The 102087-nt window shown below is 59.8% G+C and carries 104 protein-coding genes; 42 read left to right on the top strand and 62 right to left on the bottom strand.

Annotated features, from left to right (window positions below; translation table 11 throughout):
• Positions 1–156: 156 nt before the first annotated feature.
• A complete protein-coding gene (gyrB, locus tag ACR1XY_RS15305) occupies positions 157–2574 on the bottom strand; it encodes a DNA topoisomerase (ATP-hydrolyzing) subunit B (protein WP_480594478.1) in 2418 nt (805 codons plus the stop codon).
• A gap of 102 nt (positions 2575–2676) precedes the next feature.
• Entirely contained in the window at positions 2677–3249 is a 573-nt protein-coding gene (locus tag ACR1XY_RS15300; RefSeq protein ID WP_480594477.1) for a TetR/AcrR family transcriptional regulator, read from the bottom strand.
• Between the two features lie 100 nt (positions 3250–3349).
• On the opposite strand from ACR1XY_RS15300, the gene ACR1XY_RS15295 reads away from it, so the two are divergent.
• Positions 3350–3916: a carboxymuconolactone decarboxylase family protein gene (locus ACR1XY_RS15295; RefSeq protein WP_480594476.1), complete on the top strand. Its 567-nt coding sequence runs from the start codon at positions 3350–3352 to the stop codon at positions 3914–3916.
• Here the strand turns inward: ACR1XY_RS15295 and recF are convergent.
• The 7 genes from recF to ACR1XY_RS15260 form a co-directional block, all read right to left on the bottom strand.
• Positions 3913–5010 (bottom strand): DNA replication/repair protein RecF, encoded by a 1098-nt coding sequence (gene recF, locus ACR1XY_RS15290; protein ID WP_480594475.1) that lies wholly within the window; start codon positions 5008–5010, stop codon positions 3913–3915. The two genes, ACR1XY_RS15295 and recF, sit on opposite strands and share 4 nt — an antisense overlap.
• Before the next feature lie 39 nt (positions 5011–5049).
• On the bottom strand, positions 5050–6171 hold the full coding sequence (gene dnaN, locus ACR1XY_RS15285) for a DNA polymerase III subunit beta (RefSeq protein WP_480594474.1): 1122 nt from the start codon (positions 6169–6171) through the stop codon (positions 5050–5052).
• A 226-nt stretch (positions 6172–6397) separates the two neighbouring features.
• A complete protein-coding gene (gene dnaA / locus ACR1XY_RS15280) occupies positions 6398–7795 on the bottom strand; it encodes a chromosomal replication initiator protein DnaA (protein ID WP_480594473.1) in 1398 nt (465 codons plus the stop codon).
• Between the two features lie 558 nt (positions 7796–8353).
• The gene (gene rpsT / locus ACR1XY_RS15275; protein WP_058282200.1) at positions 8354–8617 is read right to left on the bottom strand and encodes a 30S ribosomal protein S20; all 264 of its coding nucleotides are present in this window, start codon (positions 8615–8617) and stop codon (positions 8354–8356) included.
• A 226-nt stretch (positions 8618–8843) separates the two neighbouring features.
• Entirely contained in the window at positions 8844–9620 is a 777-nt protein-coding gene (locus ACR1XY_RS15270) for an enoyl-CoA hydratase (RefSeq protein ID WP_480594472.1), read from the bottom strand.
• 66 nt (positions 9621–9686) lie between these two features.
• On the bottom strand, positions 9687–10538 hold the full coding sequence (gene mutM, locus ACR1XY_RS15265) for a bifunctional DNA-formamidopyrimidine glycosylase/DNA-(apurinic or apyrimidinic site) lyase (protein ID WP_480594471.1): 852 nt from the start codon (positions 10536–10538) through the stop codon (positions 9687–9689).
• On the bottom strand, positions 10496–11176 hold the full coding sequence (locus tag ACR1XY_RS15260) for a hypothetical protein (RefSeq protein ID WP_480594470.1): 681 nt from the start codon (positions 11174–11176) through the stop codon (positions 10496–10498). The genes mutM and ACR1XY_RS15260 overlap by 43 nt, the downstream gene beginning before the upstream one ends.
• A gap of 165 nt (positions 11177–11341) precedes the next feature.
• Between ACR1XY_RS15260 and ubiE the strand changes: the two genes are divergently transcribed.
• Together ubiE and ubiB are read left to right on the top strand one after the other, a co-directional pair.
• Positions 11342–12094, top strand: coding sequence for a bifunctional demethylmenaquinone methyltransferase/2-methoxy-6-polyprenyl-1,4-benzoquinol methylase UbiE (gene ubiE / locus ACR1XY_RS15255; RefSeq protein ID WP_480594469.1), 753 nt, complete (start codon positions 11342–11344; stop codon positions 12092–12094).
• Positions 12095–12097: 3 nt separating this feature from the next.
• Positions 12098–13627: a 2-polyprenylphenol 6-hydroxylase gene (gene ubiB, locus ACR1XY_RS15250; RefSeq protein ID WP_480594468.1), complete on the top strand. Its 1530-nt coding sequence runs from the start codon at positions 12098–12100 to the stop codon at positions 13625–13627.
• Between the two features lie 96 nt (positions 13628–13723).
• Here the strand turns inward: ubiB and ACR1XY_RS15245 are convergent, their stop codons facing one another.
• Positions 13724–14899, bottom strand: coding sequence for an acetyl-CoA C-acyltransferase family protein (locus tag ACR1XY_RS15245; RefSeq protein ID WP_480594467.1), 1176 nt, complete (start codon positions 14897–14899; stop codon positions 13724–13726).
• A 117-nt stretch (positions 14900–15016) separates the two neighbouring features.
• Between ACR1XY_RS15245 and ACR1XY_RS15240 the strand changes: the two genes are divergently transcribed.
• From ACR1XY_RS15240 to ACR1XY_RS15210, 7 genes are all read left to right on the top strand, one after another.
• Complete coding sequence (locus tag ACR1XY_RS15240) at positions 15017–15580, top strand: helix-turn-helix domain-containing protein (RefSeq protein ID WP_480594466.1); 564 nt, start codon at positions 15017–15019, stop codon at positions 15578–15580.
• A gap of 108 nt (positions 15581–15688) precedes the next feature.
• A complete protein-coding gene (locus ACR1XY_RS15235; protein ID WP_480594465.1) occupies positions 15689–16876 on the top strand; it encodes a glycine C-acetyltransferase in 1188 nt (395 codons plus the stop codon).
• Positions 16873–17823 carry a PLP-dependent cysteine synthase family protein gene (locus tag ACR1XY_RS15230; protein ID WP_480594464.1) on the top strand — a complete coding sequence of 317 codons (951 nt, stop codon included), beginning with the start codon at positions 16873–16875 and terminating at the stop codon, positions 17821–17823. The genes ACR1XY_RS15235 and ACR1XY_RS15230 overlap by 4 nt, the downstream gene beginning before the upstream one ends.
• Positions 17824–17842: 19 nt before the next feature.
• Entirely contained in the window at positions 17843–18871 is a 1029-nt protein-coding gene (gene tdh / locus ACR1XY_RS15225) for an L-threonine 3-dehydrogenase (protein ID WP_480594481.1), read from the top strand.
• A gap of 64 nt (positions 18872–18935) precedes the next feature.
• Positions 18936–19817, top strand: coding sequence for a tryptophan 2,3-dioxygenase (locus ACR1XY_RS15220; RefSeq protein WP_480594463.1), 882 nt, complete (start codon positions 18936–18938; stop codon positions 19815–19817).
• A gap of 3 nt (positions 19818–19820) precedes the next feature.
• Entirely contained in the window at positions 19821–20648 is an 828-nt protein-coding gene (locus ACR1XY_RS15215; protein WP_480594462.1) for an alpha/beta hydrolase, read from the top strand.
• Between the two features lie 224 nt (positions 20649–20872).
• Positions 20873–21223: a cupin domain-containing protein gene (locus ACR1XY_RS15210; protein WP_480594461.1), complete on the top strand. Its 351-nt coding sequence runs from the start codon at positions 20873–20875 to the stop codon at positions 21221–21223.
• A gap of 197 nt (positions 21224–21420) precedes the next feature.
• On the opposite strand, the gene infB is transcribed toward ACR1XY_RS15210, so the two are convergent.
• The 6 genes from infB to pip form a co-directional block, all read right to left on the bottom strand.
• Complete coding sequence (gene infB / locus ACR1XY_RS15205) at positions 21421–23895, bottom strand: translation initiation factor IF-2 (protein WP_480594460.1); 2475 nt, start codon at positions 23893–23895, stop codon at positions 21421–21423.
• Positions 23896–23903: 8 nt separating this feature from the next.
• A complete protein-coding gene (locus ACR1XY_RS15200; RefSeq protein ID WP_480594459.1) occupies positions 23904–24527 on the bottom strand; it encodes an RNA-binding protein in 624 nt (207 codons plus the stop codon).
• A gap of 23 nt (positions 24528–24550) precedes the next feature.
• Positions 24551–26164: a transcription termination factor NusA gene (gene nusA, locus ACR1XY_RS15195; protein ID WP_480594458.1), complete on the bottom strand. Its 1614-nt coding sequence runs from the start codon at positions 26162–26164 to the stop codon at positions 24551–24553.
• Positions 26164–26754: a ribosome maturation factor RimP gene (gene rimP / locus ACR1XY_RS15190; RefSeq protein ID WP_480594457.1), complete on the bottom strand. Its 591-nt coding sequence runs from the start codon at positions 26752–26754 to the stop codon at positions 26164–26166. Before rimP ends, nusA begins: the two co-directional genes overlap by 1 nt.
• Positions 26755–26912: 158 nt before the next feature.
• A complete protein-coding gene (locus ACR1XY_RS15185) occupies positions 26913–27734 on the bottom strand; it encodes an ABC transporter substrate-binding protein (RefSeq protein WP_480594456.1) in 822 nt (273 codons plus the stop codon).
• A complete protein-coding gene (pip, locus tag ACR1XY_RS15180) occupies positions 27731–28708 on the bottom strand; it encodes a prolyl aminopeptidase (RefSeq protein ID WP_480594455.1) in 978 nt (325 codons plus the stop codon). Before pip ends, ACR1XY_RS15185 begins: the two co-directional genes overlap by 4 nt.
• 48 nt (positions 28709–28756) lie before the next feature.
• Between pip and ubiG the strand changes: the two genes are divergently transcribed.
• The gene (gene ubiG, locus ACR1XY_RS15175; protein WP_480594454.1) at positions 28757–29503 is read left to right on the top strand and encodes a bifunctional 2-polyprenyl-6-hydroxyphenol methylase/3-demethylubiquinol 3-O-methyltransferase UbiG; all 747 of its coding nucleotides are present in this window, start codon (positions 28757–28759) and stop codon (positions 29501–29503) included.
• Positions 29504–29949: 446 nt separating this feature from the next.
• Here the strand turns inward: ubiG and ACR1XY_RS15170 are convergent, their stop codons facing one another.
• From ACR1XY_RS15170 to ACR1XY_RS15155, 4 genes are read right to left on the bottom strand one after another with little or no spacing between them, the layout of a single operon-like run.
• Complete coding sequence (locus ACR1XY_RS15170) at positions 29950–30390, bottom strand: MarR family winged helix-turn-helix transcriptional regulator (protein ID WP_475212401.1); 441 nt, start codon at positions 30388–30390, stop codon at positions 29950–29952.
• Between the two features lie 14 nt (positions 30391–30404).
• On the bottom strand, positions 30405–31235 hold the full coding sequence (locus ACR1XY_RS15165; RefSeq protein ID WP_480594453.1) for a carbon-nitrogen hydrolase family protein: 831 nt from the start codon (positions 31233–31235) through the stop codon (positions 30405–30407).
• Positions 31235–31492 carry a glutaredoxin 3 gene (gene grxC, locus ACR1XY_RS15160; protein ID WP_170327797.1) on the bottom strand — a complete coding sequence of 86 codons (258 nt, stop codon included), beginning with the start codon at positions 31490–31492 and terminating at the stop codon, positions 31235–31237. Before grxC ends, ACR1XY_RS15165 begins: the two co-directional genes overlap by 1 nt.
• A 37-nt stretch (positions 31493–31529) precedes the next feature.
• Complete coding sequence (locus ACR1XY_RS15155; RefSeq protein ID WP_480594452.1) at positions 31530–32258, bottom strand: double zinc ribbon domain-containing protein; 729 nt, start codon at positions 32256–32258, stop codon at positions 31530–31532.
• A gap of 16 nt (positions 32259–32274) precedes the next feature.
• Between ACR1XY_RS15155 and ACR1XY_RS15150 the strand changes: the two genes are divergently transcribed.
• On the top strand, positions 32275–33105 hold the full coding sequence (locus ACR1XY_RS15150) for a methyltransferase domain-containing protein (RefSeq protein ID WP_480594451.1): 831 nt from the start codon (positions 32275–32277) through the stop codon (positions 33103–33105).
• A gap of 57 nt (positions 33106–33162) precedes the next feature.
• Complete coding sequence (gene hemH, locus ACR1XY_RS15145; RefSeq protein ID WP_480594450.1) at positions 33163–34212, top strand: ferrochelatase; 1050 nt, start codon at positions 33163–33165, stop codon at positions 34210–34212.
• An 88-nt stretch (positions 34213–34300) separates the two neighbouring features.
• Here hemH and ACR1XY_RS15140 read toward each other — a convergent pair whose 3' ends face one another.
• Positions 34301–34483, bottom strand: coding sequence for a hypothetical protein (locus ACR1XY_RS15140; RefSeq protein ID WP_010442520.1), 183 nt, complete (start codon positions 34481–34483; stop codon positions 34301–34303).
• 140 nt (positions 34484–34623) lie between these two features.
• Complete coding sequence (locus ACR1XY_RS15135; protein WP_480594449.1) at positions 34624–35223, bottom strand: L,D-transpeptidase; 600 nt, start codon at positions 35221–35223, stop codon at positions 34624–34626.
• 169 nt (positions 35224–35392) lie between these two features.
• Between ACR1XY_RS15135 and dalA the strand changes: the two genes are divergently transcribed.
• Positions 35393–35908, top strand: a complete 516-nt coding sequence (gene dalA / locus ACR1XY_RS15130; RefSeq protein WP_480594448.1) for a divisome-associated lipoprotein DalA — start codon at positions 35393–35395, stop codon at positions 35906–35908.
• Between the two features lie 676 nt (positions 35909–36584).
• A complete protein-coding gene (locus tag ACR1XY_RS15125; RefSeq protein WP_480594447.1) occupies positions 36585–36866 on the top strand; it encodes a hypothetical protein in 282 nt (93 codons plus the stop codon).
• Between the two features lie 177 nt (positions 36867–37043).
• Here ACR1XY_RS15125 and ACR1XY_RS15120 read toward each other — a convergent pair whose 3' ends face one another.
• The 9 genes from ACR1XY_RS15120 to ACR1XY_RS15080 all read right to left on the bottom strand — a co-directional run bounded on the left by ACR1XY_RS15120 (position 37044) and on the right by ACR1XY_RS15080 (position 42986).
• Positions 37044–37343, bottom strand: a complete 300-nt coding sequence (locus ACR1XY_RS15120) for a hypothetical protein (RefSeq protein ID WP_480594446.1) — start codon at positions 37341–37343, stop codon at positions 37044–37046.
• A gap of 15 nt (positions 37344–37358) precedes the next feature.
• Positions 37359–37634, bottom strand: coding sequence for a hypothetical protein (locus ACR1XY_RS15115; protein ID WP_480594445.1), 276 nt, complete (start codon positions 37632–37634; stop codon positions 37359–37361).
• 566 nt (positions 37635–38200) lie between these two features.
• A complete protein-coding gene (locus ACR1XY_RS15110; protein WP_480594444.1) occupies positions 38201–38665 on the bottom strand; it encodes a PTS sugar transporter subunit IIA in 465 nt (154 codons plus the stop codon).
• Between the two features lie 62 nt (positions 38666–38727).
• The gene (gene hpf / locus ACR1XY_RS15105; protein WP_480594443.1) at positions 38728–39291 is read right to left on the bottom strand and encodes a ribosome hibernation-promoting factor, HPF/YfiA family; all 564 of its coding nucleotides are present in this window, start codon (positions 39289–39291) and stop codon (positions 38728–38730) included.
• Positions 39292–39544: 253 nt separating this feature from the next.
• Positions 39545–40303, bottom strand: a complete 759-nt coding sequence (gene lptB, locus ACR1XY_RS15100; RefSeq protein ID WP_480594442.1) for an LPS export ABC transporter ATP-binding protein — start codon at positions 40301–40303, stop codon at positions 39545–39547.
• Complete coding sequence (locus tag ACR1XY_RS15095) at positions 40303–40794, bottom strand: LptA/OstA family protein (RefSeq protein WP_480594441.1); 492 nt, start codon at positions 40792–40794, stop codon at positions 40303–40305. Before ACR1XY_RS15095 ends, lptB begins: the two co-directional genes overlap by 1 nt.
• Before the next feature lie 3 nt (positions 40795–40797).
• A complete protein-coding gene (locus tag ACR1XY_RS15090; protein WP_480594440.1) occupies positions 40798–41397 on the bottom strand; it encodes an LPS export ABC transporter periplasmic protein LptC in 600 nt (199 codons plus the stop codon).
• A 15-nt stretch (positions 41398–41412) separates the two neighbouring features.
• On the bottom strand, positions 41413–42375 hold the full coding sequence (locus ACR1XY_RS15085) for a KpsF/GutQ family sugar-phosphate isomerase (RefSeq protein ID WP_480594439.1): 963 nt from the start codon (positions 42373–42375) through the stop codon (positions 41413–41415).
• Positions 42372–42986: a ribonuclease D gene (locus ACR1XY_RS15080; RefSeq protein ID WP_480594438.1), complete on the bottom strand. Its 615-nt coding sequence runs from the start codon at positions 42984–42986 to the stop codon at positions 42372–42374. The genes ACR1XY_RS15085 and ACR1XY_RS15080 overlap by 4 nt, the downstream gene beginning before the upstream one ends.
• A gap of 198 nt (positions 42987–43184) precedes the next feature.
• Here ACR1XY_RS15080 and ACR1XY_RS15075 point away from each other — a divergent pair, with 198 nt between their 5' ends.
• The 7 genes from ACR1XY_RS15075 to ACR1XY_RS15045 all read left to right on the top strand — a co-directional run bounded on the left by ACR1XY_RS15075 (position 43185) and on the right by ACR1XY_RS15045 (position 49979).
• Positions 43185–44417 (top strand): MFS transporter, encoded by a 1233-nt coding sequence (locus ACR1XY_RS15075; RefSeq protein WP_480594437.1) that lies wholly within the window; start codon positions 43185–43187, stop codon positions 44415–44417.
• Positions 44418–44452: 35 nt separating this feature from the next.
• Positions 44453–44881, top strand: coding sequence for an Lrp/AsnC family transcriptional regulator (locus ACR1XY_RS15070; RefSeq protein ID WP_480594436.1), 429 nt, complete (start codon positions 44453–44455; stop codon positions 44879–44881).
• A 73-nt stretch (positions 44882–44954) separates the two neighbouring features.
• Positions 44955–45647, top strand: a complete 693-nt coding sequence (locus ACR1XY_RS15065; RefSeq protein WP_480594435.1) for a lytic transglycosylase domain-containing protein — start codon at positions 44955–44957, stop codon at positions 45645–45647.
• 69 nt (positions 45648–45716) lie between these two features.
• Positions 45717–47744 carry a flagellar biosynthesis protein FlhA gene (gene flhA, locus ACR1XY_RS15060; protein ID WP_480594480.1) on the top strand — a complete coding sequence of 676 codons (2028 nt, stop codon included), beginning with the start codon at positions 45717–45719 and terminating at the stop codon, positions 47742–47744.
• On the top strand, positions 47741–48514 hold the full coding sequence (locus ACR1XY_RS15055) for a flagellar biosynthetic protein FliR (protein ID WP_480594434.1): 774 nt from the start codon (positions 47741–47743) through the stop codon (positions 48512–48514). Before flhA ends, ACR1XY_RS15055 begins: the two co-directional genes overlap by 4 nt.
• Positions 48511–49599 carry a flagellar type III secretion system protein FlhB gene (gene flhB / locus ACR1XY_RS15050; RefSeq protein ID WP_480594433.1) on the top strand — a complete coding sequence of 363 codons (1089 nt, stop codon included), beginning with the start codon at positions 48511–48513 and terminating at the stop codon, positions 49597–49599. The genes ACR1XY_RS15055 and flhB overlap by 4 nt, the downstream gene beginning before the upstream one ends.
• On the top strand, positions 49596–49979 hold the full coding sequence (locus ACR1XY_RS15045) for a hypothetical protein (RefSeq protein ID WP_480594432.1): 384 nt from the start codon (positions 49596–49598) through the stop codon (positions 49977–49979). Before flhB ends, ACR1XY_RS15045 begins: the two co-directional genes overlap by 4 nt.
• Positions 49980–50006: 27 nt before the next feature.
• Here ACR1XY_RS15045 and ACR1XY_RS15040 read toward each other — a convergent pair whose 3' ends face one another.
• Genes ACR1XY_RS15040 through ACR1XY_RS15000 form a run of 9 tightly spaced genes read right to left on the bottom strand, consistent with a single transcriptional unit; the run spans position 50007 to position 54551 of the window.
• Positions 50007–50513 (bottom strand): flagellar basal body-associated protein FliL, encoded by a 507-nt coding sequence (locus ACR1XY_RS15040; RefSeq protein WP_480594431.1) that lies wholly within the window; start codon positions 50511–50513, stop codon positions 50007–50009.
• Positions 50514–50521: 8 nt separating this feature from the next.
• Positions 50522–51253 (bottom strand): flagellar basal body L-ring protein FlgH, encoded by a 732-nt coding sequence (gene flgH, locus ACR1XY_RS15035; protein ID WP_480594430.1) that lies wholly within the window; start codon positions 51251–51253, stop codon positions 50522–50524.
• A complete protein-coding gene (flgA, locus tag ACR1XY_RS15030) occupies positions 51253–51669 on the bottom strand; it encodes a flagellar basal body P-ring formation chaperone FlgA (RefSeq protein WP_480594429.1) in 417 nt (138 codons plus the stop codon). Before flgA ends, flgH begins: the two co-directional genes overlap by 1 nt.
• Entirely contained in the window at positions 51669–52454 is a 786-nt protein-coding gene (flgG, locus tag ACR1XY_RS15025; RefSeq protein ID WP_480594428.1) for a flagellar basal-body rod protein FlgG, read from the bottom strand. Before flgG ends, flgA begins: the two co-directional genes overlap by 1 nt.
• 22 nt (positions 52455–52476) lie before the next feature.
• Entirely contained in the window at positions 52477–53187 is a 711-nt protein-coding gene (locus ACR1XY_RS15020; protein ID WP_480594427.1) for a flagellar hook-basal body complex protein, read from the bottom strand.
• The gene (locus ACR1XY_RS15015) at positions 53187–53459 is read right to left on the bottom strand and encodes a flagellar biosynthetic protein FliQ (protein WP_058282142.1); all 273 of its coding nucleotides are present in this window, start codon (positions 53457–53459) and stop codon (positions 53187–53189) included. Before ACR1XY_RS15015 ends, ACR1XY_RS15020 begins: the two co-directional genes overlap by 1 nt.
• 4 nt (positions 53460–53463) lie before the next feature.
• Entirely contained in the window at positions 53464–53754 is a 291-nt protein-coding gene (fliE, locus tag ACR1XY_RS15010; RefSeq protein ID WP_480594426.1) for a flagellar hook-basal body complex protein FliE, read from the bottom strand.
• A gap of 11 nt (positions 53755–53765) precedes the next feature.
• Positions 53766–54152 carry a flagellar basal body rod protein FlgC gene (gene flgC, locus ACR1XY_RS15005; RefSeq protein ID WP_480594425.1) on the bottom strand — a complete coding sequence of 129 codons (387 nt, stop codon included), beginning with the start codon at positions 54150–54152 and terminating at the stop codon, positions 53766–53768.
• Between the two features lie 12 nt (positions 54153–54164).
• The gene (locus tag ACR1XY_RS15000; RefSeq protein WP_480594424.1) at positions 54165–54551 is read right to left on the bottom strand and encodes a FlgB family protein; all 387 of its coding nucleotides are present in this window, start codon (positions 54549–54551) and stop codon (positions 54165–54167) included.
• A gap of 87 nt (positions 54552–54638) precedes the next feature.
• On the opposite strand from ACR1XY_RS15000, the gene ACR1XY_RS14995 reads away from it, so the two are divergent.
• The 6 genes from ACR1XY_RS14995 (at position 54639) to ACR1XY_RS14970 (ending at position 61879) form a co-directional block, all read left to right on the top strand.
• Positions 54639–56003 carry a FliI/YscN family ATPase gene (locus tag ACR1XY_RS14995; protein ID WP_480594423.1) on the top strand — a complete coding sequence of 455 codons (1365 nt, stop codon included), beginning with the start codon at positions 54639–54641 and terminating at the stop codon, positions 56001–56003.
• A gap of 59 nt (positions 56004–56062) precedes the next feature.
• Positions 56063–56899 carry a flagellar motor protein MotB gene (locus tag ACR1XY_RS14990; RefSeq protein ID WP_480594422.1) on the top strand — a complete coding sequence of 279 codons (837 nt, stop codon included), beginning with the start codon at positions 56063–56065 and terminating at the stop codon, positions 56897–56899.
• A gap of 98 nt (positions 56900–56997) precedes the next feature.
• Positions 56998–58293, top strand: coding sequence for a flagellar hook protein FlgE (locus tag ACR1XY_RS14985; protein WP_480594421.1), 1296 nt, complete (start codon positions 56998–57000; stop codon positions 58291–58293).
• Positions 58294–58326: 33 nt separating this feature from the next.
• On the top strand, positions 58327–59778 hold the full coding sequence (flgK, locus tag ACR1XY_RS14980; protein ID WP_480594420.1) for a flagellar hook-associated protein FlgK: 1452 nt from the start codon (positions 58327–58329) through the stop codon (positions 59776–59778).
• Positions 59778–60788, top strand: coding sequence for a flagellin (locus ACR1XY_RS14975; RefSeq protein ID WP_480594419.1), 1011 nt, complete (start codon positions 59778–59780; stop codon positions 60786–60788). Before flgK ends, ACR1XY_RS14975 begins: the two co-directional genes overlap by 1 nt.
• The gene (locus ACR1XY_RS14970; RefSeq protein ID WP_480594418.1) at positions 60785–61879 is read left to right on the top strand and encodes a flagellar basal body P-ring protein FlgI; all 1095 of its coding nucleotides are present in this window, start codon (positions 60785–60787) and stop codon (positions 61877–61879) included. Before ACR1XY_RS14975 ends, ACR1XY_RS14970 begins: the two co-directional genes overlap by 4 nt.
• A 47-nt stretch (positions 61880–61926) precedes the next feature.
• Here the strand turns inward: ACR1XY_RS14970 and ACR1XY_RS14965 are convergent, their stop codons facing one another.
• The 7 genes from ACR1XY_RS14965 to ACR1XY_RS14935 all read right to left on the bottom strand — a co-directional run bounded on the left by ACR1XY_RS14965 (position 61927) and on the right by ACR1XY_RS14935 (position 69007).
• On the bottom strand, positions 61927–62574 hold the full coding sequence (locus ACR1XY_RS14965; RefSeq protein WP_480594417.1) for a DUF1523 family protein: 648 nt from the start codon (positions 62572–62574) through the stop codon (positions 61927–61929).
• Positions 62575–62585: 11 nt separating this feature from the next.
• Positions 62586–62852, bottom strand: a complete 267-nt coding sequence (locus ACR1XY_RS14960) for a hypothetical protein (RefSeq protein WP_480594416.1) — start codon at positions 62850–62852, stop codon at positions 62586–62588.
• The gene (locus ACR1XY_RS14955; protein WP_480594415.1) at positions 62853–64190 is read right to left on the bottom strand and encodes a DUF6638 family protein; all 1338 of its coding nucleotides are present in this window, start codon (positions 64188–64190) and stop codon (positions 62853–62855) included. It abuts the gene before it with no gap.
• On the bottom strand, positions 64187–64642 hold the full coding sequence (locus ACR1XY_RS14950; RefSeq protein WP_480594414.1) for a hypothetical protein: 456 nt from the start codon (positions 64640–64642) through the stop codon (positions 64187–64189). The genes ACR1XY_RS14955 and ACR1XY_RS14950 overlap by 4 nt, the downstream gene beginning before the upstream one ends.
• On the bottom strand, positions 64639–66570 hold the full coding sequence (locus ACR1XY_RS14945) for an AAA family ATPase (RefSeq protein WP_480594413.1): 1932 nt from the start codon (positions 66568–66570) through the stop codon (positions 64639–64641). The genes ACR1XY_RS14950 and ACR1XY_RS14945 overlap by 4 nt, the downstream gene beginning before the upstream one ends.
• A 22-nt stretch (positions 66571–66592) precedes the next feature.
• Complete coding sequence (locus tag ACR1XY_RS14940; protein WP_480594412.1) at positions 66593–67711, bottom strand: hypothetical protein; 1119 nt, start codon at positions 67709–67711, stop codon at positions 66593–66595.
• Positions 67712–67927: 216 nt separating this feature from the next.
• Entirely contained in the window at positions 67928–69007 is a 1080-nt protein-coding gene (locus tag ACR1XY_RS14935) for a hypothetical protein (protein WP_480594411.1), read from the bottom strand.
• 272 nt (positions 69008–69279) lie between these two features.
• Between ACR1XY_RS14935 and ACR1XY_RS14930 the strand changes: the two genes are divergently transcribed.
• Together ACR1XY_RS14930 and ACR1XY_RS14925 are read left to right on the top strand one after the other, a co-directional pair.
• On the top strand, positions 69280–70755 hold the full coding sequence (locus ACR1XY_RS14930) for an NAD-dependent succinate-semialdehyde dehydrogenase (RefSeq protein WP_480594410.1): 1476 nt from the start codon (positions 69280–69282) through the stop codon (positions 70753–70755).
• 134 nt (positions 70756–70889) lie between these two features.
• Positions 70890–73073: an esterase-like activity of phytase family protein gene (locus tag ACR1XY_RS14925; RefSeq protein ID WP_480594409.1), complete on the top strand. Its 2184-nt coding sequence runs from the start codon at positions 70890–70892 to the stop codon at positions 73071–73073.
• Positions 73074–73852: 779 nt separating this feature from the next.
• Here ACR1XY_RS14925 and ACR1XY_RS14920 read toward each other — a convergent pair.
• The 6 genes from ACR1XY_RS14920 to ACR1XY_RS14895 form a co-directional block, all read right to left on the bottom strand.
• On the bottom strand, positions 73853–74320 hold the full coding sequence (locus tag ACR1XY_RS14920; RefSeq protein WP_170405897.1) for an Hsp20 family protein: 468 nt from the start codon (positions 74318–74320) through the stop codon (positions 73853–73855).
• A gap of 122 nt (positions 74321–74442) precedes the next feature.
• Positions 74443–75258, bottom strand: a complete 816-nt coding sequence (locus tag ACR1XY_RS14915; protein ID WP_480594408.1) for a trypsin-like serine peptidase — start codon at positions 75256–75258, stop codon at positions 74443–74445.
• On the bottom strand, positions 75255–76046 hold the full coding sequence (locus tag ACR1XY_RS14910; RefSeq protein WP_480594407.1) for a trypsin-like serine peptidase: 792 nt from the start codon (positions 76044–76046) through the stop codon (positions 75255–75257). Before ACR1XY_RS14910 ends, ACR1XY_RS14915 begins: the two co-directional genes overlap by 4 nt.
• Positions 76047–76164: 118 nt before the next feature.
• On the bottom strand, positions 76165–77481 hold the full coding sequence (glcF, locus tag ACR1XY_RS14905) for a glycolate oxidase subunit GlcF (protein WP_480594406.1): 1317 nt from the start codon (positions 77479–77481) through the stop codon (positions 76165–76167).
• Between the two features lie 4 nt (positions 77482–77485).
• Positions 77486–78586 carry an FAD-binding protein gene (locus tag ACR1XY_RS14900; protein ID WP_480594405.1) on the bottom strand — a complete coding sequence of 367 codons (1101 nt, stop codon included), beginning with the start codon at positions 78584–78586 and terminating at the stop codon, positions 77486–77488.
• Between the two features lie 25 nt (positions 78587–78611).
• Positions 78612–80060 (bottom strand): FAD-linked oxidase C-terminal domain-containing protein, encoded by a 1449-nt coding sequence (locus ACR1XY_RS14895; RefSeq protein ID WP_480594404.1) that lies wholly within the window; start codon positions 80058–80060, stop codon positions 78612–78614.
• An 81-nt stretch (positions 80061–80141) separates the two neighbouring features.
• Here ACR1XY_RS14895 and ACR1XY_RS14890 point away from each other — a divergent pair, with 81 nt between their 5' ends.
• Together ACR1XY_RS14890 and ACR1XY_RS14885 are read left to right on the top strand one after the other, a co-directional pair.
• Complete coding sequence (locus ACR1XY_RS14890; protein WP_480594403.1) at positions 80142–80852, top strand: DUF599 domain-containing protein; 711 nt, start codon at positions 80142–80144, stop codon at positions 80850–80852.
• A gap of 35 nt (positions 80853–80887) precedes the next feature.
• Entirely contained in the window at positions 80888–81235 is a 348-nt protein-coding gene (locus tag ACR1XY_RS14885; protein WP_480594479.1) for a hypothetical protein, read from the top strand.
• Positions 81236–81238: 3 nt separating this feature from the next.
• Here ACR1XY_RS14885 and ACR1XY_RS14880 read toward each other — a convergent pair whose 3' ends face one another.
• The 4 genes from ACR1XY_RS14880 to ACR1XY_RS14865 form a co-directional block, all read right to left on the bottom strand.
• Positions 81239–81724 carry a flavodoxin family protein gene (locus ACR1XY_RS14880; RefSeq protein ID WP_480594402.1) on the bottom strand — a complete coding sequence of 162 codons (486 nt, stop codon included), beginning with the start codon at positions 81722–81724 and terminating at the stop codon, positions 81239–81241.
• Between the two features lies 1 nt (position 81725).
• Positions 81726–82196: a 23S rRNA (pseudouridine(1915)-N(3))-methyltransferase RlmH gene (rlmH, locus tag ACR1XY_RS14875; protein WP_480594401.1), complete on the bottom strand. Its 471-nt coding sequence runs from the start codon at positions 82194–82196 to the stop codon at positions 81726–81728.
• A 44-nt stretch (positions 82197–82240) separates the two neighbouring features.
• Entirely contained in the window at positions 82241–82600 is a 360-nt protein-coding gene (gene rsfS, locus ACR1XY_RS14870) for a ribosome silencing factor (protein WP_170327847.1), read from the bottom strand.
• Between the two features lie 164 nt (positions 82601–82764).
• A complete protein-coding gene (locus tag ACR1XY_RS14865) occupies positions 82765–84117 on the bottom strand; it encodes a mechanosensitive ion channel family protein (protein ID WP_480594400.1) in 1353 nt (450 codons plus the stop codon).
• A 240-nt stretch (positions 84118–84357) separates the two neighbouring features.
• Between ACR1XY_RS14865 and leuC the strand changes: the two genes are divergently transcribed.
• The 7 genes from leuC (at position 84358) to leuB (ending at position 92306) form a co-directional block, all read left to right on the top strand.
• Complete coding sequence (gene leuC, locus ACR1XY_RS14860) at positions 84358–85761, top strand: 3-isopropylmalate dehydratase large subunit (RefSeq protein WP_480594399.1); 1404 nt, start codon at positions 84358–84360, stop codon at positions 85759–85761.
• A 37-nt stretch (positions 85762–85798) separates the two neighbouring features.
• Complete coding sequence (locus ACR1XY_RS14855; protein ID WP_480594398.1) at positions 85799–86344, top strand: HdeD family acid-resistance protein; 546 nt, start codon at positions 85799–85801, stop codon at positions 86342–86344.
• Between the two features lie 42 nt (positions 86345–86386).
• Entirely contained in the window at positions 86387–86992 is a 606-nt protein-coding gene (gene leuD / locus ACR1XY_RS14850; RefSeq protein WP_480594397.1) for a 3-isopropylmalate dehydratase small subunit, read from the top strand.
• 359 nt (positions 86993–87351) lie between these two features.
• The gene (locus tag ACR1XY_RS14845) at positions 87352–88182 is read left to right on the top strand and encodes a hypothetical protein (protein WP_480594396.1); all 831 of its coding nucleotides are present in this window, start codon (positions 87352–87354) and stop codon (positions 88180–88182) included.
• On the top strand, positions 88179–89207 hold the full coding sequence (locus tag ACR1XY_RS14840; protein ID WP_480594395.1) for an endonuclease/exonuclease/phosphatase family protein: 1029 nt from the start codon (positions 88179–88181) through the stop codon (positions 89205–89207). Before ACR1XY_RS14845 ends, ACR1XY_RS14840 begins: the two co-directional genes overlap by 4 nt.
• Positions 89208–90187: 980 nt before the next feature.
• Positions 90188–91081 (top strand): LysR family transcriptional regulator, encoded by an 894-nt coding sequence (locus ACR1XY_RS14835; RefSeq protein WP_480594394.1) that lies wholly within the window; start codon positions 90188–90190, stop codon positions 91079–91081.
• A gap of 121 nt (positions 91082–91202) precedes the next feature.
• The gene (gene leuB, locus ACR1XY_RS14830) at positions 91203–92306 is read left to right on the top strand and encodes a 3-isopropylmalate dehydrogenase (protein WP_480594393.1); all 1104 of its coding nucleotides are present in this window, start codon (positions 91203–91205) and stop codon (positions 92304–92306) included.
• Positions 92307–92362: 56 nt separating this feature from the next.
• Here leuB and ACR1XY_RS14825 read toward each other — a convergent pair whose 3' ends face one another.
• Positions 92363–94552, bottom strand: coding sequence for a transglycosylase domain-containing protein (locus ACR1XY_RS14825; RefSeq protein ID WP_480594392.1), 2190 nt, complete (start codon positions 94550–94552; stop codon positions 92363–92365).
• A gap of 257 nt (positions 94553–94809) precedes the next feature.
• Here ACR1XY_RS14825 and ACR1XY_RS14820 point away from each other — a divergent pair, with 257 nt between their 5' ends.
• Both ACR1XY_RS14820 and amt read left to right on the top strand, forming a co-directional pair.
• Positions 94810–95148 (top strand): P-II family nitrogen regulator, encoded by a 339-nt coding sequence (locus ACR1XY_RS14820; protein WP_058273036.1) that lies wholly within the window; start codon positions 94810–94812, stop codon positions 95146–95148.
• 33 nt (positions 95149–95181) lie between these two features.
• The gene (gene amt, locus ACR1XY_RS14815; protein WP_480594391.1) at positions 95182–96492 is read left to right on the top strand and encodes an ammonium transporter; all 1311 of its coding nucleotides are present in this window, start codon (positions 95182–95184) and stop codon (positions 96490–96492) included.
• Positions 96493–97034: 542 nt separating this feature from the next.
• On the opposite strand, the gene ACR1XY_RS14810 is transcribed toward amt, so the two are convergent.
• The 4 genes from ACR1XY_RS14810 to ACR1XY_RS14795 all read right to left on the bottom strand — a co-directional run bounded on the left by ACR1XY_RS14810 (position 97035) and on the right by ACR1XY_RS14795 (position 100018).
• Positions 97035–98219, bottom strand: coding sequence for an amino acid aminotransferase (locus ACR1XY_RS14810; RefSeq protein WP_480594390.1), 1185 nt, complete (start codon positions 98217–98219; stop codon positions 97035–97037).
• The gene (gene sseA, locus ACR1XY_RS14805; protein ID WP_480594389.1) at positions 98219–99073 is read right to left on the bottom strand and encodes a 3-mercaptopyruvate sulfurtransferase; all 855 of its coding nucleotides are present in this window, start codon (positions 99071–99073) and stop codon (positions 98219–98221) included. The genes ACR1XY_RS14810 and sseA overlap by 1 nt, the downstream gene beginning before the upstream one ends.
• 81 nt (positions 99074–99154) lie before the next feature.
• Positions 99155–99424, bottom strand: coding sequence for a CBU_0592 family membrane protein (locus tag ACR1XY_RS14800; protein WP_480594388.1), 270 nt, complete (start codon positions 99422–99424; stop codon positions 99155–99157).
• Positions 99425–99454: 30 nt separating this feature from the next.
• Complete coding sequence (locus ACR1XY_RS14795; protein WP_480594387.1) at positions 99455–100018, bottom strand: helix-turn-helix domain-containing protein; 564 nt, start codon at positions 100016–100018, stop codon at positions 99455–99457.
• A gap of 107 nt (positions 100019–100125) precedes the next feature.
• On the opposite strand from ACR1XY_RS14795, the gene ilvD reads away from it, so the two are divergent.
• Positions 100126–101958: a dihydroxy-acid dehydratase gene (ilvD, locus tag ACR1XY_RS14790; protein WP_480594386.1), complete on the top strand. Its 1833-nt coding sequence runs from the start codon at positions 100126–100128 to the stop codon at positions 101956–101958.
• The last annotated feature ends 129 nt before the right edge of the window (positions 101959–102087 follow it).

Raw genomic sequence — 102087 nt, 5'->3', positions numbered from 1 at the left:
AGAAAGGCTCTAAACGCGCCATCTGCGCGTCTGTAAGCCAGAAAAGATCAGACATGTTCACCGCTCGTTTTCGAACCGTGAATCACGCCGCAATACGGAAATCAATGGGTCCTGAGCCTAGGCAAAATGCAAAGCTATGCGCGCACCTACAACAGGCTAGAAATCCAGGTTTTCGACGCTCAATGCGTTTTGCTGGATGAACTCACGGCGCGGTTCCACCACGTCACCCATCAATTTGGTGAACAGATCGTCAGCCTCGACCATATCATCCACTCGCACCTGCAACAGCGTGCGGGCATCTGGGTCCAGAGTGGTTTCCCACAGCTGATCAGGGTTCATTTCACCCAGCCCTTTATACCGCTGCAGTGACAGACCCTTTTCGCCTTCTTCCAGAATGGCCCGCAACAGATCCAGCGGGCCGTGAATGACCTGAGACCGATCGCGACGGACCAGTGTCGCAGGGGTGTTGTAAACCTCTTGTAGGCTCTGAGTGAAACTGCCTGTCTTGCGCGCTTCACCCGAACGGAGCATCGGGCCGTCCAGCGTGCGGACCTCTTCCACACCGCGCAGAATACGGGCCAGGCGGATACCGTGATCTTGCGTGATCCGCCCTTGCCAGCCGCGCTCGTATTCCAGCGCGATCAGATCGAGACGGGCAGCGACCTTGTCGGCCACGCCTTGCAAATCGGCATCGACCGCGCCGGGCACGAAGGCCCCTGCCACGGCGGCCTGTTCCAGAATGTGGCGCGGGTAGTGGGTTGGGAAGGCATCCAGCACGCGCTTCAGCTGCCGTGCCTCGTCGACCACACGGGTCAGATCCTGACCGATAATCTCTTCGCCCGAGCCGAGCTTCAGCACTGCGCCTTCAACACCCTGATTGATCAGGTAATCGTCCAACGCCGCCTGATCCTTCAGGTAAACTTCTGATTTGCCACGCGAAACTTTATAAAGCGGAGGCTGGGCAATATAGAGAAATCCACCTTCAATCAGCTCCGGCATCTGCCGATAGAAGAAAGTCAGCAGCAGCGTCCGGATATGTGCGCCATCCACGTCGGCGTCGGTCATGATGACGATCTTGTGGTAGCGCAGCTTTTCGATGTTGAACTCATCGCGGCCAATGCCGGTGCCCAGCGCCATCACGAGGTTACCGATTTCCTGGCTCGACAGCATCCGGTCAAACCGCGCCCGTTCGACGTTCAGGATCTTGCCGCGCAGGGGCAAAACAGCCTGTGTCAGCCGGTCCCGACCCGTCTGCGCCGACCCACCGGCTGAGTCTCCCTCGACCAGGAAGACTTCGGTCTTGGACGGGTCTTTTTCAGAGCAGTCCTTCAGCTTGCCGGCCAGATAGTTCACATCCATCGCGGTCTTGCGGCGGGTCAGTTCGCGCGCCTTGCGGGCAGCTTCACGGGCCAGAGCAGCCTCGATGATCTTGCCGACGATGGCCTTGGCCTCGTTCGGGTTTTCCTCGAACCACTCGGCCAGTTTTTCGTTCATCAGACCTTCGACCGCCGGACGTACCTCGGAGGACACCAGCTTGTCCTTGGTCTGGGACGAGAATTTCGGATCGGGTACCTTGACCGACAATACGCAGGTCAGCCCCTCGCGCGCATCGTCGCCGGTAAAACTGACCTTTTCCTTTTTCGCAATACCGCTGGATTGCGCGTAGTTGTTGATCGTCCGGGTCAGGGCGCCGCGAAAACCGGCCACGTGGGTACCACCATCGCGCTGTGGGATATTGTTGGTGAAAGGCAGCACCGTCTCATGATAGCTGTCATTCCACCACATCGCGATTTCCACGCCGATATCGTCGCGTTCACCCTTTATATAGATCGGCTCGGGCATCGCAGGGGTCTTGGACCGGTCGAGGTATTTGACGAATTCCTTGACGCCGCCTTCATAAAACAGTTCGGTTTCCAGCCGCTCAGCGGGGCGTTCATCAATGAGGATGATCCGGACACCCGAGTTCAGGAAGGCCAGCTCGCGCAGGCGTCTTTCCAGCGTCTCAAACGAGAATTCGAGGTTCGAGAACGTGTCGGTCGAGGCCAGAAACCGTACCTCGGTCCCGGTGCGGTCACCGCATTCTCCGACGACTTTTAGATGTTCTGCCGTCTCACCGCCCTCAAAACGCGCGACGTGTTCCTTGCCAGCGCGCCAGATACGCAGTTCCAGCCAATTCGATAGCGCATTTACCACCGACACGCCCACGCCGTGCAGACCACCCGATACCTTGTAAGAGTTGCTGTCAAACTTACCGCCAGCATGCAGCTGGGTCATGATGACCTCGGCGGCCGAGACACCCTCTTCCGGGTGAATGTCCACCGGAATTCCGCGCCCATTATCACTGACCGAGACGCTGGAATCTGCGTGAATTTTCACAGTCACATGGTCGGCGTGACCGGCCAGCGCCTCGTCAATTCCGTTGTCCACGACCTCATACACCATATGGTGCAGACCCGAGCCATCATCCGTGTCCCCGATATACATACCAGGGCGTTTGCGAACCGCCTCTAAGCCTTTGAGAACTTTAATGGAATCAGCGCCGTATTCTTGTGGTGCCTGTGCGTCTTCGGACATGCCGTTAGTACCTATATTATTTTGGTAACTTATACGTTTTCTGGTGGGGAATGTCACGCGCTCCCCCAATATTTTGTGGTTCTGACCGGCTTTATTTGCCGATCAAAGCCGATCAAGGTCTGCTGCGATATCCTCGGCGATTTCTACCGCGTTCACATCGTCGCGTTCGGCTGACAATCGCAGGCCCAGAAGGTCGGATTGGTACCGCGCGGCAAGACGACCCGGGTTGTGATCCGGCCCAATCTCACCGGCCTCTTGCGCGCGACGAAACAGGTCTGCGAAACAGGTTTTCATCGCGACCATATAGGCGCGCGCCTGACCGGCCAGATCATGATCTTTGGCCTGCAATTCGGCATAGGTCTTGGCCAACATGCAGGCTTTGGTCGGCAGGCACGACGCCTCGACCACACGACGCGGCTGAGCCTTAAGCGCACCAAGCGGACCCAGTTCCTCTGCCAATGCCATCATATTTGCGACCCCGTCCTGCGCATACCGTTCCAACGCCAACCCATAGAGCGCATCTTTCGACCCGAACGCTGCGTAGAAGCTGCCCGGCTTCAGTTTCAGCTCATGCTCCAGATCTTTCAGTGACGTTCCGGCCCAGCCGTGACGCCAGAAGATATCACGGGCCTGCGCGATCAGTGCTTCGCGGTCATAAGAAGGTTTGCGGGGCATTGTCTTCACCAATTCTTGAACGTTCGCTCAAATATATACTTGAGCGATCACTCAAGAAACCCTAAATACAACTCATCACGCCAGAAACAGGAGTTCCGACATGGCCAATTTCCCGTCTCATGACCTCGAATCCGCCCCCGATGGTTCCAAACCGCTGCTCGAGAAATCTCAGGCCGCATTCGGCCGCCTGCCCGGCCTGCACAAGGTGATGGCCGAAAGCCCGCAGCATCTGGAAGGCTATCAGGTTCTGCACGGCCTGTTCATGCAGACCGATTTCGACAATGAGGAAAAAACCGTCGTCTGGCAGACCATAAACGTGGAAAACGAGTGCCACTACTGTGTGCCCGCCCACACCGGCATCGCCAAAATGATGAAGGTCTCGGACGAGATCACCGAGGCCTTGCGCAATGAAACTCCGCTGCCGAGCGCCAAGCTCGAAGCGCTCCGCACCTTCACCCTGCAAGTGATGGAGACCCGCGGCAACCCGACCGAGGAACAGTTGCAGGCGTTCTTTGACGTCGGTTACTCGCACCGCGCAGTTCTGGACGTGGTGCTGGGTTTGGCGCAAAAAACCATGTCGAACTACGTCAACCACATGGCAAAAACACCGGTGGATGAGGTCATGCGCGGCTTCTTGTGGGAACGCAAAGTCAGCGAACCAGCCTAAGCGGTCACGACCGAGCCCTCAGCGCCTTCGGTAACGATCAGCGTTTGGGCTCGCCCCCCCAATTCCGCAAAAAGTTCAGGCCCGGTGCCCGTCATCCAGGCCTGAGCCCCCAACGCGCAAATCTCATCATAAAGCGCGGCACGTCGCCCGGCGTCCAAATGCGCAGCCACCTCATCCAGCAATACGATCGGCGGCGCACCTACCATTCCGGCCAGTGCCCGTGCATTTGACAGGATCAGGGAAACAAGCAGCGCCTTCTGTTCTCCGGTCGAGCAATCCTTTGCCGGAACCCCTTTCGCAGCGAATACCCCATGTAAGTCCGACCGGTGCGGCCCGACCAGCGTGCGCCCCGCGGCCAGATCTCGGAAACGGTTTTGACTCAGCGCCTCGCGCAGCTCGTCTGCCGACTCAGGCATCGCACCTTCGGTCTGCACCAATTCCAGATCCGCCGAAGGAAAGGCCGTTTCCGCCTGCTCCTGCGCCGCGTGCAGGTGATTCAACGCCGCCAAACGCGCGGTATGAATGCGATGGCCGGTTTCGGCCATCTGCCCTTCAAGCGCCGCATACCAATGCGCATCCCGCACCTGCTCTTTTAGCAAGCGATTCCGTCCGCGCATGGATTTTTCATAGGTCAGAGACGCCTCGGCATGGGTGGGATCAAAGCTCAGCGCAATGCGGTCCAGAAACCGCCGCCGCCCTTCGGCTCCTTCGATCCACAGACGGTCCATCGAGGGGATCAGCCAGACCATTCGCGCCAGTTTGCCCAGATCAATCTGGCTCGCGGCCTTGCCGTCAATCCGAACCTGACGCGCTGCGCCGCCCTCGGACCACGTTTCGATCTCATAGTTCTGGCCCTGAACGTTCAGCAGCCCTGACAGTTTCCAGCCCAGCGCCTCTGGCCGCCGGGTCATCTCGGCCGCACTTGCCCGTCGCATCCCGCGACCAGGCGAGAACAGAGAGACCGCTTCCAGGATATTGGTCTTACCGGCCCCGTTCGGCCCATGAATCACCACTGGCCGCCCGTCCAAGGACAACCGCGCCAGCTTGTGCGATCGGAAATGTGAGACCGTAAGATCGGTCAGGGCCAAACTCATGACCCCTCCCTTTCGTTAAGGATCACCCCGAAGGGTCGATCAGACGCGCATCGGCATGACAACGTAAACCGCGCTTTGATCATTGCCTTCGCGCATCAGGGTCGGATCGCCTGCCGAGTTGAACAGGAACACCGCGTTCTCACGATCCACCTGGCTGGCGATCTCCAGCAGATATTTTGCGTTAAACCCAATCTCGAGCCGTTCGTCGCCATAGGCAACAGCCAGTTCTTCCTCGGCGGCCCCGCTATCAGGTGCATTGACCGACAAGACCAGCTTGTCAGCGTCCAGTTGAAGCTTCACCGCGCGTGAGCGCTCGGACGAAACGGTCGCAACCCGGTCAACGGCCTGTGCGAATTCGGCGGCGTCCACTTCCAACTGGCGCGTGTTGCCCTGCGGGATCACGCGCGTGTAGTCGGGGAAGGTGCCATCGATCACTTTCGAGGTCAGGGTGATATCGGGCGTCGCGAAACGCACCTTGGTTTCGCTGACGGAAACGGCAATATCCATCTCATCATCGTCCAGCAGCTTGCGCAGCTCGCCCACGGTCTTGCGCGGCACGATCACGCCAGGCATATCCGCCGCGCCATCCGGAAGATCGGCGTCGATACGGGCCAGACGGTGGCCATCCGTGGCTACGCAGCGCAGCACCTTGCCGCCTTCGGAACCATCGGCCACATGCATATAGACACCGTTCAGGTAATACCGTGTCTCCTCGGTCGAGATGGCGAATTTCGACTTGTCGAACAGCCGCCGCAGCAGCGCGGCCGAGGCAGAAAAGTTCGACTGATATTCCGAGGACGCCATCACCGGGAAATCCTCTTTCGGCAGCGTCGCCAGCGAGAAGTTCGACCGGCCCGCTTCAACCGTCAGACGCCCAGCGGCACTGTCAGCGGTCAGAGTCACCAGCGCTCCGTCCGGCAATTTGCGCACAATCTCATGCAACGTCGTTGCCGCCACAGTTGTAGCACCTGCCTTCTCAACTTGCGCCGGGGCCTTGTCGACCACTTCGATATCCAGATCGGTGGCACGGAACATGGCCTGATCGCCTTCAGCCTCGATCAACACGTTGGCAAGTATGGGGATGGTGTTGCGACGTTCGACAACAGATTGGGCCTGGGAAACGGCCTTGAGAAGGGTGCCGCGTTCGATGCTGATCTTCATACCCTCAGTTCCTCTGACTTGCGTACCGACATGGGCGGGACTGGCACGTTAGCGGTTCCACCCTGAGGTACAAGGATTTTTTACGGTTTTCTGGGGCGGAACGGCCAAAGCGTCAAGGGGCCCGTGGCCGTGCGGGCACAGTTGACGCGCAACCGTGGGCTATAGCGCACAAAAAAGCCCCGGGCACGAAGGTCCGGGGCGTTTCCTGAGGGGCTTGAGGTAAGTCTCAGGCTTCCAGCGCGCGGCGCAGCATTTCCACGTCTTCGGCAATCTGGCCGTCGGTGGTTTTCAACTCTTCGATGCGTTTGACACCATGCATGACCGTAGTGTGGTCACGCCCGCCAAAGCGGCGGCCGATCTCGGGCAGCGACCGGCTGGTGAGCTGCTTGCACAGATACATCGCCACCTGACGCGGGCGGGCATAAGACCGCAGGCGTTTGGGGCCAATGATGTCTGACAGGCGAATATTGTAATAGTCCGACACTTTACGCTGAATCTCTTCGACGGTGATCTTGCGCTCGGACGCACGCAGCACGTCGGCCAGACAATCCTGTGTCAGCTCCATGTCGATCTCACGCCCCACCAGCGAGGCAAATGCGAACAGACGCGTCAGCGCACCTTCCAGCACGCGCACGTTGGTCGAGATGCGTTGAGCAAGAAACTCCAGTACGCCGTCGGCAATTGTCAGGTCGGGATAGGTGCTGCTGTAATGCTGCACCTTGTTTTGCAGGATGCCCAGACGCAGCTCGTAATCGGTCGGGTGCAGGTCCACAACCAAACCGCATTGCAGGCGCGACTTCACGCGCTCTTCCAGATCCTTGATCTCGCCCGGGGCTCGGTCCGCCGAGATAATGATCTGCTTGTTCTGGTCCACCAGCGCGTTGAAGGTGTGAAAGAACTCTTCCTGGGTCGAGTCTTTGCCGGCGATGAACTGCACGTCATCGACCATCAGAACGTCGACCGAGCGGAACAGGTGTTTGAAGTCCATCATCCGGCGTTCACGCAGGGCTCGCACAAAGCGATACATGAACTGCTCTGCCGACAGATACAGCACGTTCAACTCGGGCCGCTTGGTCTTCAGCTCCCATGCGATGGCATGCATCAGGTGGGTTTTACCCAGTCCGACACCGCCATACAGAACCAGCGGATTGAATGTGACGGGACCACCTTCCGAGACACGGCGCGCCGCAGCGTGGGCCAGTTCGTTGGGCTTGCCGACCACAAAGCTGTCAAATGTGAAACGGGCGTCCAATGGCGCAGCCTGCAGCGATTCCAATGCGTCACTTGTCGACTCGGCCTGCTGCGACAGAGATTGGGGTTGCGGTGTGTCCTGAGCGGTCGCGGATGCGGCTTTCGGTTCGTTGGATGGTCGCACCGGCGAATTGGCGGCGACGCGAAAGGCCAGCCGTTGCACCGATTCCCCGGCGGTGTTCATCTCATACAGAATGAGATCCGCAAAATTCTGGCTCACATAGTTGCCCATGAAATTGGTCGGTACCGAGAACACCGCCACGCCATCCTGTAGCTCTTGGAATTCAAGAGGTTCGATCCAGGTGGTGTAGTTGTTCTTGCCGACCGCCTTGAGCAATTTGTTACGCAGTTGTCCCCATTTCTCTTGTGTCATCAAGCGCCTCACGCATCCCATTCTTTATTGGCCTGCCGGCCTTATTACCCAATTCCGGTTACCCGGTTATTTTGCTTTCACTCGCAATAGGGTACCCACACGCCGAACCACGCAGGTCTGGCGAGGCCGTCCCCAAAAAGTCAGCACAGCCTGACATGTGGACACCCAGATACAGGGCGCCCCGTGTGCCGGGTTGCGCATCGCAAACAATATTTTAGACAGGGCTCGGATCTTCGGTCACCCAAAGACCTTTAGCAGATCAACAAACGGGCATTGTCCGTTTGCCAACATTCGTTTCACGACCCTCCTGATGCCCGTCAGTTTGGTCAATGAAACAGCCTGTCCCCCCAAGCGAGTGAATCGCTGACTTAGTGGTAGCAAGAGGCCAAGGCGTACGGCAACGAAACTCTGATGTTGACTCGGGTCTTTCGCCGAAAGAATCTCTCGACTTCGTGAAGACGCGGCTTTCCGGCAACAGCACAAAAAAAGCGCCACGAATTGTGGCGCTTTTGAGAACAATTCAACCGTGAAATGTTGACCCAAGGTCAACCCACGAGTTTAGCCCAGCGCTTTGACCCGGGCCGACAGACGCGACATTTTGCGCGAGGCGGTGTTCTTGTGGAAGACGCCTTTGGTGACGCCGCGCATCAGTTCGGGCTGAGCCGCACGCAGAGCTGCGGTTGCTGCGTCCTTGTCACCGGACGCGATCGCTTCTTCGACTTTGCGCAGGTAGGTGCGGATGCGCGAGCGACGTGCTTTGTTGATTGCGAAGCGCTTGTCGTTCTGACGCGCGCGTTTTTTAGCCTGGGGCGAATTTGCCATGTGTTTCTGACCTTCGTTCGGTACGGTTATATTCGGTTACGCGTCACGGATTATCCGCACCGGATCAGAATCACGGGTGTGAGTCGGGCCAAGCGGGCCGCACGCGCATGTATAGCGGCGCTTGTTACCCAAGATTGCAGGCATTGCCAAGCCGATTCTTTTGTTGTGCATAGCGGGCATGAAAAAGGCGGGCCTAGCCCGCCTGTTCCGATCCCCCGCGTGCGTCTTACTTATCGCGGAACTGGGCGGCGCGTTTTTCCTGAAACGCGGCCATGCCTTCTTTCTGGTCTTCGGTTGCGAACATGGAATGAAAGACGCGGCGTTCGAACAACAGGCCCTCGCTTAGCGTGACTTCATAGCTGCGGTTGACGGCTTCTTTGGCGGCCATTGTGCTCAGCTGGGATTTCTCGGCGATCTTATGGGCTGCCCCAATCGCTTCTTCCACAAGCTTCTTGGCCGGAACCACCCGGCTGACCAGCCCGGCACGTTCGGCTTCTTCGGCATCCATGAAACGGCCGGTCAGGTTCATGTCCATCGCTTTGGACTTGCCGACAAAGCGGGTCAGGCGCTGCGTGCCCCCCAACCCGGCAATGACGCCCAGATTGATTTCAGGCTGGCCGAACTTGGCGGTGTCAGCGGCAATGATGAAGTCGCACAGCATCGCCAGCTCGCACCCGCCGCCCAGCGCGTAACCGGAAACGGCGGCAATGATCGGCTTGCGGATCGCACAGATTCGATCATTGAAATCACCGAACAGATTGGACGCGTAGACGTCGACAAAACTCATCGTGGACATCTCTTTGATATCCGCGCCAGCCGCAAAGGCTTTGTCCGAGCCGGTGATGATGATGCAACGCACCTTGTCGTTCTGGTCCGCATCTTCAAGCGCCGAGCAAAGCTCCTGCGTGAGCTGTGAGTTCAGCGCATTCATTGCATCAGGTCTGTCGAGCTTGATAAGTGCGACGTGGTCTTCGATTTCGACGATGATCGTCTCAAAAGCCATGAGGTGTAAGCTTCCGGTTGTTCCGTTCAGATACGATTCCTTATCACGCGAGGAAGCTGGATCAAGTTATCTTTGGCATTGCGCGCAATAGAAGGATGAGCGACCGGACTGGGTGATTCTTTTGACGACCGCGTCGCAGCCTTCGGTGCGGCAGGGCTCGCCCTCGCGGCCATAAACGTCAAAGCTGTGCTGAAAATATCCAAGTTCTCCATCGGCTTGGCGGAAATCGCGCAGGGATGAACCGCCCGCCTCGATGGCATCCTGCAGCACCTGTCGGATGATCGGAACCAGAGCCGCGACTCGTGCCGCAGAAATCTGCCCGGCTTTGCGACGTGGCGACACACCCGCGCGATAAAGCGCCTCGCAGACGTAGATATTGCCCAATCCGGCAACGATTCCCTGATCCAGCAGCGCCGATTTAACCGGGGAGTTCTTGCCCCTGAATGCGTCGATCAGATGCTGCTCGTGAAAATCATTGCCCAGCGGCTCGGGGCCCAGAACCGACAAAAGCTTATGCTGCTCGGCGGTCGCCGTCGGCAGCAGGTCCATCGCGCCGAACCGACGCGGATCGTTGAAAGTCACCCGCGCGCCATTGGCCATGTGGAAAATCACGTGGTCATGTTTCTCGGGCATCGGATGTTCACGCACAAACTGTCCAAGAGGATCGCCCGACACCGTCATGCGCCCGGACATGCCCAGATGGATCAGCAAGGTCTCACCACTACTGAGATCGGCCAGGATGTATTTCGAGCGTCGCCGCAGCCGATCCACCTGCTGCCCGGTCAGCCGTTCGGCCATGCGGTCGGGGAAGGGCCAGCGCAAATCGGGACGGTTTACATCCGCCCGTTCGATCACCACACCCTCCATCGCAGGCGTCAGCCCGCGGCGGACCGTTTCGACTTCGGGAAGTTCCGGCATGTGCTCTCCTGATTTGCCGCAAGCGCATCCTCAAACGCCCGCACCATTTCATCATGTCCGGTTACATATTTCAGAATCCGCGCCGTCTTCCCATCTGAAAAACGCAGCACATAGGTTCCGCGGTGGCGAAGGCTGATTTTGGTCAGCTTTGTCAGGTCAAAATGCCGCCGCTGAAACAGCGGAGCCATCATGACCAGTTCACCCCCGTCAATCGTGATGACATTGGCAATATGAAAGATCAGCGTGTAGATCACCAAAGCCAACAGGGTAAGCTTGACCGCCACAATCGCTTCGGGGTTCTGCAGCGGGATGGCCTCTTCGAATTCTCCCAGATCGGGCCGCACAAAACCCACATAGAAATAGATGGTTAGAACCAGGATCGTCACCACTATCGCGCCGGGAGCCGTGCGAAAGGTTTTGCGCGTCAGAGTCTGTTGCGCCGGTCTGTCGCTGCCCGCGCGCAGCATAGCCTCGTGAACAACGTCATTTGGATAGTGCCGGGCCAGTGCATCCACCTTGCCTCCCAGCCCTTCGGCACGGTACACCCGCAGGATCGTGCAAAAGACAGCCCTGATCCGCCAGCCAAAAAACAAAATCACTAAAACTATGGACAGCAAAGCTGCGAGAATGCTTGCCAACAGGACATCTCCGAGGTCTGGAACACCTGATCCCGTCATAGGCCGGGACTAAGGAAAATCTGTGACGCGCCCTTCAATTCGTCGCCCCTGCTACCTTTTCGCGCGATTGTCTTCCCGGCGCGGGGGCCTATAAGGATGAGCAACACAGGCAAAGGCGTCCTTTCAATGTCCGACAATAGCGACAAGACCACACATTTCGGGTTCGAAACCGTACGCGAGGCTGACAAGGCCGGGCGTGTGCAGGGCGTGTTTAATTCGGTCGCCTCGAAATACGACGTGATGAACGACGTCATGTCGATGGGCATCCACCGGGTCTGGAAAGACGCGATGATGGACTGGTTGGCGCCGCGCCCCGGTCAACGTCTGCTGGACGTGGCGGGCGGCACCGGCGATATTTCGTTCCGGTTCCTCAAGCGCGCGGGCTATGGCCATGCCACCGTTCTGGACCTGACCGAGCCGATGCTGGTCGAAGGCCGCCAACGCGCCGAGGCCGACCAGATGGCCGACAGTCTGAACTGGGTGGTGGGTGATGCGATGGCCCTGCCATTCGAGGACAACACGTTTGACGTTTACACCATCTCGTTCGGCATCCGAAACGTGACCCGCCCGCAAGAGGCGCTAAACGAGGCGTTCCGCGTGCTGAAGCCCGGTGGCCGCCTGATGGTTCTGGAATTCAGCCAACTGCCGAATGACGGACTGCAAAAACTCTATGACCTCTACAGTTTCAACGTCATCCCCCGGATGGGCAAGCTGATTGCCAACGATTACGACAGCTATCAGTATTTGGTGGAATCGATCCGCAAGTTCCCGGATCAGGAGACGTTTCTGAACATGGTCCGCGCTGCCGGGTTCGAGAACGCCAAATACCGCAATCTCAGCATGGGTATCGCCGCGCTGCATTCCGGCTGGAAGATCTGACTCATGCGTGGCCCTCACAACATCATCCGCCTGATCCGCACAGGCGCAACACTCGAACGCACAGGCGCCATGAACGTGGTGCTGGACGCTTTTGAGGCCCCGCGCGCCCTGCGTTTCGTGGCCCATGCCTTGGGCAAGCCTTTTCAGTGGCTTGGCTACAAAGGCGACCCCAATATGCCGCCCGCCACACGGGCGCTAACGGCGCTGGGCCCGGCCTATATCAAGTTCGGGCAGGTCCTCTCGACCCGCCCCGATGTGGTGGGTAATGAACTGGCGGCCCAGTTGCGCGTGTTGCAGGACAAACTGCCGCCCTTTTCCCGTGCCGAGGCCATGGCCGAAGTGACCAAGGAACTGGGGCAGCCGGTAGATGAGGTGTTCTCGGAATTCAGCGAACCCATCGCCGCAGCCTCTATTGCGCAAGTTCACAAGGCCAAGCTGAGCAGCACCGGCGAGGACGTCGCGGTTAAAGTACTCCGCCCCGGCATCGAACGCGCGTTCCGCAAGGACGTGGATGCATTCTATTTCGCCGCCCGTATCGTCCAGTTGTTCGCCCCCGGCGCGCGCCGCCTGCGCCCGATGGACGTAATCGAGCATTTCGATGGTGTCGTGCGCGGTGAGTTGGACCTGCGTCTAGAAAGCGCCGCCGCCTCGGAATACGCCGCCAACACCAAGGATGACGCCGGGTTCTGGCTGCCCCCCGTGGTGTGGTCCCTATCCGCCCGCCGGGTGATGACGCTCAGTTGGGCTGACGGTATTCCGCTGGGCGAAAACGAAGCCCTCGACGCCGCCGGACACAACCGCCGCGATCTGGCGGAACGGGTTCTGCGCCTGTTCCTGCTGCACGCGCTGCGCGACGGCTATTTCCACGCTGACATGCACCAGGGCAACCTCAAGGTCGCGGCAAATGGTGATATCATTGCCTATGACTACGGCATCATGGGCCATATCGACGAATACACCCGCCGGGTCTATGCCGAGATTCTCTTTGGCTTCATCCGCCGCGACTATAAACGCGTGGCCGAAGTGCATTTCGAGGCCGGGTATGTCCCCGCCAATCAGGATGTCGATGAATTCGCCCGGGCCCTGCGCGCGGTTGGTGAACCGATCTTCGGCATGGACGCCACCCATATCTCGATGGGACGCCTGCTGAACTACCTGTTCGAAGTCACAGAACGGTTCGGCATGGAAACCCGGACCGAACTGATCCTGCTGCAACGCACGATGGTGGTGGTCGAGGGCGTCGCACGATCACTCGATCCACATACGAACATCTGGGAGGTCGCCCGCCCTGTGGTAGAGGATTACATCAAGCAATCCATTGGCCCGCGTGCGGCCCTGCGCGATTTCAGCAAAACTGCGTGGGTTCTGGCGCGTTTCGGCCCGCGCCTGCCGGGTTTGGTCGAAAACGCCCTGATCGCCCAGACGCAGAAGGACGAGCCAGAGAAATCACCTCTGTGGTCCGCCGCCCTGCCCGCCGGTATCGGGGTAGCAGCAGGTGCCGCGCTTGTTCTCTTGCTCAACGCGCTCAGTTAGCACCAACTCGCCCGCTTCACCTGGCCAGAAATACTCGCGAGGGGAATCGCACCCCTCGCGATGGAGGGCAGACAGCCTCCCGGCACGACCCCGTGTTCAGAGTCGCTCGATGGCGATTGCAATCCCTTGCCCGCCACCGATGCACATGGTCACCAGCCCTTTGGTCCCGCCTGTGCGCTCCAGTTCATACAGCGCCTTCAGCGTGATGATCGCCCCGGTTGCCCCAACCGGGTGCCCCAGAGCAATCGCCCCGCCATTCGGATTCACCTTCGACGCATCCAGCCCAAGCTCCTGATTCACCGCCAGAGCCTGCGCCGCAAACGCCTCATTGCTTTCGATCACATCGAAATCGTCTACCGACAGACCGGTTTTGTCCATCAGGTTCCGCACCGCCGGAACGGGCCCAATGCCCATCACCTCGGGGCGGACTCCGGCATGCGCATAACCCAGAATGCGCGCCTTGGGTTTCAACCCGGCCTTCTCGGCCGCTTCTGCCGTGGCCAGAACCATCGCCGCCGCGCCATCATTGATGCCCGAGGCATTGCCAGCCGTCACACGACCGTCCTTCTTGAACACCGGCCGCAACCCGGCCAGCGCCTCGGCCGTGGTGGCCTTGGGGTGTTCGTCAACCTTGAAGTCCACCATGTCCCGCTTGACCTTAACTTGTACGGGCGCGATCTGGCTGTCGAAATATCCCGCCTCGATCGCCGCCGCCGCGCGGGTCTGGCTGGTCATTGCAAAATTGTCCATTTGCTCGCGGCTGATCTGATGCTCATCGGCGACATTCTCGGCAGTTACGCCCATATGACCGGTGCCGAAAGGGCAGTTCAGCGCCCCCAGCATCATGTCCAGCGAGGACACATCGCCCATCTTCGCCCCCCACCGCGCCTGCGGCACGATATACGGGCTGCGCGACATGCTCTCGGCCCCGCCCGCCACGGCGAACTCAGCATCGCCCAGCATCAGGGACTGCACCGCCGAGACAATCGCCTGCGCGCCCGATCCACACAACCGGTTCACATTCATCGCAGGTGTCCCGTTCGGTATCCCCGCCTGCATTGCAGCAACGCGCGACAGGTACATGTCGCGTGGCTCGGTATTGATCACATGACCGAATACAACATGCCCAATTTGGGCACCTTCCACACCCGACCGCTCCAGCGCGGCTTCGGTGGCGACGGTTGCAAGATCGATGGGCGCGGTCGAGGCCAGCGCGCCGCCAAAGGTTCCAATTGCGGTGCGGGCACCGTCCAGCAATACGATATCGGTCATGTCAGTCTCCTCCGGGATTCGGTACCAGTATGCACCTGCAGCATACACATGTCCTATGGGACGTCCCGTCACGGTTGGAATTGACATCTACCCCTTCAAGGCGCAAGAAATTCCGTCATGACGGACAATACTGACGATATCCTGACACTCCTGCCCGCCCGCCTGAAAGAGGCGCGCCGGGCCAAGGGCCTGTCGCTTGAAGCCGTGGCCAATCTCAGCGGCGTATCCCGCTCGATGGTCAGCCAGATCGAACGGGGGGAAAGCAGCCCAACCATCTCGACCCTGTGGAACCTGACCCGCGCCCTGCAGGTCGATTTCGCGGGCTTATTGGAGGAAGCCGACACCGCCGACCAGATCGAGGTCCTGCGCAAAGCCGAAGTGCCCAGCATCGACAATATGGGTCAGAATTGCCGTATCCGCATCCTCTCGCCGCCCGAAGAGGCGGGCGGACATGAGGTCTATGATATCGAGTTCGACACGGGTGGCGCTTTGACAAGCCAGCCCCATGCCCGCGGCGCAAGGGAGCAACTGACGGTGTTGGAAGGCGTGGTCCGTGTGTCCTCGGGCACCGCGTCCCGTGATCTGCAACAGGGCGACACGGCCCGTTACGCGGCGGATGTGGCGCATTCGATTGTCGCCGGCGGCCCGGCCCGCGTGTTCCTGATTGTTAAGAACGCCTGAGGTCAGCTCTTCCGTTTTTGTGGATTTTTTTCCCCTATATTGTATTTCCCCCATTTGGGAATTACATCCGTTATGTTAGACACGCGACTCACATAAACGGAGACCGCCATGGCAGATGCGTTCCTGGCCCACATCACGGACACCCTCGCGCAGATCGAGGCTGAAGGCCTGTACAAACGCGAACGAATGATCACCTCGCCTCAGGGCGGTGAGATCACGGTGGGCGACAAGCAGGTGATCAACCTGTGCGCCAACAACTATCTGGGCCTCGCCGATCACCCCGCCTTGATCGACGCCGCCAAGGGCGCGATGGAGCCCAAAGGGTTCGGCATGGCCTCGGTCCGGTTCATCTGCGGCACACAGGATATTCACCGCGAGCTGGAGCAGAAGCTGGCCAAGTTCCTGAACAAGGACGATGCGATCCTGTTCGCCGCCTGTTTCGATGCCAATGGCGGGCTGTTTGAGCCTTTGTTAGGGCCGGAAGACGCCATCATCTCGGACAGCCTGAACCACGCTTCGATCATCGATGGCGTGCGGCTGTGCAAGGCCAAGCGCTACCGTTACATGAACAACGACATGAATGACCTCGAAGCCTGGCTGAAACAGGCGCGCGAAGACGGGGCGCGGCATATCATGATCGCCACCGACGGCGTTTTTTCGATGGATGGATATCTGGCCAATCTGCCGAAGATTCGCGAACTGGCCGACAAGTACGACGCCATCGTCATGGTCGACGACTGCCACGCGACCGGCTTTATGGGGCCGAACGGTGCAGGCACGCCGGATCATTTCGGCGTCGACATGGACATTCTGACGGGAACTTTGGGCAAGGCACTTGGGGGGGCAATCGGCGGTTACATCGCCGGGCCGCAGCCGGTGATTGATCTGCTGCGGCAGCGGGCGCGGCCCTATCTGTTCTCGAACTCGCTGCCACCCTCCATCGTCGCTGCCGGTCTGGAAGCGATCCGTCTGGTCGAAGAGGGCGACATGCTGCGCGCGCAACTGTTCGGCAACGCCAAATACTGGCGCGCGGGGCTTGAGAAACTGGGCTTTGACCTTTTGCCGGGGGAACACCCGATCATACCGGTGATGCTGGGTGAAGCGAAGCTGGCGCAAAAGATGGCCTCACGGTTGTTTGACGAGGGCGTCTATGTCTCGGGCTTCTTCTTCCCTGTCGTCCCGCGCGGACAGGCACGGATCAGAACGCAGATGAATGCGGCTCTGAACAAGGATGAACTGGACCGCGCGCTGGCCGCCTTTGGCAAGGTCGGCAAAGAACTCGGTGTCATCGAATGATCCTGCCGTCGGTTATCGACACCATTGGCAACACACCTTTGGTTGAGCTGTCGCGCCTGTGCGCGAACTTGAACCTGAACGGGCGTATTGTAGCCAAACTGGATTACCTGCTGCCGGGGTTTTCAAAAAAGGACCGGGCAGCCCGATCCATCATCGAACTGGCGCGCGCCGACGGCACATTGTCACCGGGGCAGACGGTCGTTGAACTGACATCGGGCAATATGGGCACCGGTCTGGCAATTGTCTGCGGCATTCTGGGCCATCCCTTCGTCGCGGTCATGAGCGCTGGAAACTCGGTCGAGCGCGCGCGCATGATGCGGGCTCTGGGGGCTGAAGTCGTGATCGTCCCGCAAGCCGAAGGCAGCAAACCCGGTGAAGTGTCCGGGGCTGATCTGGCATTGGTGGATGAGGCCGCACAGCGCATCACCGCCGAACGCAATGCGTTTCGCGCCGACCAATTCGGTCATTCAGGCAACCCCAAAGCCCATGCTACCGGCACGGGGCCGGAAATCTGGGACCAGTCTGGCGGGTCCGTGACGGCATTCTGCGACTTTGCAGGATCCGGCGGTACTCTGGCCGGGGCCGCGGAATACCTGACCCCGTTGGGTGTGCGCTGCTATGCGGTCGAGCCCGAAGGCGCGCGGGCAATCGCCGGAGAAGCCATCAGCAACCCGGACCACCCAATTCAGGGCGGCGGCTATGCCATGGGAGATCTGATCCACCTGAACGGAACGACCCTGGCCGGACATCTGTCGGTTTCAGGCGACGCGGCTCGGGACGGGGCGCGGTTGCTGGCCCGGACCGAAGGCATTTTTGCGGGATTTTCGGCAGGAGCCAACCTCGCTGCGGCCGTCGACCTGTTGCGCGGTCCGGAAAAAGGCGGCTGCGTAGCGATTGTGATGTGTGACAGCGGTCTCAAATACCTGTCCACCGATTTGTGGGAGTAAACTCATGCGATCGAACACTATGAAAGCACTTGAGAAATCCAAGCCCGAAGAGGGCCTCTGGATGGTACAGGCCCCGGTGCCCGAAATCGGCCCGGAAGAGGTTTTGATCCGCGTCAACAAGACCGGTATCTGCGGCACCGACATCCATATCTGGAACTGGGATGAGTGGGCCGCCGCGACCGTGCCGATTCCAATGATCACGGGCCATGAGTTCGCCGGTGAGATCGTCGAACTCGGGCGCAACGTGACCGGGCTTGAAATCGGTCAGCGCTGTTCCGGCGAAGGCCACCTGATCACCACCGACAGCCGTCAGAGTCGTGCGGGCAAGTTCCATCTGGACCCTGGCACGCGCGGGATCGGCGTGAACGAACAGGGGGCTTTTGCCCAATACCTGAAATTGCCTGCCTTCAACGTCGTGCCTCTGCCGGATGATGTCCCTGATGAGATCGGCGCAATCCTGGATCCGCTGGGAAACGCCGTGCACACCGCGCTCAGCTTCGATCTGCTGGGCGAGGATGTTCTGATCACAGGCGCAGGCCCCATCGGCATCATGGCGGCGGCCGTCGCGCGCCATGCAGGCGCACGGCATGTGGTGATCACCGATATCAACCCGGATCGCCTGAAACTGGCCGAACACGTGGTGCCGACCGTCCGCACTGTCGATGTGTCCAAGGAACACCTGCAGGACATCATAACCGAACTGGGCATGAAGGAAGGCTTCGATGTGGGCCTCGAAATGTCCGGTTCCCAAATCGCGCTGGACCAGATGGTCGAGGCGCTGGTGATGGGCGGAAAGATCGCCCTGCTGGGGATTCCGCCCGGAAAATCTCCGGTCGATTGGTCGCGCATCGTGTTCAAGGCAATCACCATCAAGGGCGTCTATGGGCGCGAGATGTTCGAGACCTGGTACAAGATGATCGCCATGTTGCAGAACGGTCTGGACGTCAGCCGGGTCATCACGCACCAAATGAAAATCGACGATTTCGCCGAAGGCTTTGCCGCGATGAAATCTGGCCGGTCGGGCAAGGTGGTGCTGGACTGGACCTGACGCTCTGGCGCTGAGCGGGTTCTGCCCCTACACATGGGGGGCCGCAGGCATTTCGGAGGAGCAAATGGGCGACAAGGATGACCGGTATCTTGAGCGCGGGATCGAGGATTCTCTGGTCACCGATTTCGCGCAGACCCATCGCAAGAGCTATGGCGATTTCCTGCAGCTCAAGACCCTGCTGAACCTGCAAAAAACCTTTCAGGACCCCGCCCAACCCGATGAGATGCTGTTCATCATCATCCATCAGGTCAGTGAGCTGTGGTTGAAACTGATGCATCACCAGTTGGTCGAGGTGCGCCGTTTTCTACAACAGGACGAGTTCGGCCCGGCGATGAAGAACCTCGACCGGGTCAAGGCGATCCAGCGACAGCTGATCGCAGCCTGGGAAACGCTGCTGACTATGACCCCTGCCGATTACCTGACCTTCCGGCAGGTGCTGGGGAATTCGTCAGGATTTCAAAGCTATGGTTACCGCCAGATCGAGTTCATTCTGGGCAACAAGGATGCCTCGACCCTGAAAGTGCATGAACATGACCCCGAGGTCATGGCGTTGCTGAATGACGCGCTGAGCAAACCGTCACTCTATGATGAGGTGCTGTTTATGCTGGCGCGCCAAGGGTTTGATGTTCCGCAGGACCTTCTTGATCGCGACTATGCGCTGCCCTATTCCGGCAACCCGCGTGTGGTGAAAATCTGGGTGCAGGTGTTCCGCGACACGGATCGTTATTGGGACCTCTATGCACTGGCCGAGAAATTGATGGACGTGGAATCCCTCTTTCAGCGCTGGCGGTTCGATCACGTCACTGCGGTTGAACGGGTGATCGGTAATCAACCCGGCACCGGTGGGTCCAGCGGTGTGGCCTTTCTGCGCAAGGCCTTGGATTTGCGCTTTTTCCATGATCTCTACGATATGCGCACCGAACTGATGTATACCGAGCAGGAGTAAACTATGCTGTACCGGGGTTTCACTCAGGACGAACTGGATCAGGAATACTCGCCCCGGTCGATGATCGGCGGTGACCTGACCCCCTATGTCGACAGCTACGCCGCGCTCAGCGCTCAGCACCGGACGCGCATGAAGGTGAAAGAGAACCTGGCTTTTGGCGAAAGCCCGGCGCAGGTGCTGGACTTCTTTCCTGCCAAAGGAGCAGGCGCACCGCTACATGTGTTTATCCATGGGGGTTATTGGCAGGCGCTCAGCCAGCGCGAGTCGGCCATGATGGCCCCGGCGCTGGTCGATGCCGAGCAATCATTTGCCACCCTCAATTACACGCTCGCCCCGGACGCGCGTATCGGGGACATGATCGAGGAATGCCGCAATGCGCTGCTCTGGCTGGCGGTGAACGCGTTCAGTCTGGGCTTCGATCCATCCCGCGTCACCCTGTCCGGCCACAGTGCCGGCGCGCATCTGGTCAGCATGGTCATGGCGGGTTCGGCCGATGCGCTGGCCCGTGCCGGGATGCGCGTACGCGATGTGATCCTGATCAGCGGTATTTACGATCTGGAGCCGATCAGCCTGACCCCCGTCAATGATCCGCTGCAACTGACCCCGGTCGAAGTGAACGACCTGTCACCCATTCGCCATCTGCCCAGACCCGGCCCACGCTACCACGTGACCGTGGCCGAACGGGACACGCCCGAGTTCGTTCGCCAAAGCCGCGACTATGCCGAACTGCTACGCAAGGGCGGGCATTCGGTCAGTTTCGATCTTAAAATGGGCATGCAGCATTTCGACATCATAATGCACCCCGAGACGTTTTTGGCCACGTGGCGATAGTAAAGAGTATTGAGCGTTAGACAGATCTGGCCTTTGCCTCAAAAAGCCAACACAACCAATACAAACCCTACTTTTTTGACCGCGCCTCGAATGTCCGGTTCGAGCCCGTTACGAACATTGCTTTTTGGCTAGGTGCAGTGCTCGAATTGACCAAAAATACGCGGCGGTTACACTACTGGCGATTTTTGGATTCAACATCAGAAGAAATGCGGGGAATAAGTTTCATGGGTATTCACAGATTAAATCCTGCGGGAGATCAGCTTGAACCTTCTGATCTTGTACCGAAAGAGGCGTTTACAACAAGCGACACGACGGAACTTATCCACTACGCCCATCTGGATGAAAATTCGGGAATTTCGTCAGGGGTTTGGAAATGCGCCCCGTGTCGAGAAGAAATTGATGCTTATCCGGTGAACGAGCTAATGACGGTTATTTCTGGGTCTGTAACAATCACCGATGATGAAGGCACACCGCACACATTTTCTGCCGGGGATACGTTTTTTATCTCCAAGGGAGCAAAATGTATCTGGGAGATTACAGATACGTTGCACAAATATTTCATGATAGCCGAGTAATCCAAACAGCCAACGGCATCTCAGTCCGCACAGCCGACGTTAACCCAGACTAACCTCTTATACAGGACAGAATTGTAAGACGCCCGGCACTGGCTGGAATCGGGAAATCTCGCACAAACGATCGAAGTCCCGCGACCTTCCAAAAAAAAACAGCGGCCCAAATGGGCCGCTGTTTTCTATTTCTAAACCATGCCGGATCAGTCCAGTGTGCGGGTGACTTCTTCGCGCTCGAAGATTTCGATCACGTCGCCTGCGCGGATATCGTCGTAGTTCTCGAACGCCATGCCGCATTCCTGACCCGACTGAACCTCGGCCACTTCATCCTTGAAGCGTTTCAGCGTCTTCAGCGTGCCTTCGTGGATCACCACGTTGTCGCGCAGCAGGCGGACGCCCGCGGAGCGGCGGGCAACACCTTCGGTGACCAGACAGCCGGCAACCTTGCCCACACCAGTGACCTTGAACACTTCGCGAATCTCGGCGTAACCGATGAACTTCTCGCGGATCTCAGCGCTCAGCAGGCCGGAAGCGGCGGCTTTCACGTCGTCGACGAGGTCATAGATCACTGAGTAGTAGCGAATCTCGACGCCCTTCTGGTTCGCGGTATTCCGCGCCGATGCGTTGGCGCGGACGTTGAACCCGAAGATCGGCGCGCCTGAGGCTTCGGCAAGACCAACGTCTGTCTCAGTAATCGCACCAACACCCGAGTGCAGAACGCGCACGCGCACTTCGTCATTGCCGATCTTCTCCATCGCCTGAACGATGGCTTCGGCGGACCCTTGCACGTCCGCTTTCATCAGAATCGGCAGCTCGGTGACGTTTTCGTCTTCCTTGGCCTTCTGCATCAACTGCTCAAGGGTGGTCGCGGCACCGGCGGCGGCGCGTTTGTCCTTGGCGGCCTGTTCGCGATATTCAGCGATCTCGCGGGCTTGCGCTTCGGTCTCGGTCACGTTCAGAACGTCACCGGCCTCGGGCGTGCCGTTCAGACCCAGAACCTCGACCGGAACCGAGGGGCCTGCTTCCTTGACGCGATCCCCCTTGTCGTTGATCAGCGCGCGGACTTTACCGTATTGCTCACCCACAACGAAGATATCACCCTGACGCAACGTGCCGTTCTGAACCAGAACAGTGGCCACAGGTCCGCGGCCCACATCCAGCTGTGCCTCGATGACGGCACCCTGAGCTGCGCGGTTCGGGTTGGCTTTCAGTTCAAGAATCTCGGCCTGCAGCGCGATAGCTTCCAGCAACTCGTCCAGGCCCTGACCGGTGATGGCGGACACTTCGACGTCCTGAACCTCACCGGACATTTTCTCGACGATCACTTCGTGCTGCAGCAGATCGGTGCGAACCTTGTCCGGGTTTGCGTCCGGCTTGTCGACCTTGTTGATCGCCACGATCATCGGCACTTCGGCCGCTTTGGCGTGGTTGATCGCCTCGATCGTCTGCGGCATCACTGCGTCGTCGGCGGCAACCACCAGAACCACGATATCCGTGACCTGGGCCCCGCGCGAGCGCATCGAGGTAAAGGCCGCGTGGCCCGGCGTGTCCAGGAAGGTCAGCGTCGTACCGCCATCGGTTTTCACCTGATAGGCACCGATGTGCTGAGTGATACCGCCTGCTTCACCGGCCACAACACGTGCGTCACGAATCGCATCCAGAAGCGAGGTCTTACCGTGGTCAACGTGACCCATAATGGTGATGACCGGCGGACGGGGCTGCAGGTCTTCGTCGCTGTCTTCGACCTCTTTGATGACGTCTTCAACATCCGAATCAGAGACGCGGGTGACCTTGTGGCCAAACTCTTCGATGATCAGTTCGGCGGTGTCTGCGTCGATGGTCTGGTTCTGGGTAACCATCATGCCCATGTTCATAAGCGATTTGACAACGTCAGCCACACGCTCGGCCATACGGTTCGCCAGTTCCGAGACCACGATCGCCTCGGGCAGCTGAACGTCGCGGATAACCTTTTCCCGCTCGACCGGGCCGCCCATGGCTTTTTGACGCGCACGCTCTTGCTTGCGCTTCATCGACGCCATCGAGCGTTGGCGGTTGCCTTCGCCACCGGTGGCCTGACCCAATGTCAGCTTGCCCGAACGGCGGTTGTCATCGCGTCCTTTGCCACGGCCGCGCTGTTCCCGTTCACGATCCTGTTTGCGCGGGGTCGCCGCGGGTGCCGGCTTGCTGGCCGGTGCACGGGCGGCTTTGGGTTCTTCGGGGGCCGGGGCGGCAGCAGCGCGTTTGGCAGCTTCTTCTGCCTCTTTGCGCTTGCGCTCTTCATCTTCGGCCTTTTGACGTGCGCGCTCTTCAGCCTCACGCTGTTCGCGTTCCTTGGCTTCCTGCTCGGCCCGGCGACGGGCGCGTTCTTCCTCACGCGCCTTTTCCGCTGCCTCACGGGCGGCGGCCTCTTCGACCTCGCGGGCCTTGGCGGCCTGCAGTGCCTTCATCCGGCGTGCCATTTCCGCATCGGAAATCCCGGCAGGGCGGCGCGACGGATCACCCGAGGGCGTTGCTCCGCCACCCGGTTTGCCGGCGCCCGGCTTGGGAACCACCACGCGTTTGCGTTTGGTTTCCACCACGACATTCTTGGTACGTCCGTGGCTGAAACTCTGTTTCACATTTCCGGGGCGTGCCCCGCCACGAAGACCCAATGTCTTTTTGCCGTCATTATCGCTCATAAAGCTTCTTACCCTTCCGCGCGGCCCCTGCCGCCGTCATCCGTTTCGCGCAAGCCACGCAGGCGCTGCGCTTCCTCTACAACACGTTTGGCGAGTCCACCAGAGGCCAAGGCCGCATGAATCACCGTTTGGCGCCCAAATGCCTGTCCTAACTCGTCCGCAGTGAGCCACCCGATGTATTTCCCGAAGTGCGGCGTGCTGAGTTTCGACTTGCCGCGCCCCGATCCATCTGTGGCCTGAATCAGCACCTGGGCCTCTTCCCGGTCCAGCCACGTCTTGACCTTTTCGTACCCGGCGACCGCGTCACCGGACTTGCGCGCAAGGCTCAACAATTCGATCACCCGGCGCGTAACCTGTTTCTCGACCTCGTCCACCAGGTCCTTTGACACGTTCACCTGCGCCTTGAACCCACGGGCAAACAGTTTCTTGCCCACCGCCTTGTCCAGCGCAGCGCGGTCCGCCGCGACATAGACCCCGCGCCCCGGCAGTTTCGCCGCGACATCCGGGTAAACCTGTCCGTCCGGCCCCGTCACAAAGCGGATCAACCCGTATTTTGGCTGAACCTCGCCCGTGGCGATGCACTTGCGCTCAGGTCCGTCAGACCGATCCTTATGAACGCCACCGCGACTCATGTGCGCACCCCGAGGCCCTGAGATCAGGCCTCGGCCTCCTCTTCAGCGACTTCGCTGTCTTCTTCGGCTTGCTCCAGCTCGGCCGGATCAACCCAACCCAGCATGATGCGGGCAGTCATGACCAGATCCTGCGCCTCTTCCAGCGTTACGCCAAAAGGCTCAAGCACACCGTCATCCTTGATACGCTCACCGTCGACCGTGGTCCAGCCACCAGCCAGTTCCCAGTCGGCGCAAGTGGCAAAGTCTTCCAACGTCTTCACGTCGTCCTTTGCCAGAGCTTCTACCATTTGGGGTGTCAGGCCTTCAAATTCAATAAGGCTGTCCTCAGCGCCCAAAGCGCGGGCTGCGTCCAGCGCCGCCTTGGCCTGGGCTTCCAGGAATTCGCGTGCGCGGGTTTGCAGTTCCTGCGCAGTGCCTTCGTCAACACCATCGATCACCAGCAGTTCGTCGATCTCGACATAGGCCACCTCTTCCAGATTGGTGAAACCTTCCGACACCAGCAACTGCGCGAAGAATTCGTCCAGATCAAGGCTGTCCATGAACAGCTTGGTGCGGGCTTCGAATTCTTTCTGACGGCGGGCCGATTCCTCGGCCTCGGTCATGATGTCGATATCCAGGCCGGTCAACTGGCTGGCCAGACGCACGTTCTGACCGCGGCGGCCGATGGCGAGGCTCAGTTGCTCCTCGGGTACAACCACTTCGATCTTGCCAGCTTCTTCGTCCAGAACCACCTTGGAGACCTCGGCGGGCTGCAGCGCGTTCACCAGGAAGGTCGGCTGATCTTCGTTCCACGGGATGATGTCGATCTTTTCACCCTGCAGCTCGTTCACAACGGCCTGCACGCGGCTGCCGCGCATACCTACACAGGCACCGACGGGGTCGATCGAGCCATCATAAGAAATTACAGCGATCTTCGCGCGCGAGCCGGGGTCACGGGCCACAGCTTTGACCTCAATGATGCCGTCATAAATTTCCGGCACTTCCATCTTGAACAGCTCGGCCATGAATTCCGGCGCGGTGCGCGACAGGAAGATCTGGTGGCCACGCACTTCGCGGCGGACTTCCTTGATGTACGCACGCACGCGGTCATTCGGGCGATAGCTTTCGCGGCCGATCTTGTCATTGCGGCGCAGAACAGCCTCGGCACCGCCCAGGTCGACGATGACATTACCAAATTCTTCGCGCTTGACTGCACCGTTGATGATGGTGCCCGCGCGATCCTTGAATTCTTCGTATTGACGATCACGCTCGGCTTCGCGAACCTTCTGCAGGATCACCTGCTTGGCGGATTGAGCAGCAATACGGCCCATTTCAACCGGCGGAACCTCTTCGACGAAGACATCGCCAACTTCGGGAGCTTCCATGTACTGCTTGGCTTGCTCGACGGTCATCTCGGACTGATAGTTCTCCAGCTCTTCATCCTCAACCACGGTGCGGACGCGGGTGAAGGTCGCCTTTCCGGTCTTGCGGTCGATGGAAACGCGGATGTCCATTTCCGCGCCGTAGCGGCTCTTGGCGGCGCGGGCGAGCGATTCCTCCATCGCTTCGACAACCAGACCGGGGTCGATCATCTTTTCGCGGGCCACGGCCTCGGCGGTCTGCAGCAGCTCCAGCTGGTTGGCTGAGGTGATTGCCATCAGTTCGTCTCCTCTTCGGACCCTTCGGTCTCAATCTCGTCGAAAGCGTTTTCGTTCAGGGCACCGGCGTCTTTGCGCTGGCGCAGCATTTCCTTGATCAGGTCATCGGTCAGGACCAGCTTGGCATCACTCAGCCAGTCGAATTGAAGACCGATGGTAATCGTCTCGTCCCCTTCCGGGATATTGATCAGAACCTCTTCCCCTTCGATCCCGGCCAGTTCGCCTTTGAAGCGGCGGCGACCATCGATCAATTCGGCGGTTTCGATCTTGGCCTCATACCCTTCGAACATCTCGAAATCCTTGAGACGGGTCAGAGGGCGGTCGATGCCAGGGCTGGACACTTCCAGCGTATAGGCGTCAAGAATCGGGTCCTCAACGTCCAGCGTGGCGCTGACCGCGTTGGAAATCTCGGCGCAATCATCCACTTCGATGCCACCATCTGGCTTGTCAGCCATAATCTGCAGCGTGGTCTGCTTGCCGCTCATCAGGCGGATGCGGACCAGCTCATACCCCAGATCTTCGATCACGGGGGTGATGATCTCGGCCAGTCGCCGGTCGATAGCAGCTTTGGCAATAAGGTCGTTTGTCATCTGGTGCTCTACCCTTCGAACGGGCACAAAAAAACGGGCGCGCGGCCCGTCGAAATTTCCGGTGGAGCCCCGGACCGAAGCCCGACACGCCGCTGTTGAAACTGCATATACGCAGGGTTTGTCGAAACTGCAACCCCCGGCAGGATTCGTGAACGGATTTACACCCGCCACCACCGCTCGGCGATGCGCCCGTCATCCAGCGCGCGCCTTGCCCCGATCTGGCGCGGCATACCCACGTGCGGAGCTACGGCCAGCGCCATATCCGATTCGTTGGGGTGATAGCGCAGACCGCGTTGACCCTTCAGATCATCGCCTTCGGGCAGGGCCGCCACATCCACATATCCATCCCGCAAAGCCTCGGCCCGGACGCGGGCGTCCGGGATCACGATGATCTCAAAGGTGTCGGCCCACCCGGCGGTACCGTCCTTGTAGTGCGCGGCTACCTTGGAACCCAAGAAATGGCGATCATCCTCGGCCCGTTCGACGCGGTAACACCCGGTGCCATTGGCCGCGTGCAGAGGTGTTACGCCCTGCCCGTTGCGCGTAATGACAAATCGGCTGTTGGCCAGCAGGAAGGGCAGTCCGGGGTTGGGCTCAGCCAGTTCCAGCCGCACCGAATCCGTCGTCAGCGCCTCGGCCTGCCCGACCTCGCGCAACACCGAGACTACGTCGGCCACTTCCAGAGACGCACCATCGTGGAACGCCACATCGGTGCGCAGATCAAAATGCCAGACGCGCGCGTCGGATTCGGTTTGCCAGCCAATCGCCAATTCGCCCCGCAAGGTGCCGTCGGGCGCAATCTCGGTCAGGGTGTCGAAAACGGCGCCACGGGCCACCTGTTCCAGACTGTCATCGCGCGGCACCGCCAGCCGCAGTATACCACCAGCCTTCGGCGTATCCGCCAACGAAGCCCCCGTGGCCGCCAGCAACGCGGCAGCAGCACCCGAGGCAAACAGAGCACGGCGGTCAATCCGGGTCATGCCACCCCCTCGGCCACGCGGTCCATGATGCGGACCAGCTCGGCGCTGATACCGGGCTCAGAGAGGGCGTGACCTGCGTTGCGTACCATTTTCAGCTCGGCGTTGGGCCAGCGTTCGGCAAGATTCCAAGCGGCCTGTGGTGGGCAGATCATGTCATAGCGCCCCTGCACGATATGGCCGGGGATATGGGCGATCTTCTCGACCTGATTCAGAATCTGCCCGTCTTTCTCAAGGAAGGCCGCATTGATGAAATAGTGATTCTCGAGCCGCGCAAAGGCACGCGCATATTCTCCGGGGCTTTCCCCTGTCGCACCGTTGGTGTGGATCGACGCCAGCGCGTTTTCCCATGCCGACCACGCCCGCGCATACAGAATCTCCGTTGCGCGATCCCCCGAGAACAGGCGCTTGTTATAGGCCCCGATGGTATCGGACAGCTCTGCCTCGGTCAGCAGAGCGGTGAATTTCGCCCATGGCTCGGGCCAGAACTTGCCCGCGCCACCGCCATAGAACCAGTCCAGCTCAGCCTTGGTGGCCAGAAACACACCGCGCAGCACCAGACGGTTTACCCGGTCAGGATGGGTTTGCGCGTAGATCAGTGCCAGAGTCGCCCCCCAGCTGCCACCGAACACCGTCCAGTCGTCGATATCGAGCAAGGTCCGCAACCGCTCGATATCAGCAACCAGATGCCACGTCGTGTTGTCGGTCACCGAGGCATGGGGCCGCGACCGGCCACATCCGCGTTGATCAAACAGAATCACACGATAAACCGTCGGATCGAAGTACCGCCGCATCGCGGGGCTGCAGCCGCCTCCGGGACCGCCATGCAGCACGACAACCGGCAGCCCATCGGGATTGCCGCATTGCTCCATATAGATACGGTGCCCGTCGCCGACATCGACCATGCGCTGATCGAAAGGATCGATCGGCGGGTACAGATATTGAACTGCGCGCTTTTGGTCCGGGTACTTGTCCATTATGGCCCTATATAGTCCTTAAACGTAAAAGAGCATACGGAGACAGGAATGCAAGCGCATCCGAACACGGTGGACCCATCCGAGATCGCAAAATTCGAAGCGATGGCGGCGGAGTGGTGGGACCCTCATGGGAAATTCAAGCCTCTGCACATGCTGAATCCGTGCCGCTTGGACTATATCACACAACAGATCGCGGGCGAATTTGACCGTGATCTGAAGGCCCCGCGCCCCTTCGAGGGCCTGCGCCTGCTGGATATCGGCTGTGGCGGCGGGCTGCTGAGCGAACCGATGGCGCGTCTTGGCGCCACGGTCGTCGGCGCCGACGCCGCCGAGGGCAACCTGCCTGTCGCCCGCATCCATGCCGAGCAATCGGGGCTTGTGATCGACTATCGCCACACCACCGCCGAGGACATGGCCGCGGCGGGTGAGCAATTCGATGTGGTGCTGAACATGGAAGTGGTCGAGCATGTGGCCGACCCGGCGGGTTTTCTGACTGCGTCGCAGCAATTGCTGAAACCGGGCGGCTTGCTGATCTGTTCAACCATCAACCGCAACCCGAAATCCTATGCGATGGCGATTTTCGGGGCCGAGGTCGTCATGCGCTGGCTGCCGCGCGGCACGCACGAATGGAACAAGTTCATCACCCCCGACGAATTGTTCGACCTGCTGCGTCAGGCCGGGATGGAGCCGGTGGACCGCAAGGGGTTCGTGTTCAACCCAATCCTGTGGAGCTGGTCGATCTCGGATCGCGATCTGAGCGTGAATTATGTGACGGCGAGCGTGAAGCCAGAGTGACCTAAGCGACCGAATTGCGCTAACAACCATCCTATGTGCAATCAGAACTCAAGTTTAGCTGGTACACCCAATTGATGAATAGATGGACCAAGAAGTGGTTTCTCCCGTTCTATGACCGAAACCCGTTTTTCGGGAGCATTTTGGGCTTGGCCTGCGTTGTCTTCGCATTTGTTGTAATTGGTTCCTTTACCGCCGCTATGAAAGAACTTGCTGGTTTTCCAACACTCGTAGTGATTTTCGCTCTAACTCCCTTTTTCGTCATGTTGCTCAAACCTTTGACGATGGTGATTTTTTTAGCGAACGAGTCCCTGTGGAAATCACTCGGAATCTATAACCTTCTGGGGATTGAGGGGCGCCCTATTCGGAGCCGCTATAAAGTTGGGGACTAGAGTATTGTCTCGTGCCCGTGGAGATTTCGATAGGCGCCAAGACTGAGCGTCTAGCCCCTACTCCCCCTCCAACTGCAACCGCAAATCCCGCAGCACGGGCAGTGTGCTGCGGACCCGCTCCAGCCCCAGCTCTCCGACGACACGGTTGATTAGCGGCGCGATCGACGAAATCGCCTGATCGCGCGCCCGGCGACCGGCGGGGCTGATCGCGACCATCTTGCGGCGGGCGTCGTCCCAGTCGGGGCGGATGTGGATGTATCCGGCCCATTCCAGCTTGGCCAAGGTGTTGGTCATCGCTCCGCGTGTGACGTGGAAGGTGCTGGCCAGTTGCGCCGGGGTCCGCTCGTCGCCGACAAACACCAAATGGTTCAGCACCGAGAAATGCGAGATTTCCATGCCCTTGGGCAGCACCCGGCTGAGCCGGTTCCGCAACAGCTGGTCGGCGGTCAGGATCTCGCTGAACAGCGCGACCGCAAGGGCATTGTGTTCGTCAGTCATGTCTCGGTTCTGGATCAGGGCCCGTCGAAAGGCCGCATGTGAGTCAGCGAGGGCACGCGACGGCGCGCCTCTGCCACAGAACTATCATCCAAATCGAAAAAGTGAATGCCCGGATCGGTTCCTGCGTCGATGACGACCTCTCCCCACGGGGCCACCACCATGCTGTGCCCGTAGGTGTGGCGGGTTCTGCCGCGCGTCTTCGGGTGCGCGCCGGTCTGCGCCGGGGCCAGTACCCAACAGCCGTTTTCAATCGCCCGCGCCCGCAGCAGCGATTGCCAATGGGCCGCACCGGTGACCGGCGAAAACGCCGACGGGACCGTCAGAATACGCGCCCCCGCCTGCGCCAACGCCGAATAGAGCTGCGGAAACCGGATATCATAACAGATCGTCATTCCGACCGCGCCGAAATCGGTCTGAGCCATCACTGCCCTGTTCCCGGGACGATAGTTTTTGGATTCGCGGAAAGTCTCGGAATCTGAGACCTGCACGTCGAACATGTGAATCTTGTCGTACCGCGCCACGATCCGTCCCTGTGGGCCGATCATGAAAGAGCGGTTGGCGAAACGCCCTTCAGAATCGCGGGTCTTGATCCCCAATGAGCCAATCAGCAACCAGACGCCCAGCGCAGCGGCCTGATCCCGCAGGCCCGCCAGCGTCAGGTCATCTTCTTCATGCTGCAAAACCTCACGCTGACGTGTCGTGCTGGTGGATACGCAGTTCGTCACCTCGGGCGTCAGGATGAACCGCGCACCCTGCCCGACGGCCTCGACCATCATGGCGCGGACGGTTGCCAGGTTTTCGGCCGGATCATCCGACGAGGTGAGTTGCAGCAGCGCGGTTTTCATCAGGCCGCCAGCAGACGATCCAGCTTGCCCTGACGCTCCAGCTCATACAGATCATCGCAGCCGCCCACATGCTCGGTCCCAATGAAGATCTGCGGTACGGTCCGTTTGCCGCCCGCGCGCTGAATCATCTCGGGCTTGCGTTTGGGGTGCAGCAAGACGTCGATCTCTTTGAATTCGACGCCTTTCTGTTTCAGCAACCGCTTGGCCGCGTGGCAATAACCGCATAGCGGCGAGGTGTAGAGTTCAACCGGCTTCATATTCCGTCCCTTCGGGTTTCGCACAATCCTGAGCGAATTAGGCATCCTTGGCAACGCGCGCCAGAGCCAACACGAAAATATGATTTGCCCCGGCGGCAAGACAAACGCGCGCGCAGGCGGCCAGCGTTGCGCCCGAGGTCATGACGTCATCCACCAGCAGCACATCCCGCCCCTGCATCCGTTGACCCCGTTTGGGGTGCGCCACAATGGCGTCCGACAGCGTTTTAGCCCGTTCGGCAGCGGTTTTGCCATCCAACACCGGAGTCCGCACCCGTCGCACCAGCAAGTCCGGGCAGATATCCAACCCTGTCTGATGCCCCAAATTCTGCGCCAGCAGGGCCGACTGGTTATAGCGCCGTTTCAACAGCCGCGACCAATGCAGGGGCACCGGTGCGATCAGCATGTCTTCGCGAAACAAACTCCGCCCGGCCTGCGCCATCCAGCGGGCCGCCGGCTTCGCCAGTTCCGGCCTGTCCCCGTGTTTCAGTGCCAGAATCAAGGACCGCGCCTTGCCGTCGTACAATAGCGCCGCACGCCCATCCTGCCACGGACGTGGCGTTTTCATGCAGTCGTCACATTCGATCCGGTGACCGTCCGCCTCGCCCGGCAGCGGCACGCCGCAGCTTTCGCACACCACCCCGCCGATAAATGGTGTGTCGCGCCAGCATTGGCCACACAGGCCGAAATCCGCTTCGGTCAACTCGCCGCATCCCAGACAGCGCGGCGGATAGATCAGCTGAACAGCGGTTTGAATCCGCTGCCACATGCGGTAATTGCGCCTTATGAAGCTGCCTGACTCCAACGCACCCTCTCTGTTCGACCGCCCGGCCCTGACCCGGCACCGCGCCCGCGCGCTGGATGACGCGTTGTTTCTGCACCATGCTGCCGTGGACGAGATGCAGGATCGGCTCTCTATGGTTAACAAAACCTTTACGGCACCCGCAGTGGTGACGCCGTTTGCGCAGATTTGGCAGGATGTGCTGCCTGGGGCACAGATCATCGCAGATGACGAAGTTCTGGCCCTCACCCCTGGGGCACATGATCTGGTGATTCACGCTATGGCGCTGCATTGGGCGAATGACCCAGTGGGCCAGTTGATCCAGTGCCACCGCGCCTTGCGACCTGACGGGCTGCTGCTGGTGGTCTGCCTGGGTGGTGAAACCCTGCACGAACTGCGCTCCGCCCTTGGGCAGGCCGAGATCGAAGTCACCGGAGGTCTCAGCCCGCGCATCGCACCGATGGCCGAACTGCGCGATCTGGGCGGCTTGCTGCAACGTGCGGGTCTTGCGCTGCCGGTGGCCGACACCGCGCGTCTGACGGCGGAATACCGCGACCTGACCCACCTGATGCGCGATCTTCGGGCGATGGGAGAGACCAACAGCCTGTCTGGCCGCGTAAGACACCCCACAAGACGGCAGGTCTTTGCCCGGGCGCAGCAGATCTATGCCGACCACTTCACCACCCCTCAGGGCCGTCTGGCCGCCACGTTCGAGCTGATCTGCCTGACCGGCTGGTCACCCGACGAAAGCCAACAGAAACCCCTACGCCCGGGATCGGCCAAAGCACGTCTTGCCGATGCTCTGGGTGCAAAAGAAGGCAAACTGCCCGATTGACGACCGGGTTTTTCCGGTTATCTCAGCTTGGCACAGAGAAATCTCAGGAAGCTCGACATGTTTGACGCCACTCGCCCATCCCATGCCCCCGAAGACCACCCCGAGGTCAAGATGGGCCGCGTCGGCATTCTGCTGGCCAATCTGGGCACGCCGGACGATTACAGCTATTGGCCGATGCGTCGCTATCTGAACGAGTTTCTGTCGGATCAGCGCGTCATCGACTATCCGAAATGGAAGTGGCAGCCGATCCTTCAGGGTATCATCCTGACCAAGCGCCCCTTCAGCTCGGGCGAGGCTTACAAGTCGATCTGGAACCACGACAAGGGCGAAAGCCCGCTGATGACGATCACCAAGGATCAGACCGCCAAGCTGCGCGATGCGATGCAGACCCGTTATGGCGACAAGGTCATGGTCGATTTCTGCATGCGTTACGGTAACCCCTCGACCAAGTCCAAAGTACGAAAGATGGTGGCCGCAGGTTGCGACCGTATCCTATTCTTCCCGCTTTATCCGCAATACGCGGGCGCGACGACGGCCACCGCCAACGACCAGTTCTTCCGCGCACTGATGGAGGAAGTCTGGCAACCGGCCACCCGCACCGTGCCGGCCTATTTTGATGAGTCGGCTTATATCGACGCTTTGGCCGGATCGGTGGAAAAGACCTTTGCGGCGATGGAGACAAAGCCGGACATTCTGGTCGTCTCGTACCACGGAATGCCGGAGCGCTATCTGCAGCAGGGTGACCCTTATCACTGCCAATGCGCTAAAACCTCGCGGTTGCTGAAAGAGCGGCTAGGCTGGTCGGACAATCAGCTTGTCTCAACCTTCCAGTCCCGATTCGGCCCCGAGGAATGGCTAAAGCCCTATACGGTTGACCACGTGGCCGAGCTGGCAAAGCAGGGTAAAAAGAACATCGCGGTGATCGCCCCGGCGTTTTCTGCCGATTGCATCGAAACGCTGGAAGAAATCAACGAAGAGATCAAGGAAAGCTTCGAGGAAGCAGGCGGCGAGAGTTTCACTTATATCCCTTGCCTCAATGACGATGATTCGCACATCACGGCTTTGGGCAAGGTGATCGAAGACAATCTGAAGGGCTGGCTGGACTGATCGGCCCCTTCAATCAGACCCAATCAAACTGGCATGAAAAAAGGCGGTGGATTGCTCCACCGCCTTTTCTCTAGATAGTTCTGTCGAATTAGCTTGCTGCAACAGCTGCGGCAACTACGACCAGCAGGATCAGCGGCAGGATGATGCCCTGCGACGAACCTTGAGTCTCCTCAACAACAACCGGCGCTTCAACAACCGGCTCTTCCAGGTTACCGGCATAAGCGGTCGAAGCAGCAGCGGTCAGTGCAGCGGCGAGAACGAGTTTCTTCATATTAACCTCCAGAATTTGCACGGTTCCAAATAGCGAAACCGCACATCCAAGACTTACCTCGTAGGTTTTTTCTAATCAGCTATCCAACTGGAATGCAATTGCAACTTGCGCCGCAAGCGGGTTCGTGCGCGAAAATGTCGTCAAATAAGCAACACTTGCGTGCCGACCTGCGCCATCGAGAACAATTCCGCGATATCCTCATTGAAAAGGCCGATGCAGCCGTTTGACGAGCGGCGCCCGATTTTGCGCGTATCGTGGGTGCCATGGATGCGATAGTATTTCCAACCCAGATACAAAGCGTGTGTTCCCAACGGGTTATCCGGTCCCGGCGGGATATAGTCCGGCCATTCCGGGTTGCGCTTTTTCATCGACGGCGTTGGTGACCAGCTGGGCCCTTCGACCTTGCGAACCACACTGGTACGGCCACGGCGGGTCAGCTCTTCGGTCAAAGGCACCGAAGATGGATATAATTTGTACACCCGCTGATCATCGGACCAATAGTGCAGGGCGCGCGATACGGTATCGACCAGAATAGCCCCGTTGTTTGTGTTCGAAAAATAGGGCTGCCAGTCCAAGGCACGGAACCCCGAGATATTGCGGCGCACATCTGGTTCCGGTTCGGGTGCAGGGCGCAGCGGGTCGCCGGGAATGTACTGGGCAACCGCAGGCGAGGCCAGCAGAGCTGACGCTCCGGCCAGAAATCCCCGGCGGGAAGGCGCGAAATTGATTTTTTTGACCATGGCGGGCGGTCCTTTTCTAAGGGCAGTCTGAATTTCAGGCTTATTTTATGGCCAGAATGCTTCAGTCGCAAATCAAACCGGCAGAATCATGCGGAACTGGGCTATTGCGCGTTTGCCCAAGGCGGTCTGTCGCGCTATGCCCTAGTTTAAACTAATCATCAGGTCGATCATGACGCGTATCCTTTCTTTACTAATTGCCTGCTTTGTCGCGCTGTCCGCATGTACCCCCGGCAGCACTCCGACATATGGATCTGACGGGCGGCCGCTGCCGACGGTCTACAAAATTCGGGGCAACCCCGAAAAGCTGCAGTTCCGCATGCTTGATTCGGTCAACGCGCTGCGCCAGGCACAGGGGTTGCAGGCGGTGCAGCTGAATTCGCAACTAAACGCCGCTGCGGCCACGCATGCCAAGGACATGGCGCGCCAGAACCGCCCCTGGCACTTTGGGTCGGATGGCTCATCGCCGATCGATCGGGCTCAGCGCGTCGGCTATTACGGCACTTTCCTCGGCGAAGCGATTTCCGAAACCTATGAAACCGAGACCGAAACTCTGGCCGCCTGGATGCAGGAACCCGGCCCGCGTTCGGTGATCATGGACCCCAAGGCTTCGCAGATGGGCTTTGCCTGGCATCAGGAGGGTGGCGGTAAAATCTGGTGGACACTGGAAATGGGCGCGGGCGGGTAACCGCAGCACCATCCGAAAACACAAAAACCCCCGGAGAACCTGACGCAGTCCCTGCGGTGGGAGTCTGGAAGACACAACCCTGTCGCTCGACGCGCGGCAGGAATTTTCTTTTGTTCCAAAAATCGCGGTAGTCAAAGGCGGAGACAGATACCGGACATCCGAGACATTTTTTTCTCGGATTTGAGACCTACCCGCTTGAACGAAGAAAACCCAAAATCTCAGACATTTCTTCTTCTGTTCTCAGGAATACAACCAATATCCTTTGATCACGAGCTTTACCTTCGAACAGGGCGGAGATCGCGGGCAAATGTCCGTATAGATTTCAACCTATATGGCTATTCTGGTTTTTGGTCGGAAAACGGCTCAAGGCAGAACCGCGGATATCCGAGGTTTTGATGGCAGGCTTGGCAACATTCAACATCAAGCCTTCGCAGCTCTAACCGAGCGCGGGACAACATCGCATCAACTCGTGCGGGAAGCCCGAACCGTTCGAACATCGGACAGCCGCCAACCGATCGTGGCACACACAAGTCCAGATACGACAAAAGGTGACCGGACCTGACGCCGGAACATTTTGATCTCGTTGAAATGCATGGGCCGGGTGCCTGCAAACTCGCCGGCGCCGACAGGAATCACCGCCGTGTCTCCCGCGTATTTGCTTACCAGAACGATCCGCATGACTGGTCCGACCAACGCACAATCTGATGTCTGGGGTAAGCCGGAGAAGTTCGGCAAAGTGAGGGAATACCGCGAGGCGCGGGAGCAGCTCAAAAACAACGGCATGTTTGCCGGGCGCTTCGACCCAGCAACGGATGCGCAGAAGGTGACCGAGGCGTTTATCATCGACCTTATGGAGACTGCCCTCAGGGAAACCGCTGCGGCGTTCCAAATCTCGAATTATCAGTCCGGGCAGGAACGCGGCGACAAAGTTGGCATGATCCATATGCCGTCCGCTTAGCTCGGGCTTCGTCATTACCGCAATCTCCTGCGCACGTGCGGCGTCGAAGGCTCCTTTCAGCTCTTCGTTCTCCAAGCCTTTCCCCAAAGCAACCGGGATCGGGCACGTCAGCGCACCAGTCCCGCCGGAAAATTCTGAGCGCATCGTCGTGACGGCTCCAAGCCGGCGTCATTGTCGTCAGCGGGCACCCGACAAATCGGCCACAGCAGGTCGAAACCAATTCCCGACCCGCTGTATGGCCGTCGGGTCATCGGGATACCGGGTAACTTTAGGATCGAACGGATCCCACTGCGTCGGCACCAGCGACACAGTAAATGTAAGGCAGGCCGCCACCATTCCCACCCTGCCCAGCATTCCCACCCCTGCGGGCGAAAGCTCCTCGCGGCGAAGCCGTCGACGCACTAAAAGCGCCGCGCCGACCACCAACCAAGGCGGCACGCGGGTCGTCAGTGGCTCACCGTCGATCTGCGTCCGCACCTGACCCAGCGCTGCCTACAACTGCTCCAGCGTAATGTGCATGTAGGCATAAGTCATCGTGACCAGCGCCGAACCAAAGAACAGAAAGGGGATCACGGGCAAAGCGACACCGACAATCGGTAGATCGACGTTTCGGTCAAGCGCAAAGAAATCGGCGTCGTCGAGGCCAAGAAGCGAAATGCCGACCAAGGTGAGGACACTGAGATATGTGAACCAGATACCACGCGCTGCCTGTGTCAGCGTTCGGATACGTTCGAGATGCCGTTCAACGTTGTCAGACCCTAGAGACATAATACTGTCAGGATGCGCTGAATCGAACAATCTGGGCAAGTCAGCTCCCGCCGCTTGCCACTGTACTGGTCTTCGACTGGTTCCTTGTCATCGGCCGGAGCGGCTGAACTGTCGAAGAACCACCTCGCGGAGGCTCACTAGCACTGCGCCCTTCGTGGAAGTGATCTTCTAGTTGAAGTGGGCGTTGGCATCTACGCCGAATGTTCCACACAAAAAACTTGGCAAGGCTGAACAAGCCGATACTGACATATGAGATTGTTTCATGGCCGATCCATATTCGACCTGAAACAAAAGCATACGGGATGAAGCAGGTCTTTGTGCGTGGTACAGCGAAGGGCAGCGTCGTTGCGCACAGCCGACATCGCGAACAACAGCGCCCGACAGGTTTCTGCGGGTTGCTATTCTGTCGATGATCAAGTGAGCGAAAGTCTTACCCGACTCCTCCGGTAAGTATCTTTCCCTAAGGCTGGCAGCCTACGCCCCTTCGATACGGAGCACCTTGTCAAATTCCCACCGCACGAAATGCGTCACGGAGAACCAAGGGCCTATTTCTTGCCCACAGAGACTTAGGCCGCTTGCATGGACTGCGCTTCGGTCAGAATGGCATACAGTTTGACCGGATCAGGATTGGCCCGCAATTTCGTGCATACCGAGGTGTCGCGCAGGGTTCGTGACACCAGCGCCAGCGCCTTCAGGTGATCCACCCCGGCTTCTTCCGGCGCGAACAGCGCAAAGGCGATATCAACCGGTTGACGGTCGACCGAGCCAAAATCGATTGGTTTTTCCAGCATTACGAAGACGCCGGCAACAGCCTCAAGCTCGGCCATTCGGGCGTGCGGCAGCGCCACACCATGGCCCACACCGGTGGGCCCCAGGCTTTCCCGCTCCAGTAGACCGTCAACAACGATCTGGGCCCCAAGACCCAATGTCGCCTCGGCCACATCGGCAATTTCCTGAAACAGCCGTTTCTTGCTGGATGCGGCGGACAATACACGCACTGCTTCGGGCTTCAGTATGCTCGAAAGCTCCATGATTACGCTCCATGGCGAGGCCCCCGCAGGTCGCAGGGGCGTGCCTTTGCTATTCTTGCCTGTTACGGATCGATCCAGCCGATGTTGCCGTCATCCCGGCGGTACACGACATTCAATCCGTCCTTGTTTTCATTCCGGAACACCAGCACCGGGGCGCCGGCCAGTTCCATCTGCATAACGGCTTCACCAACACTCAGCGATGGGATCTTGGTTTCCATCTCAGCCACGATCATCGGCTGCAGAGAATCCGGTTCCGCTGCAGACTCCGACTCGTCAGAGGCGAGGATATATGAGGAAGCGCCAAAGAGTTCAACCGGCTCGGACCGATCCTTGTGGTGATCCTTGAGACGGCGTTTGTAGCGGCGCAATTGGGTTTCCATCTTGTCGCAGCAGCCCTCAAACGCTGCGTAGATTTCGGTTGCGTGGGCCTTGGCCTGCGCCGTCAGGCCAGTGGAAAGATGTACGGTGGTTTCGCATACATATTCATGCGCAGAACGGGAAAAGACGACATTGGCATCGGTCGGACGCTGGGCATATTTGCCCACGACCTCGCCCAGTTCGGTCTGCACATGGGTCTGAAGTGCTTCGCCGATGTCGATCTGTTTTCCGCTGATTTGGTAACGCATGTGATCTCCTTCACAATTCACACCCATTCTGACGTCACGTAACGCGACGCGCTTGTTTTTTATCGGGTGGGGGGTAGAGACATTTCCTGCGGTAGCCGCACCGTTTCCCCTTCGATGAAGGGGCATCCTGATCCAGACGGGAACCGAAGAAATGCCATGACCCAATTGAGGCAAGAGACGGCGGAAGAGTCAATCAAAACAGACGTGTATATACGTGATTTCCGTCATGCATTCGGCGCATTCCTGCGCAAGCTCATGAAATCCGGAAATTTTCGCCCAGATAGACACGGCGGACGTTCTCGTTTTCGACCACTTCGTCCGGAGTTCCGGACATCAACACCTGCCCGTCATGCAGGATATAGGCCCGGTCCACAATATCCAGCGTTTCCCGCACGTTATGGTCGGTGATCAGGACGCCGATGCCCCGCTTTTTCAGATCCGCGACAAGGTGGCGGATATCGCCGACGCTGATCGGATCAACACCCGCAAAAGGTTCATCCAAAAGTAGATATTTCGGATCTGCAGCCAGACAGCGGGCAATCTCGACGCGGCGGCGCTCACCCCCCGACAGGGCCAGGGCTGGCGCCCGACGCAGGTGTTCAATCGAAAAATCCGACAACAGCTCTTCCAGCCGTTCCTTGCGACGATGGGCGTGACGCACCGTAATATCCAGAACGGCGGCGATGTTGTCCTCGACGCTCATGCCGCGAAAGATCGACATCTCCTGCGGCAGATAGCCGATACCCAAACGCGCACGGCGATACATCGGCAATGTTGTCACCACCTGCCCGTCGATCGTGACCGTTCCAGCTTCGGGGAAGACAAGCCCGGCGACCGAGTAGAATGTGGTCGTCTTGCCCGACCCGTTCGGACCCAGCAGCGCCACAACTTCGGACCGGCCCAGCGTCATCGACACATCCCGGATCACCGTTTTCTTGCGGTAGGATTTCCGCAGCCTTTCGATCCTGAGACCGGAATTGCCCTCGGCCACGGTCAGTTCGGGGCGCGCCATCAGTTGTTGCCCTGTTGCAGGATGGTTTTGACGTTGCCGGTCATCGTCGCGGTACCTGCGGTCAGGTCGGCATTCATCTGATCACCGCTAATGGTGCTGGGGCCTTGGTTCAAAAGCACGTTGCCCTTCATCACGATTACACCGGAATCGATGGTGTATTCGGCCCAGTCGCCCTCGGCCGCGTCGGGCGGGCTGACCAGAACCACATCCTCGGTCGCTTCCATCCGCTCGATGCCCGAGCGATCCTGATTGTAAATCACCAGCACCCGTTCAGCGGTCAGGCGCATTTCGCCCTGAATGACGATCACATTGCCCAGAAACTCGGCCGATCCATCCTCTTGATTGACATTCAGCTTTTCCGAAGTCACCTCAACCGGCAGGCTCGGATCGGCCTGGGTCGCGCCAAACGCAACCTGTGTCTCCTGCGCCGCCGCTGAAAAGGCGCCAAGCGTCAATAAGAGGCAAAGTGGGGCAAATCGTAAATCGAACACCGGTTATCTTTCTGCTTTTTCAGGCTCGTATACCAGCTTCACGCCATCTGTAAAAAGAATATGCACTGGTCCGTCGGTTTTTTCGGTACCAAAAGTCATGCTTCCCGCAGTGAAATTACCGATAATCCCGGTTCCGTTGACCTGCCCTGGCGCGTCACCCCGGATTTCGTCCAGTGACGTGTTCAGCAGGTCGGTCGTGATTTCCGTGCCGTCGGTCGAAGTGATGACGACATCACCGACAAAGGTGGCCGTGTTCTTGTCTGGCCGGATCATGCCCGAGTTGGAATCCAGCGTAATAACGCCGCCACTGGACAGGTTCATGCGACCACGGAACTCGGCTGCGGTCGGAATTGAGCCTTCCCTTCCCTGCGTTGCCCGGATCGCCTCGATCTGAACCTCTTCGCCCTTGCGGGTGGTGCCGCGATAATTCGGCTGCGTCACCACCTGATCGGCTAACCGTTCATCAATGTCCTGCTGAGTAAACGGGACACTGACATTGGTTTCGATACTGCGCGACAGAAGGAAAACGGTGGACAGCATCAGGATGGCTACCAAAGGCAGCACCACCTTGAAGAACTGAACCATGCGTGAATGTCCGTCCACCGTGCGACCCTCCACCTAGCCCAGACCGACGCGCAGGCAGTCATGTATATGCAGCAGCCCCTGCGCCGGGCCCTGCGTTTCGGGGTCGACCACGAACAGCGACGTGATCTTGCGGTCGTTCATGATCGCCACAGCCTCTTCCGCCATGGCGTTGGGCGCGATGGTCAGCGGGTTGCGGGTCATGACCTCGTCGGTGGTCTTGTTCAACAACCCTTCCATGTTCCGGCGCAAGTCGCCATCGGTGACGATCCCCATCAGGCGGCCCGCCTCATCAGTCACACCGACGACGCCAAAGCTCTTCTGACTCATGACCAGCAGCGCCTCGCTCATGGGGGTGCCGGTGGATACCACGGGCAGATCGGCGTGCATCAGGTCTCGCACGGTGGAAAGCTGCGCCCCCAGTTTGCCGCCGGGATGGAAGGCGCGGAAATCCTCGGGTTTGAAATCGCGATACTTCATAAGGGCAATCGCAAGCGCGTCGCCCATTGCCAGTGTCAGCGTGGTCGAAATCGAGGGCACCATGCCAAAGCCACAAGCCTCACCCATTGACGGGATCAGCAGATGCACATCGGCCTGTTTCATTAGGGTGCTTTCCGGCTTGCTGGACAACCCGATCAGCGGGATACCGAAACGGCGGGTAAAGGCCAGAAGGTTCACCAGTTCCGGTGCCTCGCCCGAATTCGATATCGCCAGAACCACATCGCCTTTCGACACCATCCCCAGATCGCCATGGCTGGCCTCGGCCGGGTGCACGAAATAGGCAGGTGTGCCGGTGCTGGCCAGGGTCGCGGCAATCTTGTGGCCGATATGGCCAGACTTGCCGATGCCACTGATGATAATCCGTCCCGGGGCCTGCAGGATCAGTTGCACGGCCTCGGCAAAGTGCTCGTCCAGACTGTCTGCCAGAACGTCCAGCGCACGGGCCTCGTCGGTGACGACCTGCCGGGCGGTTCTCAGGAATGCTTCGATATCGGTCATGAGTGCGCAAAAATATCCGTTTCGGGCCAGCCTGCGAGGTCGAGTTTCGCACGCGTCGGCAGGAAGTCAAAACACGCCTGCGCCATTTCAGTGCGACCTTCGCGGGCCAGACGCCCATCCAGCGCCTCGCGCAATTGGTGCAGGTACAGTACGTCCGAAGCGGCATAGTCCAGCTGTGCGTCGGTCAGGGTCTCGGCGCCCCAGTCGCTCATCTGCTGCTGCTTCGATATATCGACCCCGATCAGCTCTTGGCACAGGTTTTTAAGACCGTGGCGGTCGGTATAGGTGCGTACCAGACGGCTGGCGATCTTGGTGCAATAAACCGGCGCGGCCAATGCGCCAAAGGTGTGGTACATTGCGGCAATGTCAAACCGGCCGAAATGGAACAGCTTCAGCACATCGGGGTTTTCCAGCATGGCGCACAGATTCGGCGCCTGCGCCTGACCCTTTTCCACCTGCACGATATGGCTGTTGCCGTCGCCGCCTGACATCTGGATCACGCACAGGCGGTCGCGATGCGGGTTCAGCCCCATGGTTTCGCAATCAATAGCCACAACAGGGCCCAGGTCCAACCCGTCTGGCAGGTCGTTTTTATAGAGATGGTTTGCCACGCGGGTCTTCCTTTGTCCGGTATTGCTCCCGAGATAGGAGGTTTGATCCCCGAACTCAACGCTATCAATAGAATGCGGCCAAGTTGCGCGGATTTCTTGACCCCGAAGGTATTGGCGGGAAAATGGATTCGGGCGCAACACTTCGGGTCACATGGGGCTCCGGGGCGGGCTCAAACTATCAAAAGGTCCAACCGGCTAATGCTGAGTGTTCTGCGAAATCAAACGTATCGTCACCTGCTGGCGGCCCAACTGGTTGCTCTCACCGGCACCGGACTGGCGACGGTGGCGCTGGGCCTGCTGGCTTATGATCTGGCCGGAGACGCGGCGGGTATGGTTCTGGGCACGGCATTGACGATCAAGATGGTCGCCTATGTGACCATCGCCCCCATCGCGGCAGCCTTTGCCGAACGGCTGGATCGCCGCCGGTTGCTGGTGGCGCTGGATCTGATACGCGCGCTGGTTGCGGTCTGTTTGCCCTTTGTGACCGAGATCTGGCAGGTCTATGTGCTGATCTTCCTTCTGCAATCAGCATCGGCCGGATTCACCCCTGCCTTTCAGGCCACCATTCCGGACGTACTGACCGATGAACAGGATTATACCAAGGCCTTGTCCCTGTCGCGGCTTGCCTATGATCTGGAAAGCCTTCTGAGCCCGGCGCTGGCCGCCGCGCTGCTGCTGGTCGTCAGCTTTGACAGCCTGTTCTGGGGAACCGGTATGGGATTCATCGCCTCGGCCCTTCTTGTGGTGTCGGTCGCCCTGCCTTCCCCCAAACCAACGCAACGCCGGGGCATCTATGACCGCACAACACATGGCATACGCCTTTATCTGAACACGCCGCGTCTGCGCGGGTTGCTGGCCCTGACATGGACAGCGGCAGCGCTCAGCGCGATGATCATCGTCAACACCGTGGTACTCGTCCGCGCCGATTTGGGCTTGTCCGAAAGCGCGGTGGCCATTGCGCTGGCCGGGTTTGGCGGCGGCTCGATGCTGGCCGCGTTCGTCCTGCCCAAGGCGCTGAACACCTACGAAGACCGCAGCATCATGCTGACCGGAGCCACATTCGGGACCTTCGCCATGGGAATAGCTGCGGTTTTTTTTGCTTTCACCGAGGTCTCGCTGTCCGTACTGACGGTGCTTTGGGCCTGCGTCGGTTTCGGTTATTCCGCAACGCTGACCCCTTCGGGCCGTCTTCTGACCCGCTCCGCCAGCTCCGAGGACAGACCGGCAGTGTTCGCCGCCCAGTTCACGCTGTCCCACGCCTGTTGGTTGGTGCTGTATCCGTTCGCGGGCTGGATGATGACGACATTCAGTGCCGCTATCACACTTGTCTGCGTGGCTCTGATCGCATCGCCGGGACTTGTGGCTGTTACCCTGATCTGGCCGCGCCCTGGCCGGAAAGCTATGTCAAAAGAACGCGCTGACACGCCTTGAGCCTCCCGGCTCCTGTGCATTACACCTTGGGGATCATGGATCAGCTAGACCGCCGCATCATCGCCGCATTGCAACACAACGCCCGCGAAACGACCTCGAAAGTCGCCGCGAAACTGGGCGTGGCCCGGACCACCGTGCATGAGCGTATTCGCCGGATGGAAGAAAGCGGTGTGATTGCCGGATACTCGGTGATCCTGAACAGCTCCGAGGATGCCCCCCGCGTTCAGGTTGTCGTGCTGCTGGAAGTGCAGCAAAAGGAGACAACGCGCATCATCAAAAGGCTCGAGGCCTATCCCGAGGTCAAGCTTTGCCTGTCGATCAATGGCGAGTTCGACCTCCTGCTATCGGCCGAGGCCCCAAGGATCGAGGATCTGGACATCCTGGTCGATGACCTGGCCAAGATACCCGGCGTTCTGCGTACCAATACCAGCGTTGTCTTCGGTCGCCGGATCGACCGAAAATAGGTGGCTGATAACTCTCTGTAAACAGAAGCGGGGCTAGCTTGGCCGGGACTGATCAGAATCCCGGACCGGCAGAATGCCCCATCGTTTGATCTTTGGCCTGAGTTTTCTTGCGCTCTGCGTGACGCAACAGGGTTTTGCCATGCCCGATGCCCGCGTGGCTGGGGTTTGCGACTCAGCCGCGCGACGGGCCGCGCAGTCTGAAGGCGTTCCGCTGAACGTTCTGCGCGCAATTGCACGGGTGGAAACCGGGCGCCTGCGGGACGAGCGTCTGGAACCCTGGCCCTGGACCATCAATGTCGAAGGGCAGGGGTATTGGTTCACCTCAGAATTTGAGGCCAAGTCCTACGTTTTCAGCATCTTCAAAGCAGGCAAGCGCAGCTTTGACATCGGCTGCTTTCAGATTAATTACCGCTGGCATGGCAAAGAGTTCCGGTCGATCGACGCCATGTTCGACCCGGATGTAAACGCCACCTACGCAGCCCGATTCCTGAAAGACCTTTATGCCGAACTGGGCTCATGGCCCGCCGCTGTCGGAGCCTATCATTCGCGCACACCGTCGCTGGCCAACGCCTATTCCGATCGTTACCTGACCGTTCTGGCGCAACTGGACCAGACCCTGCCCGTCACCCCGGAAAGGGTGGCACGTGACTCGTTCACCACCGACGCGACCCCACTGTTCCCGGTCAACCTGCCGCAATCCGGCAGCGTTTTGGGGTCGCTGGTCCCACCCTCCGGCACCGCTACCGCATTTATTTCGTTCAACTAGGAGACCCGCGTGCCAAAGATCGACGCCCGTTCCCTGTTCTCCCCTACCGTTCTGCTCGCGCTGGCGCTGATGACGGTCATCGTGATGATGATCCTGCCAATGCCCGCCTGGGTGCTGGATGTGGGGCTGGCGGCGTCCTTCGCGCTGGCGATCCTGATTTTTACCCTGACGCTATTCATCGAACGGCCGCTGGATTTTTCGTCTTTCCCGACGATCCTGCTGGCCTCGCTGATGCTGCGGCTGTCGCTGAACGTATCCTCGACCAAACTAATCATCGGTCAGGGTCACACCGGACCCAACGCTGCCGGGGACGTGATTGAAGGGTTTGCCGATTTCGTCATGAGCGGCAGTATCTTTCTGGGGCTCGTGGTGTTCGGCGTGCTGCTGATCGTGAACTTCATGGTCATCACCAAAGGGGCCGCCCGCATGGCCGAGGTTGGCGCGCGGTTCGCCTTGGACGGTATGCCCGGCAAACAGCTGGCCATCGACAGCGACATGTCGGCAGGCGCCATCGACCACCAGCAAGCCAAGGAACGGCGCGAGCGCGAACAGCAGGAGACGACCTTTTTCGGTTCGCTCGATGGCGCATCGAAATTCGTCAAGGGCGATGCGGTGGCCGGGCTTCTAATCACCCTGCTGAACCTTGTCATGGGTCTGATCATGGGCGTGATCGTGCACGGGATGCCGATCTCTTCGGCATTCGAGACCTATGCCATCCTGACCGTTGGCGATGGGCTGGTGTCGCAAATCCCGGCAGTGATCATTTCCATCGCTTCCGCCCTGCTGCTGGCGCGCGGCGGCACCCAAGGGGCTACCGACAACGCGATTTTCTCGCAGTTGGGAAAACACCCGGCGGCGCTGGGAACGGTTGCGATCCTGATGGTGCTGTTTGCTCTGGTGCCCGGCCTGCCCTTTCTGCCGTTCATTCTGGGCGCGGGCGTGCTGGGCTACGCCGCCTTCAACGTGCACCGCAAACAAAAGGCCGGGGAAGAGGCTGCGATGGACCCCGCGCCGCGGGATGAAACGCCGGTCTCGCAGGCCATCGGCGACATTCTGGATCTGGACGACGTGCATCTGGAGTTTGCCCCTGATCTGGTCGGCATGGTCCTGAACCCCGGCACCGGGCTGGACGCGCGGATCGCCAATATGCGGACTTATGTCGCCTCAAGCTTTGGCCTGATCCTGCCCGATATCCGCCTGACCGACCGCGCGGATCTGCCTATGGGCACCTATGTGGTCAAGGTGCAGGGGGTCGAGCAGGCGCGTGGCGTGTTGAACCCTGATCTGGTGCTGGCACTTGTGCAGGAAGATCGCGATATGCTGCCCGAAGGCAATGACGTGACCGAGCCGGTATATGGTGCCCCGGCCCGCTGGATCCTACCCAAGGATCAGGAGGCTGCAGCGATGAGCGGGGCAACTATTGTCTCTCCGCCCGAGATTCTGGCGACCCACCTGCTGGAGATCATCAAACAGAACTTCTCGCGCCTGCTGACCTTGAAATCCCTGCGCCGCCTGTTGTCCGAGATGACGCGGCTCAGCGATACGGTTCGCGCCGAGGCCAACCGCAAATTGCTGGACGAGCTGATCCCCGACAAGGTACCGATCGACACTTTGCACGCAGTTCTGCGGCTGTTGCTGGACGAGCGCGTTTCAATCCGCAATATGGCCCTGATCCTGGAAAGCGTGGCCGAGGCGCGCCTGACCACAACCCAGCCCCAAGGTATCTGCGAGTTGGTCAGGCAACGGCTGGGGTTCCAGTTGGTGGCCGAGATGAAACGCGAAGATGGCTCAATCCCCCTGATCCAGCTGGCGCCGGAATGGGAAGACACCTTCGCCACCTATCAGATCGACGCGCCGAATGCCGGTCTGGACGTCGCATTGCCGCCGAACCTGTTTAACAAGCTGGCCGATGGCGTGGTCAACAGTGTCGCGCAGTCTGCCGATCACGGGGTGTTTCCGGCCGTCGTTACCTCGACCCGGCGGCGCAGGCTGCTGCGCACCATCATGCACGCGCGCGGGATCGCCAACCCGGTCCTGTCCTTCGAGGAAATCGGGCTCGAGGCACGCCCTGCGCTGGTCGGAACGGTGCCCGCGTGATCGCGCTGCCGCCAGAGCTTCTGCCCCAGTTGGGCGAGGGTCTGTGGCACCTGTTTGCCATTTTCCTGCGCGTCTCCGCCATGGTCTCATTGCTGCCGGCTTTCGGAGAGCGCAGCATCCCGACCCGCGTCAAACTTGGGATCGCAGTGGCGTTTACGCTGATCGTGGCGCCTGCAGTGCAGGTAGCGGGCACTGCGACCGACCTGTTTCCAATGGCGCGGATGATTATGGTTGAGGCGCTGATCGGCGTGGTATTGGGCCTGGGCCTGCGCATGTTCGTACTGGCCCTGCAATCGGCCGGGTCGATCGCGGCGCAGGCGACTTCGCTGTCTCAAATTCTGGGCGGAGCCGCAGCCGACCCGGTCCCTGCGATGGGATACCTGCTGACCTTGTCGGGCTTGACCCTTGCGATGCTTTTGGGCCTGCACATTCGCGTCGCTGAGTTTCTGATCCACAGCTACACCCTATTTCCGACGGGTATGGCCCCGATGGCGCCTGACCTGTCGCAATGGGGCGTGCAGCAGATCGCGCGCAGTTTCGGCATGGCCTTTGAGCTGGCCATGCCGTTTGTCATGGCCTCATTGATCTACAACCTGGCGCTGGGCGTCATCAACCGAGCGATGCCGCAGCTGATGGTGTCCTTTGTCGGTGCCCCCGCCATCACCTTTGCGGGGCTGTTCCTGCTATTCGCGGGCACCCCTCTGATCCTGTCTGTGTGGTCCGACGCCCTGTTCACCTACATGGTGAACCCGCTTGAGGGCACACGATGAGCGGATCAGATGACGACAGTGACAAATCCTATGACCCGACACCGCAGAAGCTTCAGAAAGCGCGGGAAAAGGGTGAAGTTGCCAAATCCAACGACCTGTCCGTTGTGGCCGCCTATACCGGATTTCTCATTGCATTGTTCGCGGCTGGCCAGTTTAGCGTCCAGCACTTGGGCACCCTGTTTTTCGTGATGATCGACCAGGCCGATACATTTGCCCCGTTGGTGACCGACGGCCCGGCCGCCAGCCCGGTTGGCGGAATGCTGAAAACCGCCTTGCTGTCGGTCTCGGTCTTGTTCGCCCTGCCCGCCAGTGCCGTATTGCTCAGCCTGATCGCCCAGCGCGCGCTGATCTTTGCACCCAGCAAGCTGAAACCGAAGCTGTCCCGCATCTCGATCCTGTCGAACGCTAAAAACAAGTTCGGACGCGGGGGCCTGTTCGAATTTGCCAAAAGCTTTGTGAAACTGGCGATCTACGGCACCTGCCTAGCTCTATTCCTGCGCGCGAATCTGAGCGAGATCCTGTTGGCCAGCGCGGCCCCCGCACGATCCTCGGTGATGCTGATGATGAACCTGCTGTTTCGCTTTTTGTTCATTGTCATCACCGTGGCTCTGGCGATCGGGGTGGTGGACTACCTGTGGCAATACGCCGAACACATGCGCAAAAACCGGATGTCGCGCAAAGAGATTCAGGACGAAACCAAAGATGCCGAAGGCGACCCGCATATGAAACAGCAACGCCGTCAGCGGGCGCAGGATATCGCGACGAACCAGATGATGTCGGATGTGCCATCGGCGGATGTGGTGATCGTCAACCCGACTCATTTTGCGGTGGCGTTGAAATGGGCTCGAACGGCGGACTCGGCGCCGGTCTGCGTTGCCAAGGGCGTAGACGAAGTGGCCGCCGCGATCCGTACACGGGCCGCCGAGTCCGGAGTTCCCCTTCACTCCGATCCGCCCACTGCGCGCGCGCTTCATGCAGCCGTCGAGATCGGACAGGAAATCGCCGAAGAACACTATCGCCCCGTGGCCGCCGCAATCCGGTTTGCCGAGGCGATGCGCAAACGGGCAAAGGGACAGATCAGATGAGACAGGACGAGTTTTCAGACCTTGAAAAAGCCACCGACGTTGCGTTCCAGAAGGAGTACAACGCCCTGCGCCCGCTGATCGAAGCCGAGGCAAGGGTGCAACAGCAACTGGCGCGGCTGGATGATCAGGTGCAGCAATCCCGCGAGGTCAGCGCCTTGGCCAAAGGATACCGCGTCACCGGCACGGACGTTCTGTGGAATGGATGGGAATCGGCCACACGCCGCCAGCTGAACATGGATCTCGCCCGGCTGCGGGCACAAAAACTGGCGGCGATGGCAGCGTTGCGCACGGCATTTGGCCGCCAGCAGGCTGTGGCGAACCTTTCAGCGGCCCGGAAAGAAGCTCGCAAATGCGCGCGGAACAAGAAACCGTCGGTCTAGTGGTCTCCGGGCACGGGGCTGTCCGGATCAGACGTCCTGACGACTGACACTCATGATCAGAACCTGAGAGACGTCATCCCCCAGATCCCGGCGCGCCGTCTCAAGCAGTGCTTTGCGCAGCACTTTCAGGTTATCGGATTCTGTGAAAGCGCCGTCGAAACCGCCCATGTTTGCGTGGTCGAACATGACCTGCAGAAACCCGTCGCGCAGCTTTGGCTCGACCGCGTAGAAAGCCTCGGTCATGCCGGGGGTGATCTCGAGGCTCAGCGACATGGTGACCAGCGCCTCGATACGCTCGGAGTCAACAACCGGAACTACAAACTGCTTGGTCAGCTTGAGGTACTCATAGTCGCTCGGTTCGTCGGTTTTTTCCGCCTTTTTATCCTTGGCTTCGGGGGATTTCTCCTTGGGTTTTTCCGCCTTTTCCTGCGTTGCGATCTCTTTCGTTTCCGAAGGTGACAACATGACGCCAGCACCGATACCGGCTCCAAGACCGAGCAGCAGAAAAACGGCGGGCAACAATTTCTTCATCACATTGCTCCTTAATACGGCAACACGGCATCCAAAATCTGCTGGCCGTATCTCGGTTGCTGCACGTCGGTAATCTGTCCTCGCCCACCATAAGACACGCGGGCCGAGGCGATCTTGTCATAGGTGATCTCATTCTGGCGAGAGATGTCCTGCGGCCGCACATAACCTGCGACCAGAAGCTCGCGTAGTTCGAAATTCACGCGCAGTTCCTGCGAGCCCGAGATCGACAGCACTCCGTTCGGCAACACGTCGACCACGGTGGCGGCCACCCGCAGGGTCAGCTTCTCCTTACGTTTCACCGATCCTTCGCCCGTGCTTTCCGAAGACGAGTCGATCTCGACCGCATCCGCAAGCGATGCGCCTTCCGGCAGGTGTTTGTCCGCACGTTGCGGCAGGCCGAACAGGCCGACGATCCCCAGGCTTTCCGAGGCCGAGCGCGAGCGTTCCGTATCATTCGAGAACTCGGCCTTTTCGTCCAGTTCGATCACAACCGTCAGGATGTCACCCTTCTTGATCGCCCGCTGATCCCCCAGCAGCGATTGCTGGCCACCACTCCACAACGAGGACCGGTCGACGTTGCGCTGCGGTTGCGTGTGCAACGGCAGGCCCGGCCACAACATGGCGACATGTTCGGGCGAGTCCTCATTCGGGGTGAAACTGGGCGGCTTACCCAGATGATCCACCCGACCGCAGGCCGACACGGCAAGAACCGTAAGCAAAAGAGATTTCGAAAGAGCTGACATCATTTCACCTCGATTTGGCCGTCGGGCCGGATAAGACCAGTCACGGTTGTACGGGAGGACAGGTTCATGACCCGGATGCGCTCCCCGGCGGCCCCGCGCCCCAGCGCGCGACCTTCTGTTGTGATCGACAGCGGATTGCGGTCGAAGATCAGGACGACCAGATCGTTACGATCCACCAATGCCGGCGCGCCGACATCCCCATCGCGGATCGGACGCCCGGGATAAAGCGCGACACGGGCCTCATGCCCGATCAGTAATTCGGGGTCGGCCACCGCTCCGGGCACATTTTGTGCCTTGATCTCAAGATCGGTGGCCGAGATGATTTCCTTGGCGCGGATGGTGCGGGTTGGCACGACAATATCGGCCAGTGCGAACACCGGCATCAGCAACCCCAGTACCAGGATCAGAAACCGCATCACCGCACCTGTGTCGTTGCGCCCATCATCTGATCGACGGCGGAAATGACCCGGGCGTTCATCTCATATCCGCGCTGTGCCTCGATCAGTTCGGTCACCTCGCGGATCGCATCGACCGAGCTGTCCTCAAGATAACCCTGCCGCAAGGTGCCAAGCCCGTCCTCACCCGGAGTACCAACCACTGGCGCTCCGGACGCTTCGGTTTCCTTGAACAGGTTGCTGCCGATCGCCTCAAGCCCTTTGGCGTTCGAAAAACTGGCCAGCGTGATTTCCCCTAACAGCTGCCCCTCGGGCGCGTCGTCGAAATAGGCATAGACCTCGCCCGAGGCGTTGATGGAAATCGAGTGCGCGTCGTCGGGAATGGTGATCTCGGGCGCTACTGCGTATCCGTCCGACGTCACGATCAGCCCCTCGGCCGAGCGCTTCAGACTACCATCGCGGGTAAAGCCGGACTGACCGTTGGTCAACGTCACCTCAAGATAGCCGCGCCCTTCGATAGCGACATCCAGATCATTGCCAGTCGCCGACAACCCGCCTTGCGCCAGCTGCACCGTGACGGCCGACGGACGCACGCCCAGACCCAACTGAATCCCGGTGGGCAGAACCGTGCCGTCATTGGCATTCACCGTCCCCGCCCGCGCCATCTGCTGATAATGCAAATCTGCGAACTCGGCCCGACGCGCGTTGTAGCCGGTGGTGTTCGTGTTCGCCAGATTGTTCGAGATCGTCTCGACCCGCATCTGCTGCGCAGTCATGCCCGTTGCTGCGATTTTCAAAGCCCGCATGTTCAAATCTCCTTTTCACAAATCAGCGCATCAGCGCCTTGAGCGCGCCGCGCAGACGTTCGTCTTCGGTTTCCAGAAAGCTCTGCCCCAGTTCATAGGCGCGCTGGATTTCGATTAGCCGGGTCACCTGATGAACAGCGTTGACGTTGGACCCTTCGAGAAAACGATGCACAACCACCGGGTTTTCCACCGGCTCAATCTCACCCTCGGCGCGGAAATGCGTGCTGCCTTCGCGCACCAGCGTGCTGGGGTCGGCCACCCGGTAGACGCCGATCTGCCCCAGAAGTTTCCCTTCGATACTGAGCGTGCCGTCGCTGCCCACATCAATTGAGGCAGCATCCGGAGGGATGAAAACAGGCGCGCCGTTCACATCCAGCACCCGGTGGCCGTCCATCGTTACCAGATCGCCCTCGGCGCTCGGGGAAAAGGCGCCCGCCCGCGTCAGACGGTTGCCCGCCGCAGTTTCGACCATGAAAAATCCGTCCCCTTCGATGGCGAAATCGAACTGGCCTCCGGTCTCGGTCAACAGGCCCTGCTGCAGCGAGGTATTGCGTGCCTCGGCCCGGCTCATCGACAGGGACGGGTTGCCCGGCAGATCGCGGACGAATTCGGAGAACACCAGACCCTGCGCGCGGTACCCAGTGGTGCTGGCATTGGCGATGTTGTTCGCCACTAGGCGCATTTCATTCATCAGTCCGGACTGGCGGGACAGGGTGACATAGGCGGTATCCATCAGCGGCCTCCTGCAATCAGTGGGATGAGGGTTGTGGTGAAGAAGGTCACAAGTGTCTGGGTCATGAAGCCCATGGAAATCCAGAACACGATGACAATGGCGATCAACTTGGGCACGAAGGTCAGCGTCATCTCCTGTACCGAGGTCAGCGCCTGGAACAGGCCGACGATCAGGCCCGACACCAGCGCCACTGCAAGGATCGGGACCGAAGTGATCACCGCGACCCAAAGCGCCTGACGCACGATGTCATAGAAGAGACCTTCGCTCAGCATGACATCAGACCGGCATCCGCAGGATTTCCTGATAGGCCTCGACCACCTTGTTGCGCACGACCACGGCCGTTTCCACGGCCAGCTCGGTCTGCGCCAACGCCTGAACCAGCGCGTGCGGGTCGGCCTGCCCGGTCATTGCTGCGTGGGACACCTGCTCGCTTTGTTTCAACGTTGCCGCAAAGTCCTGAAACGAGTTGCGCAATCCCTGCGCCAGTCCGGCGTGGTTGGGATCGGCCTGCGTGGCCGGGCGCGCAACGGCATAGTTCTGAGCCGCGGTCAGGGATCGGATATCCATTCTGGTGTCCTTTATTTTCTGAGGAGTTCCATAAGGCTCGACGACATCTGACGTGTCTGGTCGAACATCTTGAGATTGGCTTCGTAGCTGCGCTGTGCCTCGCGCGCGTCGGCGATTTCGATCATCAGGTCGACATTCGAGCCGCGATAATGGCCGGTTTCATCCGCCATCGGGTGGCCGGGGTCGTAGACCCGAGACCCGTCACGGTGGTCCAGCTTGACGCGCCCGGTCTGCACAACTTCGCGCCCGTTCTTTTGCACCGTTTCAAACGGCACGGTTTTGCGGCGATAGCCCGGCGTGTCGGCGTTCGAGATATTCTCGGACACATGCCGCAACCGCGCAGATTGCGCGCGCAAGGCGCTGGTCGAGGCGGCGAGGGAATGGGAAAAATCACTCATCTTTCAGCCTCCTTATAACCGGCCCAGACTGCTGCGCAGAATGCTCATCGAGGATTTGTAGATGGTCAGCGCGCGGTCATGCTGGCGCTTGACCTCGACCGCTTTGAACATCTCTTCCTCAATGGACACGCCGTTACCGTTGGGGTCGCCCGAGGGCGCGGTCTGAAACTCGGCCCAGGACTGAAGGCCCGAGGCACCATTCAGGTGACCAGCCCGCGTGGCTGTCATGGCAACTTCACGGCCCGAATTTTCGAATGCTTTCTGAAAGGCCTCGATATCGCGCGGCTGGTAGCCCGGCGTATCCGCATTGGCCATATTGCGCGCGATGACGGCCTGCCGTTGCCCGGCATGAGTTGCCATTGCGTGCGCTGTCTTAAAGACGTTCAGGTCATAGAACATCGGGGCTTCTCCCTCGATCAATTTCAATCAAGGCTTAACCCCGATTCCTTTAGAAAGCGTTTTCAGAAACCCGTTGGAGAACCCACGATGTCCGATCTCGACCCGATGCTTCTGAAATGCGAATTCGACCGTCTGTCCGCCGTGCGCCATATGGGCCGCGTGTCCGGCGTGGCGCGGGGAGTCATTGAAATACAGAGGCTTGGGGGGCAGGCGCGGATCGGCGACCACCTGACGCTGCGGCGGCGCAGCGGGCCAGATCTGTCGGGCGAAGTGCTGCATGTTGAGGCTGAGGTGATTCACATGATGCCGACTACCGCCCCCGATGGGGTCTGTCTGGGCGACCGGGTGATTCTGGACCAGACACCCGCTTTTGCGCCGGGCATGCATTGGCTGGGGCGCGTGGTCGATCCGTTCGGCAAACCGCTGGACGGTAAGCCCCTGCTGTCGGGTGCGCAGGAACAGGACATCATGCGCGCACCGCCCCCGGCCGTGGCACGCAAACCGCTTGGTGCACGGATGGAGACCGGGCTGGCCATGCTCAACACCATGCTGCCCGTAGTGCAGGGGCAGCGGATTGGCCTGTTCGCGGGTTCGGGCGTCGGCAAATCCACGATGCTGGCAACGCTGGCGAAATCGATGCAGGCGGATGCGGTCGTGGTGGCACTGGTGGGCGAACGCGGGCGCGAGGTGAACGAGTTTGTCGAGCAAGCGCTGGGGGCCGAAGGGATGAAACGTTCGGTCGTGGTGGCGGCCACATCGGATCAATCTGCGCTGGCGCGGCGGCGCTGCGCCTGGTCGGCGATGTCGGTGGCCGAGTACCTGCGTGATCTGGGGAGGAACGTGCTGTTTCTGGCTGACTCGGTGACCCGCTTTGCCGAGGCACATCGGGAAATTGCCGTCGCGATGGGTGAAGCTCCCTCGTTGCGCGGCTTTCCCCCGTCGGTCACATCGCTGATTGCCGGGCTGTGCGAACGCGCTGGCCCCGGCACTGCCGATCAGGGGGACATTACCGCCGTGTTCAGCGTTCTAGTCGCCGGGTCGGACATGGATGAACCGGTCGCCGACATTCTGCGCGGCGTGTTGGACGGCCATATAGTGCTCAGCCGTGACATTGCCGAGCGTGGTAGGTTTCCAGCCATCGACCTCAGCCGCTCAGTCTCGCGCAGCCTTCCCGACGCGGCGTCGGACGAAGAAAACCAAATGATCTCGGAAACCCGCAAATTGGTCGGAAGCTATGAGCAGTCCGAAGTGATGATAAAAGCCGGGCTTTATGCCGAGGGCGCAGACCCGCTTCTGGATCAGGCCGTTCGCGTACATGAGGAACTGGATGCCTTCTTTGGCAAGCCTGAAACCGATGGAATCAATAACAGCTTCAACCGCCTGCAACTGATCCTGCGGCGGGCCAGCGCCAACCTGCCGCGCGAGAGAAGTCCGGACAGTTTTAAGTGTTAAGCCCACCTTAAGACCTGCCCGGCTACACCTGTACTCGGGTGATAAAAAAGGTGGTGGAGATGGGTGCGCAATCCAATGCGGCGCCAATCATCATCAAGAAGAAACGTGTGTCAGGTGGCGATGGTCACCACGGTGGCGCGTGGAAAGTCGCATATGCCGACTTTGTCACGGCCATGATGGCGTTCTTCATGTTGATGTGGCTGCTGAACGCAACGACAGAAAAACAACGCAAAGGGCTGGCGGACTATTTCTCGCCGACAATTCCGGTGAATCCGGTCTCAGGTGGCGGTGATGGCGCCTTTGGTGGCAACAACATGTTTTCCGAAAAGACCATGGTTATGGATGGTTCGGGGGCGGCGAAACGGCATCCCACGGTCGCCCGGCAGGCACGCGGGTCGATCGGGGTTAATCCGGATGGTGGCAAAGAAGTGTCCGACGATTTCTCGACGCTCGAGGCTCAGCTTCTGGGACATACCGGCGAAAGCATGGTCTCGGACAAGGTTCTGAAACACATCGTCACGCGCGTCACCGACGAAGGTCTGGTGGTCGAGCTGTTCGACACCGAGGATCAGCCGCTGTTCGAATCGGGTACGGATGAACCGACACCGATGATGCGAGCGCTGGCGCTGCTGGTGGCGCGGTCGTCGGATCTGGTGACCAATGACGTGGCGGTCGAAGGCCATGTCAGCGCCTCGCCCGTGGTTTTGGCGCGCGATCCGTCCTGGGAAATATCGACCTCACGCGCGCAGGTGGTGCGCCAATTGCTTGAAGATAAGGGGTTTGAGACTTCGCGGCTGGATCGCGTCACCGGACACGCTGACCGGGAATTGTCAAATGAAAACCCGATGGCCGTACGCAACAACAGGATCGAGATCATCTTCCTGCGCGAGACCTAAAGGCCAGAGGATACACGGCATTTTACCTGTTAGCGCGCTGTTAAGGGGCAGTACGTTAGCTGTTGCATCAATGTTTGACGCAACAGAAGGGCGTGCTAATGACGATTTCCTCCTCGCTGAATGCCGGTGTGGCCTCATTGAAGGCCAACGCCAACCGGCTGGCCACCATCTCAGACAACATCGCGAACTCTTCGACCTTCGGCTACAAGCGAGTCGAGACGGATTTTCATTCGATGGTCACGTCGGGCCAGGGCGGTAGCTATTCAGCGGGCGGGGTCAGAACCACCAGCCAGCGGCTGATCGACCAGCGCGGATCGCTGGTGACCACCAACAACTCAACCGATCTGGCCGTGCGAGGTCGGGGCATGTTGCCGGTGCGCCCAAGCTCGCAGATCGCAGGCGGATCGAATGAGATGCAGCTGACCACCACCGGATCGTTCCGCACCAATGAAGAAGGGTATCTGGTTACCGAATCCGGCCTTGTCCTGCTGGGCTGGCGGACCAATCCGGATGGAACGATTCCGGCGGTGCCACGGGACACTCCGGCGGCACTGGAACCCATCCAGCTGAGCGTCAATCAGCTGTCCGGCTCTCCGACCACGGCAATGAACCTGCGCATGAACCTGCCGGCAACGGCAACCGATGCCGGCGCGCCGGGTGATACGCAGCCCCTGTCGGTTGAGTATTTCGACAACCTGGGCAAGTCCGAAAGCGTCGATATCGAGCTTGTGCCAACCATTCCCGCAGCCGGAAGCAGCAATGAATGGACCATGATCCTGCGCGATTCGGCGTCGGGTGGGGCGGTGATCGGGGAATATACCCTGACCTTCACGGACAGCCGGACCGCTGGCGGCACGCTGGCAAGTGTGACGACCGTATCTGGTGGGGCTTATGATCCGACCACGGGCAGCCTTGTGGTGAACGTGGCCGGTGGCCCGATGGAGGTCAATATCGGCCAGATCGGCGACGCCGATGGCATCACGCAACTGTCCGACACTTTCGCTCCGGTTTCGATCACGCGAGATGGGTCGGCCGTAGGCACGATGACCAGCGTTCAAGTGGATGAGAATGGCTATGTCTACGCGTTTTATGACACCGGTGTCAGCCGCCGCATGTTCCAGATTCCGCTTGCGGATGTACCCAACCCCAACGGTTTGACCGCACTGGACAGCCAGACCTACGCGCCGTCCCGTGAAAGCGGTACCTTCTTCCTGTGGAACGCAGGCGAAGGGCCGACCGGCGATCTGGTGTCCTTTGCACGCGAGGAATCGACCACCGACATCGCGACCGAGCTGACCTCATTGATTCAGACCCAACGCGCCTATTCCTCAAGCGCAACGGTGATCAAAACGGTCGACGAGATGCTGCAGGAAACCACCAACATCAAACGCTGATTTGGGTTTTGACCCGGAAAGGGGGGCTGTCTAATGAATATGACGACGGCATTCAACAATGCAGTAAGCGGTCTGACGGCTGCGGCCCGAGGCACGTCGGTTGTGTCGGACAATATCGCCAACGCGCTGACTCCCGGCTTTGCCCGCCGGTCGCTGGAGCTGACGACAAATGCGATCTCGGGTCACGGGGTGCGAACGGTTGGCGTGTTGCGCAACCAGGATCCGGTCCTGACCGCCAACCGCCGCGCCACTGACGCTAGTCTTGCCTACCAAACCGCCGTGTCCAGCTTTCATGCTGGCGTCGAAGGCTTTATCGGCACAGCTGACGATCTGTCATCGCTTGCCGCCCAACTGGCGGATTTCGACGGCAGCCTGATCACCGCGGCCAGCCTGCCCGACTCGTCCGAGCGGTTGGATCAGGTCGCCCGCACCGGTCGCGATCTGGCCAGCAGGATCAAATCCGCCTCCGAAGGCGTGCGGCAACTGCGCACGGACGCGGATCGCACCATTGGCAAACAGGTGGACAGCCTGAATCAGGCCCTCAAGGATATCGAGAAGCTCAACGCCAGAATTCCCTCGGTCAAACATTCGGGCGGAGACATCGGGGCCCTGCTGGACCAACGGCAGGTGCTGATCGATCAGGTCAACGAATTGGTGCCGGTCAACGCGGTGCCACGGGCGAACGATCTGGTCTCGCTTTATTCCGATGGCGGCCTGATCCTGCTGGAAGGCACGGCGGCGCAGTTTTCCTTTACCACCACGAGCGACACTAAGCCCCATATGACAGTGGGCAACGGTCTGCTGTCGGGGTTGGAGATGAACGGCAACCCGGTGCGCACCAGTGGCGAAACTGCCCAAATACGTGGAGGCGCGCTGATGGCGCAGTTCCAGATCCGCGACGAGTTGGCGGTTGAAGCGCAGGCCAATTTGGACTCCGTCGCACGGGATCTGATCGAACGATTCGAAACCCCCGGTCTGGACCCCACCTCGCTGCCCACCGACGCGGGCCTGTTCACCGATGCAGGTAACCGGTTCGATGTGACGGCCCTGGCAGGGCTGGCCTCACGCATCAGCTTGAACACGATTGTCGATCCGGACAATGGCGGCGACAGCTGGCGGCTGCGCGACGGGCTGGGTGCTGTGGCCCCCGGCGATCCAGGTGATGCTACACAGCTGCAGGCCTTTGGCGCCATTCTCAGCGACGCGCGCCCAGTTGCGGGATCGCCCTTCGGCCCCGGTGCCATGCGCGCCTCTGACCTGACCGAGGCGCTTTCATCCAAAGCTGGGACAAACGCCCACACCGCCGGCCAGCGCCTGACCTTCGCCAACAGCGCCCAATTGGAAATGGCCCGGATTGAGGCCGAGGATGGCGTCGATACGGACCAGGAACTGCAGCGCCTGATGGAGATCGAGCAGGCCTACGCCGCCAATGCCCGTGTCATCTCGGTGGTGGATGAACTGATGAACACTCTGTTGAGGTTGTGATGATGAATTTGACGTCTATCGGTGATCTGGCGCGGGGCATGACATTGAAGACCCGCTCGGCCGAGCTGAAAACCCAAATCGAAACCCTGTCCTATGAGATGTCCACCGGCAAGGTTCAGGACGTGTTCGGACGTCTCGACGGAGATTACTCACATCTGCTGGATCTGGATCGCAGCCTGTCGCGGCTGGACGCCTATAGGGTCTCGACTGCCGAAGCCGGACTATTCACCGACGCCATGCAGCTGAGCCTGACGACAATTGACGGATCTGTCAGCGAGTTCACCGCGTCCCTGCTGTCTTTTGGTACGTCGAACCAGGCGGTCAGCCATGAAAACGCGTCCGTGCAGGCGCGCAACGAGTTGGACACAATCATATCTGCGCTGAACACGCGAGCCGGCGGGCGCAGCCTGTTTTCCGGAGTGGCTACCGACGTTTCCCCCCTGCCCTCAATCGACACGCTGCTGGCTGCATTAGAGGTAGAACTGACCGGACACACCACTGCGTCTGATATCCGGCAAGCAGCGGAGGATTGGTTCAACGACCCGGCCGGGTTTGACGCGGTGATCTATCAGGGGTCGGACACCGCTTTGGCGGCAATGCAGATCTCAGAGAATGAAAGCGTCCGTCTCCCCATCACTGCGACGAACCCTGCAATCAAGGACGCGTTGCGGGACGTTGCCGTTGCGGTGCTGGTGTCGGATGACGCGCTGAACCTTCCGCTCAATCAACGAACGGCGTTGTTCACGCAATTGGGCGTCGATCTAGCCAATACCCAGAACGAAATCGTCAACCTGCGCGCGCAGGTGGGGTCGGCCGAGGCGCGGATCGAACAGGCCGCAACGCGCAACAGTGCGGCGCAAACCAGCCTGGAATACAGCCGGAACAAGCTGATCGCGGCGGACCCCTATGAAACTGCGGCGCAGCTGCAAACCGTGCAGTTCCAGTTGGAAAGCCTCTATTCCGTCACCGTTCGCAACGCGAACCTGTCGCTGGTGAACTTCCTGAGATGAAACTCCTTGTTTTCCTGTTGATGCTGCTGCCTGGAATCGCCTGCGCTGGTGCGATCCGCCTGAAAGACCTTGTGGATTTCGACGGGGTGCGGGGCAATGATCTGGTGGGATATGGTCTGGTTGTGGGGCTGAACGGCACCGGCGACGGGTTGCGAAACTCGCCCTTCACCGAAGAGATCATGTCGAACATCCTCGAACGGCTGGGCGTCAACGTGAACGGAGAGGATTTTCGCCCCAAGAACGTCGCAGCCGTATTGGTCACCGCCAGCCTGCCGCCTTTTGCGCGGGTCGGCGGGCAGATTGATGTGACGGTGTCGGCTATTGGCGATTCCAAAAGTCTGCTGGGCGGCACCCTGATCATGACACCGTTGAATGCCGCCGACGGGAAGATCTATGCGGTGGCGCAGGGCACGGTTCTGGCTGGCGGTGCCGTGGCCGAGGGCGAGGCTGCCTCGGTCGTGCAAGGTGTGCCGACCTCTGGCGTGATCCCATCCGGTGCACGCGTAGAACGCGAAATTGACTTTGACCTCTCGACACTGACGCAAATGCGGCTGGCCCTGCGCGAGCCGGATTTCACCACCGCCAGCCGAATCGAAGTTGCGATCAACACCGAGTTCAACCGGGCAGTGGCGATCATGCGCGATTCCGGGACGGTCGAGCTGAACATCGCGGCTACGCAGGCGATATCTACGGCGCACGCACTGGGCCGGATCGAAAACATTCTGGTCGAGCCGGAAACCAAGGCCCGCGTAGTTGTCGATCAGCGTTCAGGTACCATCGTCATGGGGCAAGAGGTCCGCATCTCGCGCGTGGCGGTATCGCAAGGCAATCTGACCCTGACGGTCGAGGAATCTCCGATCGCAGTCCGGCCCAACCCGTTTGCGCGCGGCGAAACGGTTGTTGTCCCCCGTACATTCGCCGAGATCGAAGAAGAAGAAGGCACCGGACTGGCCGAAATCCCCGAGGCCACCACCCTGTCCGAGGTCGTGGCCGGTCTGAATGCGCTGGGTGTCTCGCCCCGCGACATGATCGACATTCTGAAAACGATCAAGGCTGCCGGGGCGCTTCACGCTGAGTTCATTGTCCGCTAACGATCTGGCCGCAATGGGATGACCAGATCAGACTTGTTGCACCATCGTCATTTTGATTTCCAGCTGTCCAGCCAACGGCGGAACCCGGTGTGCTTTTCTTCAATCGCATCACTCGCCGCGTAGAAGCTGTCTTCGACGTTTTCGAGCATCGGGTCGATGCGGCGCTGCCGGAACCTGCGCCAGCGCACCCAGATCGCCCAGACGACGGCAAAGAAAACCGTCAGAAAGATGATGTTGAACCATGGGATCAGCCGCACATCCGGGCTGTCCACCGGACGGACCGAAACCACATTGGGAAAGATCGACATAAGCTGATTGCGCCAGCCATAATGGCGTATCACCACCCATTGAGGATCCGCGGCTGTCGACACGAGATTGGTCAGCTCCGCCTGCAGATTCGAACTGTCGAGCTTGAAATAGGGCGGCCATCCCCAGCCGGTATCCTCGTTCCGATAAACGCGCGGCTTGCCGTTGGGGCGGAAGGTCTCGACGAAGCGCACATCGCGGTTGGTGGTTTGCGCCCCTTCCTGACCGGTATCCTGCTGCGCCCAGAAAATCGAGTTCTCACCAAAATCGACGCGCCGAACCTCGGTCTTCACGATCCGCACCACATCCTGCTGCGGCAGGGTGTATTCCAACACTGCGGCGACCAAGCCCCAGAAAACTATGATGAACGCCCATTTGACATAGACCATCTATCCGGCCCTCACATAAAATTCGTAATATAGATCAGCAGGGCTATTGCCCCAAGCGGAACGACATAGACGCCCAGCAGCAGTTTCCTGCGAAAGGAGCTGTCGTATTTCTTCAATCCTCGCGCGACAAAGGCGTCGCGATCCCCGGTCAGCCCTTTCTTTTCCCAATGCGCAATCAGCTTGCGCCGCCGCACCAGTCGGGAATAGATCGACAGTCCGACATAGATCACCGTCAAAATGATCAGCAGTGGAATCAGAAAACGGATTGCGACGATCATTCAGTTTCTCCCAACAGCACCCCAGGGTCCGACGCGCGCGATGATGTCATCGCTGATCCGGTCGGTGCCGCTCATGTCCGGTTCATGGCCGAACAGCGCGGCGCGGGCGCCTGCTTTGTCCACCTGATACTCGCGTTCCAGAAAGTCGGCAACATAGGCTTTCTTAGCCTCGGGCCAGGTGGAATAGGTGCTGTAGAACAATTCCTTATGGCAGATGAACATCTGGCGCGGGTCCAGTGGGGCCAGCTCGGCCAGCAACATGTTGACCAGATCACGGTTCGGCGTTTCCGCCGCGCGCAGGGTGTAGAAATATGCCGGATGGTCCGAAGTGATGCGCGGCCACGGCCCGCCTTCGCTGGCCCAACGCAGCAATTGGGAAAGTCCGTGAAAGGCCTCGGGCAGACGGTCGGCATGGTTTCGCGCCAGACGCCGCATATCGCTGCGGTCCAGCCCGGTCAGGTCGACACCCGCGTCGGCGGCGGCGTGTACGGTCAGAAAGTCCATCTTCTGCTGCAGGACGGCGGCAGAGTTCACACCGCGCGCCTCGACGATCGTCTCGACAAGGTCGTTGTCGTTCAGGAAGGTTGCAATCCGATGCCGTTGCGCAGGGTCAAACACCTGGTCGATTGGCATGTCATCGGGTCGGTCGCCCATGCAAATCGCCGCCGGATCATCCAGATCGGGGAAAAGGTAGAGCCCGCCGAAATGCGCCGTCCAGAAACTGCGCTGCTCAAACGCGGTGTGGCGCAGGTGGACGGGGTTGCGAGTGACGTCGCCGGTTTCCTTGGCGGTCTCGATCATCCTGGCGATCAGCACATCGTCGAACCAGGCGTCCTCTTCGGACTTGAAGCGTTCGACCATGCCTGCCAGTTGCTCGGCCTTGCGCAGGGTGCCACCGACCGTGTCGGCCTCGATCTCGATCTTGCGCAGGTTCAGCAGGTCGCGCGGCGTGGTGAGTTTGAAGACCGAGTTCACCAGCTCTCCGGCCACCGCGTCGGTGGCGGTCAGGGCGAACAGCTGCGCCTCGTTCATCTCGATGAATTCGCGCAGGATATCGCGCGAGGTCGAGAATTTGACGTTCAGCAGAGGCGCGCGTTTCTGCTCGGTCGTCAGCAGAATGAACTGCCGGTTGACCCCGTTGGGGTTGAGGTAGAGGTCGTCCTCCAACTCAATCCCCACCTCCGGCGAATAGCCGGAGATATCGACATGGAAATCCGTCAGCGCCGTGGTCTTGCCTGCCAGATGCTGCAGCGCGCGGTTATACCGCTCGACCAGAGCCGGGCTGGAGATGTGGACGAGGTTGCCGAACATCAGGCCTTTTTCGATGAGGCGGATCATTTCAGACCATCCTTCAATGAATGCCGCGTGCGCGCTTTTTCCAGATGGCTTTTCTGAGCGTTTATTCGGCTTTGAGTTTCTCGCATCGAGTCAATGCCTTCAGCTGCCGCACGACGCCCTAGGGCGTGGTTCAACAAGCAGACTACAACACTCGAAACCACGAGAAGTAGTAGGAATTCGGACCCTCCTTCAGAACCGGTAGAAAGAAGAAGGAGCCAGCCCCAAAATTTCAGTAAAAACGGAACGCTACCGAACCCATCCGATAGTATTGATGACAGAATCGCAGGCCCAATTGGCACCACAATGAATACAAGTAACAAACTTACGAATACCGCTCCCATGCCGGTGTGTTCGTCTCTCTTCAAACGGAGCTTTCCAGCGTGCCAACCCACGACCGCCGAAATCGCGACACTCAAAGAGTAATACGCAATAAGCGGTAGAACATCATTCATTCCAGTTCCTTTCTGAACCGCCGCTTGGCCTCTTCCATCCGGCCCATCTCACGCACCGCGTTTTCGATGGCGACCTCGTCGCTCTTGTCGGCATAGCGGAACTCGCTGTCGGCGTAGCGGTTGATCTCTTGCATCACCATCTCAACCGTGATTGGCTGGCGCAGGTCCTCGATCATGGCTTTCTTGGTGTCGTAGTCGCGGAACAGGAACAGGTCGGGGTTCTCCATCCATTCGTCGGGCAGTTCGAAATCCATCGCGCGGACCTTGACCGCGTCGGTGATGTTCTTGATCGCGCGGCCGGTGAACCGCTCATCCGCCTGCTGGATCGCCTTGAGGTAGGTGCCCAGCTTGGCGATCGTGTCCATCTGGCCGATATCGCCGGACACCCGGTCATAGACCTGCAGCAAGGCATCCTCATGCGGGCGGGAATGGCTTTCGAAACTGGCGGCGACGGCCTTCTTGATCTCCTGCGCAGCATAGGCTTCGTGCTCGCCCAGCGGAATGTCGTGGTTGCGGCCCATTAGCAGGTGCAGGATGTCGATGTAATCCTCGCGTGTCTGCGGCCCGTCCACCAGGAACCGCGCGCCTGCCCGCTGACGCAGGGCGTCGTCCACATTCTCGGGGTAGTTCGAGAACATGCCAAAGGTGCAGTTGCCGCGCACGACGGTATTGGCGCCCGCAAAGCTCTCCATCAGCACGGCGGTGATTTCCAACTGCCCGGCTGACGACTGCCGGTCACCGCGTTTGCCCGCCAGTTGGTCGATATCGTCGATAGTGCCGAAACCGATGACCGAAGGGTCGATGATCGTGTTGATAAAGGCCTTCGCGTTCTGGCCGGATTTGCCCTGATAGCTGTCGATATTGTCGGTGCTCAGGTTCTGATAGCGGAACGGATAACCCGCGTTCTGGCAATAGTCGTTGATCAGACCGGCCATCATCTGGATCAAGGTAGTCTTACCGGTGCCCGGTTTGCCATCCCCCATGAAGGTAAAGATGAACCCGCCGAGTTCCGCAAACGGGTTCAAGCGGCGGTCGAAGTCATAGGCCATCACCATCTTGGCCAGCTTCATGGCCTGATACTTGGCGATATGGTTGCCGACCACCTCGTTCGGCTTCTTGAACGTCATGGTCAGGGTGGTGGATTTGGCTTTGGAGGCGGGTTCGAACCCCCGGATCGTCAGATCATCAGCCTCGATATGCCATGCGGCGTTCTGGAACGGGGCCAGATGACCAGCGGACTGCGCACGCAGGGCCGCCTTTTCCATTAGCTGTTCAGCATAGGCGCTTGTGGCCGCGATTAGGTGCGCGTCGTCAGGGGCGTGTTTGGCTAGCGTTTGGTCCAACTCCCACAGCGCGCCGTGCAGGGCGAGTTGGCCATTGTCGGTCAAGACCTCTTCGATCTCGCCGATATCGACGGTGGTCTCGCCCAAGTGTGAGGACATCAGATAGGCCAGCGCATTGCCGAAGGTATGCGACGTGATCAGAGCCTCAGCTGTCAGCAATTCCGAGAACTCGGTCTTACGGGCGGCGGGCAGGTCACCGGCGAGATTGGCGCGTTTCAGATCGGCCAGCGGCGTCTGTTCCGCATAAGCCTCGGCCACGGCCAGAGCGATTGCGATGGCACGTCGTATCGCCTGTTGCGTGGTGGCCTGAGGCGGCGAGACCAACGCATCGCCCTCATCCGAGGCTTCGATCCGTTCGACCAGATGCACCCCATCCGCCCGCACGGTGCGACGGGTCACAAGCCCCGGTGTGGTGGATCGGAATCGACGCCCAGTAGACACGCCCGGGGACCGTTCAATGGTGGCCTCGACGGGTTTGGCAATCCGCGGGGCGTGTTCGAACCCGTTCAGCAAGGCGGTCGCAGCCGGATAGTGTTTGCGAATGTCTTCTTCGCGCAATTCCATCTGATCTGACGTCAAACTCATTTCAAAATCGCCTTTGCTGTCTTCAATATCTCAACACCTGTCCGGTCTTGCTGACGACGAACTTGCGCACATCGGCAAAACCCGGCGGGTTACGTTCGGCCAGAACCTGAAACGGGCGCTGGGGCAGGATGATGGATCGTTGCGTCCGCGTGGCCCCGGTCTCGGCCCCCTGCCCACCAAACGGGTCCAGCGCAAAGACTTCGCGTTCGACGGTCGAGAACCACCCGGCGCGTTCTTCGATCACCTCTTCGCTTTCCAGCTCTTCCGTGGTCCAGGCCAGCGCCCAGTCCTGCCCCTGCGGAGATTGCGCGTCCTCCAACACCTGTCGCAGGGGACCGGATTGCTCGGTATAGGCCGAGGAATACATCGGGCCCACGTGGATGCGACGCAGATGCTTTGGGTGCAGGCCGTCGAAATCCTGATCAAACCCCTTGGCGATGGTCACCAGTTTCAGGCCACCCAAGGACTGCGCCATCAGATGCGCCTGCACTTCGGGCCAGCGACGTTGGTCCTTGGGCAGGGCGGTTTTGCCGCTGTCCTCTAGCTGCATCAGGTAGATGACCGGCAGGTTGATCTGGCTGTCATAGACCGCCCAATGGACCATGAACTTGCGCCGATCCCCCTCATTTCCAATCCAGTGGCACTCGGGATCGTTGCGCGCCCAGAACAGCTGACCCTTCAGCAATTCCTCGTAATAGAGCCTTTGGGACAGCGCGAATTGCAGCTTGGTGGGGATTTCCCGGTCGCCAATGATCGTGCGGACCATGTCGGTTTTCAGGTCGTCCTCGGACGGCATATTCGCCAAATGCACCTGCGCCTGCTGCGCGTCATTGGCCATGGTCAGCAGCTCGGCCGCAACTGGGAACCCACTGTCGCGTTTGTCCATGGCGAGACTGCCAAAGAACCGCCCCGTATCGCGCCCGACCAGCAGGTATTTCATGGAAAGCGCACGGAAGGTGTAGAGCAGCCCCGAGAGGTAACGCGACACGATCCGCACCTCTTGTTTCGAGATCGCGCCCTCAGCCTCCATCGTCGCGGCCACACGCAGGAGGTGGACGGTGATCACCTCGAATTTTCGAAAATAGCGGCGCGAAGCGAAGGTGTCGGTCAGGCCGACATGATCTTGGGTGGGGTTAGTCATCCTCTGGGCGTTCTTCTGATTTTTTGTTCTTTCTGACCAAGATGTACAAGTTGGCGAGGCTACCCACGCATACGGCGGAATAAGTTCCAACCCACTTAGCCGTTGTTTCGGGCCACATCCAAATAACGGCCAGTACGATCAGCGTAACGATGACCATTTGGAAAACCCACTCAGGAACTGATCTGGGCAACCCAATTATCCTGAACTCAGATAGCTTCATCCGCCATACAGGTTCTTATCATGCTTCTCGACAATCGAGGCAAACCGGCGGGCAAAGCGTTCATCCGCCTTGGCCTTTTTCTCCAGCACGTCGCGCGCAAAGACCATGTGGTCTTCGTGTGCCTCTAGCATGTCAGCCATCTTCTGGTTTGTCGCGGTGCCGATGGCGGCCATGGCGGTTTGCGCTTCTTGGTCGGTCTGCACGCCGATCTCATTGATGCGGTGGGCCACATCTTGCTGCTGCGCGGTTTTCAGCGATTTGGTCAGGGCATCGTACAGCACAACGCGCTGCTGGGTGTCTGTCTGCAGCTTGTTGATCAGCACCATTTGCGTTGCCGCCTGGTTTTGCAGTGAATCGACCCAGGTCTTGCCCTTTTCGATATAGCGCTCCAGCGTCTGGCTTTTGGCCAGCTTGACCTGCTCTTCCTGAACCTTGGCGTTGTATTGCTTGTTAAGCTCGGCCAGTTCGGTTTCCAGCTGAGTGCGCGCGGCGGCGTCCTGTTCGACGCTTATCTTGTTTTCCAGCGTAATAATAGCCGGGTCCATGCCCTGAATCTCGGCGCGCAGAGCCTCCAGCTCGGCCACGGTGGCCTCGCGGTCGTCCAGCGTGCCGGTCAGGTTGTCCTCGACTTTCACGCGCTGTTCTTCCAACACGGACAGCTGGCCTTCCAGTAGCTTCACGATCACGTCGGATTTGGCGATCAAGTCCTGCAGTTTATCGTCGATATTGGCGGTGCGCATCCGCTCCTGCCGCATCGACTCGGATTTACCCTTGGAGAAGATGCCGACAAACGTCTCCCACCCGGATTTCGAGCGCATTTCGTCGAAATCCTTGGAAAAGGCGCTGGTGACGTCGTCCAGACCCATGATCAGCTCGGCGATATTGGCGTTCATCACCTCGGTATGGGCGTGTACATCTTCGAGCGTGGCATTTTCGATGTCGATGTCCGCCTCGGCCGTGCCAATCTTGGCGCGCGCAGCCTCGATCCGGCTGGTCAGGCTTTCAATCTGCGATTGGCTTTCCCGGACTTTGGTCTGAGTCTCTTCGATCAAGGCGTCAAATTGGTGGTTCGACATCTGCACTATCCCCTTTTTTTGTTCGTTTACCCAATAAGATAGGGAATGTTATGCTCATTTACATCCCCTCGGGTCCAAAAATCATGCAGACTTTGGCAAACTCATCACAAAAAAGATAGCGCCATGATGCCGCCGGTTGCGATGTGTTGAACATCTGCAATTCCGGCCTTTTGATCAAATCTGGATTGATCCGCGGGGCACAGTGGACATAGACAATCCGAAGCCCACCTGATTGGGTGCGCGTGAACAATATTCCTGCCGGAGGCTGACCTATGCTGGACGCAACAACCGACCTGAAATCGATCCTGAAGAATCCCGATCTGCTGGTGACCAAAGCCTATATCGGCGGCCAGTGGGTGGATGGCGACAATGGTACCTTTGCGGTGACCAACCCCGCCCGCGGTGATGTGGTAGCCGAGGTCGCCGATGTCAGCCGCGCGCAGGTGGCCGGGGCCATTGCTCAGGCCGAAGCAGCGCAGAAGGAATGGGCCAAGCTGACCGGCAAAGAACGCGCCGTGATCCTGCGCCGCTGGTACGACCTGATGATGGAAAACGCCGAGGATCTGGGCAAAATCCTGACCGCCGAACAGGGCAAACCGTTGGCCGAAGCTGTTGGCGAGATCGGCTATGGCGCGTCTTTCATCGAGTTCTTCGGCGAAGAGGCCAAACGCGTTTACGGCGAAACCATCCCCGGCCATCAGCGCGACAAGCGGATAACGGTTCTGAAACAGCCCATTGGCGTGGCGGCCTCGATCACGCCGTGGAACTTCCCCAACGCGATGATCACCCGCAAGGCTGGGCCTGCTCTGGCCGCAGGTTGTACCTTTGTTGCCCGCCCTGCGGCCGAAACACCGCTGTCCGCGCTGGTTCTTGGCCTTCTGGCCGAAAAGGCCGGCATCCCAGCGGGTGTGTTCAACGTCGTGCCGTCGTCGCGCGCCAGCGAGATCGGCAAGGAATTCTGCGAAAACCCGGGTGTGCGCAAACTGACCTTCACCGGATCGACCGAGGTGGGACGCATCCTGCTGCGCCAAGCCGCCGATCAGGTCATGAAGTGCTCGATGGAGTTGGGTGGCAACGCGCCGTTCATCGTGTTCGACGACGCCGATCTGGATGCCGCCGTCGAAGGCGCGATGCTGTGCAAGTTCCGCAACAACGGCCAGACTTGTGTCTGCGCCAACCGGATTTACGTGCAGGCGGGTGTCTACGACGCATTCGCAGCCAAGCTGAAAGCCGCGGTCGAAGCGTTGAAAGTCGGCGACGGCCTGACCTCCGGTACCACCACCGGTCCGTTGATCAACGCCGATGCGGTCGCCAAGGTTGAGGAACACATCAAGGACGTCACCGAAAAGGGCGGCGCGGTTCTGACCGGCGGGCTGCCACATGATCTGGGTGGCACCTTCTTCCAGCCCACCATCGTAACCGGTGTGACTCAGGACATGATGGTCGCACAGGACGAAACCTTTGGCCCGCTGGCCCCGCTGTTCAAATTCGAGGACGAAGATGACGTTATCGCGATGGCCAATGACACGATCTTTGGTCTGGCCTCGTACTTCTATGCCAAGGACCTGAGCCGCGTCTACAAGGTGGCCGAGGCGCTGGAATATGGGATCGTCGGCGTGAACACCGGCATCATCTCGACCGAGCTTGGGCCGTTCGGCGGCGTCAAACAGTCCGGCCTGGGCCGCGAAGGCAGCCATCACGGCATGGAAGATTATCTTGAGATGAAATACATCTGCATGTCGGTCTGATCCGATCCGGCCACCGCTTTCGGGCGGTGGCCATTCTTAATGCGCTTGTCATCAAACTGAATCACAACCGTCACAAAAGCGCAATCAACGGCGGTCATCCCTCTCGCATCCAAGTAAGAAGGGGATACCTACCGATGTCATTGCGCCTTGTCTGCCTGACATCTGCCCTTGCCCTGACCGCCGGTCAGGCCACGGCAGAGATGAACTTCAACCGAATTGCGTCCTTCCCGGTCGTCAAGAACATGGCCGAAGGGGCCGATACCACCCATGAGACGTCGCCCGAGATTATCGCTGCGACTGCGGATGGAATGACGCTGGTCTACACCGACAGCCCGCTGGGCGTGATCGGCATGGTTGACATAACCAATCCTGCGAACCCGGCACCTTTGGGTACGATGGACGTGGGTGGTGAGCCGACATCCGTGGGGATCCTTGGCGCGACGGCCTTTGTGGGTGTCAATACATCCGAAAGCTATACCGCACCGTCGGGCAAGCTGATCTCTGCCGATATCGCGAGCAAGGCGGAAACCGGGGCCTGTGACTTGGGCGGCCAGCCCGACAGCGTCGCCATCGCTCCGGATGGAAGCTTTGTCGCCGTCGCCATCGAGAATGAACGTGACGAAGACCTGAACGACGGCATAATCCCGCAGCTGCCCGCCGGGTCGCTGGCTCTGGTGCCGCTGAAAGACGGCGCACTGGATTGCGCAGGTATGAAAATGGCCTCGCTTACAGGTCTGGCAGACGTTGCCCCAACCGACCCCGAACCCGAGTTCGTGGATATCAATAGTCTGGGCGAAACTGTCGTCACTCTGCAGGAAAACAACCACATCGCGGTCGTCGACAAAGACGGCAACGTGGTCAGCCATTTCTCGGCGGGCGCGGTGGATCTGGAGGGCATCGACGCCACCGATGAGCGCGGCGCGCTGATCTTCACCGAAAGCCAACCGGGCCGCCTGCGCGAGCCGGACGCGGTAAAATGGATCGACGACAACCATTTCGCCACCGCCAACGAAGGCGACTACCAGGGTGGCTCGCGCGGCTGGACGGTATTTCACAAGGACGGCACCGTTGTTTACGAAAACGGCACCGATTTCGAAAAGGCCATCATCCAGATCGGCCACTACCCTGACAAACGCTCGGACAGCAAAGGGGTTGAGCCCGAAAGCGTGACCGCAGCCACCTTCGGTGGCACACCGATGATCTTTGTGGGCGCCGAGCGCGCCTCGATCGTGGGTGTCTATGACGCTACTGATCCGGCGAACCCGGTGCTGAAACAGCTGCTGCCCTCGGGTGTTGGCCCGGAAGGTTATGTGGCAATCCCCGAGCGTAACCTGCTGGTTTCGGCCAACGAGAAAGACCTGATCGAGGATGGCGGCCCCCGCGCGCATGTGTCGATCTTCGAGTATCAGGACGCCCCCGCCACCTATCCTCATCTGACCTCCGCAGGCGCGGATGAGCTGATCGGATGGGGTGCCCTGTCCGGTCTGGTCGCGGATGAGGACGGCATGATCTACGCGGTCAACGACAGCTTCTACGGCTTCCAGCCGTCGATCTTCAAGATCGACCCCAGCCAGCAGCCCGCCCGCATCGTGGACGTGATCCGCATCCACCGTCAGGACGGCAACCCGGCGCAAAAACTGGATCTGGAAGGCATCACGCTGGACGGCAAGGGTGGCTTCTACGTCGCCTCCGAAGGTCGCACCGACCGCGTTATCCCGCACGCGATCTACCACGTCTCGACCGAGGGCAAGATCAAAGACCGCAAAGGCGAGATCGGCCTGCCGCCGGAACTGATGGCGGTTGAGAAACGCTTTGGGTTCGAAGGCATCACCAAGGTCGGCGACACCCTTTGGATGGCCGTTCAGCGCGAATGGAAGGACGACCCCAAGAACCACGTGAAACTGGTCGCCTATAATCTTGAGACCAAGGAATGGGGCGCCGTGCACTATCCCAAGGCGGACCCGGAAAAAGGCTGGGTCGGTCTGTCGGAAATCGTGGCCTTTGGTGATTTTGTATATGTCATCGAGCGCGACAACCAGCATGATCACCGCGCGGTGACTAAGAAGATCTACCGTATTCCGTTGTCCGAAATGACCCCAGCTCCGCTGGGCGGTCCGCTACCCGTGGTCAGCAAGCAAGAGGTCCGCGACCTGCTGCCCGACCTGACCTCAACCGGAGGCTATGTTCTGGACAAGATCGAGGGTCTGGCCATCCTGCCCTCGGGCGAGGCGTTCGTGATGACCGACAATGACGGCGTCGACGATGCCTCGGGCGAAACGATGTTCTGGTCGATCGGATCGGTGACAGCCGGGAACTGAGTTTTGTCCTTTCGTGCGAAAAACCCCGCGTAAGAACTGCGTGGGGTTTTTTGGGTTTCAGAACGGTTTCCAGTATGGGCAAAATCGACCTTGAACTCTGGGATCACACCGTATTAGTCATCTCTAAAGCATTGGAAATGGATTAATTAATGCGCTCTCTCTTTCTTTTTGGCTGCCTTGCACTGGCCGCATGCAACACTACAACGGGTCCGACTTCTCCTGAGACAGAACCTTTGGATGTCGCGTCAACGCCAGCCGCAGTCAAAACACGCGCGATTGCCTTCAGCGCTGAGGACAACGGCGTACAGATTGCCGCAAATTGCACGGTACGCGGGCCCGGTTTTGACAAATCGTTTGCAACGCCGACAAAAATGGATGTCCCCATCGACTCATCCGGTAGGGCTCTGATCACCTACGTCAGCTGCGAAGCAGGCGGGCAGCGTACCGAGGCAAATGATATTCCCGGACCTGAAACAAAAACCGTCACTGCCCGGTTTGGCGGTTCCGGTCTTTTCGGAGATAAGGCACTGCTGTTTGGTCCGAGCGGAAATCTGGTGCAGTATTTTGTCCGAAATGCAGATGAAGGTGTAATCCGCGTAGGACGCGCACCTGAGCCGTAGAAAAAGGCCAACATCTTTCTTGCATCTAAAACGTCAGTTTTGTTGTGCAAAGCGGACGCTTTCTGCCGCAATAAACAACGCCCCGCGCCTGGAGGTGCGCGGGGCGTGCAGTCTGCGACAGCCCAGAGAGGCGGGACTGTCGCCTGTTGGTCAACGGCCTCAGTTCACGGCTTTGGCGTCGACCACGTCCTTTTCGATGGCCTTGGCCGAAGAAATCTCGATCCGGCGCGGTTTCAGAGCCTCGGGCACTTCGCGCTTCAGGTCGATGTTCAGCATACCGTTCTCATGGCTCGCGCCGGTGACGCGCACGTGATCGGCCAGCGCAAAGCGGCGCTCGAACGCGCGGGTGGCGATGCCGCGGTGCAGGTAGCTGCGCTCTTTGTCTTCGGCGGCCTTTTTGCCGGCGACGATCAGCGCGTTTTCCTTCATTTCGACCGACAGGTCATCTTCCGAAAAACCGGCGACAGCGACCGAGATGCGATAGGTGTCGGCATCGGTTTTTTCGATGTTGTATGGCGGATAGCTGGGCTGAGCCACGTCATTGGTCAGAACGCGGTCCATCATGTCGGCGATCTGGTCGAACCCAATGGTGGCGCGGTGCAGCGGTGCAAAATCAAACGTACGCATGTTTCATATCCTCATGTCTGAGCGATCTGTGTTTAGCCCTCCGTTCGGACGGGCGGTTCAATATACCGAGCCCCGTTTGTGGCGACCCGGTACAGTTCACATGGGGAGCATTTTGACCGAGTTCAAGACCCGCCGGAGGAGATGAATTTCGCGCCCGAACTGGACTTGCCCGATCCCACCTGCAACCGACGGATCGTGGCTTTGGGTTTTGGCGCATCCCGGCGCATGTCGGCCTTGAGTTCCGAAACGATTCCAGTCAGTTCCATCCCGAAACCGACCTTCTGTCGCCCGTCGGTTCCAACCGCGGAAACAACCGATAGAATTTGCCAGCGCGGACCTTTTCGCGCCAGCAACGCCGAACCGGATGACCCGAAGGTAATGTCACAGTTGAACGTGATCAGCCCCTGCCGCCGCTGCAGAATTTGACAGGACCGTTCCCGCGTGATCGCCTCGGACCGGCCGCGCCCATATGAGGCAATACTGACCTCATTTCCTGCCACGCCGCCGTTGTAGAGCACAAATGGATCGGCCACGGTATAGGGAATAGGCTGTTCCAAACGCATCAGGGCGACATCTGCCCGCACGGCCGCAGCGGAAAGTTCGGGGTGGTTGAGGTAATCCGGATGCGCCACGATCTGAACAACCTTGCGGTCGGCCAGCGATTTGCCATAGCTCAGCCCGGCCCGGAATGTCACCTCGCCCGGGGCATAGGTCTTGCCCGTATCCTCGTCGATCGCGCAATGGGCGGCCGTCAGGACCAGATCTTGCGCAATCAGCGTGCCCGTACAGAATCCGTGCTTGCCGATGTCCAGCCGACCGATGGCTTCCCAGCCAAACAAGTCCTCGCGGTCAGTCAGTTCGCGCTTGCTGCTTTGTGCATGGGACGCGGTCGACAGGACTGACAGGCACAAAAGGGCTCTCAGCAGGTATCGTGTCATGGCTTGATGAACCTCGCGCCTATGTTCCTGTTGCCCGTGCCATTGGGTGTGGCGGCAAGAAATCCGCGACCGGCCGACAATTCAGCCTGCAACAGCGGCAACGATCCCTCGACCGCGGTGCCGACCGAGACCCGCTGACCATTGAGTTCTGCCTTGGCGGCCACCACCGACACGATGCGTGGGCGGTCGCCTTCGAAGGAAAAGACCGGCGCACCGGATGAGCCGAACTCGACATCGCAGGACATCACCAGCACGTCGGACCGGCGGGTCATGACCGAGCAGACCTCTTGCAGGGACGGGGCCTCGGCCCGGTCCCGCGCATAGGACACCACGCCCACCTCGGCGCCCCGGCGCGGCCGGTCGCCAGTTTCAAATGGAATCACGGTGGTATTGCGTATGGGTTGCCATAGCTCGATCAGGGCGATGTCATTGCCCAGCCGGGCTGTCGGGGTTTCGTGGCTGTAACGGTATTCCGGATGAATCACCGCCTGCCGGGCCGCTCGGTAGGCCGAGGCCCGACCCAGACGCCACGCGGCCAGAAACTCGACCTCGGACAGATCGATCCGTCGGCCCGTCGACTTGTCAAACAGGCAATGGGCGGCGGTCAGGACCAAAGTCGGTGAAATCAGCGTTCCGGTGCAGAAGCCCGCACCGCTGATGTCCAGACGGCCCACAGCCATCCACGCCCGCCCGGCATCGGTGGTGTCCAGGCTTTTCAGCCCGCTGTCCTGCGCCATGGCGGCCATCGGTGTCAATGCCAGCGCGATTGCCCTGATCCAGTTTCGCAAGCGGTTCTCCGGCGTTGCTGTTGGCTTACCTTCCTACGGCCCGGGTGGGGCGAAAATAGGGCGGTAGCGCCGGGCGCGGTTTCCTCCGGAACCTGATGCACCGCTGCATCATCCGCGCTTACCTGAGGATCGGGACCTCTGGCACGGTGGCCGCTTGCAGGGCTTGCGGCTTGGGACCTCCGGTCGCCCAGTCCAACAGCTCAACCGCGTGCAGAACCGGAACATCCGTGCCCGATCCGATCTGCATCATGCAGCCGATATTACCCGCGGCGATCACATCGGGGTTTTTCGCCTCGAGCGTTCTGACCTTGCGCTGCTTCAACTGGCCAGAGATTTCAGGCTGCATCAGGTTGTATGTTCCCGCGCTGCCGCAGCACAGATGGCTATCAACAGGCTCTAACACTGAAAAGCCGGCCCTTTTCAGCAGATCCTTGGGATGGGTTTTGATCTTCTGCCCGTGCTGCAGAGAACAGGCCGCGTGATAGGCGACAACCATGTCCTTGCGGGCACCTTTGGGCATATCCAGCTGCATCAGCAGCTCGCTGATATCCATCGCGATGCCCGACACCCGGACCGCATCCTCGGCCAGAGGACCATCGCGGAACATATGCCCATAATCCTTGACGGTGGTGCCGCAGCCCGAGGTATTGATGACGATCGCGTCTAGACCGCTTTTGTCCATCTCGGCAACCCAGGCTCTGATATTGGCCTCTGCCGCCTTGTGACTGTCCTGCACTTTCCCCATGTGATGGGTCAGCGCGCCACAGCACCCGGCGCCTTCGGCCACCACGACCTCGCATCCCAGCCGCGTCAGCAGGCGGATCGTCGCGTCGTTGATATCGGTGTTCAGCGCCTTTTGCGCACATCCCGTCATCAGCGCCACCCGTTTGATACGCGGCCCCTTGGGCGCGAAGCTCTGCGGGTCGTCGTTGCGACTGACCGGCGGGATATGTTTCGGCGCCATCTCCAGCATCGCCCGCAGCCGGGCATCCGGCATCAGGAAGCGAAACGGGCGACCCAGCTTGGCCCCGATCAGCGCCCAGCGGAATCGCATCGGATAGGGCAGAACCTGCGCCAACACCCAGCGCAAGGCGCGATCGGTGAAGGGGCGCTTGTAATTGGCCTCGATATATTCCCGCGCATGGTCGACCAGATGCATGTAATGCACGCCCGAGGGACAGGTCGTCATGCAGGCCAGACAGGATAGGCAACGGTCGATATGCTTAACCGTTTTCTCGTCCGGGACACGCTCGTTTTCCAGCATATCCTTGATCAGGTAGATACGCCCACGCGGGCTGTCCAACTCATCGCCCAGCACCTGATAGGTCGGGCAGGTGGCAGTGCAGAATCCGCAATGCACGCAGTTGCGCAGGATTTCGTTCGAACGCTGGATTGCCGGGTTCTGCAGCTGCTTTTCCGTGAATGTCGTCTGCATCCGCCTACTCCATCAGACCCGGATTGAAAATAGTGCGGGGATCGAAACGCTGTCGCAATCCCCGTGTTAGAGCCTGAATTTCAGCGGACTCGGGTTGAAAACGACCCAAGACCTCGGCAATTTTTGCATCCGCGCGCACCAGCGTCGCGTGGCCTTCGAATGCGCCCAACCGGGCGCGCAGATCAGTGCCATGGGGGACCCGCGCCCAAATCAGACCTCCGCCCCAGTCGTAAAATGTCTGGTCCGCCTCAAGACGGGTTGCGACATCAGGCGCATCGGTTGGTTTGACCGAAATCCGCCAGACATCACCCTTTTGCCCGTGAAACGGCCTGACGTCGCGCAGACCCTGCCAGAGCTCGGCTGAGTCCGGTATCTCGGTGATCTCACCAAACAATGACAGCGTGGATTTCAACTTTTCTGTCCGGTAGGTCACGGAATCCGAGAACCCCTCGACCCGCAACAATGCCCGCCCGTCTTGTGGATCATAGGCGGCACCGCTGACCTCGAACGGGGATTTCAGCGCGGCAGACAGGGTCAGAATCGCATCCCCGGCGTCGGCAACGTGAACAGCAAGGGTCGCAACGGCCTCGGGCTTGGGCAGCACCTTCAGCGACACGTCGGTCAGAACCCCAAGCGTGCCCCACGATCCGGCCATCAGCTTGACCAGATCGTAGCCGGTCACGTTTTTCATCACCCGGCCGCCATTCTTGATCACCTGCCCCATGCCATCGACATAGCGTACGCCCAACAGGAAATCGCGGCACGCCCCGGCCTGAATACGGCGCGGGCCGGAGATATTGGCCGCCACAACGCCGCCAATGGTCGGTGTCCCGCTGGTGCCCAGCAATCCCCGATGGTCCATTGGCTCAAAGGCAAGTTGCTGCCCTTCTGCCTTCAGGGCGGCCTCGATCTCGGCCACCGGCGTGCCCGCTTGCGCCACCAGCGTCAGCGCTCCGGGCTCATAGAGGGTAATCCCGCTCAGCCCCGAGGTCTCAAGCACCGCCTCCGGTCCGTCCACCCCGCGTGTACCGCCGCCGACAATCCGCACCGGCTCCGTCAGCCCGGCCACCATTTCGGCCAGTTCGGCCTCTGTCTCAGGTTTCATCGCAAAACTTCTTTGTTAGAGCCTGTTATTCTGCAGCCACCCGAACTTCCCGACGGGATTCGGATACATCCAGAGGGAACACCTTGGCGGGGTTCAGCAGCCATTTGGGATCGAACACATCCTTGACGGCCATCTGCGCCTCAAGGTCCGCGGGCGCGTATTGATGGGACATCAAGTCCCGCTTCTCGATGCCCACGCCGTGCTCGCCGGTCAGACAACCGCCGACATCGACGCAGAGTTTCAGGATATCGGCACCGAACGCCTCACACTTTTCCAGATCACCGGGCTTGTTGGCATCGAACAGGATCAGCGGATGCATGTTGCCGTCTCCCGCGTGGAACACGTTGCCCACAGGCAGACCATATTCCCCGCTCAGTTCTCCGATCCGGCGCAGGACTTCGGGCAGCGAAGACACGGGGATTGTGCCGTCCAGACACATATAGTCGTTCATCTGGCCCATCGCACCAAAGGCCGATTTCCGCCCAAGCCAGATTTTGGCGCTTTCCTCGGCCGACTGGCTTTCGCGCAGTTCCACCGGGTTGTGGCGCTTGGCAATCTCGATGATTTTCGACAGTTGATGGTCGATCTCGGCCTCGGAACCTTCGACCTCGACAATCAACAGCGCGTGGCAATCCGGATACCCCGCATGAGCAAAGTTCTCACAAGCCTTGATGCAGAGCGTGTCCATGAACTCGATCGCCACCGGCAGGATGCCCGACTTGATGATGTCGGACACGCATTGACCCGCAACCTCATTATCATCGAACCCCATCAGCACCGGCCGTGCGCCCTCGGGTTTGCGCAGGATGCGCAGCGTGGCTTCGGTCACCACGCCCAACTGCCCCTCGGACCCACAGATGACACCCAGCAGGTCCAGCCCGCCCGCGTCCAGATGTGCGCCGCCGATCTCGACCACGCTGCCATCCATCATCACCATTTTCACGCCCAGCAGGTTGTTGGTGGTCACGCCGTATTTCAGGCAATGCGCCCCGCCCGAGTTCATCGCGATGTTGCCCGCAATCGCGCATGCCAGTTGCGAGGACGGATCGGGCGCGTAGAAAAAGTCTTCTTCCTCGACCGCACCGGTCACGCTCAGGTTGGTGCGGCCGGTCTGCACGCGGATGAAGCGGTTGTCATAGTCCGTTTCCAGCACCTCATTCATGCGGGCAACGCCCAGAATGACGCTATCTGCAGTCGGCAACGCCCCACCCGCCAGAGACGTGCCCGAACCGCGCGGCACCACTGGAACGCCCTCTTCATGGCAGATACGCAGCACGTCCGAGACCTGTTGCGTGGTCGACGGCAGGACCGCCAGCATCGGGGGACAGCGATAAGCGGTCAGCGCGTCACATTCATAGGCGCGGGTCTCAGCCGGGTCATGGATCACGGCATCCGCAGACACCACCCGCAACAGGCGCGTCAGAACAGCCTGCTTGCGCGCCAGGATTTCGGGGTTTGGCAAGGGCATTTCCATCGCTGATCCTCCGTTTGGTAAAATAATATTACCAATTTATCCATCTGGCAAGTTCCTATCTCTGACCGTACTGTCACCGACATGACATGGATCGACCGCGCCCTTTTGTTCTCATCACTGGATTATGCTGCCGTGCTGCTGTTGCTGGGCACGTGGCAGTGGATCGGCTGGCGGATCGAGCATACCGCACCAGACAAACAATCGGTCACGATGATTATGGATGACTTCCGGCGCGTCTGGATGCACGAGATGGTCACGCGGCAGCCCCGTATGTTTGATGCTCAGATCGTGGCGGCGATGCGGCAGGGCAGCACGTTCTTTGCGTCCACAACGATGATTGCCATCGGCGGCGGGCTGGCCCTGCTGGGTAACACCGAACGGTTGGCCGGCGTGGCCAGCGATCTGGCCATCGGCAGCGCCCCGGCGCTGGTGTGGGAGATCAAGATTCTGGTGGTGATCTTGTTTCTAGCTAACGCTTTCCTGAAATATGTCTGGGCGCATCGGCTGTTTGGCTATTGCGCGGTGCTTATGGCCGCCGTTCCGAACGATCCGGAAGACTCACATGCCTATCCGCGCGCGGCGCAAGCGGCGGAAATCTGCGTCACCGCTGCTCGCAGCTTCAATCGCGGCCTGCGCGGCACCTATTTTGCGCTGGCCTCGCTGGCGTGGATATTAGGCCCTATTACCCTGATCCTCGGGACCGTCATCACTCTGGGAGTTCTGTATCGACGCGAATTCGCATCCCATTCCCGGTCAGTTCTGCTGACCTTGCCACCTAACACGGAGTCGTGATGACGCAGCCGCACATCACCCCGTATGGTCGCCTTATGCGATACCTGATTCTCAGCGCCGTTCTGGCAGCACCCGCTTTCGCCGACCCTGCAGTGATCGAGAATGTTTCGGCCAGTCAGAGTGGCGATACCTGGCGATTCGACGTGACAATCCGGCACCCGGACACCGGTTGGGACCACTACGCCGACGGGTGGCGCGTGCTGGACATGGACGGCAAAGAACTGGGGATGCGCGTCCTTCACCATCCGCATGAGAATGAGCAGCCTTTTACCCGCTCTTTGAGTGGTGTGGTGATCCCAGAAGGGGTTAAGCAAGTGCAGGTTCAGGCGCGCTGCAATGTCGATGGCTGGAACGACGGTACCACGGTTGTTGATCTGAACTGAAGATCAGAAAACGCCAAGGCTCAGCCCTGCGGCCAAGGCAGCTCCTATTTCGCGACAGTGATCAAGCTGATCATCGGGGATGGTCTTTTGGGCCAGAATTGCCTCGGGTGACTGGGCGTGGGTGCACAGGATCAGCGGCGGCTGCACCTCTTTCAACCGCCAGCCCGTCGCAATTCGCGCCATCTGTCGCGCCGCATTCTCTCCGTCGGACCCGGCGCAGACCATCTGCGCATAGGGGCGCCCTTCGATCCGGCCGAGTACCGGATAGTAGCTGCGGTCGAAAAACTCTTTCATCAGACCCGATATCGCGGCCAGATTCTCGGGGGCGCAGAAAAGATAGCCGTCAGCGGCCAGCAAATCCTCTGGCCCCGCCTGATCGGCGAATTTCAGAACAGTTTCGGCCTCAGCCCGCGCAGCCTCGGCGGCGGCTTCGGCCATTTGCCGGGCGCCGCCGGTCCGCGAATGGTAAACGATCAGAAGCTGCGCCATGTCAGACCCGATGATAAGGACCGCCCGACAGGATGGTTGCGGCCCGATAGAGTTGCTCGGCCAGCATCACACGGACCAGCATATGGGGCCAGACCATCGACCCGAATGAGATGGAAAAATCGGCCTCGGTCCGCAGATTGGGGTCTATTCCGTCCGCGCCGCCTATAACTAACGCCAGTTCTTGCCGCCCAGCGTCACGCCAACCACCCAGTTTTTCAGCAAAATCGGGTGACGACATCACCCGCCCACGCTCGTCCAGTGTGCAGATCACCGCACCCTTGGGCAGCGCCTTGCGCAGCAACGCGGCCTCGGCGCCCATGCCTGCGTTTTTCTTGTCTTCGACCTCGACCACGCGCACGGGACCAAGGCCCAAGCTGCGGCCGGTCCGGTCAAATCTTGTCAGATAGTCGTCAAGCAGGGTCTTCTCCGGTCCGGCACGCAATCGCCCGACCGCACAAATGCTTATACGCATATTTCTCTCGCCGCCGACCTGTTAATGCAGGCCGGGATGGCGCCTCAGTTCGCCGAGGCGCTGCCACCCTGAGGCAGCCACATCTTTTCCAGCTGGTAGAATTCACGCACTTCTGGGCGGAAGATATGGACGATAACGTCGCCCGTATCGATCAGCACCCAGTCGCCGGCATCCTTGCCTTCGACCTTCGAAGTGAAACCGAATTCCTGCTTGATGCGATCCGTCAGCTTTTCCGCCATGGCTGCGACCTGACGGGTCGAGCGACCCGAGGCAATCACCATGTGATCCGCAACCGAGGATTTGCCCTGCAGGTTGATCTGCACGACGTCTTCGGCCTTGTCATCGGAAAGTGAGGAAAGGATACGTTCAAGCAGCTTGTCGCTGATTGACTGAGAGTGGGCCATTAAACCGGCCCCGTCATCGGCGGGCAAACCCGCCTGGGTATGTAGAGACAGGACATAGTCCTCCTTTGCTGCGCGCCGCCAAACCCCGGCGCAGGGGTACTAATAAGGTAACAAGAGGAATGCAACATTTCAATGAATGGCCGCCGGGCCGGGCGCACGGGTGGTCACTCCTTGGCGATCTGTTGCGTGTCTGCGCTGTCTGACAACAGCCGAACCTCGCGCTGCGGGAAGGGGATCGAGATGTTTTCCACCTTAAAGGCGTCCCACAGCGCAAGGTAGACATTGCCGCGTATATTGGTCAGCCCCTTGGTCGGATCGCTGATCCAGAACCGCAGCACGTAGTCCACGCTGCTGTCGCCAAACCCGGTGATGTGACAGACCGGTTCATGGCTGCCACCGCTTAGCACTCGGGTCACGGTTTTAACTGCTTTTATAGCCGTTGCGCGCACAAGATGCGGGTCGTCATCATAGCTGGTGCCAAACTCCAGATCCAGCCGCACGAACTTGTCCGAATGCGACCAGTTCACCACTTGATTGGTGATCAAGTCCTCGTTCGGGATCAGGTATTCGCGCCCGTCCCGCGTGACCACCGAGACATAACGCGCGCCCAGCGCGTTGATCCATCCGAACGTATCCCCCAGCGAGATCACGTCGCCCGGCTTGATCGATCGGTCCATCAGGATGATGATCCCCGAGATCAGGTTCGACACCACCTTTTGCAGACCGAACCCGATCCCCACACCGATTGCACCGGACAGCAGCGCAATACCGGTCAGATCGAACCCCAGCGTACGGATGGCGGCCAGAAAAACCGCGCCATACAAAAGTACCTGAATGCCCTTGGCCAGCAGCACCTGCATCGACGGGGTTATGTCGTCATTGCTCTTCAGCCCCCGTTCGGCGGCGCGGGTGCCGATCCGCGCGAGCGTCAGCAGGATACCGATCAGCAGGGTCGCCTTGAGAATCCCCAGCGCCGAGATGTGCAGATCACCGATGGAAATCGCCACCCCGTCCAGAAATTCCGCCACATCATCAGTCAGATTCAGGGCAACCAGCGTTGCATAGACCCACATCGCCCATTTGAAGATGCGCCGTAGCGTCCGGTTGCGTACCAAACGCGCCACCAAAGCAATCGCCAGCCATGCCAGGGCCAAAGTTGCCACAACCCCGATGATGTAACTGCGCGAGGGCCATGTGATCTGCTGCATCAACAAATACAGGGCCCATGACAGCAGCACGAAATAGACCAGCGTCAGGCGCTGCATCAGCTGCACCAGAATCCGCAGTCGCCATTTCGGCCAACCTTCGCGGGCGCGGGCCCAGGCCTCCCATCGGCCTTGTGTCGCCAGTTTCATGACATAGGCCAGCGCCCACAGGCCCAGAATGATGACCAACTGGTGCTGGCGCCAGCCTGGCGTTACGATCAACTCGACAAGGTTTTCGTATTGCACGGAAAAGCCCGCGACCATGTTATCATAGAGGTCCGACAGCGAGCTGGGGATCAGGTCCTGGTTCATGGCCCCAGCTTGGACAGCGTTTCCGCGCGATGCAAGCCTGTCCGGGGATTGAACCTTGATTGACAGCCTGACGCGATATATCTGGTGCGCATGAGACTCACACTGACCCCAGCACCTACGTTGCAAGACCGCACGCGTCTGCGTGAACGGTTCTTTGGGGCCGCCCGCACGGTTCTGGCGCGCCTATAAAGTCGTCCAGCCACTCGCCAGCTATTTCTCATTAAATACGGGAGAGGACCGATGTCCCCCAAAACACTCTATGACAAGATCTGGGACGCCCATGTCGCGCACGAAGCCGATGATGGCACCTGCCTGCTGTATATCGACCGCCATCTGGTGCACGAGGTGACCAGCCCGCAGGCGTTCGAGGGCCTGCGTATGGCAGGCCGCAAGGTGCGCGCACCGGAAAAGACCATCGCCGTGCCGGATCACAACGTTCCCACCACGCCGGATCGTGTGAACGGGATCGAAAACCCGGAATCACGCATTCAGGTCGAAGCGCTGGACAAGAACGCCAAGGATTTCGGCATTCACTATTACCCGGTGCATGACGTCCGTCAGGGCATCGTCCACATCGTTGGCCCGGAACAGGGCTGGACCCTGCCGGGCATGACCGTAGTCTGCGGCGATAGCCACACTGCCACTCACGGTGCATTCGGCGCATTGGCCCACGGCATCGGTACCTCCGAGGTCGAGCATGTTCTGGCCACGCAGACGCTGATCCAGAAGAAGTCCAAGAACATGAAGGTGGAAATCACCGGCAAACTGCAGCCGGGCGTGACTGCCAAAGACATCACGCTGGCTGTGATCGGTGAGACCGGTACCGCCGGCGGCACCGGTTATGTCATCGAGTATTGCGGCGAAGCGATTCGTGACCTCTCGATGGAAGGCCGCATGACCGTCTGCAACATGGCCATCGAAGGCGGCGCCCGCGCGGGCCTGATCGCGCCGGACGAAACCACCTTTGAATATGTCAAAGGCCGCCCGCACGCACCAAAAGGCGCCCAGTGGGAAGCCGCGATGGACTGGTGGAAGACGCTGTTCACCGACGAAGACGCACATTTCGACAAGGTCATCACCCTGCGCGGCGAAGACATTGCGCCGGTCGTTACCTGGGGCACCAGTCCCGAAGACGTGCTGCCGATCACCGCAACCGTACCGAACCCCGAGGATTTCGAAGGCGGCAAGGTTGACGCAGCCCGCCGGTCTATCGAATACATGGGTCTGGAAGCCGGTCAAAAGCTGAGCGATGTGGAAATCGACACCGTCTTCATCGGGTCCTGCACCAATGGCCGTATCGAGGACCTGCGCGCCGCAGCCGAGATTCTGAAGGGCAAAAAGATCAAGGACGGTCTGCGCGCCATGGTCGTGCCCGGTTCCGGACTGGTTCGTGCCCAAGCCGAGGAAGAAGGTCTGGCCGACATCTTCAAAGCGGCCGGTTTCGAATGGCGTCTGGCGGGATGTTCGATGTGTCTGGCGATGAACCCCGACCAGCTGCAACCGGGCGAGCGCTGTGCCGCGACCTCGAACCGCAACTTCGAAGGCCGTCAGGGCCGCGGTGGACGCACCCACCTGCTGAGCCCGGCAATGGCTGCCGCAGCGGCAATCACAGGACGGCTGACAGACGTCCGGGATTTGATGTAAGGTCCCCTCATATCTAGATATTTGAGGGATTGAAAACATGAGTGACTGGGTCAAATGGCTCCTGCTGGGGCTTCTGTCTATCGCGTTCGGTATCTTTGTACTGGGCGCGCCAGTTGTGGCGTCTATCGCCGTGACAGTGGTAACCGGCGTGTTGCTGCTGATCTCAGGCGCGCTGCAACTTGTGGGTGGCTTCACGGTTGAAGGCACTGGCAACAAGATTCTGTCACTCATCATGGGTGCGGTTATGCTGTTTCTGGGCTGGTCCTTCCTGGACCACCCGCTGCAGGGAACCCTGACCCTTGCGACGGTGATGCTGATTCTGTTCATGGCAGGCGGCATTGCGCGGGTCTTTCTGTCGTTCCAGATGCGCGGAACGCAGTTTTTCTGGCCCACGATGATCTCGGGCATCTTGTCGATCATCCTCGCAGGGATCATCTGGACCTACGTCGGAAGCGACCCTCAGGTGCTGCTGAGCATTCTGGGGATCTTCCTGGGCATCGAGATGCTGTTCAACGGGTTCGGATTGGTCTTCATGGCGTTCTTCGTCAGGAACGCACCCAAAGGCGAAACGAAGGAAGCTTAAACGCGGGGCACGGGCGCGGCCCTCTCCCGCAGGAGTGTGAACATGGAAAAGTTTGAAAAAGTCCACGGGGTGGCCGCCCCAATGCCGTTGATCAATATCGACACCGATATGATCATCCCCAAAGTGCACCTGAAGACCATCAAACGGTCCGGCCTTGGCGTCGTGCTGTTCGACGAGATGCGCTATCACGATGACGGGCAGGAGAACGAAGAGTTCGTTCTGAACAAGCCCGCCTATCGTCAAACCGAGATTCTGGTCGCCGGCGACAATTTTGGCTGCGGCTCGTCGCGGGAACACGCGCCATGGGCGATCAAGGATTTCGGCATCAAGGTTGTGATCTCAACCAGCTTTGCCGACATCTTCTTCAACAACTGCTTCAAGAACGGCATCCTGCCCATCGTGGTCGAGGAAGAGCATCACGCCATTCTGATGGAAGATGCACACAAGGGTGAAAACGCCCGCATGACCGTGCATCTGGAAGATCAGCAGATCACCACCTCGGATGGGCTCGTGATCGAATTCGATGTCGACCCGCACCGTAAGCACTGCCTGCTGAACGGTCTGGACGATATTGGCCTGACGATGGAGAAAGATCATCACATCGACAAGTTCGAGGATCATGCAAGCCAGGCGCGCCCCTGGGTGTGATTCTGTAAACGAATCTGTGAATGCACAACTTTATGGGGTCGCCAAGGCGGCCCCGTTCGCATTCTTGGGGTTGAAAGTCACAAGACCACAACATCTAGGTATCATAATGATACACACGTCGGATTTGCGTCCAAAATGATGCAATCCCGCACCAGTTGCGCCATCATTTTGCCCGAAATCACGTGTTTTCTGCGCCTTGGCTTGAGCGAAATGTCGCTTATCGCCAATGTGGCGGGGACAGGCACCCACCAGTTGAACATTGGTGACTTAAGACATCCGCCACAACTTAAAGTGGCGGGCACAAGTTGGAAGTGAAGTCGGCGAAGAATCGACTAATCCAGTTTGAAAGGGTTCGGATAGTGATTGCGCGCACAACAGGGGCGGCGATTCGGGGAATATTGGTCGCGCTGATGGTGCTGACCCCCGCGTTGTACCTGCCCGTATCGTCAACGAATGGGACCGAGATTGTCGTCTTTCTCGCCATTCTCGCATTCTTTCTGACCTTTGCCGAATACAACTCGGCCTTTCCCAGCTTTATCGAATTCCGCGACGCGCCGCCGGTGAACCGACTGCGGTTTGTCGGGCTGATGTCGATGATCATGTTCCTGACGCTGATCTGTAAGAACGCCTACGCGCCCAGCAGCCTGACCACAGTTTTCTATTCACTGGGACTGGGCATCGCAAATGTGGTCGACTTCCCCTATTCTCCGGTCCGGCTGGTGGTTCTGATGCTGCCCGCAGACGCCAGTGCACCGCTGATCGAGCTGGTGCGCATCGCGGCCAGTGTGGCCTATGTCGCCGCGCTGGTGACCATCGGCAGCTTTGCCTACGCGGTGAAAATGCGCGGCTGGCCGACAGGCAACGGCGCCTTCAACGTCTGGACCAACCTGCCGCTGTTCGATCCGACCAAGGGCGGGGACGTCGTCACCCGCCTGCAACGGGACGGGCGGCTGAACATCTCGATCGGGGTACTGCTGCCCTTTCTGATCCCGGCTCTGATTAAATTGCTGACTGACTATGCCAGCCCAATCTCGCTGAGCAACCCACAGACCCTGATCTGGACCATGAGCGCCTGGGCCTTTCTGCCCGCCAGCATGATCATGCGCGGTATGGCAACCCTGCGTATCGCCAATCTGATCGTCGAAAAACGCCGCGCCTATTCCACCGCCGAGTCCACGCAAGCCGCATGATCCGAATCCTGCTGCTGCTGCTGTTACCGGTGATGGCACAGGCACAGACGGTACGTATCGCCTCTTACAACACGGAACTCAGCCGCGACGGGCCGGGCCTACTGCTGCGGGACATAAGGCGCGGTGATCCGCAGGTGCAGGCGGTGGTTGAGGTTCTGGTGGCCGCGCAACCGGATATCATCGCCCTGCAGGGTATCGACTGGGACCTCAACGCAGAGGCTCTGATCGCGCTGGCCGAAAACTTGCGCGCCGCCGGGCTGGACTACCCTTATCACTTTGCCGCGCAGCCCAATGCCGGGCTCGAAACCCCGCTGGACCTGAACGGAGATGGCCGCGCCCATGGGCCGGCAGACGCGCAGGGCTGGGGCCGGTTCACCGGACAGGGCGGGCTTGCGGTGCTGTCGCGATACCCGATTCACTCCGACAGCGCACAGGTGTTCACCGATTTGCTATGGCGCGACCTGCCCGGCGCGCAGATGCCGGTCACGGTCGACGGCCCTTTCCCCTCGGAAGAGGCGCAGAGCATCCAGCGCCTGTCCTCCGTGGCTCATTGGATCGTGCCGGTGGACACGCCTATCGGCGCACTGGACCTGTTGACCTTTCACGCCGCGCCGCCGGTGTTTGACGGCCCCGAGGACCGCAACGGGCTGCGCAACCGCGATGAAATTCGCCTCTGGTCCGCGGTACTGGACGGTAAGCTGGGGCGCAAGCCTGAAGGCTCGTTTGTCATCGCCGGGGACGCCAATCTGGACCCCGAACGGGGCGAAGGCCGAAGGGAAGCGATCCATACGCTTTTGGCGAACCCCCGCCTGCAAGACCCGCGCCCCGCTGACGTGTCGGGCAAACTGACCACCGTAGAATGGAAAGCGGTGGGAGAGATGCGGGTGGATTACGTGCTGCCCTCAATCGATCTGAAGGTGACAGGCGCGGGCGTGTTCTGGCCTGCTTCGGGTTCGCCTTTGCGCGCTGCCGCTGGTCAGGCCAGCAGGCACCGGCTGGTCTGGGTTGACATAAACGCGCCCTAGCGGCGGTGAGGCATGGACCAGAACCGCATCCGATCGCAACGCACCGGGAATAGCCTGTTTGAGCGCATCGGCCAGGTCCGTACGCGGAAAATCCCCGACCAATTCTCGGAAAAACAAACCCTCAAGACTGTGCGGAGTGTTCCAAAGATACCGCATCTCAAGCAGATGGGGCGCCAACCGCCAGACGGGACGGGCTAGCTGGATCGGCAGCCAGTTCATCCGGCGCACAGACACGTGCCGACCCGTGACTCGAGACAGCGCCTGTGCCATTTCGGAACCGGTCACCGTATACCCCTCGAAAGGAACATCGCAAAAACGGGGCAGTCTCTTGCGCATCTCGGCGAGGACAACCGCCGCACGCGCAAGATCGGGCAAATAAGCCCAGGCATGGGCGATGTTGGGATTTCCGGGATAGATGAAACGCCCCCGCGACAAGGATTTGGTCATCACCCGGTCAAACCAGTTCCCTGACGCACATGTGTCAAGATAGTCTCCCGAGCGCAGGACGATCGTGCGCACGGACGACGCGCGATAGGCTTCCTCCATCTCGATCCGAAGCCGGCCCAGAGGGTTTTGGGCCAGATGTGGCGTACCCGCTGACCACGGCCCCGGCAGGTCGGCCCCGAAGACATAGACATTGCCCGGGATGATGACCGTCGCTCCTGTGCCCCGCGCAACCGAAATGACCTGCCGGGTCAGCTCTGGCACTTGTGCCTGCCAATCCGGATAGGGCGGGTTCCAGGCGTTGACGATCACATCCGCGCCTTGCGCGGCCTGCCCCAGCCTGTCGGTTGTGCGGTCAAAGGTGCGAACGACCCACCCCGCGTTTCGAAAGGCGGCCATGGCGTTTCGTCCAAAACGGCCGGTTGCACCAAGGATAAGAGCGGTTTGCGTCATGAGAAGCTCCTTTCAAATCGAAACTACCAATTCAAATCAAACGAGCAATTGCCGGGAAATGCAGAACGTGTATTCATATTTGAATGGACAAATCACTCACCCATGCCGACTGGTCCCTGATTCAAAGCTTTCTGGCGGTGGCCGAAACCGGCTCTCTGTCGGCGGCGGCGCGGCAGCTGGACCGCAGCCAGCCCACGCTGGGTCGCCAGATCCACGCTCTTGAGGATGAACTGGGCGTGTCCCTGTTCGACCGCCACGCGCGTGGCCTGAAACTCAGCGAGGTGGGCACGCAACTGTTGCCGATGGCGCGGCAGATGCATAGCGCCATGACATCGTTCAGCCTGGCAGCTGCGGGTCAGTCGCAGCAGTTGGAGGGGTCGGTGCGCATCACCGCTTCGGTCTTTGCCTCGCACCACCTGCTGCCGCCGATTCTGGCGCAGATCCGCGCTTTGGAACCGGCGATCCAGCTTGAACTGGTGGCCACGGACACCACCGAGAATCTGCTGTATCGCGAAGCCGATATCGCAGTACGCATGTACCGCCCCGCGCAGATGGACATCATTTCGCGCTATCTGGGGGATGTGAACCTGTGCTTTTGCGCCTCCCGGGCCTATCTGGATCGGGCCGGGCGACCCCAAAATCCCAAGGACCTGTTCAATCACGATCTGGTCGGCTTTGACGCCAACGAGCAGATTATCAAAAAGATGCAGCAACGGGGCTGGCCCGCCAGCAAAAACAGTTTTGCCACCAGATGCGACCTGCAAAGCGCCTATTGGCAACTGATCCGGGCCGGGTGCGGTATCGGGTTTTCGCAGATTCAGGTGGCCGAGGCTGATCCGGACGTCGAGGTACTGGATCTGGATGTCGAGATTGAACCGCTGCCCGTCTGGCTGGCCGCACCGCAAGCGATGCGCCAGACGCCCCGAATCCGGCGCGTCTGGGACTTGCTGGCCGAGGGGTTGAAGGCCGGACTTTGACCGAATTGCGGTTGTTTCGACCCGGAAACCGGATTTCCGGCACACAAAGACCGGTTCGTCTCATTGACCCGATGCGGCGCAGGCGCTAGGGCCATTGCGACGAAACGCAAGGAGATCCTTCATGTCCAAACCCTCGCTCCTCATCCTGCCCGGAGACGGAATTGGCCCCGAAGTCATGGCCGAAGTGCGCCGCGTAATCGACTGGTTCGGTGCGAACCGCGGCCTGGAATTCGACGTGAGCGAGGATCTGGTCGGCGGTGCCGCCTACGACGCGCATGGCAAGCCGCTGTCGGATGAAACCATGGCCAAGGCGCAAGAGGTCGACGCGGTTCTGCTGGGTGCCGTGGGCGGCCCAAAATACGACGATCTGGATTTCAGCCTGAAGCCTGAGCGCGGTCTGCTGCGCCTGCGCAAGGAAATGGACCTGTATTCGAACCTGCGACCGGCGCAGTGCTTTGACGCGCTGGCCGATTTCTCGTCGCTGAAAAAGGACATCGTCGCGGGCCTCGACCTCATGATCGTGCGCGAACTGACCTCGGGCGTCTATTTCGGCGAGCCGCGCGGTATTTTCGAAGAAGGCAACGAACGCGTCGGCATCAACACCCAGCGCTACACCGAATCCGAGATCGAACGCGCCGCGCGCTCGGCCTTTGAACTGGCGATGCGCCGGAACAAGAAACTGTGCTCGATGGAAAAGGCCAACGTTATGGAGGCCGGTATCCTGTGGCGCGAGGTCGTGGACCGAGTGGCCAAGGAGTACCCCGAGGTTGAAGTGACCCACATGTATGCCGACAACGGCGCGATGCAGTTGGTACGCGCACCCAAGCAGTTCGACGTCATCGTCACAGACAACCTGTTCGGCGATATCTTGTCGGACTGTGCCGCGATGCTGACCGGTTCGCTGGGCATGCTGCCATCGGCATCTCTGGGCGCACCGATGGCCAATGGCCGCCCCAAGGCGATGTACGAACCGGTCCACGGCTCAGCCCCGGACATCGCGGGTCAGGGCAAGGCCAATCCGATTGCCTGTATCCTCAGCTTTGCCATGGCACTGCGTTACAGCTTTGACCAGGGCGCCGAGGCCGACCGTCTGGAAGCCGCGATCGAGAAAGTTCTGGCCGATGGTGTCCGCACCGGCGATCTGCTCGCCGATGAAGGCGTTCAGCCGGTCTCGACCACGGAAATGGGCGACGCGATTCTGGCGGCGCTGGACGAAAGCCTCTGATCCGGTTTCAGGTTTCAACAGAAAGGCGGTGCATGATGCACCGCCTTTATTTCACCTCAGTTGCCGAAGATATTGTTCAGCAGATTGTTGATGGCCCTGTCCAGACCGGTCTGTTGCTTGCGACGCTGCTGCCGGGGCTGCGCCGTCCGCACGGGCGGATCGGGGGCCAACATCGGCAGCGGCGTGGGGGTCATCCCTTCGGTCACACGCAGCATGGTTTCTTTCCAGATTTCCGCAGGCAATCCACCGCCGGTCACACCGGACAGCGGCGTGTTGTCGTCATAACCCATCCAGACACCCGCCACGTAGTCTGCGGTGAAGCCGATGAACCAAGCGTCCCGTGCAGCCTGGGTGGTGCCGGTCTTGCCTGCCACCTGCCATCCGGGCAGCTTGGCGCGCCCGCCAGTGCCTTCGGACACCACGCGCTCCATCATCCATGTCAGCTGCTTGGCGGCCTTATCGTTGATCACCCGCTCACCAATGCCCGTGCTGGTCTGGATCAAGGGCGTGTTATCACCCAGCAGTTTCAGTTCGGACAGACCGAAAGGTTCCACAGCCGAGCCGCCGTTCAGGATACCGGCATAGGCCCCGGTCATCTCGATCAGAGTGCTTTCCGATGCGCCCAGTGCCAGCGCCGGACCTTCGGCGAGGTTGCTTTCGATGCCGAACTCGCTGGCCACGGTACGCACATTGTCCAGCCCGGCTACCTCGGCCACTTTCACGGCCGGGATGTTCAGAGAGTTCTTCAGCGCATCCGCCAGCGTCACCCGACCATAATACTTGTGGGTATAGTTCTTGGGGCACCACTGGCCTGATCCGGGGATGTTGACGCAATAGGGTTCATCCACGACCGTATCCAGCGGTGAATAGCCAAGTTCAAGCGCTGTGGCATAAACAAACGGCTTGAACGAAGACCCGGTCTGACGCAATGCCTGCGTGGCGCGGTTGAACGCGCCGGATACCCGCGTCTTGCGTCCACCGACCATGGCCCGCACGGCGCCATCCGCCGACATCACCACAATCGCGGCCTGCGCCTTGGAGCCTTCTCGCACCTTTTCCTGGAAGATGTATTTCAGCGCCTCTTCGGCCGATTTCTGCAGCCGCTGGTCCAGTGTGGTGCGGATCACCACATCATCGGTGGTGTCTGTGCCAAAATAGCTGGGTAGTTCGGTGATCACCCAATCGGCGAAATAGCCGCCCGCCCGCGCTGCTGCGGCCTCGGACAGTTCCGCTGGATTGTTGCGTGCATTGCTGGCCTGCGCGGTTGTCAGAAAACCCTGCGCCTTCATCAACCCGATCACCAGCTGCGCCCGATCCTGCGAGCGCTGCAGGTTATTGGTGGGCGCATAGCGTGAGGGCGCCACCAGCAAACCGGCAAGCATCGCCGCTTGCGCCGGGTTCACCTCGGCAGCCGAAATACCGAAATACCGCTGGCTTGCCGCCTCGAATCCGCGGGCACCGGCGCCAAGGAAGGCGCGGTTCAGATAGATGGTGAGGATTTCATCCTTGGAATATTTCACCTCCATCGCCATCGCATAGACCGCTTCCTTGGCCTTGCGCCACAGCGAGCCCTGACGGCAATCGGCCTCATAGGCGGCCTCGGACTCCCACTCGCTGGGCACATACGGCACACCCAGGCACAACAGCTTGGCGGTTTGTTGCGTTATGGTCGAGCCACCATGGCCGGACAACGGCCCGCGCCCTTCGCTGAGGTTGATTCGAACCGCGCTGGCGACACCCCGGGGGCTGACGCCGAAATGGCGATAGAATCGTTTGTCCTCGGTCGCAACCACGGCGTTTTTCAGATGCGGCGAGACGGTGTCGGCGGTGATCACCCCGCCAAACTGATCCCCGCGCCAGGCAAAGACCTTGCCATCGCGGTCCAGCAACGTGACCGAGCCCCGTGCCCGGCCATCCAGCAAGGCATCCACATCAGGCAGCGAGGTGTAGACAACCCCAACGGCCACCGCCAGCAGCAAGGCGGCCACAGCACCCACGCGCCACGTAACCCCCCAGATCAACCGCCAAATCCAGCGGAACAGCCGACGGAAAAACCCGCCGCCACCGCCGCCACCGGATTTCCGGCGCGTCTTCTTCCGGGTGGTCTTGCGGGTCGTCGTCTTGCGCGCGGTCGCCTTCTTTCCCGCGGGCTTCGCAGCCCGCTTGGTCGCCGTGGGCTTACGCCCTTTCGACGGGTATCTCTTGTCCGCGACAAGCGGAGCCTTTCGGCGCCTGGACTCAGTCATGCTCAAACTCTGCCCGGTTATCATTTTGACGCACCATACCCTGACACACCGGTGAAGTAGAGGGCGGAAATTCAGGAAGCCGCCCTCCCAAATTTGCCTATTTTTTAATCATTCACCGCTTTATGTGCAAAAATTGTGCAACTTGCCGTCAATTTCCCCAACACTTCATCACCCGGACCGTTCCTTACCACGCGAAGGTGCGCTTTTTTCTGCAGGTGCAAACAAACCGGACAGACCGGGAAGCAGAGGGGAAGAACGTGAAACTGATCATTGCGACAATCAAGCCGTTCAAGCTCGAGGAGGTGCGCGAAGCACTGACCGAGGCGGGCGTACGCGGCATGATGGTGACCGAAATCAAGGGCTTCGGCTCGCAATCCGGTCACACGGAAATCTATCGCGGCGCCGAATACGCCGTGAATTTCGTACCCAAGATCAAACTGGAAATCGTGGTTCCCGCCACGATGGCGGACCAGATCGTCGAAACCATCACCAAAACCGCCAAAACCGGCAAGATCGGTGACGGCAAGATTTTCGTCCTCGATGTCGAGCAGGCCCTGCGCGTGCGGACCGGGGAAACGAACGAAGAGGCGCTGTAAGCGTCGCCACTCACATACATTCGAGGAAGTCACATGAACCTGATGAAATCTCTCATCCCTGCCGCCGCGCTTGTCGTGCTGCCGCAGATGGGTCTGGCGCAAGAGGCCGCCGAGGGCGAAGCTGCGCTGCACACCCAGTATATTTTTACCACCCTGCTGTTCCTGATGGCAGGCTTTCTTGTCTTCTTCATGGCTGCAGGATTTGCCATGCTCGAGGGCGGTCTGGTGCGTTCCAAGAACGTTGCCATGCAGATGATCAAGAACATCGCGCTGTTTTCGATTGCCGCGATCATGTACTGGCTGATCGGCTTCAACACGATGTACCCGGGCGACTTCAATGGTTTCTTTGCCCTTGGCGGCCCGACCGTGCTTGATGCCGTGGGTGTTGCGCCCGCGGACGCGGCGTTAGATTACGCGTCTATCGGTTCGGACTTCTTCTTCCAGCTGGTCTTTGTGGCGGCAACCGCGTCCATCGTGTCCGGTGCCGTGGCCGAGCGCATAAAGCTGTGGCCCTTCCTGGTCTTCGTCATCGTGCTGACTGGTATCCTCTACCCGATCTCGGGGTCGTGGAAATGGGGCGGCGGCTGGCTGGATGCCATGGGCTTTTCCGACTTCGCCGGTTCGACCGTTGTGCATTCGGTCGGCGGCTGGGCCGCTCTGGCGGGCTGCCTGATCCTTGGCCCCCGCATTGGCAAGTACAAAGACGGCAAAGTTCACCCGATGCCCGGCTCTAATCTGGCGCTGGCAACTCTGGGTACGTTCATCCTTTGGCTGGGCTGGTTTGGCTTCAACGGCGGCTCGCAACTGGCGATGGGCACCGTGGGTGACATATCCGACGTGTCCCGCATCTTCGCCAACACCAACATGGCCGCCGCATCTGGTGCTATCGCAGCCCTGATCATGACGCAGGTGTTGTACAAGAAACCTGACCTGACCATGGTGCTGAACGGTGCGCTGGCCGGTCTGGTCTCGATCACCGCAGAGCCGCTTGCCCCGACCCTGTTCGGAGCGCTGTGGATCGGTGCAGTTGGCGGCATCATCGTGGTCTTCGCGGTTCCGATGCTGGACAAGTTCAAAATCGACGACGTTGTCGGTGCCATCCCGGTTCACCTGTTCGCAGGCATCTGGGGCACCATCGCCGTGATTTTCTACGGCGAGGCAAACCTGATCACCCAACTGACCGGTATTGTAGCTTATGGCGTGTTCACATTTGTTGGTGCGTTGGTCCTGTGGACAATTCTGAAGACGACGGTTGGCATCCGCGTCAGCGAAGAAGACGAGATCAACGGCCTCGACATGGCGGAACTGGGTATGGAAGCATATCCTGAGTTCTCGAAGGGCTGAAAACCTGAGTAACCACTCGAAGGCCGGGCGTTCGCGCCCGGCTTTTTCTTTTTACTTTAAGTAGTTACAACTTGCATGAAACGGCTTACCTTAGTCAGATCGTTGTGAGATTGTCGGGCAAATCACTTTATTACGGCACCAAAGATGAAGCTGACTCCGCAACCTCGCATCAAACTTTCCCGCCTACGCGACATAGGGTGGAGGCTTTGGGACCCTATTGGTCTTTTGGGTCCTGATGAGAATTGGAACGAAGAGGATTGCTTGCCCTTCGCCGACGAATATGATTCCTATCTGGTTCAAGCTGCTAGCCAAATCAGAAGAGGAATCCCCCAAGAAGAAGTCGTGAACTACCTTGTTAGAATAGAAACTGAACACATGAGCTTGGAGGAACGACCAAGTACACGCGCGCGCGCTGCGCAGGTTGTCGATGCAATCTCCAGCGACCCGAATATATGGACGTGGCCCGACAAAAATGGCCGATTTCGCTGAAATAAAAAAGCCGCGCTGTGCAGCGCGGCCTTTGTCATTCTATGGTGGGTGGCTTAGACGCCAACGTCGACAATTGCCTTCGCCAGAATCGGCACGGTGATTGCGTTCAGACCGGCGATGTTCAGGCGGCTGTCGCCGACCATGTAGATACCGTGATCGTTGCGCAGTTGTTCGACCAGTTCCGGTGCAGCACCCAGGCGCGAGAACATGCCGCGGTGCTGGGCGATGAACCCGAAACGGTCAGACCCGCTCAGGCGCTGCAGCTCGTCTGAAAGCTGCTGGCGCAGACCCAACATGGACAGGCGGACCTCTTCCAACTCGGCGGCCCAATCGGCGCGCAGGTCGTCGTCGGTCAGTATCGTGGTCACCACCCGCGCGCCGTGATCGGGTGGGAAGGAGTAGTTCTGGCGGTTCAGAAACGCCAGAGTCGCCTGATTCAGAGCCGTTTGCGCCGCATCATCGCTGATCGCCATCAGCAGGCCGGTGCGTTCACGGTAAACGCCGAAATTCTTCGAACAGGACGCCGCGATCAGGCAACGCTTGACCGACGAGGCCACCAGACGGGTCGCCTGCGCGTCCTCCTCCAGACCGTCACCAAAGCCCTGATAGGCAATGTCGATCATCGCCACGAGGCCAAGCTCGTTGATGATGTTCACGACCTCTTGCCACTGCACCATGTTCAGGTTGGCGCCGGTGGGGTTGTGGCAGCAACCGTGCAGCAGAACCACGTCGCCCGCCTTGGCGGTTTTCAGGTCCTCGACCATGCCGTCGAAATCAACGCCACGGGTCTCGCCATCGAAGTAACGGTACTGGACCGTTTCCATGCCCAGATAGTTCAGGATCGACAGGTGGTTCGGCCAGGTCGGGTTCGACACGAAAACACGCGCCGAAGGGTTGGCCATGCGGATCATCTCGAACGCTTGCCGACAGGCGCCGGTGCCGCCCGGGGTCGCCACGGCGGCGATGTTGCTGCGCGGCACAGACGTATCAAGGATCAGGCCAATCATCGCATCGGCATAGGCGGGATCACCGGCCAGACCGGTATAAGCCTTGGTCTCCTGCTCTTCCCAGATGCGCTTTTCCGCGGCCTTGACCGCGCGCATAACCGGGGTGATGCCCTCGGCATTCTTGTAAACGCCAACACCCAGGTCGATCTTCTGATCGCGCGGGTCTTCGCGGTACATCTGCATCAGCGCCAGAATCTTGTCGGCGGGCTGCGGTTTGAGGTTCTCGAACATCAGTTCTCTCCGGTTGCGACGGGCAGGGTCGGGAAGGCACCCCATTCAGCCCAGGAGCCGTCATAAAGCGAATGGTCTTTCTTGCCCAAGCGCTCGAGCGCCAGGCTGAGGATGGCGGCGGTCACGCCCGACCCACAGGATGTGATGGCCGGTTTCGACAGGTCTACACCTGCGGCCTCGAACACGGCGCGGCACTCGTCGGGCGACTTCATCGTGTGGTTCTTGTTCAGCAATGCACCAAATGGCACGTTGCGTGATCCGGGGATGCGACCTGATCGCAGCCCTTCGCGCGGCTCAGGGTCTGTCCCGGTGAACCGCCCCGCCGCGCGGGCGTCGATGATTTCATGATCGCCCAGCTTGGCGGCGGCAGAGACCTGCGTAACATCGCGCACAAGGTGGTTCTGAACCCGCACGGTCATATGGCGATCACGGATCACGGGGGGCAGATCCTCGATTTCACGCCCTTCGGCCTGCCATTTCGGGAATCCACCGTCGAGCACGGCAATGTTGTCCTGCCCCATCAGGCGGAACATCCACCACACCCGCGCGGCCGAAGACAGGCCCGAGCCATCATAGACCACCACCTGATGGCCATCTCCTACGCCCATCGCCCGCAGACGCGACATGAATTTCTCGACCGGTGGTGCCATATGCGGCAGGTCCGACCGGTGATCAGCGATATCATCGATATCAAAGAAACGGGCACCGGGAATATGGCCCGCGTCATATTCAGCCTTGGCGTCGCGCCCATGCTGCGGCAGGTACCACGACCCATCAAGAACCCGCAGGTCAGGGTCCTTCAGATGGGCGGCAAGCCATTCGGTTGAAACGAGGGTTTTCGGATCGTCCTGCATCAAAGCCTCCCCAAAAGCGCGCTTGGTTTTTCCCTATACGCGCTCGCATTTGGGTTCAAGGCTGGATGGGGTGTTGTCTGTCTAACGCAGGCGTCTGAGGCGGAAAAACTGTACGATCCCGATCATACTGATCAGAATCCAGAAGGATTCGATCAACATTGAGGCCAGGTTGAAGTTCTGAAGCAGCGAATAGACGATCAGGATCGACCCCGCCAGATTCAGCACCGGAAAAGCCAGATTATCGGAATTCATCATTCGCATCTGCGTGGCAAAGTACGCAGACACAACGACCAATGCACCGAATGAGCCTACTGCATCCGCCAAGGTTAGAGATTCAAGAATTCTGGCCATGGCTTGCCCTCGAACTTAGCGGGTTCAGTTTCAGCCGATTGCGGCCAGCGCATCGAGCTGTGCGTAGTGGTGCATGTTCAGAAACGCAGCCCCCTGATCGCCTGCTCGGTAACCATGCGGCAGGTCTGCAGCAAACCGAAGGCCCTGCCCGGCCTGCAGCGGCACCCACTCACCATCCCGCAGAATCTCAAGCGAGCCGTTCAGGACAAAGACCTCTTCGGTTACACCTGTAGCGTGGGCGGCGGATTCGTGGCTCTGGTTCGGCGCGAGGTCGACGTGAAAGGTTTCAGCCCGCAAAGCAGGATCAAAGGGAAAGACGATCTTGACCTCGATGCTGCCGGGAAAAGTCACAGTTCGAAACACGTCCGGCGTGGCTGTATCGCGCAACGCCGCCGGGCCGATCAGAGCGCTGAGGGGCAGTTGGAACCCTTTGGCAATTTTCCACAGCGTCGCGATGGTCGGGCTGGATTCGCCACGCTCGATCTGGCCCAGCATGGCTTTGCTGACGCCGGTCATTTCGGCCACCTTGGACAGGCTCAACCCCGAGGCCGCCCGCACATCCCGTAGTTTCAGCGTTATTTCGTCCGGTGCCATATCAATCGTCTTTCGAATCCCCTTGTGCGTTATAGCGCACATGTGGTACGTGCGCTATAACGCACATATCCCGCATATCGCAACCGGGGCAAAAGGGAAACAGCATCATGCCAATGTACCGATCCAGAACCTCCACTCATGGCCGCAACATGGCCGGTGCCCGTGGCCTGTGGCGCGCCACCGGCATGACCGAGAGCGATTTCGGCAAGCCGATCATCGCCATCGTCAACTCATTCACCCAGTTCGTTCCAGGCCACGTGCACCTGAAGGATCTGGGCCAGATGGTTGCGCGCGAAGTTGAGGCCGCAGGCGGCGTCGCCAAAGAATTCAACACCATCGCGGTGGATGACGGCATCGCCATGGGCCATGACGGGATGCTGTACTCGCTGCCCTCGCGCGAGGTGATCGCGGATTCGGTTGAATACATGGTCAACGCCCATTGTGCCGACGCGATGGTCTGCATCTCGAACTGCGACAAGATCACTCCGGGTATGCTGATGGCGGCAATGCGCCTGAACATCCCGGCAATCTTTGTCTCGGGCGGGCCGATGGAGGCCGGAAAGATCGACATCGAGGATCTGGACGTCAAGAAAATCGACCTCGTCGACGCGATGGTCGCCGCCGCTGATGACAAGTTCACCGATGAGCAGGTTCAGCACATCGAAGAAAACGCCTGCCCCACCTGTGGGTCGTGCTCGGGCATGTTCACGGCAAACTCGATGAACTGCCTGGCCGAGGCGCTGGGTTTGGCGCTGCCGGGCAACGGTTCGACCCTGGCCACGCACGCCGACCGCAAAGAGCTGTTCCTTGAGGCCGGTCGCCGCATCGTCGAGATCACCAAGCGCCACTATGACCTGAACGAAAAGGGCTTTCTGCCGCGCGAAATCGCAACGTTCGAGGCGTTCGAGAACGCAATGAGCCTGGATATCGCCATGGGTGGATCGACCAACACGGTGCTGCACCTGCTGGCCATCGCGCATGAAGGCGAGGTGCATTTCACCATGTCCGACATGGATCGCCTCAGCCGCAAGGTGCCGTGCCTGTGCAAGGTCGCGCCCAATACTGAGAACGTGCATATGGAGGACGTCCACCGTGCCGGTGGCATCTTCTCGATCCTCGGTGAGCTTGGCCGGGCAGGCCTGCTGCACGAAGATTGCAGCACCGTTCATTCCGGCACCATGGGTGAGGCGATTGCCAATTGGGACATCAAGGTCGCCAACAACCCGAAGGCGCAGGAGTTGTTCAAGGCCGCCCCCGGCGGCGTCCGCACCACGCAAGCGTTCAGCCAGTCCAACCGGTACAAGGAACTGGACACCGACCGCGAGGGCGGCGTGATCCGCAGCAAAGAGCACGCCTTCAGTCAGGACGGCGGTCTGGCGGTTCTGTTCGGCAATATCGCACGTGACGGCTGCATCGTGAAAACCGCAGGCGTCGATCCGGCCAGCCTGACCTTCACCGGCACGGCCTATGTCTGCGAAAGCCAGGATCAGGCGGTGAACGACATCCTGACCGGCAAAGTCGAAGCGGGTGACGTTGTGGTCATCCGATACGAAGGTCCGCGTGGGGGCCCGGGAATGCAAGAGATGCTGTACCCGACCTCGTATCTGAAATCCAAAGGGCTGGGCAAAGCCTGCGCCCTGCTGACAGACGGCCGTTTCTCGGGCGGCACTTCGGGTCTGTCGATCGGTCACGTATCACCAGAGGCCGCCGAGGGCGGAGAGATCGGGCTGGTGCACCAGGGTGACAAGATCGAAATCGATATCCCCAACCGTTCAATCCATCTGGACGTGTCCGACGAAGAACTGGCGGCGCGCCGGGAAGAGCAGGACGAAAAAGGCTGGCAACCAGCCGAGCCGCGCAAGCGCAAGGTGTCCACGGCGCTCAAGGCCTATGCCAAGCTGACCACCAGCGCTGCCAAAGGCGCCGTACGTCAGGTCTGATCGATAAGAACCGGCCCCTGATTGGTGCCGGTTCCTTCCAACCTCAAAAGGCTCCCGCGCCCGAAGCGCACCATCGGCTATGCCGATGCCACGTTCGGCCTTGGGCCCGGCGCCGCGCAAAGCGCGGCG

Source organism: Ruegeria sp. AD11(2025), from assembly GCF_056542405.1.
The sequence above is the reverse complement of the archived record's forward strand: the minus strand, read 5'-3'. Positions and strand labels throughout refer to the sequence as shown.

Bases quoted from the DNA above. Each gene is read 5' to 3' on its own strand.
- ACR1XY_RS14890 (WP_480594403.1), top strand. From the start codon at position 80,142: ATGACATGGATCGACCGCGCCCTTTTGTTCTCATCACTGGATTATGCT.
- ACR1XY_RS14955 (WP_480594415.1), bottom strand. From the start codon at position 64,190: ATGATCCGCCTCATCGAAAAAGGCCTGATGTTCGGCAACCTCGTCCAC.
- ACR1XY_RS14950 (WP_480594414.1), bottom strand. From the start codon at position 64,642: ATGAATGATGTTCTACCGCTTATTGCGTATTACTCTTTGAGTGTCGCG.
- rsfS (WP_170327847.1), bottom strand. From the start codon at position 82,600: ATGGCCCACTCTCAGTCAATCAGCGACAAGCTGCTTGAACGTATCCTT.
- ACR1XY_RS14800 (WP_480594388.1), bottom strand. From the start codon at position 99,424: ATGGCCAGAATTCTTGAATCTCTAACCTTGGCGGATGCAGTAGGCTCA.
- ACR1XY_RS15000 (WP_480594424.1), bottom strand. From the start codon at position 54,551: ATGTTCTATGACCTGAACGTCTTTAAGACAGCGCACGCAATGGCAACT.
- ACR1XY_RS14865 (WP_480594400.1), bottom strand. From the start codon at position 84,117: ATGAACCAGGACCTGATCCCCAGCTCGCTGTCGGACCTCTATGATAAC.
- ACR1XY_RS15240 (WP_480594466.1), top strand. From the start codon at position 15,017: ATGACGGACAATACTGACGATATCCTGACACTCCTGCCCGCCCGCCTG.
- flgK (WP_480594420.1), top strand. From the start codon at position 58,327: ATGAATATGACGACGGCATTCAACAATGCAGTAAGCGGTCTGACGGCT.
- hpf (WP_480594443.1), bottom strand. From the start codon at position 39,291: ATGCGTTACCAAATCAGCGGAAAACAGATCGACATCGGCGAAGCACTT.
- tdh (WP_480594481.1), top strand. From the start codon at position 17,843: ATGAAAGCACTTGAGAAATCCAAGCCCGAAGAGGGCCTCTGGATGGTA.
- ACR1XY_RS15020 (WP_480594427.1), bottom strand. From the start codon at position 53,187: ATGGATACCGCCTATGTCACCCTGTCCCGCCAGTCCGGACTGATGAAT.
- ACR1XY_RS14985 (WP_480594421.1), top strand. From the start codon at position 56,998: ATGACGATTTCCTCCTCGCTGAATGCCGGTGTGGCCTCATTGAAGGCC.
- flhB (WP_480594433.1), top strand. From the start codon at position 48,511: ATGAGCGGATCAGATGACGACAGTGACAAATCCTATGACCCGACACCG.
- nusA (WP_480594458.1), bottom strand. From the start codon at position 26,164: ATGGCAATCACCTCAGCCAACCAGCTGGAGCTGCTGCAGACCGCCGAG.
- ACR1XY_RS14810 (WP_480594390.1), bottom strand. From the start codon at position 98,219: ATGTTCGAGAACCTCAAACCGCAGCCCGCCGACAAGATTCTGGCGCTG.
- ACR1XY_RS15140 (WP_010442520.1), bottom strand. From the start codon at position 34,483: ATGAAGAAACTCGTTCTCGCCGCTGCACTGACCGCTGCTGCTTCGACC.
- flgA (WP_480594429.1), bottom strand. From the start codon at position 51,669: ATGCGGTTTCTGATCCTGGTACTGGGGTTGCTGATGCCGGTGTTCGCA.
- ACR1XY_RS14990 (WP_480594422.1), top strand. From the start codon at position 56,063: ATGGGTGCGCAATCCAATGCGGCGCCAATCATCATCAAGAAGAAACGT.
- dnaA (WP_480594473.1), bottom strand. From the start codon at position 7,795: ATGACACAAGAGAAATGGGGACAACTGCGTAACAAATTGCTCAAGGCG.
- glcF (WP_480594406.1), bottom strand. From the start codon at position 77,481: ATGCAGACGACATTCACGGAAAAGCAGCTGCAGAACCCGGCAATCCAG.
- ACR1XY_RS15220 (WP_480594463.1), top strand. From the start codon at position 18,936: ATGGGCGACAAGGATGACCGGTATCTTGAGCGCGGGATCGAGGATTCT.
- ACR1XY_RS15215 (WP_480594462.1), top strand. From the start codon at position 19,821: ATGCTGTACCGGGGTTTCACTCAGGACGAACTGGATCAGGAATACTCG.
- amt (WP_480594391.1), top strand. From the start codon at position 95,182: ATGAACCTGATGAAATCTCTCATCCCTGCCGCCGCGCTTGTCGTGCTG.
- rimP (WP_480594457.1), bottom strand. From the start codon at position 26,754: ATGACAAACGACCTTATTGCCAAAGCTGCTATCGACCGGCGACTGGCC.
- ACR1XY_RS14840 (WP_480594395.1), top strand. From the start codon at position 88,179: ATGATCCGAATCCTGCTGCTGCTGCTGTTACCGGTGATGGCACAGGCA.
- hemH (WP_480594450.1), top strand. From the start codon at position 33,163: ATGTTTGACGCCACTCGCCCATCCCATGCCCCCGAAGACCACCCCGAG.
- ACR1XY_RS14885 (WP_480594479.1), top strand. From the start codon at position 80,888: ATGCGATACCTGATTCTCAGCGCCGTTCTGGCAGCACCCGCTTTCGCC.
- flgG (WP_480594428.1), bottom strand. From the start codon at position 52,454: ATGCGGGCTTTGAAAATCGCAGCAACGGGCATGACTGCGCAGCAGATG.
- ACR1XY_RS14835 (WP_480594394.1), top strand. From the start codon at position 90,188: ATGGACAAATCACTCACCCATGCCGACTGGTCCCTGATTCAAAGCTTT.
- ACR1XY_RS15185 (WP_480594456.1), bottom strand. From the start codon at position 27,734: ATGACCCGGATTGACCGCCGTGCTCTGTTTGCCTCGGGTGCTGCTGCC.
- ACR1XY_RS14960 (WP_480594416.1), bottom strand. From the start codon at position 62,852: ATGATCGTCGCAATCCGTTTTCTGATTCCACTGCTGATCATTTTGACG.
- ACR1XY_RS15150 (WP_480594451.1), top strand. From the start codon at position 32,275: ATGAAGCTGCCTGACTCCAACGCACCCTCTCTGTTCGACCGCCCGGCC.
- flgH (WP_480594430.1), bottom strand. From the start codon at position 51,253: ATGTCAGCTCTTTCGAAATCTCTTTTGCTTACGGTTCTTGCCGTGTCG.
- ACR1XY_RS14915 (WP_480594408.1), bottom strand. From the start codon at position 75,258: ATGACACGATACCTGCTGAGAGCCCTTTTGTGCCTGTCAGTCCTGTCG.
- ACR1XY_RS15235 (WP_480594465.1), top strand. From the start codon at position 15,689: ATGGCAGATGCGTTCCTGGCCCACATCACGGACACCCTCGCGCAGATC.
- ubiE (WP_480594469.1), top strand. From the start codon at position 11,342: ATGTCCGACAATAGCGACAAGACCACACATTTCGGGTTCGAAACCGTA.
- ACR1XY_RS14930 (WP_480594410.1), top strand. From the start codon at position 69,280: ATGCTGGACGCAACAACCGACCTGAAATCGATCCTGAAGAATCCCGAT.
- ACR1XY_RS15125 (WP_480594447.1), top strand. From the start codon at position 36,585: ATGACTGGTCCGACCAACGCACAATCTGATGTCTGGGGTAAGCCGGAG.
- ACR1XY_RS14945 (WP_480594413.1), bottom strand. From the start codon at position 66,570: ATGAGTTTGACGTCAGATCAGATGGAATTGCGCGAAGAAGACATTCGC.
- rpsT (WP_058282200.1), bottom strand. From the start codon at position 8,617: ATGGCAAATTCGCCCCAGGCTAAAAAACGCGCGCGTCAGAACGACAAG.
- ACR1XY_RS15085 (WP_480594439.1), bottom strand. From the start codon at position 42,375: ATGACCGATATCGAAGCATTCCTGAGAACCGCCCGGCAGGTCGTCACC.
- ACR1XY_RS15135 (WP_480594449.1), bottom strand. From the start codon at position 35,223: ATGGTCAAAAAAATCAATTTCGCGCCTTCCCGCCGGGGATTTCTGGCC.
- gyrB (WP_480594478.1), bottom strand. From the start codon at position 2,574: ATGTCCGAAGACGCACAGGCACCACAAGAATACGGCGCTGATTCCATT.
- ACR1XY_RS14965 (WP_480594417.1), bottom strand. From the start codon at position 62,574: ATGGTCTATGTCAAATGGGCGTTCATCATAGTTTTCTGGGGCTTGGTC.
- ACR1XY_RS15070 (WP_480594436.1), top strand. From the start codon at position 44,453: ATGGATCAGCTAGACCGCCGCATCATCGCCGCATTGCAACACAACGCC.
- leuD (WP_480594397.1), top strand. From the start codon at position 86,387: ATGGAAAAGTTTGAAAAAGTCCACGGGGTGGCCGCCCCAATGCCGTTG.
- ACR1XY_RS14995 (WP_480594423.1), top strand. From the start codon at position 54,639: ATGTCCGATCTCGACCCGATGCTTCTGAAATGCGAATTCGACCGTCTG.
- ACR1XY_RS15210 (WP_480594461.1), top strand. From the start codon at position 20,873: ATGGGTATTCACAGATTAAATCCTGCGGGAGATCAGCTTGAACCTTCT.
- ACR1XY_RS14880 (WP_480594402.1), bottom strand. From the start codon at position 81,724: ATGGCGCAGCTTCTGATCGTTTACCATTCGCGGACCGGCGGCGCCCGG.
- ACR1XY_RS15155 (WP_480594452.1), bottom strand. From the start codon at position 32,258: ATGTGGCAGCGGATTCAAACCGCTGTTCAGCTGATCTATCCGCCGCGC.
- rlmH (WP_480594401.1), bottom strand. From the start codon at position 82,196: ATGCGTATAAGCATTTGTGCGGTCGGGCGATTGCGTGCCGGACCGGAG.
- ACR1XY_RS14940 (WP_480594412.1), bottom strand. From the start codon at position 67,711: ATGACTAACCCCACCCAAGATCATGTCGGCCTGACCGACACCTTCGCT.
- dnaN (WP_480594474.1), bottom strand. From the start codon at position 6,171: ATGAAGATCAGCATCGAACGCGGCACCCTTCTCAAGGCCGTTTCCCAG.
- flgC (WP_480594425.1), bottom strand. From the start codon at position 54,152: ATGAGTGATTTTTCCCATTCCCTCGCCGCCTCGACCAGCGCCTTGCGC.
- ACR1XY_RS15065 (WP_480594435.1), top strand. From the start codon at position 44,955: ATGCCCCATCGTTTGATCTTTGGCCTGAGTTTTCTTGCGCTCTGCGTG.
- pip (WP_480594455.1), bottom strand. From the start codon at position 28,708: ATGGACAAGTACCCGGACCAAAAGCGCGCAGTTCAATATCTGTACCCG.
- flhA (WP_480594480.1), top strand. From the start codon at position 45,717: ATGACGGTCATCGTGATGATGATCCTGCCAATGCCCGCCTGGGTGCTG.
- infB (WP_480594460.1), bottom strand. From the start codon at position 23,895: ATGAGCGATAATGACGGCAAAAAGACATTGGGTCTTCGTGGCGGGGCA.
- ubiB (WP_480594468.1), top strand. From the start codon at position 12,098: ATGCGTGGCCCTCACAACATCATCCGCCTGATCCGCACAGGCGCAACA.
- ACR1XY_RS14935 (WP_480594411.1), bottom strand. From the start codon at position 69,007: ATGTCGAACCACCAATTTGACGCCTTGATCGAAGAGACTCAGACCAAA.
- ACR1XY_RS14920 (WP_170405897.1), bottom strand. From the start codon at position 74,320: ATGCGTACGTTTGATTTTGCACCGCTGCACCGCGCCACCATTGGGTTC.
- leuB (WP_480594393.1), top strand. From the start codon at position 91,203: ATGTCCAAACCCTCGCTCCTCATCCTGCCCGGAGACGGAATTGGCCCC.
- ACR1XY_RS15075 (WP_480594437.1), top strand. From the start codon at position 43,185: ATGCTGAGTGTTCTGCGAAATCAAACGTATCGTCACCTGCTGGCGGCC.
- ACR1XY_RS15245 (WP_480594467.1), bottom strand. From the start codon at position 14,899: ATGACCGATATCGTATTGCTGGACGGTGCCCGCACCGCAATTGGAACC.
- ACR1XY_RS14825 (WP_480594392.1), bottom strand. From the start codon at position 94,552: ATGACTGAGTCCAGGCGCCGAAAGGCTCCGCTTGTCGCGGACAAGAGA.
- fliE (WP_480594426.1), bottom strand. From the start codon at position 53,754: ATGGATATCCGATCCCTGACCGCGGCTCAGAACTATGCCGTTGCGCGC.
- mutM (WP_480594471.1), bottom strand. From the start codon at position 10,538: ATGCCGGAACTTCCCGAAGTCGAAACGGTCCGCCGCGGGCTGACGCCT.
- leuC (WP_480594399.1), top strand. From the start codon at position 84,358: ATGTCCCCCAAAACACTCTATGACAAGATCTGGGACGCCCATGTCGCG.
- ACR1XY_RS15110 (WP_480594444.1), bottom strand. From the start codon at position 38,665: ATGGAGCTTTCGAGCATACTGAAGCCCGAAGCAGTGCGTGTATTGTCC.
- ilvD (WP_480594386.1), top strand. From the start codon at position 100,126: ATGCCAATGTACCGATCCAGAACCTCCACTCATGGCCGCAACATGGCC.
- ACR1XY_RS15295 (WP_480594476.1), top strand. From the start codon at position 3,350: ATGGCCAATTTCCCGTCTCATGACCTCGAATCCGCCCCCGATGGTTCC.
- ACR1XY_RS15045 (WP_480594432.1), top strand. From the start codon at position 49,596: ATGAGACAGGACGAGTTTTCAGACCTTGAAAAAGCCACCGACGTTGCG.
- ACR1XY_RS14900 (WP_480594405.1), bottom strand. From the start codon at position 78,586: ATGAAACCTGAGACAGAGGCCGAACTGGCCGAAATGGTGGCCGGGCTG.
- ACR1XY_RS15170 (WP_475212401.1), bottom strand. From the start codon at position 30,390: ATGACTGACGAACACAATGCCCTTGCGGTCGCGCTGTTCAGCGAGATC.
- ACR1XY_RS14975 (WP_480594419.1), top strand. From the start codon at position 59,778: ATGATGAATTTGACGTCTATCGGTGATCTGGCGCGGGGCATGACATTG.
- dalA (WP_480594448.1), top strand. From the start codon at position 35,393: ATGACGCGTATCCTTTCTTTACTAATTGCCTGCTTTGTCGCGCTGTCC.
- ubiG (WP_480594454.1), top strand. From the start codon at position 28,757: ATGCAAGCGCATCCGAACACGGTGGACCCATCCGAGATCGCAAAATTC.
- sseA (WP_480594389.1), bottom strand. From the start codon at position 99,073: ATGCAGGACGATCCGAAAACCCTCGTTTCAACCGAATGGCTTGCCGCC.
- ACR1XY_RS15230 (WP_480594464.1), top strand. From the start codon at position 16,873: ATGATCCTGCCGTCGGTTATCGACACCATTGGCAACACACCTTTGGTT.
- ACR1XY_RS15300 (WP_480594477.1), bottom strand. From the start codon at position 3,249: ATGCCCCGCAAACCTTCTTATGACCGCGAAGCACTGATCGCGCAGGCC.
- ACR1XY_RS15200 (WP_480594459.1), bottom strand. From the start codon at position 24,527: ATGAGTCGCGGTGGCGTTCATAAGGATCGGTCTGACGGACCTGAGCGC.
- ACR1XY_RS15270 (WP_480594472.1), bottom strand. From the start codon at position 9,620: ATGGCTTTTGAGACGATCATCGTCGAAATCGAAGACCACGTCGCACTT.
- grxC (WP_170327797.1), bottom strand. From the start codon at position 31,492: ATGAAGCCGGTTGAACTCTACACCTCGCCGCTATGCGGTTATTGCCAC.
- ACR1XY_RS14855 (WP_480594398.1), top strand. From the start codon at position 85,799: ATGAGTGACTGGGTCAAATGGCTCCTGCTGGGGCTTCTGTCTATCGCG.
- recF (WP_480594475.1), bottom strand. From the start codon at position 5,010: ATGAGTTTGGCCCTGACCGATCTTACGGTCTCACATTTCCGATCGCAC.
- ACR1XY_RS15115 (WP_480594445.1), bottom strand. From the start codon at position 37,634: ATGTCTCTAGGGTCTGACAACGTTGAACGGCATCTCGAACGTATCCGA.
- ACR1XY_RS15165 (WP_480594453.1), bottom strand. From the start codon at position 31,235: ATGAAAACCGCGCTGCTGCAACTCACCTCGTCGGATGATCCGGCCGAA.
- ACR1XY_RS15015 (WP_058282142.1), bottom strand. From the start codon at position 53,459: ATGCTGAGCGAAGGTCTCTTCTATGACATCGTGCGTCAGGCGCTTTGG.
- lptB (WP_480594442.1), bottom strand. From the start codon at position 40,303: ATGGCGCGCCCCGAACTGACCGTGGCCGAGGGCAATTCCGGTCTCAGG.
- ACR1XY_RS14925 (WP_480594409.1), top strand. From the start codon at position 70,890: ATGTCATTGCGCCTTGTCTGCCTGACATCTGCCCTTGCCCTGACCGCC.
- ACR1XY_RS14795 (WP_480594387.1), bottom strand. From the start codon at position 100,018: ATGGCACCGGACGAAATAACGCTGAAACTACGGGATGTGCGGGCGGCC.
- ACR1XY_RS14970 (WP_480594418.1), top strand. From the start codon at position 60,785: ATGAAACTCCTTGTTTTCCTGTTGATGCTGCTGCCTGGAATCGCCTGC.
- ACR1XY_RS14895 (WP_480594404.1), bottom strand. From the start codon at position 80,060: ATGGAAATGCCCTTGCCAAACCCCGAAATCCTGGCGCGCAAGCAGGCT.